Raw genomic sequence first — 100,992 nt, 5'->3', positions numbered from 1 at the left:
CCGTATGGCTGGGCCGCCGGGTCCTGCCACGGGCGCCGGGCACTCTGTGGGTGGTGCTCGCGGAGGCGGGGGCCCGCGGGGCGGGGTTCGGGGCACCGGGGGCGGGCGGGCGGGGGGTGAGCGAGGCGGGGGGGGGGGGGCGGGGCGGGGGTCCCCCCCGCGCCACGGCGCTCGATGCCCGCGAACCCGCCCGTCCGACTTACCTGGATACGCATGGGTCCCTGTCTATTACGGACTCAGAGAATCCGCACCCCCACCTGCTCCCACGCCTTCGACACGGCCTGGAGCTCCTCGCCGCCGTCGCCGAAGCGCTCGCGCGTGGCCTTCACCGTCAGCTTGGCGAAGTCGGAGAAGAAGGCCCGCTCGCTGAGTTCGCCGCCGGTCAGCACGTCGTACCAGATCTGGCCGGCCTTCTCCCAGGCGTAGCCGCCGAGGGCGGCGGCGGCCAGGTAGAACGCGTGGTTGGGGATACCGGAGTTGATGTGGACGCCGCCGTTGTCCCGGCCGGTGCGGACGTACTCGTCCATCGTCGCGGGCTGCGGGTCCTTGCCGAGGACGTCGTCGTCGTACGCGGTGCCCGGCGCCTTCATGGAGCGCAGGGCGGTGCCGGTGACGTTCGGGGCGAGCAGGCCCGCGCCGATCAGCCAGTCGGCCTCGGCTGCGGTCTGGCCGAGGGAGTACTGCTTGATGAGCGAGCCGAAGACGTCCGACATCGACTCGTTGAGGGCGCCGGGCTGACCGTTGTAGGTCAGGTTCGCCGAGTACTGCGTGACGCCGTGGGTGAGTTCGTGCCCGATGACGTCGATGGAGTTGGTGAAGTCGACGAAGATCTCGCCGTCGCCGTCGCCGAACACCATCTGCTCGCCGTTCCAGAAGGCGTTGTTGTAGCCCTCGTCGTAGTGGACGGTGGCGTCCAGGGGCAGGCCGTCGCCGTCGATCGAGTGGCGCCGGTAGGCCTTCAGATAGAGGTCGAAGGTGGCGCCGAGCCCCGAGTAGGCGCGGTTGACGGTGGCGTCCTGGCCGTCTTCCTGGCCCTCGGCGCGGACCTTGGTGCCGGGCAGCGAGGTGCCGTGCCCGGCGTCGTAGAGGGTGCGCAGCGGCTGGTCCGACGGCGCCTTCGCCGTCGGGGCGGCCAGGAGGCCGTACTCGGTGGTCACCTGGCGGAGCGCGCGCAGCTCGCTGTCGCGCAGGATGGTGCGCCGGGCCGGGCCGGAGAGAGCGGGGTCGTCGCTCCGCGCAAGCCGGTCGAGGACGTGCGGCGGCACGACGGTGCAGAAGACGGGCTCGAAGCCCCCGTGAGTCGTCATGCCCGGCACCCTTGCACTGCGTGACGTAGCTGTCACTACCCGCAACCATGATTGGTGAAATACGGTGACAAAGGGGCCTGCGTTGCGGCGCCGGGTGGTATGGCGGGGGAGTGGCGCGCGGCGGCAAGTGGCGTGGCGCACGTTCTGCACCTTTTCCTATGGTTCCTCCGGCCGGTCCCGCATACTGGAACGGACCCGCGCGACGGGAACGGCTCGGCTAGGCTGCGGAGCACTATGCGTTTCGGGCTGCTTCTCCTTAGCTGCCGCGGCGAGGGCCTGTAGTCGAGGCCGACCCCCTCCCCGCGGTGCTTGGTGTTGCGTGTCGGCCGTCCTTCCGCCCGGACATTCTCCGGTCACCCCGAGGAGCCCACGCCCCATGGCGAACCGCCAGCAGCCCAGTCACATGCCGATCCACAAGTACGGACAGTACGACCAGGTCGACATCCCCGACCGCACCTGGCCGAACAAGCGGATCACCGCCGCCCCGCGCTGGCTCTCCACCGACCTGCGTGACGGCAACCAGGCCCTGATCGACCCCATGTCGCCCGAGCGCAAGCGCCGGATGTTCGACCAGCTGGTCAAGATGGGCTACAAGGAGATCGAGGTCGGCTTCCCGGCCTCCGGTCAGACCGACTTCGACTTCGTGCGCTCGATCATCGAGGAAGAGGGCGCGATCCCGGACGACGTGACGATCTCCGTACTGACCCAGGCCCGCGAGGACCTGATCGAGCGCACGGTGGAGTCGCTGAAGGGCGCCAAGCGGGCGACCGTCCACCTGTACAACGCCACGGCCCCCGTGTTCCGCCGGGTGGTCTTCCGCGGCTCCAAGGACGACATCAAGCAGATCGCCGTCGACGGCACCCGCCTGGTGATGGAGTACGCCGAGAAGCTGCTGGGCCCGGAGACCGAGTTCGGCTACCAGTACTCGCCCGAGATCTTCACCGACACCGAGCTGGACTTCGCCCTCGAGGTCTGCGAGGCGGTCATGGACGTCTACCAGCCCGGCCCGGGCCGCGAGATCATCCTGAACCTGCCGGCCACCGTCGAGCGCTCCACCCCCTCCACCCACGCCGACCGCTTCGAGTGGATGAGCCGTAACCTCTCCCGCCGCGAGCACGTCTGCGTCTCGGTCCACCCGCACAACGACCGCGGTACGGCCGTCGCCGCCGCCGAGCTGGCGCTGATGGCCGGCGCCGACCGCGTCGAGGGCTGTCTGTTCGGGCAGGGCGAGCGCACCGGCAACGTCGACCTGGTCACCCTGGGCATGAACCTGTTCTCCCAGGGCGTCGACCCGCAGATCGACTTCTCCGACATCGACGAGATCCGTCGTACGTGGGAGTACTGCAACCAGATGGAGGTCCACCCGCGCCACCCGTACGTGGGCGACCTGGTCTACACGTCCTTCTCCGGCTCCCACCAGGACGCCATCAAGAAGGGCTTCGACGCCATGGAGGCCGACGCGGCCGCGAAGGGCGTCACCGTCGACGACATCGAGTGGGCCGTCCCGTACCTGCCGATCGACCCGAAGGACGTCGGCCGCTCCTACGAGGCCGTCATCCGCGTCAACTCGCAGTCCGGCAAGGGCGGTATCGCGTACGTCCTGAAGAACGACCACAAGCTGGACCTGCCCCGCCGCATGCAGATCGAGTTCTCCAAGCTCATCCAGGCGAAGACGGACGCCGAGGGCGGCGAGGTCACGGGCGGCGCCATCTGGGCCGTCTTCCAGGACGAGTACCTGCCGAACCCGGAGAACCCCTGGGGCCGCATCCAGGTCCGCACCGGCCAGTCGACCACGGACACCGACGGCGTGGACACCCTGACCGTCGAGGCGACGGTGGACGGCGAGGACACCGTCCTGACCGGTACCGGCAACGGTCCGATCTCGGCCTTCTTCAACGCCCTGGAGTCCGTCGGCATCGACGTGCGTCTCCTGGACTACCAGGAGCACACGATGAGCGAGGGTGCCTCCGCGCAGGCCGCCTCCTACATCGAATGCGCGATCGACGACAAGGTCCTGTGGGGCATCGGCATCGACGCGAACACGACGCGTGCGTCACTGAAGGCGGTCGTGTCGGCCGTCAACCGCGCGACCCGCTGACCCGCCTGACCGGGAGTTTCGGGCCCTGACCGCTGCATACGGCGGTCAGGGCCCCGTCGTTTATCGGCCATCCCTCTGTGCAGGTCACGGGAAGGTCTCGTCCTGGGTGCTGACTACACCTCATGGATGTGGCTAACATCACGGAGGCGCGCGGCGATGTTGCCGCGGGGTTACGGAGGTGCGACGTGCTGCCAGAACGGGGACGAGACGGCCGTGTCACCGGGCTTGCCCGCATCCTGGGCACCCGCACCTCGTGGACGTCCGCGGGCGACGGCGAGTTCTTCTGCCCGGGCTGCGGAGGCGACCGCAACTACCAGCGGCTGACCGGGCGGCGCCGCTTCACCTTCCTCGGCCTGCCGGTCGTGCCACGCGGTGAGACCGGCCCGGTCGTCGAGTGCGCGGCCTGCCGCCGCCACTTCGGCACCGACGTCCTCGACCACCCCACCACCATCCGCTTCTCGGCGATGCTCCGCGACGCCGTGCACACCGTCGCCCTCGCGGTCCTGTCCGCGGGCGGCACCTGCGCCCGTACGTCCCTGGAGGCGGCGGCGGGCGCCGTGCGCGCGGCCGGCTTCACCGACTGCACGGAGGAACAGCTCGCCGCCCTCGTCGCAGCCCTGGCCTCGGACACCGGCACCAGCTACGGCGAACCGTACGGTCCGGGCCTGGCCATAGAGCTCCACGAGGCCCTCGACCCGCTCGCCCCGCACCTCGCCGCGGTCGGCCGCGAATCGATCCTGCTCCAGGGCGCCCGGATCGCCCTGGCGGACGGCCCCTACACCCCGGACGAGCGAGAGGTCCTCGCGACGGTGGGCGCGGCCCTGACGATCCACGCGGACGAGGTGACCCGCCTGCTGGTGGCGGCCCGCACACCGTCCTGAGACTCCCGCGGCCGGGCACTCGTGACGGGCGGACCAGAGAGGAGCGCCCGACCGGGACCGGCTAGGGCAGCGTGCGCCGGTACGTCCCGTCCTCGTCGGAGTCGTAGACCAGTTTGCCGGAGCCGTCGTAGCCCTTGATGTGCGGGGCCAGCGTGACCTGCTGGTTCAGCAGGCCGGCGGCGACGAACCAGCCGTGGTCCAGGGCCGCGGTCACGGGGCCGCCGTCGCCGTAGGAGACGGTCACCCTGGCCACCGGCGCCTCGACGGTGCCGATGACCCCCCACCGGAACGGCAGTTTCCAGTCGCCCTTGTCGGTGAACGACTGCTGGTACAGCTTGCCGCCGTTGATGTCGACCGTGACCGGGCCCGCGCCCGGCGCCTCGGCGTCGCTCGACCCGGTGCTGATGCCCGAGGCCACCCCGCCCTTGATGGAGCAGAGCACCCAGCTACCCGCCCGCTGCTTCTTCACCGCGGTGACGTAGATGCCGTCGCCGGGGTCGTTGGAGTCGCCGGTGCTCTTGATCGCCAGGATGATCCGGTAGTCCTCGGCCTCGCCCAGATCCGCGGTGCTCCCGGGCGGCCCGCCCTCGGCGCTCAGACACTCCTTCAGCCCGTCCGCCGCCTGCGCGAAGGTGATCCCGTCGAGCAACTGCCCGTCGGTGACGGGCCGCGCGGGCCCACCCGTCGTGTCCCCCTGCGTGCCCGACGACGACGCCGACGCGCTTCCACCGGTGCTTTCGCCGGTGCTCCCGGCCGTGCTGCTGTGCGGGGCGCTGACCGACGGCTTCGGCACCGCCGTGTCGGCGGCCCGCCCCCCGCTCCCCCCGGCCACCGCATACGCCCCCACCGGCACCGCGGCCAGCGTCATCAGCGCTGCCCCGGTCACCGCCACGCGCCGCCGCCGCTCGGCCAGTCCACGCCGCCGGATCGCCGGATAAGGCGCGGGCGAGGGCCTGATGGTGTAGGCGTCCTCAGCGAGCAGCTCACGCATCCGCTCCTCGAACCCGAAGTCCTCCCGGTTCACCTGCTCTCCCGAGCCGTTCACCTACTGCCTCCCTGAACCTGATCCCGAACCCGCACCCGACCGTGGCTCTGGCCCTGGCTTCGACCGTTGCCCTGGCTCTGGCCGTTGTCCTGACCGGGCCCCTGGCCGTGACTCCGGCCCCCGGGGACCGTGCGGCCGGCGGTCAGCCCCGGATAACCGCGCAACTTCGCGAGCCCCTTCGACGCCTGGCTCTTCACCGTGCCGGGCGAGCAGCCGAGCACCTCGGCCACCTCTGCCTCGGAGAGGTCCTCCCAGTACCGGAGAACCACCACCGCCCGCTGCCTGGGCGGCAGTTGGGCCAGCCCGGCGAGCAGGGAGCCGCGCTCCTCCACCCGCCCCGCGCCCTCGTCGCGCCCCGCCCGCTCCGGCGGCGCCGCGGTCAGCGCCTCGGTGACCCGGCGCTTGCGGAACCGGTCACTGTTGCAGCTGACCAGCATCCGCCGCACATACGCCTCGGGGTTGTCGCTGCGCGATATCCGCCGCCACGACCGGTACGCCTTGGCCAGCGCGGTCTGCGTCAGGTCCTCCGCGTGGTGGACGTCCCCCGTCAGCAGATACGCGGTCCGGACGAGCCGGGGCCACCGCGCTCTGACGAACTCCTGGAACCGGTCCTCTTGTTCGGCCTGCATCAAGCACCCTCCTCGCCCTCCAGACCACAGGTTGCGCCGAATCGGTTGCCCGTGCCCCGGGACCGCGTTCGAATGGGGCGATGAAACGTGACGCGTGGGCCTGGAGCGAAGGTCAGCCCGGAGTGCTGGCGCTGCCGTCCGGCCGTCTGATCCGGGGCCGCGGCCTGCGCCGCCCGCTCGACCCGACGGCGCCCACCCCCGCGTACGGCGTCTACCTCCTCGGCGCGCGGCCCCCGCGACCCCCCTGGGAGTCACGCTGGCTCCACTGGCCCGACTTCCGCCTTCCCGGCGACCGCGCGCAGGCCCGGGCGACCCTCACCGAGGCGTGGCACCGCGCGGCCGACCAACGCGTGGAGATCGCCTGCGCCGGCGGCCGAGGCCGCACGGGAACGGCCCTGGCCTGCCTGGCGGTCCTGGACGGCGTACCCCCCGAGGAAGCAGTCCAGTTCGTCCGCAGCAACTACGACCGGCGAGCGGTGGAGACGCCTTGGCAGCGGAGGTATGTACGGGGGTTCGGGGCACCCGGTGAAGCAGAGGGCCGGAGCTAGAGCGACTGTGCGCACCTTGCTCTTCGCCCGCCATCCGGCATGTGGCCGCCGCGGGCCGCGACGCTGTCGCCTATGGCTCGGCAACACCGGCGCGGTCGACGACGTCCTGACCGGTCGGTGCTCCGGTGAGGATGACCCCCGCGAGATCAACCGCGGTGGTGTGCCTGAGGTAGGCGGCGTAGCCTGCCGCAGCTCCGGGCTCGACCAAGACCCCCATGCAGGCCAGGCGGGCGACCGCTTCGAGGATGTCGTCGTCGGTGACCACGACGACGTCTGTCAGAACCTGTCGGCCGATGTCCAGGATGATGGCACCGGCCTCGGGCTCGCCTTCCAGACAGGCCGCCGCTGTGGATTCCGGTGTGCTGAGGATCCGGCCGTGGTGGAAATGCTCGTAGATCGGCCGGGACTGCGACGACTGGACACCGATGATCCGAGGGCGCTTGCGGGCCCCCAGTGCCGCGTAGAAGGTGCCGACTGCAGCGGCGAGACCACCGCCGCCTATCGGAACATAGATCACTTCCAGGTCGGGTTGAGCCTCATGCAGTTCCAAGCCGATCGTTGCTACGCCGTACAGGAATTCCCAGTCGGCTGAGGATGAGCAGAACAGCATTCCATGCGCCCGGGCGAACTCTCTGGCCCGTACGCTGGCGGCAAAGAAAGAAGGTCCAGCGATGTGGACCGTGGCTCCCGCCCGCATCAAGTGGTCGACTTTGACGACTTCGCAATGATCAAGAATGAAGACATGTATAGGGACGGGGAATTCTGTAGCGAGTGCGCACAGTGCACGGCCTGTGTTTCCCGAGGAAACAGTGACGATGCCGTTGCGGCATGCGGCTTTGTTCGCCGCGAGGAGCTTGTTGGCGGCGCCGCGCATTTTGAATGACCCGCCCGCCTGTAGGTCCTCTCGCTTGAAAAGGACGTTGCCGCAGGCGGAGGTGTGCGATGGTGTCCTTATCGTGAAGTTCAGAATGCGTGAAGCGGCGGCTTCTATCTCCGATATGTGATCCATTGACTATCGGTTTATTTCGTAGGGATGCGCGGAGCACCTCCTGCCGACCAGGGCGGCCATCCCTTGATAGCCAGGCCGAATTGCATCTTGCGGGCCATGTGAGACGAGGGTCGAACGAAATACCCCATAGGGGCGGTAGTACCGTTCGATTTCCGGCATGGTCAGATTGCATGCCGGGAACGAGTTTGCCGTTCCCGACTCGTACCCCGTAGAGCCGACCATATGGGCCGTGATGAACAGGCCGCCCGGCTTCAGTGATTTCATGAGGGAATCCAGACCGGCGGCGAATACTTCGGGGTCGGCGGTTATGGACTCTGTCACGAAGAAGCAGAGAACCGCATCATATTGCTCGGTGGGAAGCTCGAATATGCTCCCCTCCCGTACTCTTGCGACTTTCCGCAGGCTCTGGACGCTTGTGCGGTGGCCCAATCGTAGGAGGAGGGTCTCGAATTTTGCCCACATGGCCGCGCCGTCGTTGCCCGATTCTTCAATGGTCTCGCGCAGGTGGTGAAGGTTTGCGGCAGAACGGTCGATGAGCTCCAGGGTGCCGCCAGGAGAGATGTACGGCGTCAATAATAGGCCAGGGTAGAGGTTCGGCCCTGCTCCTATGTCTGCCGCACTTCGAAGATTTTCGAACGGGATGCGAAGGTTCTTTAATTCGGCCGCTACGAAGCGGATGATCTGCTCATCCTCCGGATGGATTTTGGTGCCGTAGTTCTGGGCCGCGTAAGTCGCGCTGTCAAAGCTGTCCCAGTTCGTCACAGAATTCCTTCCGCTCGGCGATTCGGCTGGGGGCATGAGCGGTTTCGGTGCCGCCCGTCTCAGCCCAGCACCTCCGCCAGTACCTCCGCCGTTTTCACGATCAGTTCGTGGTCGTAGGGCGCGTCCCGGTCGGGTTTGGTCAGTTGGACCGCCAGGACGATGGGGGTGCCGTCCGGGGTCCAGGCGATTCCGGCGTCGTTGTTCGCGCCGTACCAGCCGCCGCCGGTCTTGTCGGCGAGCGTCCAGGTCGGCGGGAGTCCCGCGCGGAAGCGGTTGGCGCTGGTGATCGTGCCGAGCATCCAGTCGGTCAGGCGCCGGCGGTCGGCGGGGGCCAGCGCGTCGCCGAGGACGAGACGGGCGTAGCTGCGGCCGATCGCGTACGGGGTCGTGGTGTCCGTGACCCGGTCCGGCTCGGCCGAGTTGAGGTCCGGCTCCCAGCGGTCGAGGCGGGTGACGCGGTCGCCGACGGAGCGGGCGAAGCGGGTGACGGCGGTGGGGCCGCCCAGCTCGCGCAGGAGCAGGTTGCCGGCGGTGTTGTCGCTGCGCTGGATGGCGGCGGCGGACAACTCGGCGATCGTCATGCCGTCGGCCACGTGCTCCTGGGTGACGGGGGAGTTCTCCACCACGTCCGCCGCGGTCCAGTGGACGCGCCGGTCCAGGGCTTCCTCGGGCAGGTCCCGCAGGACGGCCGCCACCGCCAGGGGCTTGAACAGGGAGCACACCGGGAAGCGTTCGTCGGCGCGGTGGCGGACCGAGCGCCCGGTGCGCACGTTGTGGGCGAAGACCCCGAGCCGGGCACCGTGGCGGGCCTCGAGGTCACGCAGCCGGGCCGTGGCCGAGGCGCTGGAGGTGGTGGCCGCGTGCGCGGGGGCCGCGGTGAGCAGGGCGGCGGCCGTCGTGGCCGCGCCGGCCGTCAGCAGGGTGCGGCGGGAGGGGCTGGGGGAAAGGTGCGAGCCTAAGATCGTTCTCTCCGTCCGTCGGGGATCATGGCCTCTTCTGTTTCTGTCACGGACGCCTCTTTGCTCCCACCGGTTGCGCCGCCCCCGGTCGCGCGCGGCAACAGCAGCGGTGTCGCCAGCAGCAGCACTCCCGCGACGGCGAGGGCGGTGCGGGGGCCGGTGAGGGTCGCCAGGACGCCCCACAGGGCCGTGAGGGTCGCGACGGCCGCCTTGGTGCCCACCGACCACGCCGCCGACATACGGGCCACCCGGTCCGTCGGAGTCAGCTCCAGGCGGATGGTCGCCAGGACCGGGTTGTACAGCCCGATGCACGTGATCAGGCCCAGCTCCACGACCATCACGAGCACCAGCCCGCCCGTTCCCGGTCCGACGAAGGCCAGCCCGAGCGGCCAGCACACCCGCAGCGCCCCCACGGTGCGCAGCACCCGGCGCCGCCCGTACCGGGAGACCATGCCCGGGGCCAGCCGGGAACCGATCAGGCCGCCGGCGCAGGGCAGGGCGAAACCCAGCGCGTACTGCCAGGGCTCGAAGCCGAGCGGGCCCAGCATCAGCACGGCCAGCGGCGGCGAGCCGGCCATGATCAGGCCGTTGACCAGGGCCGTGTTCAGGAACAGGGGTCGCAGGGCCGCATGGCTCAGGAGGTGGCGCCAGCCTGCCAGCAGGTCCCCGCTGGTCAGCCGGCGGGAGGGGCCGGTGTGGACCCGGACGGGCTTCCGCTCGCGCTTGCGGATCGCGTACAGGCCCGCAGCCGAGAGGAGGTAGCTGACCGCGTCCGCCGTGACCGTCAGCATCGGCCCGAACAGACCGATCAGGGCACCGCCGAGCGGCAGCCCCAGCATGGTCGTCGTCCAGGTCGTCGACTCGAACCGGCCGTTCGCGGTGAGCAGGTCCTCCGGTGGCAGCAGCGACTTCAGGAACGCGCCGCTCGCCGCCGTGAACGAGATGTCGGCCGCCGCCACGACCATCGACACCAGCAGCAGCTGGACGAGCCCGAGCCGGCCGAAGGCGTAGGCCGCCGGGACGCTCAGCATGGCCGCGCACCGCGCCAGATCCGCCGCGATCATCACCGGGCGCTTGCGGCGGAACTCCACCCACGGCCCGAGCGGCACCGCGAGCAGCGCCCCCACCGCAGGTCCCACCGCGGCCAGCGCCGCCACCTCGGACGACCCCGCGTGCAGCACCAGCACGGCGATCATCGGAAACGCGTTGAACGCCAGGTAGGTCCCGTAACCGCTGACCGCGTACGCCGCCCACAACCACCCGAAGTCGCGCCCCAGCGCCCGCCGCACCATCCGAGGGATCGTAGCGGTCGGGCACACCACCCCTTCGGCGTAGGCGAGAATGGGCGCATGAGCCTGTTCCGCGACGACGGCATCGTGCCCCGCACCCAGCGGCCGGGTGCGGTGGACCGCGCCGTGCCGCGGTCCCGGCGGGCCGCCGTCCCCGGCGGTGTGCGATGAGTCTCTTCCGGGACGACGGCGTCGTCCTGCGGACCCAGAAGCTCGGCGAGGCCGACCGCATCATCACGCTGCTGACGCGCGGGCACGGACGGGTGCGGGCCGTGGCGCGGGGCGTGCGGCGGACGAAGTCCAAGTTCGGGGCCCGCCTCGAACCCTTCTCCCACGTCGACGTGCAGTTCTTCGCGCGGGGCAGCAGCGAGCTGGTCGGACGCGGGCTGCCGCTGTGTACACAGAGCGAGATCATCGCCCCGTACGGCGGCGGGATCGTGACCGACTACGCCCGTTACACGGCCGGGACGGCCATGCTGGAGACCGCCGAGCGGTTCACCGACCACGAGGGCGAACCGGCTGTGCAGCAGTACCTGCTGCTCGTCGGCGCGCTGCGGACCCTGGCCCGCGGTGAGCACGCCCCGCACCTCGTCCTCGACGCGTTCCTGCTGCGGTCGCTGGCCGTCAACGGGTACGCCCCCAGCTTCGGCGACTGCGCCAAGTGCGGGATGCCGGGACCCAACCGGTTCTTCTCCGTCGCGGCAGGCGGCTCCGTCTGCGCCGACTGCCGGGTGGCCGGCAGCGTCGTACCCTCGCCGCAGACCCTGGTCCTGCTAGGCGCGCTGCTCACGGGAGACTGGGAGACGGCGGACGCGTGCGAGCCGCGGCACGTCCGCGAGGGCAGCGGGCTGGTGTCCGCCTATCTGCACTGGCACCTGGAGCGCGGGCTGCGCTCACTCCGGTACGTCGAGAAATAGTCCCAGAAGCAGCAGCGCAGAAGCAGCAGTACGGAAGCGACAGCAGCAAGCGAGAGTCAGAGGAGACGAGAGGCACATGGTCGTACGCGGGTTCCTGGGGCGGCAGCGTCGGGAGTACAGGACGCCGGAGCCGCACCCGTCCGGCGCGCGCCCGCCGAAGCTCCCGGGCGAGCTGGTCCCCGAGCATGTGGCGATCGTCATGGACGGCAACGGCCGCTGGGCCAAGGAGCGCGGGCTGCCGCGCACCGAAGGACACAAGGTCGGCGCGGAGCAGGTCCTCGACGTGCTGCAGGGCGCGGTCGAGATGGGTGTGCGCAACATCTCGCTGTACGCCTTCTCCACCGAGAACTGGAAGCGCTCACCCGACGAGGTCCGCTTCCTGATGAACTTCAACCGGGACTTCATCCGCAAGACCCGTGACCAGCTCGACGAGCTCGGCATCCGGGTGCGCTGGGTGGGCAGGATGCCCAAGCTGTGGAAGTCGGTCGCCAAGGAGCTCCAGATCGCCCAGGAGCAGACCAAGGACAACGACCGTCTCACCCTGTACTTCTGCATGAACTACGGCGGCCGGGCCGAGATCGCGGACGCCGCGCAGGCACTGGCGGAGGATGTGAAGGCGGGGCGTCTCGACCCCTCCAAGGTCAACGAGAAGACCCTCGCGAAGTACCTGTACTACCCGGACATGCCGGACGTCGACCTGTTCCTGCGGCCGAGCGGCGAGCAGCGCACCTCCAACTACCTGCTCTGGCAGAGCGCGTACGCGGAACTGGTCTTCCAGGACGTGCTGTGGCCGGACTTCGACCGCCGTGACCTGTGGCGGGCGTGCGTCGAGTTCGCGTCCCGGGACCGTCGTTTCGGCGGCGCGGTCACGAACGAGGAACTCCTGGCCATGGAGGGAAAGACTTCGGACACGGAGGTCACTTCCTAGCCCGCCTTCAAGGCGAGCTGCGCCCCGGTCGCCAAGGTCAGCAGGTTCTACGATCTGAACGAACTGGAACGGTGCTTCGGCAGGTCGTGAGGCGGTGGGCTTTCAGGTTCGGCCGCGTACTTCCGGCCCGTCCGGCGTCTGAGGACGAGGCCCTTCCGGGGCCGAAGGGGGGTCCGGGGGTACCGGGGTCCGGGGGGTACAGCCCCCAGGGCCGGTCATCCCTGCCGACCCCCACCGCTCAGCCGCCGGAGGCACCCGCGCAGTCGGAACACGTACCGAAGATCTCCACCGTGTGGGCCACGTTCACATAGCCGTGCTCCGCGGCGATCGCCTCGGCCCACTTCTCCACCGCCGGGCCCTCCACCTCCACTGCCTTGCCGCAGACGCGGCAGACGAGGTGGTGGTGGTGCTCGCCGGTGGAGCACCGGCGGTACACCGACTCGCCGTCGGAGGTGCGCAGGACGTCGACCTCGCCCGCGTCGGCGAGGGACTGGAGGGTGCGGTAGACCGTGGTCAGACCCACCGAGTCGCCCTTGTGCTTGAGCATGTCGTGCAGATCCTGGGCGCTGCGGAACTCGTCGACCTCGTCGAGCGCGGCCGCCACGGCGGCACGCTGCCGGGTGGAACGGCCCTTCACGGGCGGTCCAGCGGTTGTCACCGTTGCCTCCTCACGTCTGCGGTTTGCGGGGCCATTGTGCCAGCCCCGGCTGTGCGCGGTCAGACGCCGACCTCGTCCCCCGATGCCCGGGTGGCCGGAATCGCGCACTCCGCCGGGTCGCCGCCGGGGTGCGCCGCCGCCAGCGCGCGGGCGCGGCGGCGGGCCAGGGGAGCGGCCAGCACGCTCAGCGCGACGAACGCGCCGATGGTCAGCAGGACGATCGTCGCACCGGGCGGGACGTCCTGGTAGTACGAGGTGACGGTACCGCCGATGGTCACCGTCACGCCGATCGCGACCGCGATGGCGAAGGTGGCGGCGAAGCTGCGGCTGAGCTGCTGGGCGGCGGCCACCGGGACCACCATCAGGGCCGACACCAGCAGCAGGCCCACCACCCGCATCGCCACCGTCACGGTGACCGCCGCCGTGATCGCCGTCAGCAGGTTCAGCGCCCGGACCGGCAGGCCGGTCACCCGGGCGAACTCCTCGTCCTGGCTGACGGCGAAGAGCTGGCGGCGCAGGCCCAGGGTGACGACGACCACGAAGGCCGCGAGCAGGCAGATCGCCGTGACGTCCGACTCGGAGACGGTCGACAGCGACCCGAAGAGGTACGACGTGAGGTTCGCGTTCGAGCCGCCCGGCGCGAGGTTGATGAACATCACGCCGCCGGCCATGCCGCCGTAGAAGAGCATGGCGAGGGCGATGTCACCGCGGGTCTTCCCGTACCAGCGGATCAGTTCCATGACCACCGCGCCGAGGACCGAGACGGCCGTCGCCATCCACACCGGGGACCAGGACAGCAGGAAGCCCAGACCGACGCCGGTCATCGCGACATGGCCGATGCCGTCGCCCATCAGGGCCTGGCGGCGCTGGACGAGGTAGATGCCGACGGCGGGGGCCGTGACGCCGACCAGGACGGCGGCGAGCAGCGCCCGCTGCATGAAGGCGAAGTTCAGGAGGTCCATCAGCTCAGCAGTCCCGTGCGGATCGGTTCGGCGCCCGCGGGTGCGTGCGGGTGTACGTGGTCGTGGCCGGGCAGCGCGTGCTGGCCGACGGCCGGTGTGGGCGGGCCGTCGTGCAGGACGCAGCCGTCGCGCAGGACGACCGCCCGGTCGATGAGGGGCTCCAGGGGTCCCAGTTCGTGCAGGACGAGCAGGACCGTCGTACCGGCCGCGACCTGCTCTTTCAGCGTCCGCGCCAGGACCTCCTGGCTGGCCAGGTCGACGCCCGCCATCGGCTCGTCCATGATCAGCAGCTCGGGTTGGGCGGCCAGCGCGCGGGCGATGAGTACGCGCTGGTGCTGTCCGCCGGAGAGGGCGTCCACGCTGTCCCTGGCCCGGTCGGCCATGCCCACGAGTTCCAGGGCGTGCCGTACGGCCTCCCGGTCGGCCTTGCGGAAGACGCCGAAGCGGGTGCGGGAGAGGCGGCCCGAGGAGACGATCTCCGTCACCGTGGCCGGGACCCCGCCGGCGGCCGTCGTGCGCTGCGGGACGTATCCGATGCGCGCCCAGTCCCGGAACCGGCGCCGAGGGGTGCCGAACAGCTCGACCTCGCCGGCGCTGATCGCGACCTGCCCGATCACGCTGCGTACGGCGGTCGACTTGCCCGAGCCGTTCGCGCCGAGCAGGGCGACGACCTCACCGCGCCGCACGGTCAGGTCGATGCCCCGCAGTACGGGCCGCGAGCCCAGTTCCGCCCGGACCCCGCGCAGCGAGATGACGGACTCCGACGAGACGGGTTCTGACGAGACGGGTTCTGATGAGACGGACTCCGCCGAAACGGACTCCGCCGAAACGGACTCCGATGAGACGGACTCGGCCTTCGCGTCGGTGACGCTCGCGTCCATGACGCCCTCCGTAGAGATCACTTCGTGCCCAGGGCTGTCTGCAGCGCCTTGAGGTTCGCCTGCTGGACCGAGAAGTAGTCCTTGCCCCGGGACTTCTCCGTGATGCCCTCGATCGGGTCGAGGACGTCGGTCTTGAGGTTCGCGTCGGAGGCGATGGTCTTCGCGGTCTTGTCGCTGACGAGCGTCTCGTAGAACACGGTCGTGACGCCGTCGGCCTCGGCCATCTTCTCAAGCTCCTTCACGCGGGCGGCGCTGGGCTCCGACTCGGGGTCGAGGCCGCTGATGGCCTCCTCGGTCAGGCCGTAGCGCTCGGCGAGGTAGCCGAAGGCGGCGTGGGTGGTGACGAAGACCTTGGTCTTCGTACGGGCCAGCCCGTCCTCGAACTCCGTGTCGAGGGCGCCGAGTTTCTTCACGAGGGCCGCGGTGTTGGTCCTGTAGTCGGCCGCGTGGTCCGGGTCGGCCTTCTCGAAGGCCTTGCCGACACCCTCGGCGACCTGGGAGTAGCGCACCGGGTCGAGCCAGATGTGCGGGTCGAGGCCGGCCGGCTCCTCGTTCTCGTGGTCGTCGTGCGCGGCCGCGTGGCCGCCGACCTCGTTGCCGTGCTTCTCCAGGGTGGTGAGGGAGGCCGCGTCGATCTTGGTCTTGACCTCGGACTGGGCCACCGCGTCGTCGACGGAGGGCTGGAGGTTCCTGAGGTAGAGCACCGCGTCGGACTCCTGGAGCGCGGCCGTCTGCTTGGCGCTGATCTCCAGGTCGTGCGGCTCCTGGCCGGGCTGGGTGAGGCTGGTGACGTGCACATGGTCCCCGCCTATCTGCTCGGCGAGGAAGGCCATCGGGTAGAACGACGCGACGACGTCGAACCTGCCCGTGTTGGCCGCGGCCGCGCTGTCGGTGGAGCAGGCGGAGAGGGTGCCGAGGCCGAGGGCGGTGGCCGCGGCGACCGCGGTGCCGGATATGAGTCGTCGTCGTACGTTCATGACAGTCATTTTCAACAAATATGGAAACCGTTGTCAACAAGCCCCGGTAACGGCTGGGTAAGGGTCTGGGCAGGGATCCGATGTGGTTGAGGGGGAGTCCCCGCCGGTACCCTGAAGTCTTCTCTGGAAGCGCATCTCGCTTCGTCGCCCGTCGTCGTTATGAAGAGAGCACCGTGGCCGCCGACAAGATCGACACCATCGTCAGCCTGAGCAAGCGCCGTGGCTTCGTATTCCCCTGCAGTGAGATCTACGGCGGCCAGAAGGCCGCCTGGGACTACGGACCGCTCGGTGTCGAGCTCAAGGAGAACCTGAAGCGCCAGTGGTGGCGCTACATGGTGACGTCGCGCGAGGACGTGGTCGGTATCGACTCGTCCGTCATCCTGGCCCCCGAGGTCTGGGTGGCCTCCGGCCACGTCGCCACTTTCTCCGACCCGCTGACCGAGTGCACCTCCTGCCACAAGCGGTTCCGCGCGGACCACCTGGAAGAGGCGTACGAGGCCAAGCACAACCGCCCGCCGGCGAACGGCCTCGCGGACGTGAACTGCCCCAACTGCGGCAACAAGGGCCAGTTCACCGAGCCCAAGCAGTTCTCGGGTCTGCTCTCCACCCACCTCGGCCCCACGCAGGACACCGGCTCCATCGCCTACCTGCGCCCCGAGACCGCCCAGGGCATCTTCACCAACTTCGCCCAGGTGCAGACCACTTCGCGCAAGAAGCCGCCGTTCGGCATCGCGCAGATGGGCAAGTCCTTCCGCAACGAGATCACGCCCGGCAACTTCATCTTCCGCACCCGCGAGTTCGAGCAGATGGAGATGGAGTTCTTCGTCAAGCCGGGCGAGGACGAGACGTGGCAGGAGTACTGGATGGAGCAGCGCTGGAACTGGTACACCGGCCTGGGCATGCGCGAGGAGAACATGCGGTGGTACGACCACCCCAAGGAGAAGCTCTCCCACTACTCCAAGCGCACCGCCGACATCGAGTACCGCTTCCAGTTCGGCGGCAACGAGTGGGGTGAGCTGGAGGGCGTTGCCAACCGCACCGACTACGACCTCACCGCGCATTCCAAGGCCTCCGGCCAGGACCTCTTCTTCTTCGACCAGGAGGCCGGCGAGCGCTGGACGCCGTACGTCATCGAGCCCGCGGCCGGTGTCGGCCGCGCGATGCTGGCGTTCCTGCTCGACGCCTACATCGAGGACGAGGCGCCGAACGCCAAGGGCAAGCTGGAGAAGCGGACGGTCCTGCGCCTCGACCACCGCCTCGCGCCGGTGAAGGTCGCGGTCCTGCCCCTCTCCCGCAACCCCGAGCTGTCGCCGAAGGCCAAGGGTCTCGCCGCCGCGCTGCGCCAGAACTGGAACATCGAGTTCGACGACGCCGGCGCCATCGGCCGCCGCTACCGCCGCCAGGACGAGATCGGCACGCCGTACTGCGTGACCGTCGACTTCGACACCCTGGACGACAACGCCGTCACCGTCCGCGAGCGTGACTCGATGAAGCAGGAGCGGGTGTCGCTCGACCAGATCGAGGGCTACCTCGCCGCCCGCCTGATCGGCTGCTGACCTCACTTCTCGACCGAACACCGGTGCCGGGTCCCTTTCGAGGGGCCCGGCACTTGTCATTCGCGGTGGTCCCGGCGCTGGTGGCCGCGCATCAGCACATTGGCGTCCGTCTCCGCGCTGTGGTCGTGCGTGGCCCGGGCGCTCTCCCGTCTCGACGCCAGGCCGTCGCACTCCGCGCAGTCCGGCTCCGGTACCGGCGGGCGGGGCGTGCCGATGCCGACCATGAACGGCGCGTCCGTCCGGGCGCGCCGGTTCGCCGCCCGTACGCCCGCGCTCAGCCGTTCCTCGGCGGTCGCCGGCCGCAGTCCCGCGGGGTCCGCCTGCCACTCCCGGCCGCCGCCGACGGGCCGCAGCATCGCGTAGGGCCCGGACCGGTCCTGGTACTCGCCGACCTTGTCCGTCGCGGGGTCGTAGAGCAGAGCCCCTGGCTCGTGCTGCATGTCATTCGCTCCTTTCACCCAACTTCCTTACGAAATGTAACAGTTGGGCTACTCTGGGTTGTGGGGGTCGTCGACAGAATGGCCTCTCGGCGGGGCCGACGCGCCGTTGACGTGGGGTTCTTCGATGTCTGGCGGCGTTAGTTCCATAAATTCCAGAGGGAGAGTGCGATGCCGCCGAGGCGGGTGATCACGGGCCGTAGCCAGGAACCGCGGCAACGGTTCGCGGAGGAGTTGCGGTTTCTGCGGCACGAGAAGCGCGTGAGCCTGCAAAAGCTGGCGGAGGTCGTCGGCTGGGATCCGTCCCAATTCGGGAAGCTGGAGACAGGGCGCACGCTGGGCAGCCCGGAGGTCGCCCAGGCGCTCGACCAGTACTACGGGACGCCGGGGTTGTTGCTTGCGCTCTGGGAGTTGGCGGTCTCCGACACCTCGCAGTTCATGGAGCAGTACCGGCGGTACATGTCGCTGGAGGCTGAGGCGGTGGGCCTGTGGCACTACAGCGTGAGCAGGCCGCCGGGGTTGCTCCAGACGCCTGGATACGCGCGGGAGGCGCTCGCGGCGGGCGGTCTCAAGGACGACGAACTGGAGCAGCAGGTCGAGGCCCGCGTCGGTCGACGGAAGGTGCTCGAGGAACCTGACGCGCCACCGTTCCGCGCGATCCTTTCCGAGGCGGTACTGCGTAACACACTGCGCGACCCGGGTGAGTGGCGGCAGCAGTTGGAGTACTTGGTGGCGGCGGCGGAGCGTCCCGCCATCACCATCCACGTGCTGCCGTTCGGCAAGGGCCTGCATGCCCTGGACGGCAGCGCCATGATGTTCCTTCGCCTTGCGGAAGGGCGGACCGTGGCCTACACCGAAAACGATCTGAGGGGTGAACTCATCGAGGAATCAAGCAGGGTTGAGGGCCTGCACCGCACTTATGATTCGGTACGTGACCTGGCGCTGAACCCGGCCGAGTCGCGGACGTTCATCTTGCGGATGTTGGAGGAAGTGCCGTGCGGGCCATCGACCTGAGCAGTGTCACTTGGCGCAAGAGCTCCTACAGCAACTCAAGCGGCGGCGAGTGCCTCGAAGTCGCCGACCACCACCCCTCCCTCGTCCCGGTCCGGGACAGCAAGGACCCGGGCCGGGGTGTGCTGGCGTTCGGTCCGGTGGCCTGGGGCCACTTCGTCGGTGCTTACAGGTCGACGTCCATGTAGAGCGCCGCGTGGTCCGAGGCCGCGTTCAGTTTCGAGGTCACGGTGTCGAAGGACTTGATGCCGTTCTCGAAGATGCCACGGGTCTCCAGGCCGACGTGCTGCACCTCGGGCCACAGCTCGGGCGAGAGCAGCAGATAGTCGAGCTTGTCCCGCTCGCTCTTGCACTCCCCGTGCGTGCCGGGGAGGCCGCGGTAGGCGTGGTGACTCATCACGTCCCGCAGCCCGGTGTCCCGGAGGACCGTAGCCGAGTCGCTGTCCGGGTCGTCGTTGAGGTCTCCCGCGACGATGACGTGCGGGGTGCGCTCCAGCGCGGCCCGGTAGATCTCCGCGACGCGCTTCGCCTGGGCCAGCCGCAGCTCCGGGTCGTCGTGGAACTTGCTCTTCAGGTGGTTGCCGAGCATCACCAGGGGCGTCCCGTTGAGCCGGATCTCGAACTCGGGGCAGTCGCGGCTGAAGAGGCGCTGGTCGGGACGTTCGGGGTGGGTGTCGAAGATGTGGGACCGGACGGACGTGATCGGGTGCCGGCTGAGAATCCCGATGTCGATGCCCCGGCTGTCGTTGCCGTCGATCAGTAGCGCGTAGGGGTACGGCCGCCTGCCGAGCGCCCCGGCCAGTACCTGCGTGTTGAAGCGCTCCAGGGTGAGCCGGTCCTCGACCTCCACGGTGAGCAGGATGTCCGCGTCGACCTCCGAGACCACCCGGCCGGTGTTGCGCACCACGTCCAGGTCGAGGTCGTCCTGCCCCAGTTCGGCCCAACCGGACCACGAGGCACGGCCCTTGGCGGTGACCTCGACCTTGGTGTTCTTTCCCGACCCGGACGTCTTGAACAGCCCGGAGTCCTTACCCGGCCGGGACTGGTTGATGAAGATCGACGGCGGCGGGTTCTTCGGATCGGTGTCGTACGCCCGGTGCTTCTCGATGAGCCGGGCGATCTCGGCCTTGTCCTCGTCCCGGTACGCGAGCAGGTCGAGGAGGGTGACCAGGGCGGCGAAATCGTCGAGGATCTCCTTGCGCTCGGCCGGGTCCGTGAGGCGGAAGGCCGTGGGGCGGCGGAAGAGGTTCTCCATGTTGAACGTGCCGATGCGGATGCTCATGGCAGGCCTCCATGGCGGCGCGGAAGGGCCGCTCGGCCGGTGGCAGGCGCCGCCGAGGTGACTGCGCACCGACATCTCCCATTGTCCTCGGAGTACCCATCCCGTCGACCGGACGAATGGCAGATGACAGATGACGGATGACAGATGTTGAAATCTGTCATCCGTCATGCGAGGCTGGTGTGCATGACGATGCGAACACGTTCCCTCGGTACCACCGGTCCCCAGGTCTCCGCCCTCGGCCTCGGCTGCATGGGCATGTCCGCGCTGTACGGCGACGCCGACCGGGCCGAGGGGATCGCGACGATCCACGCTGCCCTGGAGGCGGGCGTGACGCTGCTGGACACCGGCGACTTCTACGGCATGGGCCACAACGAGCTGCTCATCGGCGAAGCCCTCCGCTCCGCTCCCGCCGCCCGTCGCGAACAGGCGCGGATCAGCGTGAAGTTCGGCGCCCTGCGCGACCCGGACGGCGGCTGGAGCGGCTACGACGGCCGCCCGGGAGCCGTGAAGAACTTCGCCGCCTACTCCCTCCAGCGCCTTGGCGTCGACCACATCGACGTCTACCGCGTCGCCCGGCTCGACCCCGACGTACCGATCGAGGAGACGGTCGGCGCGATCGCCGAACTGGTCGAGAAGGGGTACGTCCGGCACATCGGCCTCAGTGAGGTCGGCGCCGAGACGATCCGCAAGGCCGCCGCCACCGCGCCGATCGCCGACCTCCAGATCGAGTACGCGCTGATCTCGCGCGGCATCGAGAGGTCGATCCTGCCGGTCACCCGGGAGCTGGGGATCTCCATCACGGCGTACGGCGTGCTGTCGCGCGGGCTGATCTCCGGGCACTTCACCGCCGACCGCAAGCTCGCCGCGAACGACTTCCGGGCCCACTCGCCCCGCTTCCAGGGCGACAACCTCCAGCACAACCTGAACCTGGTGGAGGCGCTGCGGAAGATCGCCGAGCAGAAGGGCGTCTCCGTCGCGCAGATCGCGATCGCCTGGGTGCTGGCCCAGGGCGAGGACATCGTGCCGCTGATCGGCGCCCGGACCAGGGAGCGGCTCGCGGAGTCGCTGGGCGCGCTGGACGTCGTACTGGACGCCGCCGACCTCGCCGCGATCGAGGACGCCGTCCCGGCCGACGCGGCCGCCGGTGAGCGCTACTCGGCCGCCGCGATGGCCCACCTCGACAGCGAGCGCTGAGCTCCGCTCCAGGTACGGTCTGAACATGTCACCGACCACCGAGACCCTGACCGCCGAGCGCATCCTCGAGGCGACCGAGGACGTGCTGCGCCGCCACGGCCCGGCCAAGGCCACCGTGGTCGACGTGGCCCGTGCGCTCGGCGTCAGTCACGGCAGCGTCTACCGGCACTTCCGGACGAAGGCGGCGCTGCGCGCGGCGGTCACGAAGCGGTGGCTGGACCGTACGTCCGAGACCCTGTCCGCCATCACCGCCGACGAGGCACGCGCCCCGGAGACCCGGCTGCGCGACTGGCTCGCGGCGCTCTTCGAGGCCAAGCGGCGCAAGGCCGGCGACGACCCCGAGCTGTTCGCCACGTACATGGTGCTGACCGGGGAGACCGGCGAAGTGGTCGACGAGCACCTCGCCGACCTGACCGGCCAGCTGACCCGGATCGTCGAGGCGGGAATAGCGGCCGGCGCCTTCACGGCCGCCGACCCGGGGACCGCCGCCGCCGCCGTCTTCCAGGCCACCGGCCGCTTCCACGACCCCGGCTACCACCGGGTGTGGGAGCGGCCGGGCGCCCAGGAGGACTTCACGGCGCTGGTGGACCTGCTGCTGCGCGGGCTTCGTGGAGCGGTCTGATGTCGCCGACGATCCGCCGCGCCGTCATCCCCGCCGCCGGGCTCGGCTCCCGGCTGCTGCCCCTCACCAAGGCGATCCCCAAGGAGATGCTCCCGGTCGGGGACAAGCCGGTGATCGAACACACCGTGCGCGAGCTGGTGGACTCGGGCATCACCGACATCACCATCGTCGTCTCCGGCGGCAAGAGTCTGATCCAGGACCACTTCCGTCCCAACCCCGCCCTCGTCGAGCAGCTTCGCGCCGACGGCAAGGCCGCCTACGCGGACGCCGTCCAGGAGGTGGAGGAGCTGGCCCGCAGGGGTCACATCACCTATCTGGACCAGCGCGGCCCGTACGGCAACGGCACCCCGGTGCTGAACGCCGCCCGTTCCTTCGGCGACGAGCCGGTCCTGGTGCTGTGGCCCGACGACGTCTTCGTCGCCGAGACGCCCCGCGCCCAGCAGCTGATCCGCGCCTACGAGCAGACCGGCTGCCCCGTGCTGGCCCTGCTGCCGATGGACCCCGCCGACTCCCAGCGCTACGGCGTTCCCGTCGTCAAGGAGGACCTCGGCGACGGGACCCTGCGCATCACCGGCCTGGTCGAGAAACCCGACCCGGGCCTGGCGCCGTCGTCGTACGCGGCCATCGGCGGCTATGTCATCACCCCCGGCATCATCGACGAACTGCGCGAGCAGACCCGCCGCTGGTACGAGCACCGGACCGGTGAGATCTACCTGACCGACGCCATCAACGCCTACGCCCATGGCCGCGCGGTCTACGGCCAGGTCATCCAGGGCCGCTGGTACGACACCGGCAACCCGGCCGACTACCTCGTAGCCCAACTGGCCCACGCCCTGGCCCACCCCGAATACGGCCCCGTACTCCGGGGACTGGTCAGCGACCTCGACGCCAAAGACGCAGGGCGCCGAGCAGGTGGGTGAGCACCCTCGGATTCCCGCCGTGCACCGCCAGAAGTCCCGCACCAGCAGGGTCGGGGTCGGGTTCGTCATCGCCACCTGCGTGAGCAGGATCGTCACCCTGCCCGTCTGCGGGACGATGTGTGCCGTCGTCCCCGTGCCGCCGACTCAGCCGTAGCGGCCGGGGACGTTCCAGGGTCGACGGGGGAGACGTCGACCCCGCCGCCCCAGCCCCAGCCCTGGCCCTGGACCTCCAGGAAGAGCGATTCCAACTCCCGCAGCTCCACCGTGAGGTTTCGGGCCCGCCGAAAGTCATCGCGACTCGCGGCCCTTGGTGGGGTCCACCGTCGCCTGGTGCGCCTCGGTGAGGTGTTCCTCCGCCTTCAGCCAGGGCAGGAACTGCGCCCCCTTGCGCCAGCCGCAGGTCTCACAACTGATCGTCCGCTGCACGCCCGCGCGCCGCACCCTGACGACATGTTCCCGCCCGTGCTGGTCCCAGCGGCTCACCTTGCTCGTGTTGATCTCCAGCACGACGCCTCCCGATATCCCGGCCAGCAAGGAGTGTGCAGCATTACCAACATCAACAGGGCTTTCCGCCTGCCGAGTTGACCGAGCCGTGCCCGGGCCCGGCCGGGGAGGCCCGCGTCACCCCACCTTGCGCGGCAGCCGCAGGCTCAGCAGTCCCGTCACGAGGACCCCGCCCAACTGCACGGCCAGCGTGGTGACCAGGGCGTTCCGCATGCCCATCCCCGGGACCAGGGAGAGGAAGAGGGTGCCGAGGGTGGCCACGCCCAGCGCCAGCGAGGCCTGCTGGGTGGTCACCATCACACCGCTGCCGACGCCCGCGCGGGCCGGCGGCACCTCGGACATCACGATCCGCATCACGACGGGCAGTTGGAGCGCCTGCCCCGCACCGGCGACCGCCGCGCCCGGCAGCAGCTGGACGAAACCGATGTCCGGCCAGTCGGCGCGCACGGTCAGCAGGAGGAGGACGACGCCCAGGCCCTGGAGCACCGCGCCCGCCGTGACCACCCGGGAGCCGAACCGTGCCACCAGCCGGGGTCCGGCCAGCGAGACGAGGAAGAACGCCAGGGCCATCGGCGCGAGCGCGAGACCGGCCGGCACCGGGCCGAGTCCCGCCCCGCTCTGCAACGCCACGGCGATGACGAACATGAAGCCGCTGAAGCCGATCGAGAAAGGCACCATGAGCGTCAGACCGCGCCGCAGCGGGGTGAGCGCGAACAGGCTCGGCGGCACCAGCGGGGTACGGCCCTGCCGGTCGGCCCGCCGCTCCACCGCGATGAACGCGCCCGCCACCAGTGGAAACGCGGCCAGCGACAGCCACGTCCACAGCGGCCAGCCCGCCGCCCGGCCCTCCGTGAGCGGGGCGAGCAACGTCAGCAGGGCGGCGGCGAGGAGCACGGTGCCGGGTCCGTCCACGGGCTCCGGGTGCTGCGAACGCGTCTCCGGGACGGCCTTGACGGCGAGGACGAGCCCGACGACCACGACGGGGACGTTCACGAGGAACACGGACCGCCAGCCGCTGCCTGCGAGGTCCGCGGCGACCAGTACACCGCCCAGGATCTGGCCCGCCACCATGGACAGCCCGGCGGTCGCGCCGTACAGGCTCATCGCCTTGGCGCGACGCGGCCCCTCGGTGGACGACTGGATGGTGGCGAGCACCTGAGGAACCATCGCGGCGGCCGCCGCGCCCTGCGCGACCCGCGCCGCGACCAGCGACCACGCGTCGGGGGCGAGGCCGCAGGCCAGCGAGGTCAGACCGAAGGCGGCCATGCCGCCGAGGAAGAGCCGACGCCGGCCGAACAGGTCGCCGAGCCGGCCGCCCAGCACCAGCAGCACGGCGTACGCGAGCCCGTACCCGGCGACGACGAGTTCGAGGACGGACTCGCTCGCGGCGAGGTCCCGGCCCATGGAGGGCAGGGCGACGTTGACGATGAAGAAGTCGATCAGGGGGAGTGCCGCGGCGAGCAGCACGGTGAACAGCCCGAGCGGGCCGAGGGAGTGGGCCGGTGCCGGGGCGCGGGCGCCCTGCGGGAGGGTGGTCGTGGTTGTCTGGGTCACGCTGCCGAGCCTGCGCCGCTCCTCAGACGGGTACCAGAGTCTCCTTATCCTGGTAGAAGCACTACCTGGCAACAGGATCCGGATGGCGGCAGGCTGGAGGCATGACGACGATGGCCCAGCGGGCGACGACGACGGCCCAGCGGGTGGCGAGCGTCACGGCGGGCACGACACCGGGCGTCACGGCGGGCACGACACCGGGCGTGACGGCGGGCACGACACCGGGCGTGACGGCGGGTGGTTCGGAGATCCGGCGTCATGAACTGGCCGCCTTCCTGCGCAGCCGCCGTGAGCGGATCACGCCCGAGCAGGTCGGTCTCCCGCGCGGAGCGCGCCGCCGCACCCCGGGGCTGCGCCGCGAGGAGGTCGCCCATCTCTCGGCGGTGGGCGTCACCTGGTACACCTGGCTCGAACAGTCCCGGGACATCCAGGTCTCGGTCCAGGTCCTGGACGCCCTCGCCCGCACGCTGCTGCTGGACCCGGGCGAACGGGCCCACCTCTTCCAGCTCGCCGCCGCGACCGACCCGACCCCCGCCTCGTCGTGCACCGGGGTCACCGACGCCGTACGCGAGATGCTCGACCAGCTCGACCCGTTGCCCGCCTGCGTCCAGAACAGCCGCTACGACATCCTGGCCTACAACCGCACCTACGCCCATCTGCTCTGCGACCTCGACGCGATCCCGCCCGAGGACCGCAACTGCATGATCCTCATCCACACCGACCCGCAGTGGCGCGAGTCGATCGTCCACCTCGACGAGAGCATGCGTCTGATGGCCGCGAAGCTCCGCGCCTCCATGGCCGGCCATCTCACCGAGCCCGCCTGGAAGATGCTGGTCAAGCGGCTTCAGTCGGAGTCCACGGAGTTCCGCGAGAACTGGGAGCGTTACGAGGTCGTCGCGACCCGCAGCAAGACCAAACAGTTCCGCAACCCGCACGTCGGCCGCCTCGACCTCACCCACACCGACCTCTGGCTGAGCCCGGAACTCGGGGCGCGCCTGGTGACGTACACACCGGTGGACGAGGCGTCACGGGAGGGGCTGGAGAAGCTGTACGCGTTCGCCAAGCAGCCGCTTTCCCCTTCCACTTCCACCAGGACCGCCGAGAGCGGGCTCAGGCGCTGACGCTCGTCGCTTCCTGGATCTCCGGGGCCTCCAGCCGCTCGGCGGTCCGCTCCGCCGTCCGCCGTGCCCATGCCCCGGTGGTCACGGCGCCCAGGACGAGGACGACGAGGCCGCAGCCCGCGAGGATCCACCAGCCGGGGACGGAGGCGGAGACGAAGGTGTCCCGGTAGGCCGAGGCGCTCACGCCCGCCGCCAGGACGGCGCCGATCACCGCGACGCCCAGGGTGTGGCCCAGCTGGCGGCTGGTGGAGGCGACCGCCGCCGCGACCCCCGCCTGACCGCGCGGCATGCCCGACACCGCCGTGTTCGTGATCGGCGCGTTCACGAAGCCGAAGCCCACGCCGAACAGCACGTACCCGAGGAACAGCGTCACGTCGGAGGTCTCCGCCTCGAACACGGCGAACAGCAGCCCGCTCGTCGTGATCGCGGCGCCCGAGATCAGCAGCGGCAGCCGTGGTCCCCGGCTGCCGACCAGCCGCCCGGACAGCGGGGCGCACAGGAACGTCGGTACGGCCATGGGCAGCATCCACAGCCCGGCGTGCAGGGCGTCGAGGCCCCGGACGTTCTGGAGGTACAGCGTGGACAGGAACAGGAACCCGCCCAGCGCGGCGAACGCGCTGACCGCCACCACGGTCGCCCCGCTGAACGGTGCCGAGCCGAAGAAGCGCAGGTCGATGAGGGGCTCGACGCGTCGACGTTCGTACCGGACCAGGCCGATCAGAGCGGCAAGGGCCACCGCCGCGAAGGGGGCGCTGACCGACGCGCCCGCCTCCGGCGCCTGGATGATCGCGTAGGTGAGGGGCCCGAAGAGGGCGATGACCAGCAGCTGGCCGACCGGGTCGGGGCGGCGGGGCTCGGGCGCGCGGGACTCGGGGACGTGGCGCATGGTCGCCAGCAGGGCCACCAGGCCGACCGGCAGGTTGATCCAGAAGATGGACCGCCAGCCGACGGACTCCACCAGAAGGCCGCCCAGCAGCGGGCCCGCGGCCATCGAGATGCCCACGACCGCGCCCCACACCCCGATCGCCCGGGCCCGCTCGCGCGGGTCGGTGAACGTGTTGGTGATGATCGACATGGCGACCGGGTTCAGCATCGAACCGCCGACCGCCTGCACCATCCGGGCCACGATCAGCAGGTCCAGGTTCGGAGCGAGCGAGCACAGCAGCGAGCCGAGCGCGAACACGACCAGCCCGGCCATGAAGACCTTCTTGCGGCCGATCCGGTCGGCGGTCGATCCCGCGAGCATCAGCAGCACGGCCAGCACGAGCGTGTACGCGTCGATCGTCCACTGGAGGCCGGCGGTGGAGGCGTGCAGATCGCTCTGCATCGCGGGCAGGGCGACATTGAGAACGGTGACGTCGAGGCTCACGATCAGCAGGCTCATACAGCAGATCGCGAGGATCAGGAGACGTCGGCGAGGGCTGAGCTCGGGCATGCGTTCCATCGTACGCCGATATCAATAGTGCGCCTAACTAATGGTCACTACATGGTCTGCCGGTGGCCGTGCCCGTCACGGGCGGTCGGAGGCCACCATGGACGGCCGGGGGCGGTCGGGGAAATGTGCGGCCGGGCACGTCGCCCGATGCGTGACAATGGGTGGATGCCCACGACCGCGCCCACGCAGCACTCGACCCTCCGGATCGGCCCGCACACCGTCACCCCGCCGGTGATCCTGGCCCCCATGGCCGGGATCACCAACGCTCCCTTCCGGACCCTGTGCCGGGAGTTCAGCGGAGGCAAGGGCCTGTTCGTGAGCGAGATGATCACGACCCGGGCGCTGGTCGAACGCAACGAGAAGACCATGCAGCTGATCCACTTCGACGCGACCGAGAAGCCGCGCTCGATCCAGCTGTACGGCGTCGACCCGGCCACCGTCGGCAAGGCCGTCCGCATGATCGCGGAGGAGGGCCTCGCCGACCACATCGACCTCAACTTCGGCTGCCCGGTCCCCAAGGTGACCCGCAAGGGCGGCGGCTCCGCGCTCCCCTACAAGCGCCACCTGCTGCGGGCGATCGTGCGGGAGGCGGTGAGCGGGGCCGGCGACCTCCCGGTGACGATGAAGATGCGCAAGGGCATCGACGACGACCACATCACCTACCTCGACGCCGGCCGCATCGCCGTCGAGGAGGGCGTCACCGCGATCGCGCTGCACGGACGCACCGCCGCCCAGCACTACGGCGGCACCGCCGACTGGGAGGCGATCGCCCGCCTGAAGGAACACGTCCCGGAGATCCCCGTCCTCGGCAACGGCGACATCTGGTCGGCCGAGGAAGCGCTGCGCATGGTGCGCGAGACGGGCTGCGACGGCGTGGTCGTCGGCCGTGGCTGCCTCGGCAGGCCGTGGCTGTTCGCCGACCTCGTGGCCGCCTTCGAGGGCCGGACGGAGGCCATCGCCCGCCCGTCCCTGCGCGAGGTCGCCGAGGTGATGGTCCGGCACGCCACGCTGCTCGGCGAGTGGATCGGCGACGAGCCGCGCGGGGTCATCGACTTCCGCAAGCACGTCGCCTGGTACCTCAAGGGCTTCGCCGTCGGATCCGAGATGCGCAAGCGACTGGCCATCACCTCGTCCCTCGCCGAACTCCGTGCCGGTCTCGACGAGCTGGACCTCGACCAGCCCTGGCCCACCGGCGCCGACGGCCCCCGCGGCCGCACCTCCGGCAACAACAGGGTCGTGCTGCCGGACGGCTGGCTGAAGGACCCGTACGACTGCGCGGGCATCAGCGAGGACGCGGAGCTGGACACCTCCGGCGGCTGAGGCGCCGCCGAGCACCCGGGAGTCGGGTGCTCAGCCGCCGAGCATCAGGGAGTCGGGTGCTCAGCGTCGGGGTGCCCGGGTGCCCTGGTGTCGAGTGTCGGGTGTTCAGCCCTTCGACGGGTGCGGGGTCGAACCGTACGCCGTCAGGAACTTGTCGCGGAACGAACTCATCTTCCACACCGGGGCGTTGTGGGCCGGTCGCAGGCCGTCGGTCCAGTTCCAGGAGGCGATCTTGTCAAGGACCTTCGGGTCCTTGGCGACGACCGAGATCGGCACGTCCCGGCTGGCGTTGTTGCCGCTGACCCGGGAGATGGGCTGGTGGTCGCCGAGGAAGACCAGCACGGTGTCGTCGGTGCCGTAGCGCTCCAGCCACTGGGTGAGCGCGGTCACCGAGTACTGGATCGACTTGCCGTACTCCGTCTTGGACTTGGCGGAGTCGGCGATGACGTCGGACGCCTTCTGGCCGGCCGCCTCGATGCCCTTGAACACCGAGCCGTCGCCGAGCCGGTCCCAGTCGACCATCTTCGGGATCGGCGCCCAGGGCTGGTGGCTCGAGGTCAGGATGATCTCCGACATCAGCGGCTTGTCGCGGTCGGTGCGGCCGTGCTCCAGCCGCTGGAACGCCTCCAGGGCGTACTGGTCGGGCATGGTCGACCAGCTGAACTTCGGCCCCTGGTAACCCATCTGGAAGGCGTCGTAGACCTTGTCCAGACCGTAGAACTTCGCCTCCGGCCAGCCCTTCTGCACACCCGGCATGATGCCGACCGTGTCCCAGGCGCCGGACTTCTGGAACGCCTTGGTCAGGGACAGGTGGTCGCTGGCCATGACCGTGCGGTAGCGCTGCTGGGTGTCCACCCACAGGCCCGACAGGGTGGTCGAGTGACCGAGCCAGCTGCTGCCGCCGTACGTCGCCGAGGTCAGCCAGCCGCTCTTCGCGCTGAAGCCGGCCTTCGTCAGCGCCTGGGTGCTGCTGTCGAGGGTCCGGTCGACGCCCGGGGCCATGCCCGGGTCCTCGATGGCGCTGCGGCCGTAGCTCTCGATGAAGGTGAAGATGACGTCCTTGCCGCGCAGGTCCGGCACGAGCTGGTCGGCCGGGGTGGCCCCGAACGTGTCGCTGCGGGCCACCTTTCCGAACGCGGCCTCGTCCTTGAGGGTGTCCCGCACCCGCCTGGCCTCGGAGGCGACCGTGCCCGCGACCCGGTCGGAGGCGATGGGACCCCCGGCGATCTGGATACCGAGCACGGAGCAGGTGATCCACGCGGTGCCGGCGATCAGCGTGCCCCGGGTCGCCCGCCGGGTGTCCCGCGCCAGGAGGCCGCTCAGCCGGACCGTCGCCAGCGCCATGACGGCCATGATCAGTACGACGAGCAGAGCGAGCCCGATCGACGCGGCGAGGGCGACGGCCCCGCCCAACGAGTCCGCCACGTACGACTGCGCGTCGCTCAGCAGGGTCCAGTCCAGGACGAGGTTGAAGTCGCGGCCCAGGTACTCCACGAACTGCATGTCGAGCACGTTCAGTATGGTCAGCGCGCCGAGGGCCGTTCCGGCCAGCGCCGCCAGCGCCACCCGGGGCCTGCGCGGCAGCGCCAGCAGCACGGCCGCGCCGATGATCGCCTCAACCGGCAGCCGCAGGAAACGGCTCGCGTGGAGTGCGAAGAGACGATTCGGCAGCAACAAGGCCCCGAGCACGAGCACGAGCGAGACGACGGTCGCCGTCCACCACACCACCCGGGCGGCCCGGGGATGCCGACTCCGCCAGTCCCGCCAGTACGCGACCCGAGCCCGCAGCCCCCGGGGCACAGCCCCACCGGACCCGCCGCCACCGGACCCGCCGTCCTCGTGGGACCCGCTGTCCTCGCCGCCCGTACCGGTCTCGCCGGTTGCCCCGCCTCCGCCCGATGTCCCGCTTTCGCCGGTTGCCTTGCTTTCCCCGGTTGCCCTGCTCTCGTGGGCTGCACCAGTCGTGTCGGTCGTGGCGGTTGTGGCGGTGGCACCGGTCGTGGCGGTGGCTCCGGTCGCCTCGCCCGCGCCGGTCGCGCCGGTCGCGCCGGTCGCGCCGACAGTGCCGACCGCCCCCGCCTCGCTCGTCTCGCCTTCGGCGTCCGGGGTCTGGGCCGCCGGGTCGTCGCCCGAGGGGGTTTCTGCCGTCGCGGCCTCCGCCGCCGGGCTCTCCTCCGCGGGGGCTTCCGCCGTCGGGGCCTCAGCGGAGGGGCTTGCCTTCGCGGGGGCTTCCGTCGGCGGGTTCTCTTCCGCGGGGGCGTCTGCCGTCGGGGACTTCGCCGTCGAGGCGTCTGCCGTTGGGGCCTCGGCCGAGGGGCTTGCCTTCGCCGGGGCTTCCGTCGTCGAGGTTTCTGCCGTCGGAGGCTCCGTCGACGGGCTTCCCGTCGTGGGGGCTCCTGCCATCGAGGCCTCGGCCGGCGGGGTCTCGTCCGAGGGGCTCTCCGCCGTCGGGCTCCTAGTCGCCGGGGCCTTGGCCGTCGGGCTCTTCGTCGCCAGGACCTCGGCCGACGGACTCTCCTTCGCCTGGGTCTGTGCCGACGGGGTCTCCGGCTGCGTGGTCGTCACGGCGTCGTCCTCGGGGTCTTTCGGTGCAGGCGGCTGGGATGAGCGAGTGGAGACAGGCACCCGGGGGTCCTTCCGTACGAAGCCCGGCGGTTCGGCGGATCCGACATGGGTCGGATCCGCCACAGTTTCGTACGGCCTGTTCTCGGCTCGCGTTCAGCCCCCCTCGGCCAGCGCTCGGCAAACACCACGCAAACGCCACGCCAAGCAGCCCGACCGGGGCCCGACCAGGGCCGGAGCAGGGCGGGACCGGGGCCGGACCGGGGATGGCTACGCGCCGCCGACCGCCGTGAGCAGTGCCAAGGGGGCCGCCGCCGAACGGGACTCCCGTACACACGCGTGCGGGTACGGTACCGGTTCCGCGTGGGTGTCGCGGCCGTATCCCGCGAGGACCTCCGGGAGGCGGTGACCGGTCGCCGTCGCCGCGTCGACCAGCGCGTGGGCGACCGTACGGGCCTCGTCGTGCAGGCCGTAGCGGGCGAGGCCCAGCGTGATCAGCGCGTTGTCGTGCGGCCAGACCGAACCGCGGTGGTAGGAGAGCGGGTGGTACGCCGGCTGCCCGGACGCCAGCGTGCGCACGCCCCAGCCGGAGAAGAAGTCCGGCTCGAGCAGGCGCCGGCCGACGGCCTCCCCGTACTCCTTGTCCAGCAGGCCCGACCAGAGCAGATGCCCGGCGTCCGAGGCGAGCGCGTCGACCTGGCGGCCCTCGCCGTCCAGGGCGAGCGCCGGGAACGAACGGTCCCGCATCCAGAAGTCCCGCTGGAACCGGTCCCGCAGGTCGGAGGCCGCCTGTTCCAGCAGGGCCGCGTACTTCTCGTCCTCCCACACGGTGCGCGCCAGCCACGCCGTGCGGCGCAGCGCGTCGTACGCGTAGCCCTGGGCCCCCGCCGCCATCACCGCTCCGGTCGCGCGGGCGCCGTCCGCGGAGCAGATGGCGCCGGGGGAGTCCTTCCAGTTCTGGTTGGCCAGACCGCCCTGATCGGCCCGGTAGACCAGGTAGCCGCGGGAGGTGAGACCGCCGTGGTCCAGCATCCAGCCGACCGCCGCGCGGGCGTTCGGCTCCAGTCGGCGGGCCAGCGCCGCGTCACCGGTCTGCTCGGCATATGCGCCGAGGAGGACGAGGAACAGCGGGGTCGCGTCCACCGAGCCGTAGTAACGGCCGTACGGGACCTGCCCGAAGTGGGCGAGTTCGCCGTGCCGCACCTCGTGCACGATCTTGCCGGGCTGGGCCACCGACTCCGGGCCGGTCTCGGTGGCCTGGGCCGCGGCGAGCGCGAGGAGCGTGGCGGCGGCCGGACGGGGGTGATAGGGGAGGACGAAGAGGGAGGTGAGCAGGGCGTCGCGGCCCAGCAGGGTCAGGAACCAGGGGACGCCCGCCGCCGGGACGCGCAGCTCCTCGCCGTCCGGACCGGTCGCCTGGACCTGGAGCGATGCCAGGTCCGCGAGCCCGCGCGCACAAGCGGCGGCCAGCTCGGGCCAGCCGGTCGGGAAGGCCACCCCCTGCGCGAACGCGTCTTCCTGCGTCAGGAGTTGCCCGGTCACCGAGGCCGGCGAGCGGGGCACCCGCAGGGTCCGCTTCTCCCCGTGCGGCCGGGCCATCACCCGCAGGGTCAGCTCGGCGGAGCCGTGCGGCTCGAGTTCGAGCTTCCACACCAGACGGCGGGCGCCGGTGCCGGTCTCCTCGACGCCGTCCGGCACGGGCTCGGCCGTCACCGTCGTACAGGACTTCCACTCACCGCGCCGGTAGGTGAACTCCACGCCGTCGTCCAGGACCTGGCGGCGCCGGACGGCCCCGGCCTTCGCGTACGTCCGGTGGTCGGAGCGCAGTTCGAACTGGTCGGTGAAGTCGGCGTCGGCGGTGACCGCCAGGCGGACCGTCGTCGGCACCGGCCGGTTGCTGACGACCCGCAGTGACTCCACGAACGAGCTGTCGCCGACGGCCTGTTCACGGAAGAGCGTGCAAGAAGGCGGCTCGTTGCGGCCGCCGCGCGGGACGAGCACGCACCGTGTGGTGTCCCCGTCCGCGACCGGCGAGAGCACCTCCGGCACGGCGCCGTCGACCGTCAGCTGCCAGCGGCTGAGGTGCCGGGCGTCCCGGACGAACAAGCCCTCGGGGGATCCGGCGGCCGCCCCGGAGCCCCCTACGCCGCTGATGTCCCCGCGGTCGCCCACGGCGGCGAACGTCCCGCCGTACACGAGCAGATGATGCCGGTCCGTCATACCCGGTCCCCTCCCTTGAGAGCCGTGATACCCGTGCCGGCCGTGATGTCCGGGCCGGCCATGACACCCGTGCCTGACGTGGTGTCCGACGTCGTGCCTGACGTGGTGTCGTCGTGCAGCAGGTCGAGCGTGAGCGCGGCGGTCCAGCTGAAGCCGGTCGCGCCGCAGGCCTCGCCGGTGTACGGGTCGACGTACTCCGCGAAGTCCGAGCTGTCCGCGATGTCCAGGACGGCCCGGCGCAGCGCGTCCGCGTCGGCCTGGGCACCGTGCAGTCTGAGACCCCGCTCGAGCAGCCAGCTCGTGTTGAACCAGGCCGGGCCGCGCCAGTAGCGGTGCGGGTCGAAGGCCTCGCCGAGCAGGTCGTAGCTGGGCGCGAGGCGGGTGGCGGTGCCCAGGCCGAAGTGCGGGCCGCGCAGGGTCCGTACGAGAGCGGCGGCCACCTCGCGCGGGAGGCCGGGCAGGAGGAGGGGGACGAGACCGGAGACGCCGCGCTCGGGGATCAGGCCGCCGGCCGGCCGGGGGGGGGGGCCCCGGGTCCGGGTCCGGCTCCGGGTTCCCGCCGCGCAGGTCCCGGCAGAAGAACATGCCCTCCGCCGGATCCCACAGCCGCTCGACGAGCGCCGCCGTCAACCGCTCCGCGCGCGCGTGGCGGGCCGAGCCGGTCGCCCCCAGCTCGTACGCGATCCGCGCGAGCGCGTGCTCGGAGGCGATGAGCAGCGCGTTGAAGGAGGGATCCTCGACGGCGAACTCCGCACCCCCGACGCCATGACCACCCCCACCGCGCCCGTCCTGGTGCCCACCGCGCCCGTCCAGATGCTCACCGCGCCCGCCCAGGTGCCCGCCGTCGCGCACTCCGCCGCCACGCACCCCGCCGCCACGCACCCCGCCGTCCCGCACCCCGCCGTCCCGGTATCCGCCGTCCCGGTACTCCGTGGCCAGCCGTACGTACCGCCCGTAGTCCAAGTCTGTCGGACGGTCCTCGGGGGCCCCGTGGTCGAGGTCGGCGCGCCGGAAGGAGCGGGCCGGGGCCGGGGTGACCCGGGAGAGCGGCGCGTCCCAGCCGGGCGCGTTGTCCATGCCCTGCTCCCACGGATGGACGACCGACACCAGCCCGCCGCCGCCCAGGTCGCGCCGGTGCAGCAGATAGCGGTGCCAGGCGGCCAGCCGGGGATACATCCGGGTGAGAAAGCCGCGGGCGCGGGAGAGCCCCGGGTCGGCGCAGTGCACCAGCCAGGCCGCGAGCGCGTGCACCGGTGGCTGCACGATGCCGGAGGTCTGTACGGTGCGCGGGGCGCCCGCAGCGCGCCCCGCGGTCGAGGAACGCCAGAAGTCGGGGCTCGGGAAATACGCGTCGAGCGGCACGGAGGGGTTGAACACGATGTGCGGGATGCGCCCGTCGCCCCACTGGGCGTCCAGCAGCGTCTCCAGCTCCGTCTGCGCCCGGCGCGGTGAGACGTGCCGCAGGCCGATGGCGATGAACGCCGAGTCCCAGGACCACTGGTGCGGGTACAGACCGGGTGAGGGAACCGTCGACGTCCCGGTCCAGTTGCCCGCCAGTACGTTCACCGCCCTGCGGCGCAGGGACTCGGGATGCGGAGTCCCGGGCGCCGGAGCCCCGAGGCGCGGCGGACCCGGCGGGATACCCGGATCGTATGCAACGGCGTACTCCGCCGGGCGGGCGATGAGCTGGGCGGTGCGATCCACTCGGGGCTCCCCGAAGACGACAGGGCCGACTGGTTCGGCAGCGGCTACCGTAGGGTTACGTCTATTTAACACGCAAAACTCAATATGTAATGCAGGCTTGAGAAACACAAGGGGGTGCGCATGACGGGACGAGGACAGGGCAGTGCCGGCGATCTGCTCGAACTGGTGCGCAAGGGGCAGGCGACGACACGTGGAGCCCTCCAGCAGGCCACCGGCCTCTCCCGCGCCACCGTCGGCCAGCGTCTGGACCGCCTCTTCCGGGCCGGCTGGCTGCGCGAGGGCGCCGGCGGCCCGGTCGACTCCCCGTTGGGCGGCCGCCCCTCGATCACCCTCGAGTTCGACGACGCCCACGCGGTCGTCCTGGCGGCGGACCTGGACACACGGCACGCCCGGGCGGCCGTACTGACGCTGACCGGGGAGATCCTGGCCGAGCACGGCGGCACGCTGGTCATCGAGGACGGGCCGGACGCGGTGCTCGGCGAGCTGGGCGGCTGGTTCGCGGAGCTGCTGGAGAAGGCCGGCCACCGGCCGGACGAGGTGTGCGGCATCGGCCTCGCCGTCCCCGGCCCGGTCGACAGCGAGACCGGCCGGGTCGTCCAGCCGCCGATGATGCCCGGCTGGGACGGCTACGACATACGGGGGCGCCTCGCGAGAGCGTTCACGGAACGCACCGGGGCACCCGCCCTCCCCGTCCTCGTCGACAACGACGCGAACCTCATGGCGTATGGAGAACAGCGCACCGGACACGCCGACTGCTCGGCGTTCGTGCTGGTCAAGGTGTCGACGGGAATCGGCGCGGGGGTCGTGGTCGGCGGCTCGATCTTCCGCGGCATCGACGGCGGGGCCGGCGACATCGGCCACATCCGGGTGGGTGCGGAGGCGCTGTGCCGCTGCGGCTCCTACGGCTGCCTCGCGGCGGTCGCCAGCGGTGGCGCCGTCGCGCGCAGGCTCGCGGAGTCGGGCGTCCCGGCGTCCTCGGGCTCAGATGTGCGGGACCTGCTCGCCGCCGGACACCCGGAGGCCGCCGCGCTGGCCCGCGAGGCGGGGCGCCGGGTGGGGGACGTACTGGCGACGGTGGTCACGCTGCTCAACCCCGGGGTCCTGATGATCGCCGGGGATCTGGCCGGAACCGCCTTCCTGACGGGCGTCCGCGAGCTGCTCTACCAGCGCGCGCTGCCCCGCTCCACGGCCCATCTGGACGTGGTGACCTCGCGGCTGGGGGAGCGGGCGGGCCTGGTGGGAGCGGGTGCGCTGGTCGTGGAGTACCTGTACGCGCCGGAGCGGGCGGAGGAGCGGTTGCTGGCGCTCGGGGTGTGAGGGACGCTCGTGTGGCGGGACGTGTGGACGCTTGCCTCACGGGACGTCCGGACGGTCGTGTGACAGGACGTCCGGACAGCGTGTGGCGGGACGTCGGGACGTTCGTGTGACAGGACGTCCGCACGGCCGTGTGACGAGCGGGTTTCGGTCCCGTGCGGGTCGGCGGGCGCGTCCGCATCGTGAAATCGAGGCGCTCACGGAAGCGTATTTCCAGCGTGATTCTCGCCACCTCTGAGGGGGGAGTTGCTCAGATGAGCGGATCAAGGGCGAATGCACTTCTCCAAGGACTGGCACTCAGTGCCACCCGTTGATCGTTCATCGATCGAAATCAATCGTGCCACGCAACGCTCATCTGAGCGTAAAATGGGGCGCGAGAGGGATGGGTGCGTTCAAGAAGTGAAAACATGAACGGCCGTGCGCTTGCCAAGCCTTGACTTTCGATCCGCTGGCGGACGGCTGGTTACGGGCACATGACGCGCGAGTGGACGTACCCAGGAGCCTTTGATCTGGGTATGTTCCTGGCCGTCAGGGCAGCCACCGCGTCCTCGAGGAGTCGAGACCCGTGTCGGAAAACAAAGATCTCCCGGTAGCCGAGCAGGCCGCGACCGTTGAGGGCGTGAAGTTCGTCTACGACTTCACCGAGGGCAACAGGGACCTCAAGGACCTCCTCGGCGGCAAGGGTGCGAACCTCGCCGAGATGACCAACCTGGGCCTTCCCGTCCCTCCGGGCTTCACGATCACCACCGAGGCCTGCAAGGTCTACCTCGACAGCGGCGAGGAGCCGGCGGCACTGCGTGACGAGGTGAGTGCGCACCTCGACCTGCTGGAACAGGGCATGGGCAAGAAGCTCGGCCAGGCCGACGACCCGTTGCTGGTCTCGGTCCGTTCCGGCGCCAAGTTCTCGATGCCCGGAATGATGGACACGGTCCTCAACATCGGCCTCTCCGACAGGTCGGTCCAGGGTCTCGCCAAGCAGTCCGGCGACGACCGCTTCGCCTGGGACTCCTACCGGCGACTCATCCAGATGTTCGGCAAGACGGTCCTCGGCGTCGACGGTGAGCTCTTCGAGGACGCCCTGGAGGCCGCGAAGACGGCCAAGAAGGTCACGGTCGACACCGAGCTGGAGGCCGTGGACCTGAAGAAGCTGGTCACCCGCTTCAAGAAGATCGTCAAGACCGAGGCCGGCCGCGACTTCCCGCAGGACCCGCGCGAGCAGATGGACCTCGCCATCCACGCGGTCTTCGACTCCTGGAACACCGACCGCGCGAAGCTCTACCGCCGCCAGGAGCGCATCCCGGGCGACCTGGGCACGGCCGTCAACGTCTGTTCGATGGTCTTCGGCAACCTGGGCCCCGACTCCGGCACGGGTGTCGCCTTCACCCGCGACCCCGCCTCCGGCCACCAGGGCGTGTACGGCGACTACCTCCAGAACGCCCAGGGCGAGGACGTGGTGGCGGGCATCCGCAACACCGTCCCGCTCGCCGAGCTGGAGTCGATCGACAAGAAGTCGTACGACCAGCTGATGCAGATCATGCAGACGCTGGAGAACCACTACAAGGACCTCTGCGACATCGAGTTCACCATCGAGCGCGGTCAGCTGTGGATGCTCCAGACCCGGGTCGGCAAGCGCACGGCGGGTGCGGCCTTCCGCATCGCCACCCAGCTCGTCGACCAGGGCCTGATCGACGAGGCCGAGGCGCTCCAGCGGGTGACCGGCGCCCAGCTCGCCCAGCTGATGTTCCCGCGCTTCGACGAGGAGGCGAAGGTCCAGCAGGTCGGCCGGGGCATCGCGGCGTCGCCGGGTGCGGCGGTCGGCAAGGCGGTCTTCGACTCGTACACGGCCGTGAAGTGGTCCCGCTCCGGCGAGAAGGTCATCCTGGTCCGCCGCGAGACCAACCCCGACGACCTGGACGGCATGATCGCGGCCGAGGGCATCCTGACCTCCCGCGGTGGCAAGACCTCCCACGCGGCCGTGGTCGCCCGCGGCATGGGCAAGACCTGTGTCTGCGGCGCCGAGGAGCTCGAGGTCGACACCAAGCGCCGCCGGATGACGGTCCCGGGCGGACACGTCGTCGAGGAGGGCGACCTCATCTCCATCGACGGGTCGAGCGGCAAGGTGTACCTCGGTGAGGTGCCCGTCGTCCCCTCCCCGGTGGTGGAGTACTTCGAGGGCCGGATGCACGCGGGCGCCAACGACGCCGACGAGCTGGTCGAGGCCGTGCACCGGATCATGGCGTTCGCCGACCGCAAGCGCCGCCTGCGGGTGCGAGCCAACGCGGACAACGCCGAGGACGCGATGCGCGCCCGCCGCTTCGGCGCCCAGGGCATCGGTCTGTGCCGTACGGAGCACATGTTCCTCGGCGACCGCCGTGAGCTGGTCGAACGCCTGATCCTCGCGGACACGGAAACCGAGCGCGAGGAGTCGCTGAAGGCGCTCCTGCCCCTTCAGAAGCAGGACTTCGTGGAGCTGTTCTCCGCGATGGACGGCCTCCCGGTCACGGTCCGGCTCCTGGACCCGCCCCTGCACGAGTTCCTCCCCGACATCACCGAACTGTCGGTCCGGGTGGCGCTGGCGGAGTCCCGTCAGGAGCCCCACGAGAACGAACTCCGGCTCCTCCAGGCCGTCCACCGCCTGCACGAGCAGAACCCGATGCTGGGCCTGCGCGGCGTGCGCCTCGGCCTCGTCATCCCCGGCCTGTTCACCATGCAGGTACGGGCGATCGCCGAGGCCGCGGCCGAGCGCAAGGCGGCCAAGGGCGACCCGCGCCCGGAGATCATGATCCCGCTCGTCGGCACGGTCCAGGAGCTGGAGATCGTCCGCGAGGAGGCCGACCAGGTCATCGCGGAGGTGGAGGCGGCGACCGGCGTCCAGCTGAAGCTCTCGATCGGCACGATGATCGAGCTGCCGCGCGCCGCGCTGACCGCCGGTCAGATCGCCGAAGCGGCACAGTTCTTCTCCTTCGGCACGAACGACCTCACCCAGACGGTGTGGGGCTTCAGCCGCGACGACGTCGAGGCCTCGTTCTTCACGGCCTACCTGGAGAAGGGCATCTTCGGCGTCTCCCCGTTCGAGACGATCGACCGGGACGGCGTGGGTTCCCTGGTGAAGCTGGCGGTCGAGGCCGGCCGCGCCACCCGCCCCGACCTGAAGCTCGGCGTCTGCGGCGAGCACGGCGGCGACCCGGAGTCCGTCCACTTCTTCCACGAGGTGGGCCTGGACTACGTCTCCTGCTCGCCGTTCCGGATCCCGGTCGCGCGACTGGAGGCGGGCCGGGCGGCATCGCAGTCGACGGGAAGCGACCACCGCTGACGCCCCGATAACCCCGGAGCCGCTGCCGGTCCCCGACCCTCACCGATCGGCAACGACTCCGGCGCACCAAGGAGGACGGCACCCTGTGCGGGGGTGCCGTCCTCTTGTGGTTTCTGGCGGGTCGTGGCTGGAAGTCGATCACCTGATGTGATGGATGTGGGGTGATAGATCGTTTCTGTCAACTTACGTGGCGCTACAGTCCGTTACTCACGGCGACGATGACGTTGCTGATGGTCACGGAGGTATGCATGAAGAGGGCAGTGCTCGGCTTGGCTGCGGTTGGTCTGGCGCTCGGCGGGGCGGTGGCGGCGGTTGCTTCGCCGGCGGAGGGGGGTATCCCGCAGCTTGAATCTTCGGGCGTTGAATTCAGCGGCGGGCACTACAAACTCAACCGGCCCGGGGTCAATCACGGTGCCTTCGAGTGGCGGGGTCGGCTCACGGACACGCTCGTCGCTGACCGCCATAACGTTTACGTTGACGTCCAAGTGCAAGGGCACGACTGGGTGCGCTATTACGGCAAGCAGCGGAGCTCGGTTCTGCTGCGTCAGTCGAATTGGAACGGTGCCCAGCGCTACATCGGCGAAGCGAAGCTTCGAGTCTGTCGCGACCGAGGCAGCCTTCATCCGGACAACTGCGCACCGCTCCAAACCTTCTCGCACGACTGGGACCGTGGCTGACTGTCCGCCTTCTCGAGCCCAGGTGTACCCACCTGGGCTCGAGCTTCTGATAGGAGATCGAGATCAAGACGTCAGAAGTCCTTTTCGCCCGCGGGGTTGACCTCTTCTATGGTGAGACGCTGGCAGTCCGTAGTGCGGACTTCTCGCTGGGGCGCGGGCGGGTCGCGGCGATTACTGGGCAAAGCGGGTCCGGGAAGTCGTCACTGCTTTATTGTCTGGCCGGGGTGCTGCCGGTGTCCTCTGGCGACGTCCGTTTCGATGGATGTTCGCTCGGCGCTCTCAATGACGAGGAACTCAGCATGCTCCGCCGAGAGCGGTTTGGCTTCGTCTTTCAGTATGGCGAACTGCTACCCGAGCTGACGGTGGAGGAAAATGCTGCGCTACCACTCTGGTTGGCTGGACAGCGCAAGGCCGAAGCTCTTGCCGCAGCCGGTGAGATCCTGGGGCGGCTCGGCCTTGCGGATCTACGCAAGCGGCGTCCGTCGCAGGTGTCGGGAGGGCAGAGTCAGCGTGTCGCGGTCGCACGGGCGTTGGTGCACAGACCTGCTGTCGTCTTCGCCGATGAGCCCACCGGCTCACTCGACAGCAGCAATGCCTCGGCTGTCTTGGATGAGTTTCTAGGCCTGGCGCGGTCGCAGGGAACGGCTGTGGTGCTTGTGACTCACGACACGCAGGTGGCAGATAGGGCCGACGACCGCTACGCCATGTGTGATGGCGTGCTCACGGCTCAGGTGCGGGAAGCGTCATGAACGAACTTTTCCTAGGCCTCAAGTTGTTGCTGGGTAGCGGTCGGGGCAACCGCACTCGCTTCTTGCTCATGGTGTTGGGCGGCGCAATTGGGGTGTGCTGCTTGGCGATTGTGCTCGCGATCCCGAGCATCCTGGCCGCACAGGACGCCCGAAAGGCGGCTCGAGAGCCGGACTGCTCAAATGGACTGGGCAGATGCACCTCAACAGCGAGGGGAGCGGACGGCTTGGCGCTTACCCGAGTCGACCCCTACGGATCCGACCCCCTCACCCGGATCTTCTTGGCACAGGTTGGTGGGCCCATCGCCCCGCCACCTGGGCTGCGTAAATTTCCCGGTCCCGGCGAGGTGTTCGTTTCCCCCCGGATTCACGAGCTACTGCGAAGCGATCGTGGCCTTGCTCAGCTCATGCCGGGGAAAGAGATGGGCATCATTTCGGCCCACGGGCTGGCGCAACCCGATGAGCTGTATGCGTACGTCGGTGCCAGACCTGAAGAGCTGAAGGGGGGCGGCCACCTGTCGGGATTCGGCTGGAAAGAGGCGCGCTATCCCACCGTAGAGCCCTCCACGCTCGACATCCTGCGCTTCACCTTGTCGGGTGTCGTGCTGCTACCGCTAGCGGTGTTCCTCTCCGTGTGCGCCCGGCTGTCCGCGGCCTCCCGTATGAGGCGGTTGGCCGCGTTGCGTCTGCTCGGGCTGAGCAGAAAGGGCACGCAGCGCGTCAACGCGGCCGAGACCGTCGCTGCCGCGTTGTTGGGTGCCGTCCTCGGTCTGGGTGCCTACTGGGTCGTCAACCAACTGGTTTCACGGATTGGCTTGCCGGGGTTCAAGTGGTACCCGGCCGATGGTGCGCTGCCCGGGACCGCGCTTCTCGTCTGTCTGGTGGGTTGTCCAGCGCTTGCCTGGTTCGTGGGCCGGGTCGGAGCGAAGAAGGCTGCGGCCAACCCGCTGGCCGTGCGGCGCAGTGCTGTGGAGAAGCCGCCCCGCCTGTGGGGACTGCTCCCGCTGGTTCCTGGACTGGGCATTGTCGTTGGTTACTGCGTGGCAGGCGCGACGGGACATGTCCCCACCGACACATCGTTCTCCGCGATCCTGATGCCGCTCGCCGTCGTACTGGTGGGTGCCGGCCTGGTGCTGTCGCTGCCGATCCTTTCGCGCGCCCTGGCCCGGCAGGTGGCTCGCGCCACGGGTTCGCTCTCTCTGGGGCTGGCAATGCGCCGCAACGAGGTGGAACCGGGCGGGGCCCTCAGAGTGGCTACCGGACTGGTGCTGCTGGTCTACGCGGCGTCGCTCACGCAAGGCGTGCTAATCGAGCTGAATCAGGTATCCAAGAACACCTCGCCGGTACAGCTCTACACCATGGCGCTCGACAATGTTCCCGAGAACAAGGTGCAGGCCCTCACCAAGGTGCCGGGCATCCGCAGCCACGCCATTCAGGCGCGGTCATGGAACGACCCCGACAGCGAGAATCGGTCGAGCATCAGTGCCGTGATCGCCACCTGCGATCAGCTGCGCAGGATGGCCTCAGCCGTTGAGAACTGCGTCGACGGACGTCCCGCGCGGCTGTTGGTTCCAGATCAGACTTACGAGGAGAACAGCAAGCCAGGGCGTAGTTTCCCTTTCCAACTGCGGAACTCCGACGGGAAGCGCCGGGTCGTCACGGTGCAGGTGCCGAGCCAGACGATCAAGTATCGCGACGACGCGGCGGCGCAGCTGGTCGGCAGCGGCACTGTTCTGATCCCACCATCCTCACTTCCCGCCGGCTTCCGTCCTACGGGCAGGGCCACGCTCGCCCTCCTCAGCAGCTCTGCACCGCAGACCGTGCGTTCCGCACTCGAAGGCATCGCGGGGGTCGACCCCACGATCGAGGTCGAGACGAACGGCGTGGATGCCGCTTCGCTCCAGCAGATCACCGTCATCAAGACCTTGCTGGCCGTAGGCATGATCCTGGGCCTGATCATCGGCGTGGCGGCATACCTCGTCGCCGCCACCGATCGAGCCGTGGAACGCCGTCCCCAAGTGACTGCACTGGCGCTGCTCGGGGCCAGGCCCCGGACGCTCCGGACCGTACAGGTCGCTCAAGTCGTGTTGCCCCTGACCGTCGGGCTCGTGCTCGCGGTGGTTACCGGAAAGATGGCCGAGTCGAGTTACCTGGTAACCGGTGGCGGGGCTGTCTTCTGGGACGGCGCCGGGCTCCCGTTGCTGCTCGCCTCCGCGCTCGGCGTGGTGGTCGTCGCCGGGCTGGGGGCCCTGCCGTTGGTCGGGCGGCGGATTGATCCGGAATTGATTCGGCGGGACTGAGGGGGATGTCGGGCGGGAGGTGGGGCGGCATCCGGGGTATTCACCTGGTGGTCGACGAACGAGTCCCTGTCCAGATCGTCGTCGGGTCGGCCTACGACGATCTGCTGGGAAGGCTTCACGGTCCGGCTCCCGTTCCGGAGCGCATCGTGCGGCCCGAACGGGACGGCGACGTCATCACGCCGCCACCGCCGCCGAGCCGCGAGGCGATCTACTTCTACGAGGAGTTCGGCGGCGGCCTGGATTCCGGACCGCGCCGAGGCTGGACGCCGTACATGAGGCCGTCTACCGGGGCGGCCGCTGGTGGCCCGTGGAAGACGCGGTTGTTCCGACCGGGCGTCCTGTGGTTCTGCGATGCGACGAGGCATCGGCCGACGGCGCCTCCCCGTCCGGGAACGTGCTGATCACATACGCGGACGGCTACCAGGTCGGGAGCGTGTAGCGGCACGCGCCGTCGTCTCTCATTCGCAGCCGACGCCGTCGCCGTCGCGGTCCAGATGGCGTCCGTAGCCCGGGTCGCCCACGTGCACCGGAGCGGCTCCGGCCGCGCGGGCGGCCGTGCAGTTCTCGTAGTAGACGCTTCCGGAGCCGCCCGAGTCGCCGGCGCCGCCTGAGCCGTCGGCCGGATCCGCTGCGCCGCTGTCCTCGTTCGCCGCCGCCTTCGCCTTAGCGGTGACCGTCTTCGTCACCTTGACCGTCTCCGTCGCCGTGGCGGTCACCGTGCCCGCCGGTTCGGGTATGGCTGTCTCCGTCGCCGTGGTCGTCACGGTCACCGTGGGCCGCGGTTCGGCAGACGTCGGCTTGGCCTCGGTTGTTCCGTCGCCTTCGCTGCCGCCGATGCCCACGCCGACGAACAGGGCCAGGGCGAGGGCGGGCAGGACGTATCTCTTCCGGGCCCACCTGGGAGCGGGGTTCCGGGCGGGCGGTGCGGTGTACGGGTTGGTCATGGCGTCCCCCAAAGCTGTGGTGTGAGGGGACGACGGTATGGCCGGTTTGTGAGTGACGCCGGAGCAGTGACCGTACTGTGACTTTCTGTGGGCGGGCGCGGTTCACGCCTCGGCGCCGCGTCTTCGCGACGGCGGCGTGGCCGTAGCCGCTGAGGGAGGCCTTCCGTCGGGGCGCACGGGGTGGCGCATCGTCACGTCCTACTCGTCCGGGTCCCAGGCCATGAGCTGGTCGAGGAGAGGCCGGTCGCCGTCGAGCTTCAGGGAGTCCAGCGGCATACGGCTGTACAGGGCCAGAACCAGGTCAGCGGCCGTGCCTCGGAGGGAGGCGTCGGCCGCGTCCTGGTCCTCGCCGGCAGCGGTGGCGGGCACCGCGCCGGGCGTGGCGGGACGGGTGATCCGTGCGCCGTCGGCGGAGACCGAGAGGCGCCAGGAGCGGCCCTCGGTGGCATGGAAGTCGACGGCGGCTGGCTTGTGCGGCCAGGCGGTCGTCGTTGCGCAGCAGGTGCACAGGAACTCGTCGACGCCGTCGAGTGCCACCTCGTCCGGCAGCGGCCGCGGGGCGCCCACGGTGAGCTGGGCGTCGTAGGTGTGCACCGCGAACTCCTGGAGCTGGTGCCGGGCGACGGCACCGCAGGTCCGCGGGGACTGCGACGTATCCCACCACGTCCAGCATCCGGGATCCGGGCCGGCCTCCCGCAGTGCGCTCAGCGGCTGCTCCGTGGACTCGGCCGACCAGGCCAGCAGGGCCTCGCGATCCCGGGGCGGGGCCGGGGCGCCCTCCGGGGCGGACTTGGCCGCGGCGGCAGGTCCCGCGGCGATGGTGGCGGCCCAGGAGCCGCGCCCCTCGCCCAGGTGCCGCACCAGATCGAACAGCGTCCACTCGGGGCAGGTCGGCACCTGCATCTCGAGGCTGGGCGCGGAGGCGACCGCCGTGCGGAAGACGTCGACCGTTCGTCGATCAGTCGCAGCAGAGCCGGGAATTCCAGGGGGTTCTCCACTCTGGCTGTCCATCACCGTGCTCCGACGACGGACAGCGGATTTCGGAGCCGACGCGGCGGACGCACGGCACCGGCCGCGCGCCCTCGGATGCCGGGCTGCGTTGGGGGTGGTGACCAGCCGGCCCGTGGGTCAGGTTCCATTCAATCCTGGTCCCGAAGTGCCTGTCCGAGTGCCCCCGCGTCAACGGGAGCGCCGTAGGCTGCACGCGCAGGCTACGGAGGGAGTACGGCCATGTCCGGCTGGAGCACTCACGACATCCCTGGTCAGAGCGGTCGTACCGCCGTCGTCACCGGGGCCAACAGCGGGCTCGGGTACGTCACCGCACGTGAGCTGGCCCGTAAGGGGGCACGGGTGGTGCTCGCCTGCCGGAGTGAAACGCGTGGGCGGGAGGCCGTCCAGCTTCTGCGCGGTGACGTTCCGGACGCGGAGGTGGAGTTGCGGACGCTCGATCTCGGAGACCTCGCCTCGGTCCGGGAGTTCGCGGCCAGGCTGCCGTACGAGCGGCTCGACCTGCTCGTCAACAACGCGGGCGTGATGGCGTTGCCGTACGGCACCACCGCCGACGGGTTCGAGACACAGTTCGGGGTGAATCATCTCGGGCACTTCGCCCTCACCGGGCTGTTGATGCCCGCCCTGCTCGCGGCGCAGGACCGGCCCGCCGGGGCGCGGATCGTGACCGTCTCCAGCATGGTCCACCTGCTCGGCAATATCGACCCGGACGATCTCAACTCCGAGCGCCGCTACCGCCGTTGGCTCGCCTACGGTCGCTCCAAGACCGCCAACCTGCTCTTCACGCACGAGCTGGCGCGCAGACTCGCGGCGGCCGGGGCGGAGGTCGTCGCGGCGGCCGCGCACCCGGGGTACGCGGCGACCAACCTCCAGACGGCCGGGCCGCGCGCGGAGGGGCGCCGGGTCGCCGAGCGGCTGATGGCGCTCGGCAACCGGGTCTTCGCCCAGCCCGCCGAGGCCGGTGCGCTGCCCGCCCTGCACGCGGCGACCGCGCCCGGTATCCGCCCGGACTCGTTCACCGGGCCGTCCCTCGCGATGTGGCGCGGGGCGCCCGCGCCGTCGCGACGAGCGCCCTGGACCCTCGACGACCGGGCGGGGGAGCGGCTGTGGGCCGCCTCCGAGCAGCTGACCGGGGTGTCCTACGACGCCCTCAAGGCCTGAGCCCAGCCGTCTCGCCGCGGCCACCACACCGGGCCGCCGGTGGCCGCCGGACGGCGCACGGCGGAGGGCGGACGGCGAACCCACAGTCGCCGGCAGCCGGCAGCCGGCAGCCGGACGTCGGACGTCGGACGTCGAGTGGCCGTCAGGCGGCCGCCACGCACCTCGTACGAGGTGGCCGTCAGGCGGCCGCACGCACCTCGTACGTGGCGACGCGCACCGTCTCGTCGTCGAGGCACTCCCCGTTCAGCAGGTCGAAACGCTGCTTGAGCAGCGGGGAGGCGACGAACGAGCGGCCCTGGTGGGTGCCGGTCAGGCCGCGTGAGAGGACGGCCGCGCCGCCGAACGGGTCGCGGTTGTCGATGGCGTACAACTCGCCCGCCCGGTCCCGGAACAGGGCGACCTGACGGCCGTCGGGCAGCAGGGCGGCCACGCCTCGGCCGGGGATCAGTTGGCTGAGGTCACAGACCGTGAACCACAGCTCCTCCAGCCTCAGCTGGACCTTGAGGTCGGTCGTCTCGAGTGCCAGGGTCATCGCTGGGCGCTCCCTTCCAGGGGACGGTGGCCGATGGTCAGCAACGGCAGGTCGGGCTTGATCTGGTCGCGCTCGGGCACGAAGCCCACGACCGGGTCGGGGGTGTCGGGGGCGTTGACGAAGGACACGAACCGGGCGAGCTTCTCCGGGTCGTTGATGGTGGTCGCCCACTCGTCGGCGTAGTGCGCCACGTGGTCGGTCATCAGGGACTCCAGCTCCTCGCAGATGCCGAGCGAGTCCTCCACCACCACGTCCCGTACGTGGTCCAGGCCGCCGGGGATCCGGTCCAGCCAGGTCGAGGTGCGCTCCAGGCGGTCGGCCGTGCGGATGTAGAACATCAGGAACCGGTCGATGAGGCGGACCAGTTCGGTGTCGGTGAGGTCCTGGGCGAGCAGGTCGGCGTGGCGCGGGGTGGCACCGCCGTTGCCGCCGACGTAGAGGTTCCAGCCGTTGGAGGTGGCGATGATGCCGAAGTCCTTCGACTGGGCCTCGGCGCACTCGCGGGCGCAGCCGGACACCGCCGACTTGAGCTTGTGCGGGGAGCGCAGCCCCCGGTAGCGCAGCTCCAGGTCGATCGCCATCCGGACGCTGTCCTGGACGCCGTAGCGGCACCAGGTCTGCCCGACGCAGGACTTCACCGTGCGCAGCGACTTGCCGTAGGCGTGGCCGGACTCGAAGCCGGCGTCCACCAGCCTGGTCCAGATCAGCGGGAGTTGTTCGACCCGCGCACCGAACATGTCGATGCGCTGACCGCCGGTGATCTTCGTATAGAGGCCGAAGTCGCGGGCGATCTCACCGATCACGATCAGCCCCTCGGGGGTGATCTCACCGCCGGGGATGCGCGGAACGACCGAGTAGGAGCCGTTCTTCTGGAGGTTGGCGAGGAAGTGGTCGTTGCTGTCCTGGAGGGCCGCCTGCTCACCGTCCAGGACATAGCCGCTCGCGCCGATCGTCGGGGCCAGGGAGGCGATGATCGAGCCGACGGCCGGCTTGCACACCTCGCAGCCGTCGCCGCCCCGGGCGCCGTCCCGGCCGTAGCGGTCGAGGAGGTCCTGGTAGGTGTTGACGCGCAGGGCGAGGACGATCTCGTACAGCTCCTCGCGGGTCTGCGAGAAGCAGCCGCACAGGCCCTTGTCGACCTCGACGCCGTTCGCCTCCAGCTCGGCGGTGACCAGCTGGCCGAGCACCTTGACGCAACTTCCGCAGCCGGTACCGGCCTTGGTGCACTTCTTCACCTCGGGCACGGTCGTGCAGGAGTGCTCGGTCACCGCCCCGCGGATGGTGCCCTTCGACACGTTGTGGCAGGAGCAGACGATCGCCTCGTCAGGCAGCGCGGACGGGCCGAGCTGAACGGACTCCCCGGCGCCGGCCGGCAGGACCAGCGACTCGGGGGAGACGGGCGGCACGGACCCCGTGAACGCGCGCAGGGTGCCGTAGGCCTCGGCGTCACCGACCAGGATGCCGCCGAGCAGCGTGCCGTCACGGCCGATGACCAGCTTCTTGTACAGGCCGGAGCGGGAGTCGGAGTAGACGACGTCGAGGCAGTCCTCGGCGGTGCCGTGCGCGTCGCCGAAGGACGCCACGTCCACGCCGAGCAGCTTCAGCTTGGTGGAGAGGTCGGCGCCGGTGAAGGACAGTTGCTCGGACTCGTCGGCGGCGATGGTCGCGGCGACCGTGATGGCCTGCTCGTAGCCGGGGGCCACCAGGCCGTACACCCGGCCGTCGGAGGCCAGCGCGCACTCGCCGATCGCGAACACGTGCGGGTCGTTCACCGTGCGGCACTGCTCGTCGACGGCGATGCCGCCGCGCTCGCCGACCGTCAGGCCGCACTCGCGGGCCAGCTGGTCGCGGGGGCGGACACCGGCGCTGAACACCACCAGTTCGGTGGCGAGTTCGGAGCCGTCGGAGAGCTTCATGCCGGTGACCGCGCCGGTCTCGTCGACCACGATCTCCTGGGTGCCCACGCCCGTGTGGACGGAAAGACCCATGTCCTCGATGGTGCGCAGCAGCGCGGCGCCACCGCCCTCGTCGACCTGGACCGGCATCAGTCGGGGCGCGAACTCCACGATGTGGGAGGTGAGTCCGAGACCCTTCAGCGCGCCGGCCGCCTCGAGGCCGAGCAGACCGCCGCCGACCACGGCACCGGTCGTCCTCGTCTTCGCGTACTCCTCGATCGCGAGGAGGTCCTCGATGGTGCGGTAGACGAAGCAGCCCTCGGCGTCCTTGTTCGGGACGGGCGGGACGAACGGGTAGGAGCCGGTGGCCAGGACGAGCATGTCGTAGTCGACCGCCAGTCCCGAGCGGGCCGTCACCCTGCGGGCCTCGCGGTCGATCGTCTCCGCCGGGTCGCCGACGTACAGCTCGATGCCGTGCTCGGCGATGAACGCCATGTCCGTCATGGACAGGTCCTCGGGCGTCCTGCCCGAGAAGTAGGAGGTGAGCTGCACGCGGTCGTACGCGGGACGCGGCTCCTCGCACAGCACGACCACGCGGTGCGTGGCGGTCAGTCCGCGCTCGGCGAGTGCCTCGAGGAAGCGCTGGCCGACCATGCCGTGGCCGACGAGCACGATCGTGGGGCGGGTCCGGTCCCCGACAATTGCGGTCGTGGTCATCAGGAGCCTCCATCGTTGGTGAGCAGGTGGAGCAGGGGGCCGCCGTCGGAGGGGAGCGGCTCTGCTCCCTCCCAGGCGCGCGCCAGCGCGCCGACGGTGCCGAGTTCGCCGACGAGGACCCCGCCGACCAGGCGGTCGTCGCGGACGACGACCTTGCGGTAGGTGCCCCGGGTGGCGTCGGCGAGCTGCACGACGTCGTCGCCGGGGCGCGGCTCCGTCTCGCCGAACACGGCGAGGTCGAAGGCGCTGTTCCCGGCGAGGGTGAGCCGGGTGAGGGCACGGGTGCCGCGGTACCGGGAGTCCGGGTCACCGGCGAGGGACTCGGCGAGGACGTCCGCCTGGTCCAGCGCCGGTGCGGCCAACCCGTACACGTTCCCGTCGTGCTGGGCGCAGTCGCCGATCGCCCGGATGTGCGGGTCGGACGTACGGAGTTCGTCGTCGACCAGGATTCCCTTGTGGACGGCGATCCCCGCGTTCTTGGCGAGACCGGCGCGCGGGGAGACCCCGCAGGCCAGCACCACCAGGTCGGCGTCGAGGGCGTAGCCGTCGGCCATCTCGACCGAGCGGACGGCGCCGCCGAGGCAGCGCACGTCGCGGACCCGGCACTCCGTGTGGACCTCGACGCCGAGGTCCTTCAGGTGCCGGAGCACCAGCCTGGACGCGTTCGGGTCGAGCTGGCGCTCCATGAGGCGCTCGGCCTGCTGTGCCAGGACGACCTGTGCGCCGCGCATGGCGAGTGCGCGGGCGGCGGAGACCCCGAGGAGTCCGCCGCCGATGACGACCGCGCGTACGCCCGGCCGTACCGCCTTGGACAGGCCGAGGCAGTCGTCCATGGTGCGGAAGGCGTGGACGCCCTCCGGCAGGACGTGGTCGGGCGTGAACAGACCGCGCAGGGGCGGCAGCACCGGGTTGGAGCCGGTGGCCAGGACCAGGGTGTCGTATGCGATCTCCGAGCGGTCCGCGCAGGCCACGGTCCGCCGGTCGCGGTCGATGCCCGTGACCCGGGCCCGGACCAGTCCGGCGGGCGCGGGCAGCGCGATCACCTCGGGGGCGTACCGGCCGGCCAGCACCTCGGCGAGCAGGACCCGGTTGTAGGGCCGGTGCTCCTCCTCGCCGATCAGCAGCGCGGGCGTGCCCAGCTCGCCGAGCCGGCGGGTGAGTCGTACGCCCGCGAGGCCGGCGCCGATCACCACCACACGCGAATTCGAGGTCATGCCAAGGAGCGTGCGTTGCCGACGTTACCCGGCCGCATCACCGTTGTTTCCCGCGAGGAACGCTGCCCTCAGCGGGGCCGGGGCGCAGGTGTGAGGGTTCTGGCCGGCGCCCCACGTCCCTCGTGCGTCCGTCGTGCGTGCCACGTGCGTGCCTCGTGCGTCCGTCCTGCGACCGTCGTGCGTGCCTCGTGCGTCCGTCCTGCGACCGTCGTGCGCGCCTCGTGCGTCCGTCCTGCGACCGGTGGGCGGTCAGACGTGTGAGGACGTCAGATGCGCGAACACGACGACGTTGCCCAGATAGCCGGTCGCCTTCGTATAGCCCCCGCCGCAGGTGATCACCCGCAACTCCGGCCTGTTCGCCGCCCCGTACACCTTCTCGTCGGGGAAGTCGCGTGCCTGGTAGACCTCGACGGCGTCCACCGTGAACACGGCGACGCTCCCGTCCCGCCGGTCCACCTCGACGGCAGCGCCCTTGCGCAGGGCGCCCAGATCGTAGAAGACGGCGGGACCGTCGGCGTTGTCGACATGACCGGCGACGATCGCGGTCCCCGTCTCGCCGGGAGTGGTGCCGGCCTCGTACCAGCCGGCCAGGTTCTCCTTCTCCGCGGGCGGGACGTCGAGGCTGCCGGACCGGGTGAGGGCGAGGCCCGTGAGCGGGGCGTCCACGTGGATCGCGGGGATGCGGACGCGGTCGGGCGGCGAGGGCGGCAGCGCAGGCGCGGACCGGGTCCGTACGTCGGGGCCGCCCGAGTGGGCCTGGGCCGCGGACGGCTGTGGCGGGGCGTGCGTCTCGGCGCCGCTGTGCAGCAGCCACGCACCGGAGCCGAGAGCGACCACGGTGACGGTCGCCATGGCGGTGTTGCCGACCCTGCGCATGACAGGACCCTTCTCCGTGAACGCGTTCGTGATCTTCCTGGTCGGGGCCTGGTGGGGGCCCGCGCCCCCTCCGGGCCGCGAGGGGCGTCGGACCCGGAGGGGGAGGGGACATGCGGTACCGGCGGACGGACAGCGGAGGGTGCCCGTCAGATCCCGTCGCCTCTCGCCCGGCGATGCAGGAGCCAGGTACCGCCCGCGGCGGCGACGGCGAGAGCCGCCACACCGGCCGCGGTCTGTTCGGGGTCGGGGCGCAGTGCGCCGCCGACCCCCGTCTTCACACTTCCTCGTGGATGCACCGGCTGCCGGTCCGAGGCCAGCACGACCACCAGGTCCCCGGCGACGCGCCGCCCGCCCGCGGCGCACTCCGCGACGATCTCGTACGTCCCCGGCTGCGCGCTCGGCGGCACCCGGAACTGTCCGACCGCCTCGCCCTCGCCCTCGTGCGCGCTGGGCGCGAGCGGGAAGCGACCCGCGCCCACCGCCCCGGCGTCGCCCGTCGCCGCGCCGCCGTCCCCGCACGCCGTCGTGTTCACCGAGACCTGCCCGCCCGGCACCGCGGTGGAGGGATACACCTCCAGGCTTCCGGCACGGGTACCGGCGCCGTGGGCGGGCGCGGCGAACCCGGCCGTGGCGATGACGGCGAGCGCGGTACCGGTCAGCAGTTGTGCGGTACTGCGTGCGGTACGACGGGCGGTACGGCGTGCGGTACGACGGGCGATGCGTCGCATCGGTGCTCCTTCGAGCTCTTCGAGTCTCCCTGCCCTTCCGAGGTAAGTCGCAGCGCGGCGAGCGCGCTTCCTGAGGGATCGTCAGGAATGGGATGAATGGGTGTCAGATGCGCGGGCGGGAGGAGTGTCCGTGTATGCGTTTCAGCAGGTCATCGCCGTACGGACAGCGCACCACGGAAAAGCGCCCACGCGGCGGGTGAACGGGTGACCGCCATTGCCGGGAGGCGGCGACGGCCGCGGCCGGGGCGGGCGACTCACCGCCGCGCGAGCCAGTCCCCGCTCTCGATCAGCTTTCCCCGGGCCCGCAGCCGGGCGGCGACGTCGGGTGCGGCGACGTACACCCAGGCCCGTACGTACACCCAGGCCCGTACGGGCGCCCAGGCGCGTACGGGCGCCCGGTCGCGCACGGGAGCGCGAGACGAGCCGCTCCCGTCGGCAGCGACCGCCGCCCCGCTCTCCACCCCGGCCCCGATCTCCACCCCCGTCTCCACCCGGACCTCGGCCCCGATCTCCGCCCCCGTCTCCACCCGGACCTCGGCCCCGATCTCCGCCCCCGTCTCCACCCCGGCCTCGGCCCCGATCTCCGCCCCCGTCTCCACCCCGACCTCGACTCCGATCTCCGCCCCCGTCTCCACCCCCACTCCGGCCCCGGCCCCCACTCCGGCTCCGACCCCCACTCCGGCCCCGGCCCCCACCCCGGCCCCGACCTCCACCTCGCGCTCGACCCGCTCGTACAGGTTGCGTGGGTCGCCCGGCGTGTACTCCTCCAGCCGGTCGAGCTCGGCGAGGAGTCGTGCGTAGGCCTGGGGGAGGGGCGTGACGAGAGTGCCGGCCACCGTCCCGCCCGGCTCCCGCACCGCGTAGGGGTAGCCGGGGCCCCGGTACAGCACCGCCCCCGTCAGTCGCGCGGGCTCCTCGCGAAGGGTGCGGCCGCGCAGGAGGAGCCCGTGGTTGACCTCGCCGGGGCGGAGGGTGCCGTAGACGAAGAAGGGGAGTCCCGGAGCGCTCACGGAAACGATTCTCTCCCCTCACCGCCCCCTCACCGGTCCATCGCGTATGCGCTATGGACATGACATGTCATGCCCTCTTAAATGCCAGGACGACATCAGCGCCACCTCCACAGGCCACCCACAGGCCACCCCCACGCGCGCCCCCACGGCGCCTTCCCGAGGAGACCGAAGACACTGATGAGTCGGATACGGCAGCACGTCCGAGGTTCCCGTCTCGCCACCGCCGGCATCGCCGCCACCACGGCCACGCTCCTGGCCGCCGTGCTCTCCCCGGTCGCCGACGCGGCCGACAGGCCGACCCGGGCGACCGCGCTCGACAACGCGGCGGCGGCCCTCGCCGACCACGCGACGACCCTGGGCCTCACCGCGGTACAGGGCACCTCCGTCCGTGACGTGGTCGTCGACAAGGACGGCACCCAGCACGTCCGCTACGACCGCACCTACCGCAAACTCCCGGTACTCGGGGGAGACTTCGTGGTCCATCTGGCTCCGGACGGCGCTTACCGCAGCGCGAACCGGGCGACGGGAGCGGAGATCTCCCTCCCGAGCATCACCCCGAAGGTGCCGGCCCCCAAGGCCGCCGACGTCGCCGTGAACGCTCTGCGCGCGGCCAACCTCGGCGAGACGCTGAAGCAGGTGAAGGCCAAGCCGCAGCTGGTCGTCGACGCCCTGCACGGCGCCCCGAAACTGGCCTGGCGTACCAACGTCGTCGCCCTGGACTCGCTGGGCAACCCGGTCGCCCGCGCGGTGCTGACCGACGCCCGCACCGGCGCCCAGATCGACGCGTGGGACACCATCGAGACCGCCACGGGCGACGGCAAGTCCCTGTACGGCGGCACGGTCCCGCTGGAGACGACCCTCTCGGGATCGACGTACCAGCTCAAGGACCCGACGCGCGGGAACACGTACACCGGTGACGCGGCCAACAAGACGGACCTGTGCATCTTCGGCATCTGCATCAGCCGTGCCCCCGCGACCCTCTTCACGGACACCGACAACCACTGGGGCACCGGCGCCACGACGGACCGCTCCACGGCCGCCGTCGACGCCCAGTACGGCACCAACGTGACCTGGGACTACTACAAGAACGTGCACGGCCGCAATGGCATCGGCAACGACGGCAAGGGCTCCTACAACCGCGTCCACTACGGCAACAGCTACAACAACGCCTTCTGGGACGACAGCTGCTTCTGCATGACCTACGGTGACGGCGACGGCACCCAGCTGGGCCCGCTGGTAGGCCTGGACGTGGCCGGCCACGAGATGTCCCACGGCGTGACCTCGAAGACGGCCGCGCTGACGTACTCGGGCGAGTCCGGCGGTCTGAACGAGGCGACGTCGGACATCTTCGGTTCCCTGGTCGAGTTCTACGCGGGGAACGCCTCCGACACCGGTGACTACCTCATCGGCGAGAAGATCGTCCGCTCCGGCTTCGGCCGCGACGCCCTGCGCTACATGGACAAGCCGAGCAAGGACGGCAGCTCCGCGGACTACTGGAGCAGTTCGGTCGGCAACCTCGACGTCCACTACTCGTCCGGGGTCGCCAACCACTTCGCCTACCTCCTCGCTGAGGGCAGCGGATCGAAGACCGTCAACGGCGTCACCTACAACTCCCCGACGTACAACGGCTCGACGGTCACCGGCATCGGACGCGATAAACTCGGCGCGATCTGGTACCGCGCCCTGACCGTCTACATGACGTCCTCGACGAACTACGCGGCGGCCAGGACGGCCACCCTGAACGCGGCCCGCGACCTATACGGCACGGGCAGCACGGAGTACAACGCGGTGGCGGCGGCCTGGAGCGCGGTCAACGTGAACTGACCTCGCCCCGGACGTGACGCGCGAAACGGTCGCCTCGGCCCCGACTCGGGACCGGGGCGACCGCTGCGTGACCGGGCGCCGAACGCGCCCCCGACCGACTCGCCGCGGCGGGGCGACCGGGGGCGCGTTTGACGCCCCGCACATTCAGGCGTAACCCACCCGAACCGCTCCGTTAACATGTTCGAACTCGCGATGAACGCCCCTATCGCCCGTCCCGCAACCGTCCTTCACCGGAATTCATGTCATCCAGCGTGAAAAGCAACTTGTCTAGCCAAAATCGAGCAAATTGGTCAAGCAATTGATACCTGTAGCGTCGCGGGTGTTTTCGCGAATAAAAGGCAGAACCGCGCTCTCCGGTTGGCGTCGACCCCGGGCGATGCTGTGGGCTGCGGCAGGCGTGGTGACCTTCGGATTCGTCCTCGCGCTGGAGCTCGTCGCCCGCCATCTGGGCCTGCCGGGGCCGATCTCCAGCCAGGTGCGCGAGGTGATATTCCCCCCCAAATCGGGCGGTTTGCTGTACGCGAGCATGGCGTTGATGCTCGTGGTGTTCACCTGGCGGCAACGGTTCATCGCGATCGGCGCGGCGATCGGCATCGACCTGGCCTTCCTGACGGTCCGGTGGGCGGCCGACATCAAGGTGACCGAGGGCCACCCCTTCGGCAACGGGGCGCTGTGGGTGACTCTCGGCTGTGCGGTCATCGCCGTCACGCGCCGCACTGGCCGCGAACGTGTTCTGCTGCTCAAGGGCGCCGGGCTGGGCCTGTTGCTGATGACCGGCCGCAAGACCGGAGACACCTGGCTGCTCATCACCTCGAAAACCCGCCCGATGGTGCTCGACCAGTACGTGGCGACCGCCGATCACGCGCTGGGCAACCCGTCGTGGCTGGTGGGCCGGATGGTCACGGCCACGGGCGCGATCGGCTTCAATGTCCTCGACTTCGTCTACGGCCAGCTGCCGGTCGCCGCGGTCGTCGTCGCGCTGTACCAACTGCGACACGTGGCGGTCGAGCGCCGCTTCCCGACCCACCACCTGGTGCGCACCTTCCTGGCGATCGGTCTCCTCGGGCCGGCCTTCTACATGATCTTCCCGGTGGTCGGGCCCGTCTTCGCCTACGGCAACGGCACAGAACACTGGCAGGCGATCAGCCTCTGGCAGGAATCGCACCCCAGCGTCCAATGGGCGGTGGCCGACCTGTGGCCGCGGACGACGACGCCGATCAGCATCCCGCACCCCATGCGGTTCGACGGGATCACCCCACGCAACTGCATGCCCAGCCTGCACACGGCGTGGGCCGTCACGATCTTCGTCCATTCCCGGAGCGGCCCACGGTTCCTGCGGTACGCCGGCACCTTCTGGCTGATCGCCACGCTCTGCGCGACGCTGGGATTCGGTTACCACTACGGCGCCGACCTCATCGCCGGCGTGGTGTTCGCGCTCACGATCGAGGCAGCTCTGCGCACGTACGACCGGGGCTGGGACCGCTCGGGAATCCGGCTGGTCGCCCACGGCGCGACGGTATTCGCCGCGCTGCTGGTGTCCTACCGCTATCTGCCGTACGAGATGGCCGGCCATCCGTGGGTCTACGGACCGCTGCTCATGCTGCTGTTGGCCTCGGTCGTCCACGTCTACGTCCGGACCACCACGCAGTGGGAGGAACCAGCAGCGGCGCTCGCACGGCAACCCGAACCGCAACCCGAGCTGATCTGAGTCCGGTTGCGCCTGGTGTGCGTGGATGCGTGATCATGCCGTCTCCGGCGTCGGCCATGCCTCCGTGGCGTCGACAATGCCTCCGTGGACGTAGAGACCGCGCATGACCAGGCCGACCTGATTCCTCTCCTGCTCCAGCACCTGCACACCCCGCTCACCGGGACGTCGTACGTGCGCGGAGTGCTGCCCGCTCCCGGCGGCGCCGACGCGGTACGGGTCGCCGTCGGTCCCGTAGGCGCCGAGTCGACACACGAGTTGACGCTCTACGAGTTTCCGCTCGTCGTGGGCGAGGACTGCGTGACCGCGTACGACGTCATCGGCATGCTGCGCACCCTGTGCGGCCCGGGCCCCCGGCCGCCGGGGACGGGCCGAAGCCCGGGCGCGGACACGCGCACGCGCACGCGCCCGGACACGGACACGGTGATGGGAATGCCGCTCGTTCCGGTGGACCCGGAGGCCGTGCCGCGTGCCGGTGAGACAGCCGCCGACCGGGGGCTCCGGCTGCTGCGGACCCTGGTCCGGCCGTACTGCGAGGAGACCGACCGACAGGATCCCCTCCTGCACGGCTTCCTCTTCCTCGACCAGGGCCGGGCGCGGCTGTACTTCCGGGCCGACGGGCTCCCGGGGGTGACCGCCGCCGACGTCCGGACGACCGGGGCGCTCACGGCGCTGATCGCGGCGCTCCCCTCGCTGGTTCGAGGGGAGGTTGAGCAGATGACGGCGGACGACGGGGATCCCCACTGCGCGCGGGTACTGGATGTGACCCACTGGTAGGGAATCTTGCTTCCCCGTGGCTGGATCACCCGCTACGCTCCCTCAGCGCGCATCCGGCGCGAGCAGGGGGTACCGGGGGTAATGGGGGACATGAGCGAGGAAGTTGCCGCGCCCGAGAAGGGCCCGAACCCATGGGTTCAAGCCATCGCGGCACTGGCGGTGGTCGGGGCGCTCGGGGGCGGGCTGTACGTGCTCCAGAAGAACGACGCCGAGGCGGCCGACAAACCGGCGTCCTGCACGGTCGACGACGAGGACAAGAAGGCCGACGCGGACGCGAAGGCGGCGCAGCGCGTCTCCGGGACGCAACTGTGCACGGCGCTGAACCGCGCGGATCTGCCGACGCTCCTCAGCACTCCGCAGGAGCACGCGCTGACGGCCTACGGCAGTGACGGCTCGGTCAAGACTGCGGGCAGCAGCGAGATCCCCACCCCGGAGGGCACCGTCCAGCTGGACACCTACACCGTGAAGCTGTCGCGGTCCTACGACGAGTTCCCCATCGCGGGGATGGAGGACCTGCTGAACGAAGCGGAGTCCAGGACGATCCTGGGCCATCCGGCGGTGCTCTACTCGAGCCGGACGTTCGCCATCAACTTCAACCTCGGCGGCGGCAAGGCCGACACCGGCCCCGGCGGCATCGCCCGCGCGCTGGTGGTCGCCCCGGACGCGAAGGACGGCGGCGGCTCCTACGAACTCGCCATCTGGCGCCAGGACGACGTGCGACCGGACGACACGGCACTGCTGCGCGTCGCGCAGGAGGTCCTGCCCATGATCCCCGGCTGGACGACCGCCGGCTGACGCCGGCCCGACCGCGTCGCACGCCGCCGACCACATCGCACCGCCATGCGCCTGCGCACCACGCGGGCGGACATGCGGGCCATGCGGACCATACGGGCGGGCCATGCGGGTCATGCGGAAGGCCGGCACCCCGGGGGGTGCCGGCCTCACCGGAACGGAAGCCGTGCCGCTCGGCGACCGGTTGAGACGACCGGCTCGGACGACCGGCTCAGACGACCGGCTCAGGGTCCTCCACCCGGCCCTCCACCCGGCCCTCGACCGGCTGCTCCACCGGCCCCTCCACCCGGGCCTCGGCCGCCGCGGGCTGCTCCGGCTTGCGGTCCCGCATCACCAGGGTCGCCAGGATCGCCGCCGCCAGGACGCCGATCGCGCTGACCGTGAAGGTCGTCGTCATCGAGGCGGTGAACGCCTCCCGGGCCTCCCGGACCAGGCTCGCGTCCTGGCCGGCCACCGCCAGCGCCCCGCCGATCGACTGCCGGGCCGCCTCGGGGGCGTCGGACGGCATCTCGGCGGCGAAGCCGCTGGTCAGCAGGGAGCCGAGGATCGCGATGCCGAGGGCGGTACCGGCCTGTTGGATGGTGTCGTTGAGGGCCGAGCCGACGCCCGCCTTGTCCTCGGGGATGGTGCTCATCAGCGCGCCGACGGCGGCCGGCATCGCCAGACCGGCGCCGAGGCCGAGCAGCCCGAGGGCGATCGCCGGGACGGTGAAGCCCGAGTCGGCGTCGACCGTCGTCAGCAGGGCGAAGCAGGCGGTCATCACCAGCATCCCGGACAGGATCACGAACCGGTTGCCGATCTTCTCCGCCAGCTTCACGCCCATGCCGTTGCCGATCAGCGCGGCGACGGCGAGGGGCAGGAAGGCGAGGCCCGCCCTGACGGGAGAGTAGCCGAGCACGAACTGCAGGTACTGGGTGAGGACCAGCAGCAGACCGCCGTTGCCGATCTGGACCAGCGCCAGCGAGAGCGAACCGCCGCTGAAGTTGCGGTGCTTGAAGAGGACCAGCGGGACCATCGGGGCGGACGTGACGTTCTCCCAGATCACGAAGCCGGCCAGGCCCACCACGGCGACGGCCAGCGAGAGCGTCGAGCGGCCGCCGAACGCGCCGTGCTGCGGGAGTTCGATGATCCACCAGACCAGGGCGGTCATACCGACCGCGGAGAGCACGGCGCCCAGCGGATCCGGCTTCTGCCAGGGCGCCCTGGACTCCGGCATCAGGAGCACGGCGGCGACGACGGCGAGCGCGACGACCGGGACGTTGATGAGGAAGATCGAGTGCCAGGAGAAGTGTTCGATCAGGATGCCTCCCAGGACCGGGCTGCCGACCAGCCCCAGCATCGACACGGAGCCCCACGCGGCCATCGCCCTGCCGCGCTCCTCGTCGTCGAAGACGGTGATGAGGATCGAGAGGGTGGAGGGCATGATCAGCGCCCCGCCGACGCCCATCGCGGTGCGTACGGCGATCACCTCGCCCGGGTCGGTGCAGAGCGTCGCGGCCAGTGAGGCCGCCCCGAAGAGCAGCAGGCCCGTCAGCATCACCTTCCGCCGGCCGAACCGGTCGCCGAGGCTGCCGGAGGTCAGCAGCAGGCCGGCGAAGACCAGAATGTAGGAGTCGAGGATCCACTGGGTGTCCTGGGCGCTCGCACCGATGTCCTCGGTCATCGAGGGGACCGCGACGGTCAGCGCCATGCTGTCGATCGTCAGGACAATTGTGCTCAGGCACAGCACGACGAGGATCCACCAGCGGCGGGGGTTGCGGGTTTCCGTCATGGGACGTCCGGTCCTTTCGGCGACTTCTTCGGAATCAGCGACATCAGCGACATCAGCGACATCAGCGCGCGAGGTCGGATACATCAGAGACATCAGTGACTTGGGTGAGCTCAACGGCCTGCGTACGGTGTTCCGTTCGTTGCGAACACTGTACGCATTAAGGAACGGTGTGCGCAATGCGTTGACTCTGTACGCTGGAGGCGCACGATGTACGCGCGTCGATTCGCCGATCACCTGGAGTGGAGCCGTGGCCGCCAAGACCCCGCCCGCCGTCCCGTCCGTCTGGACCCGGCAGAAGCGCGAGCCCGACCAGCCCGCGCTCAGCCGGGACGCGATCGTCCGTGAGGCGGTCACGATGCTGGACGCCGAGGGCGTCGAGGCGCTGAGCATGCGCAAACTGGGGGCCCGCCTCGGCGCCGGCGCGACCTCCCTGTACCGGCACGTGGCCACCAAGGACGAGCTGATGGAACTGGCCCTGGACGAGGTCGCCGCCGAGATGCGCGTACCGCCCGCAGACAGTCCCGACTGGCGGGCCGCCATCGCCGAGGCCGGGCGGTCGTTCCGCGCGACGGTGCTACGGCACCCCTGGATCGCCTCGGTCCTCGGTCAGGCCGGTCTCGTCTATCTCGGGCCCAACCTGATGTCGTACACCGAGCGCCTCGCCGCCCTGTTCACCGCGGCCGGTTTCACCGAGCCGGGCCGGGCGATCGAGCCGCTGCTCGGCTATGTCATCGGCATGAGCACCACCGAGGCGGCATGGCTCACCACGGTCGCACGTTCCGGCGAGACCGAGGCGGAGTTCGTCGCCCGCCTGATGCCGGCCGCCCGACAGGCCGCCGCACCCCACGCCCACCTCGCCGGCGACTACGCCACGAGCGCCGCCGAGTCGACCGACCCGGTCGCGCTGCGCGAGGACAAGTTCACCTACGGCCTCGATGTCGTCCTGGACGGCCTGGCCCTGCGGCTGCCCCACGAGGCGTCCTGAGGGACTAGGAGACCGCCTTCTCCACCCGCACCGCGCACACCTTGAACTCCGGCATCCGCGAGGTCGGGTCCAGCGCCGGGTTGGTCAGGGTGTTGGCGCGGCCCTCGCCCGGCCAGTGGAACGGCATGAAGACGGTGTCCGGGCGGATCCCGGTGGTGATCCGGGCCGGAGCCACCGCCCGTCCGCGCCGCGACACCACGGCCAGCGGGTCGCCCTCGGCCGCCCCGAGCCGCGCGGCGAGCCGGGGGTGCAGCTCCACGAACGGACCGGGTGCTGCGGCGTTCAGCTCGTCCACGCGCCGGGTCTGGGCACCGGACTGGTACTGCGCCACGACCCGGCCGGTGGTGAGCAGGACGGGGTAGTCGTCGTCCGGTTCCTCGGCGATCGGCCGGTGCGACACCGCCACGAACCGTGCCCGTCCGTCCTCCGTGGCGAACCGGTCGAGGAAGAGCCGGGGCGTCCCGGCCGCCTGCCGTTCGCCCTCTCCGGCTCGCTGCCCGGCCCCCTCCTCGGCTCGCTGCCCGGCCTGCTCCTCGGCTCGCTGCCCGGCCCCCTCCTCGACGCGCTGCCCGACTTCCTCCCCAACTTCCTCCCCAACTTCCTCCCCGGCTCCCTCGGTCTCCGCCGGGCAGGGCCAGAACACCCCGTGGCCCGCTCCCTCCGCCAGCCGCGCATAGCTGATCCCGGAGTAGTCGGCGACGCCGCCCGCGCTGGCCCGCCGGAGTTCCTCGAAGACCTCCTCGGGGTCGGTCGGGAAACCCTTCTCGACGCCCAGCCGTGCCGCGAGCTCGTGCAGCACCTCGAGGTCGCTGCGCACCCCCTCAGGGGCGGTGATCGCCTGGCGTCGCAGCAGCACCCGTCCCTCAAGGTTGGTCGTCGTGCCCGTCTCCTCGGCCCACTGGGTGACCGGCAGGACGACGTCCGCGAGGGCCGCCGTCTCCGACAGGACGACATCACAGACGGCGAGGAAGTCGAGGGACTTGATGCGCTCCTCGATGTGCGCGGCGCGCGGCGCCGACACCACCGGGTTCGACCCCATCAGCAGCAGCGACCGCACGTCGGACCCCAGCGCGTCCAGCAACTCGTAAGCGCTGCGCCCCGGCCCGGGCAGGGAGGCCGGGTCCACGCCCCACACCTCGGCGACGTGCCGCCGGGCCGCCGGGTCGTCCAGCTTGCGGTAGCCGGGCAGCTGGTCCGCCTTCTGGCCGTGTTCCCGCCCGCCCTGCCCGTTGCCCTGCCCGGTCAGACAGCCGTAGCCGCTGAACGGCCTGCCCGCCCGTCCCGTCGCCAGGCACAGGTTGATCCACGCGCCGACCGTGTCGGTGCCCTTGGACTGCTGCTCCGGCCCGCGCGCGGTGAGCACCATCGCGGCCTCGGGCTCGCAGAACAGCCGCACGGTTTCCCTGAGTTGTGGAACGGACACCCCCGTGATCCGCTCCACGTACTCAGGCCAGTGCGCCATGGCGGCCGCCCGCGCGTCCTCCCAGCCGGTGGTCCGCTCCCGTACGTACTCCTCGTCGACCCGCCCCTCGGCGACGATCAGGTGCAACAGCCCCAGCGCCAGCGCGAGATCCGTGCCCGGCCGGGGCGCGAGGTGCAGGTCGGGCTGTTCGGCGGTCTTCGTGCGGCGCGGGTCGATCACGACCAACGTGCCGCCGTTCTCGCGCAGTTCGTTGAAGAACCGCAGCGCGGGCGGCATGGTCTCCGCGAGGTTGGATCCGACCAGGATCACGCATCCCGTCCTCGGGATGTCCTCCATCGGGAACGGGAGCCCCCGGTCGAGCCCGAACGCCTTGATGCCGGCCGCGGCCGCGGACGACATGCAGAAGCGGCCGTTGTAGTCGATCTGCGAGGTGCCGAGCACGACCCGCGCGAACTTGCCGAGGGTGTACGCCTTCTCGTTCGTCAGCCCGCCCCCGCCGAACACACCGAGCGCGTCGGCCCCGTGCTCGGACCGTACCCTCGCCAGCTCTCCCGCGATCCGGTCCAGCGCCTCTTCCCAGGTGGCCGGCACGAGCGAGCCGCCGGACCGCACCAACGGGGAGGTCAGCCGTACTCGCGAGGAGAGCACCTGCGGCGCCGTACGGCCCTTGCCGCACAGTGCGCCCCGGTTCACCGGGAAGTCGGGCCGCTCGACCACCTCGACGCCCCCCGTGGGCAGAGGCGACAGGGCCATCCCGCACTGCAGGGCGCAGTACGGGCAGTGGGTGGGCGTCGCGGTGGTCGGCATGCGCTCCAGCGTGCTTCGGCCGTGTTACGCGCCGTGCGGTCTCCTGTTACGGCGATATGGTGGTGCCCTCCCCGCCGGACCGCACCCGCCGTGAGGTACCGGCCGGGGCCCGTTGTGAGGCACCGGACCAGGCCTGCCGGGAGGCACCGACCGCACCCGCCGTGAGGCACCGGCCGGGGCGGTGACACCGCACCAGCCGTCTCACCGGTCGCCGGCGAGGGCCCTCGTCACCCCGGGTTCCTTCGGCCCGAGGAACCTGGGGTCCGGCTCGAACACCGCGTCCAGGGCCGCCTTCCCGGCCGCGAAAACCTCCCGGGCGCCCCCGTAGTACCAGGTCACGTCGTGTTTGGCGGCCACCCCGACCCCGTACGAGTCCACCCCCGCCGCCTCGCACAGGGCGACGGCCCGCCGGATGTGGAAGTCCTGGCTGATCAGTACGGCCCTGTCGACGCCGAAGATCTTCTTGGCGCGGACGCAGGAGTCCCAGGTGTCGAAGCCGGCGTAGTCGCTGACGATCTGCGCGCCGGGCACACCGTGCCCGGTCAGATAGGTGCGCATCGCGTCGGGCTCGTCGTAGTCCTCGCGGCTGTTGTCGCCCGTGACGAGCACGACCTCGATACGGCCCTCCCGGTACAGCTTCGCCGCCGCGTCCAGCCGGTGCGCGAGATACGGCGAGGGCTCGCCGTCCCACAGACCGGCGCCGAAGACGACGGCGACCTCGGTGCGCGGCGCGTCGGCGGTCGTCCCCAGCCGGCCGGCCGTGGACACGTACAGCCAGGTGGCCGGCAGCAGTGCGAGTACACACCCGGCCATCACGGCCTGCACCAGCCGCCGCCGCCCGGCACGGGTGCGCGGCAGCCGCGGTCGACGGATGTCCATACGGTGATCCCCCAGGTCGAGACAGGTCGAACAGGCGAACAGGTCGCACGCCCCTTCGGCCCGGGAAGACGCAGCCGACGGTGATCCGGTTCGTTCCCGCGCCACGAGCCACATCTCACACCGCCCCCGGGCCCGGCGTGAACGACCGGAAAACACTCGTGACGGTCAGGCAACGGGGGTGCAACCTCGCGCCGTCAGTATCGGTCCATGACGGCGTCGCCCGCTCGGTACGACCAGTACGACGAGTCCGAAGTCCACCTCGACAGTTCGGCGCACATCATGAACCGGATCAGCTCCCAGCTCGCCAGCCAGCTCAGCCTCGTGCAGCTCGACGGCCGCAGGCGGCCCGGCCCGCCGGCGCTGGTCGTCGTCGCACACGGCAGCCGCGACCCGCGCGCGCTGAGCACCGTCCGCACGCTCCTGGACCGCGTCCGCGAGCAGCGTCCCGGACTTGCGGTGCACCTCGGCCACATCGAGCTCAACGAGCCGCTGCTGACCGACACCCTCGCCGACCTCGACGCCCACGGCACGGCGGACGCCGTCCTGGTCCCCCTCCTCCTGGCCCGCGGCTACCACGTCCGGCAGGACATCCCGGAGATGGCCGCGAGGGCACGGGGGCACACGCGCGTGGCCGCACCGCTCGGCCCGCACCCCCTTCTGGTCGAGACCCTGTACGCCCGCCTGGTCGAGGCGGGCTGGCGCGCCGACATGACGGAGACGGAACGCCGCACGAGCGCGGTCGTCCTCGCGGCGGCGGGCTCCCGCGACCCCGACTCGGCCGTCGACACCCGCCGTACGGCCGATCTCCTGGCGCGACGCCTGGGCGTCCCGGTGGTCCCCGCGTACGCCTCCACGGCGACCCCGACGGTCCCGACGGCACTGCGGGCGCTGGCCGCGCGAGGCCGCGACCGGGTGGCGGTCGCCTCCTGCTTCACGGCCCCGGGACGCTTCGCGACGGAGTCCGCGGCGGCGGCCCCCTGGATCGCGTCCGCCCCGCTGGGCACCCACCCGGCGATGGCATCCCTGCTCCTGCACCGCTACGACCAGGCATGGCAACGGAGCAACTCCAGCAACGCCGCCTGAACCGCCCCGAACACAACCGCCCGCCCCTCCGGCAACCCACCGGTGGAACCGCCCGCGCCCGCCGGTGAGACCGCCCGCTCCGCCGGTGAGTCCGCCCGCGCTCCGCCGGTGAGTCCGCCCGCGCTCCGCCGGTGGAACCGCCCGCGCCCACCGGTGAGTCCGCCCGCGCCCACCGGTGAGTCCGCCCCGCCCGACGGTGAGTCCGCCCCGCCCGACGGTGAGACCGCCCCGCCCGCCGGCGAGGCGGCCCGTGCCCGCCCGGTGCTCCCAGCAGAGCCACCGGTGATCCGAACCGGCTGGTTCGGCAGGCGTCCCGGCAGCGCCCGATTGTCACCGCCTCCGCTTACTGTCGAGACATGGAAGGCACCGCACACCTCGACACCGCCTATGACCCGACGTCAGTCGCCCGCTGGGCCCCCGAACCGGACAAACGCCCGGGCCGGACCGCCTTCCAACGAGACCGCGCCCGCGTCCTGCACTCCTCGGCCCTGAGGAGGCTCTCCGGGAAGACACAGGTGGTGACGCCGGGCACCCGCACCGACGCCTGGGACGCCACCCCCCGCACCCGCCTCACCCACTCCCTGGAGTGCGCCCAGGTGGGCCGCGAGCTCGGCGCCGCCCTCGGCTGCGACCCCGACCTGGTGGAGGCGGCCTGCCTCTCGCACGACCTCGGGCACCCCCCGTTCGGCCACAACGGCGAGCAGGCACTGAACGAGTTCGCGCGGGACTGCGGCGGCTTCGAGGGCAACGCCCAGTCGCTGCGCCTCCTCACCCGCATCGAACCCAAGCGCTTCACCGATGAAGGCTCCGTGGGCCTCAACCTCACCCGCGCCACCCTGGACGCCGCCACCAAGTACCCCTGGCCCCGGGGCGCCCACCCGACCGACCCGGCGTCCGCCAAGTTCGGCGTCTACGAGGACGACAGGCCCGTCTTCGACTGGGTCCGTGAAGTTGCCCCCGGCACGCGTACGTGCTTCGAGGCGCAGGTCATGGACTGGGCGGACGACGTGGCGTACTCGGTGCACGACGTGGAGGACGGCCTGCACGCGGGACACATCGACCCCAACTGCCTGCACGCCGAACCGGAGCGCCAAGAGATCTTCCGGGTCGCCGTCGGCCGCTACGTCCCCGCCGGCACCGATCCGGCCGAACTCGCCGCCGCCCTCGACCGCCTCCAGGACCAGGAGTGGTGGCCGCACGGCTACGACGGCACGGCGTCCGCCCAGGCCCGTCTGAAGGACGCCACCAGCCAGCTCATCGGCCGCTTCTGCCTGGCCGCCGAGGGTGCCACCCGCACCCGATACGGCACGGGGAGCCTCACCCGCTACGACGCCGAACTCGTCGTACCGGACGAGGCGCGGCTGGAGTGCGCGGTCCTCAAGGCGGTCGCCGACCGGTACGTCATGCAGCGCGCCGAACAGGAACGCCTGCGCGCCGACCAGCGCGTCGTCATCACCGAGCTCGCCGAGGCGCTCACCGCCCGCGTGCCCGACGGCCTGGACCCCCAGTTCCGCTCCCTGTTCGAGCAGGCGTCCGACGACCGCGCCCGTAAGCGAATCGTCGTCGACCAGATCGCCTCGCTCACCGACGCCTCGGCCCGCTCGCTCCACAGCCGTCTGACGGGGCGGACGAGACCCTGACAAGAGCGGACCGGGTGCGCCCGAGGTGCGCCCGAACGGGGCCCGAACGTGACCCAGCGTGCCCTGATCGGGCACGTCCCCCTTCCCCCATCACGCTGCGTGCGGGACGCTCGCATGTGGCGGCACACACAGTGTCATCTGGGGGACCACCCCCCAGACCCCTGGTAGGAGGCATCACGTGGTCGACGCGGATCAGACATTCGTCATCGTCGGAGGAGGCCTGGCCGGCGCCAAGGCGGCCGAAACGCTGAGGGCGGAGGGCTTCACCGGCCGAGTGATACTGATTTGCGACGAACGCGACCACCCCTACGAGCGGCCGCCCCTCTCCAAGGGTTTCCTGCTCGGCAAGGAGGAGCGGGACAGCGTCTTCGTGCACGAGCCGGCCTGGTACGCGCAGAACGACATCGAGCTGCACCTGGGCCAGACCGTCGACGCGATCGACCGCACCGCGAAGACGGTCCGCTTCGGCGACGACGGCACGCTCGCCCACTACGACAAGCTGCTGCTGGCCACCGGCGCCGAGCCGCGCCGCCTGGACATCCCCGGCACCGACCTCGCCGGCGTCCACCACCTGCGCCGGCTCGCGCACGCCGAGCGCCTCAAGGGCGTCCTGGCCTCCCTCGGCCGGGACAACGGCCACCTGGTGATCGCCGGCGCCGGCTGGATCGGCCTGGAGATCGCGGCGGCGGCCCGCGAGTACGGAGCCGAGGTCACCGTCATCGAACCGGAGCCGACCCCGCTGCACGGCGTCCTCGGCCCGGAACTCGGGAGTGTCTTCGCCGATCTGCACCACGAGCACGGGGTCCGCTTCCACTTCGGCGCCCGGCTCACCGAGATCGTCGGCCAGGACGGCATGGTGCTCGCCGTCCGTACCGACGACGGCGAGGAACACCCGGCGCACGACGTCCTCGCGGCGATCGGCGCGGCCCCCCGCACGGGCCTCGCGGAGGCGGCGGGCCTCACCCTCGCCGACCGCGCGCACGGCGGCGGGATCGCGGTCGACGCCCGGCTGCGCACCTCCGACCCCGACATCCACGCGGCCGGCGACGTCGCGTCCTTCCCGCACGGCCTCTTCGACACCCGGCTGCGCGTCGAGCACTGGGCCAACGCCCTGAACGGCGGCCCGGCGGCCGCCCGCGCGATGCTCGGCAACGACGTCACCTACGACCGCGTGCCCTACTTCTTCTCCGACCAGTACGACCTGGGCATGGAGTACAGCGGCTGGGCCCCGCCGGGGACGTACGACGAGGTGGTGATCCGGGGCGACGCCGGCAAGCGGGAGTTCGTCGCGTTCTGGCTGAAGGAGGGCCGTGTCCTCGCCGGGATGAACGTGAACGTGTGGGACGTCACAGAGCCGATCCAGACGCTGATCCGCGCCAGAACCCCGGTGAACACGGACGCGCTGGCCGACCCGCACGTGCCCCTCGGGAGTCTCGCCCCCTAGCGCGCCTCTCGAGTGTCGGTCCGCCCCCGTAGAATCACCTCGTGGCAGGACGGATCAACGACGAGGACGTGAAGGCGGTACGGGACGCGGTCCCGATCGACGCCGTGGTGTCCGAGTACCTCCAGCTGCGCAACGCGGGCGGCGGCAACCTCAAGGGCCTCTGTCCGTTCCACGACGAGAAGTCGCCGTCCTTCCAGGTCAGCCCGAGCAAGGGACTGTTCCACTGCTTCGGCTGCCAGGAGGGCGGCGACACCATCTCGTTCGTGATGAAGGTCGACCACCTCACCTTCTCCGAGGTGGTCGAGCGGCTCGCCGCCCAGGCCGGCATCACCCTGCGCTACGAGGAGGGCGGCTACAACCCCGCCCACCAGCGCGGCGAACGCATCCGTCTCGTCGAGGCGCACAAGACCGCCGCCGAGTGGTACGCGGAACAGCTCGCCACCGGACCCGAGGCCGAGACCGGCCGGATCTTCCTCGCCGAGCGTGGCTTCGACCAGGCCGCGGCCGTCCACTTCGGCGTCGGCTACAGCCCCCAGGGCTGGGACCACCTCACCCGCTTCCTGCGCGGCAAGGGCTTCACCGACAAGGAACTGCTCCTCTCCGGCCTGGCCCAGGAGGGCCGCCGCGGGCCCATCGACCGCTTCCGGGGCCGTCTGATGTGGCCCATCCGCGACATCGGCGGCGAGGTCGTCGGCTTCGGCGCGCGCAAGCTCTACGAGACGGACAACGGCCCCAAGTACCTCAACACGCCCGACACCGCGATCTACAAGAAGTCCCAGGTGCTGTACGGCATCGACCTCGCCAAGCAGCACATCGCCAAGTCCAGCCGCGCGGTCGTCGTCGAGGGCTACACCGACGTCATGGCCTGCCATCTGGCCGGTGTCACCACCGCCATCGCGACCTGCGGCACGGCCTTCGGCGGCGACCACATCAAGATCCTCCGCCGGCTCCTCATGGACAACGGCAGCGCCCGGGTCATCTTCACCTTCGACGGTGACGCGGCCGGCCAGAAGGCGGCCCTGCGCGCCTTCGAGGACGACCAGAAGTTCGCCGCCGAGACCTACATCGCCATCGCGCCGGACAACATGGACCCCTGCGACCTGCGCCTCGCCAAGGGCGACGAGGCGGTCGCCGACCTGGTCGAACCCCGCACCCCGCTCTTCGAGTTCGCGCTCCGCCAGATCGTCGTCCGCTACGACCTCGACACCCCGGCGGGCCGCGCCGCCGCCCTCGACGAGGCCGCGCCCATCGTCGCCCGCATCAAGAACAGCGGCGCCCAGCACGAGGTCGCCGTCCAGCTGGCCGGCATGCTCGGCATCCTGGACACCCAGTTCGTCGTCAAGAGGGTCGCCCAGCTGGCCCGTTGGGCCCGCGACCGGGGCGGAAAGGGCCCGGCGCCGGCCCGTGGCCCCCAGCCGTACGAGTCCGCCGCCCGGTCCGCGGGCGGAGGCCCCGCCCTCAACCTCCGCAACGCCGTCTACGCCACCGAACGCGAGCTGCTGAAGCTCGCCCTGCAACGCCCCGAGCTGGTCTCCCCGGCCTTCGACGCGTACGGGATCGACGAGTTCACCGCCGCGCCCTACGCCGCCGTACGCCAGGCGATCCAGGACGCGGGCGGCGCCGAGTACGGCGTCAAGGACGGGCAGGAATACCTCGTCCGGGTCCGGGAGGCCGCGCCCGACGACGCGGTCCGGGCGATGGTGACGGAGCTCGCCGTCGAGGCGATCATGCGCCGCACGGTCGACGAGAACTACGCGGGGGAGCAGTTGGTGACGGTCCGGCGCAGGGCGGTGGCGCGCAGGCTCACCGATCTCCAGGGCACGCTGACCCGTCTCGGCAACACGGACCCGGCCCAGTCGGCCGCCGTCCAGAACGAGATGATGATCCTGACCAGGTACGACAGGGCGTTGCAGCACGAGGGCCCGTCTGCTCTCTGAGCCGCCGCCCGCGGCAGGGTGACCACGCGGTCACGGACCGGACCCAAAAAGTCGCCGCACGCCCCTCGTGGCGGCTGTGTGTCGTACTCCACACTGGGTGCGGTGCCTGAGTCCTCGGAGCGCGGCCGATCCCGGAGGGACGCGGCGTGGCCGCCGACTCCGCCCCCGAAGTACCGCTGCTGCTCACCTCAGCAGCGATCATCCTGGAGGTCGCCCCCGTGCAGACCCAGACCCAGACCCTGACCGTCAGCACTGCCGACAGTACGGCCAGCACCACCAGTACCAGTGCCAGTGCGGCCGACGGCACGGAACCGGACGCCGAGACCGAAGTCCTGGCCGCCGTCCCGCCGCAGAACCGTGCCGGGCGCCCCCCGGAGCCGGACGCGGAAGCACCCGCGGACACCCCCGCGGGAACGCATCCCGAGCGGGAGATCGAGCAGGCGCAGGCGCAGGAGCAAGAGCAGGAGCCGGAGCAGGAGCAAGAGACCGAGCCGCCTGCCGAGGCCCTGGAGGAGGCCGTCGAGGAGGCCGTCGAGGACGCTCCCGAGCCCGTCCAGCCGCCCCGCGCCCGGCCGCGCGCCACCGACAGCGGCAGCCCCTCCTCTGACCTCTTCCGGCAGTACCTGCGGGAGATCGGCCGCATCCCGCTGCTCACCGCGGCCGAGGAGGTCGACCTGGCCCGTCGCGTCGAGGCGGGCCTGTTCGCCGAGGAGAAGCTGAGCGGCGCGACCGACCTGGACAGCCAACTGGCCCTCGACCTCGACCGGTTGGTCGTCCTGGGCCGCATGGCCAAGCGCCGGCTGATCGAGGCCAACCTGCGGCTCGTGGTCTCCGTCGCCAAGCGGTACGTCGGGCGCGGGCTCACCATGCTCGACCTCGTCCAGGAGGGCAACCTCGGCCTGATCCGGGCGGTCGAGAAGTTCGACTACGCCCGCGGCTACAAGTTCTCCACCTACGCCACCTGGTGGATCCGCCAGGCCATGTCCCGCGCGCTGGCCGACCAGGCCCGCACCATCCGCGTTCCGGTCCATGTCGTCGAACTCATCAACCGGGTCGTCCGCGTCCAGCGCCGGATGCTCCAGGAGCGCGGCTACGAGCCCACCCCGGAAGAGGTCGCCGCCCAGCTCGACCTCCTGCCGGAGCGCGTCGGCGAGGTCCTGCGGCTGGCCCAGGAGCCGGTCTCCCTGCACGCCCCGGTGGGCGAGGAGGACGATGTGGCCCTCGGCGACCTCATCGAGGACGGCGACGCGGCCAGCCCCGTGGAGTCGGCGGCCTTCCTGTTGCTGCGCGAGCACCTGGAGGTCGTGCTCTCCACCCTCGGCGAACGCGAGCGGAAGGTCGTCCAGCTGCGCTACGGGCTGGCGGACGGCCGGCCGCGCACGCTGGAGGAGATCGGCCGCATCTTCGGCGTGACGCGCGAGCGGATACGGCAGATCGAGTCGAAGACCCTCAACAAACTCCGCGACCACGCCTTCGCGGACCAGCTCAGGGGCTACCTGGACTGAGCGGGGCCGCTCGCCGTCACCCGATGCGAGCGGCCCCTCGGAAACTCACCGAGCCGCCGGAAACCGTCCGTCGTCCCGTCCGTCGTCCCGTCAGTCGACCTCGGCCAGTGCCTGGGCGAACTGCGCCTTGTAGAGGCGCGCGTAGGCCCCGTCGGCCGCGAGCAGTTCGGCGTGCGCGCCCTGCTCGACGATCGAGCCGTTCTCCATCACCAGGATCGTGTCGGCGTCCCGGATGGTCGACAGCCGGTGCGCGATGACGAACGACGTCCGCCCGTGCGCCAGCTTCGCCATCGCCTTCTGGATCAGCACCTCCGTGCGGGTGTCGACGGAACTGGTGGCCTCGTCGAGCACCAGGATCGTCGGGTCGGACAGGAACGCCCGCGCGATGGTGATCAGCTGCTTCTCACCGGCGCTGACCCCGCTGCCCTCGTCGTCGATCACCGTGTCGTAGCCGTCGGGAAGGGTACGGACGAACCGGTCGGCGTGCGCGGCCCGCGCCGCCTCCTCGATCTCGCCCCGGGTGACCTCGCCCGACGCCCCGTACGCGATGTTCTCCGCGATGGTGCCGCCGAACAGCCAGGTGTCCTGGAGCACCATGCCGATGCCGGCGCGCAGTTCGTCGCGGGACATCTTCGCTATGTCGACCCCGTCGAGGGTGATGCGCCCGCCGGAGACGTCGTAGAACCGCATGAGCAGGTTCACCAGCGTCGTCTTGCCGGCGCCCGTCGGGCCGACGATGGCGACCGTGTGGCCGGGCTCCACCGTCACGGACAGATCCTCGATCAGCGGCTTCTCCGGGTCGTACCGGAAGGACACGCCCTCCAGCGCGACCCGCCCGCGCAGCTCCCCGGGCCGCTCGGCCGCGATCGGGTCCGCCTCCTGCTCCTCCGCGTCCAGGAGTTCGAAGACCCGCTCGGCCGAGGCGACCCCCGACTGCACCAGGTTCGCCATCGACGCGAGCTGCGTCAGCGGCATCGAGAACTGGCGCGAGTACTGGATGAACGCCTGCACGTCACCGATGGACAGGGAACCCGAGGCGACGCGCAGCCCGCCGACCACCGCGACCAGCACGTAGTTGAGATTCGAGACGAACATCATCAGCGGCTGCATGACCCCGCTGTTGAACTGCGCCTTGAACCCGGCCTCGTACAGTGCGTCGTTCTGCTCGGCGAACTGCTGCGCCGACTCCGCCTGGCGGCCGAACACCTTCACCAGCGTGTGGCCGGTGTACATCTCCTCGATGTGGGCGTTGAGCTTGCCGGTGGAGCGCCACTGCTGCACGAAGTGCGGCTGCGACCGCTTGCCCACGCGCGTGGCGACGACCGCCGACAGCGGCACGGTGACGAGCGCGACCAGGGCCAGGATCCACGACACCCAGAACATCATCGCCAGCACACCGATGACGGTCAGCAGCGAGTTGATCAGCTGGCCCATCGACTGCTGGAGCGTCTGCCCGATGTTGTCGATGTCGTTCGTCGCGCGGGACAGCACCTCGCCCCGCTGGCGCTTGTCGAAGTACGACAGCGGCAGCCGGGACAGCTTCGTCTGCACGTCCTCGCGCATCCGGAACATGGTGCGGTTGACGGACCTGTTGACCAGCCGCGTCCCGACCGCCATCAGCAGACCGGCGACCAGGAACACCCCGATCGCGAACAGCAGGATGTTCCCGACCGAGCCGAAGTCGATGCCCTTTCCTGGGGTGAAGTCGGTGCTCCGGAGCATGTCGGCGACGTTGCCCTCGCCGCGCTCCCGCATCGAGTCGAGGACCTGCTCCTTGGTCGTCCCGGCCGGCATCCGCCGTCCGACGATGCCCGCGAAGACCAGGTCGGTGGCCTTGCCGAGGATCTTCGGCCCGACCACGTTGAGGCCGACGCTCAGCACCACGCAGCAGAGCATGCCGTAGAGGGTGTACCGCTCGGGTTTGAACTGGGCGAACAGCCGCCTGCCGGACACCTTGAAGTCCAGCGAGCGGTTCTCGGGACCGGTGCCGGCCATCATGCGCCCCATGGGCCCGGCCATCAGGCAGCCTCCGCTTCCGTGAGCTGGGAGAGCACGATCTCCCGGTAGGTCTCGTTGTCCGCCATCAACTCGCGGTGGCTGCCCGTGCCGACGACCAGGCCCTCGTCCAGGACGATGATCCGGTCGGCGTCGCGGATGGTGGCCACCCGCTGGGCGACGATCACCACGGTCGCCTCGGCGGTCTCCCGCCCGAGCGCCGCCCGCAACGCCGCGTCGGTGGCGTAGTCGAGGGCCGAGAAGGAGTCGTCGAACAGGTAGATCTCCGGCCGCTGCACGAGCGTCCGGGCGATCGCGAGCCGCTGCCGCTGACCACCGGAGACGTTCGTCCCGCCCTGCGCGATGGGGGAGTCCAGCCCGTTCTCCAGCTTGCTCACGAAGTCCTTGGCCTGCGCCACCTCCAGCGCGTGCCACAGCTCCTCGTCCGTGGCGTCCGGATTGCCGTAGCGCAGGTTGGTGGCGACCGTGCCCGCGAACAGGTACGGCTTCTGCGGCACGAGTCCGACGGTCTTCGCCAACAGCACCGGGTCGACCTCGGCGACGGCCACCCCGTCGACGAGCACCTCGCCCTCGGTGGCGTCGAACAGTCGGGCGACCAGCCCGAGCAGCGTGGACTTGCCGCTGCCGGTCGAGCCGATCACGGCCGTCGTCTCGCCCGGCCGTGCCACGAGCTCGATGGACTTGAGGACGGGCTCCTCGGCGCCGGGATAGCGGAATCCCGCCCCCCGGATCTCCAGATGCCCGTGCCGCCGCAGTTCGGTGACGGGAGCCACCGGCGGGACCACGGACGACGAGGTGTCCAGCACCTCCTGGATGCGCTCGGCGCACACCTCCGCGCGCGGCACCATCATGAACATGAAGGTGGCCATCATCACGGACATGACGATCTGCATGAGGTAGGCGAGGAAGGCGGTCAGATCACCGATCTGCATCCCACCGCTGTCGATCCGGTGGGCGCCGAACCACACCACGGCGATCGAGGACAGGTTCACCGTGGTCATGACCACCGGGAACATCAGCGCGAGCAGGTTGCCGGTTCTCAGCGAGATGTCGGTGAGATCGCCGTTGGCCTTCCGGAACCGCTGCTGCTCGTACTCGTCGCGGACGAACGCGCGGATCACCCGGTTGCCGGTGATCTGCTCGCGCAGCACCCGGTTCACGGTGTCCAGCCGGACCTGCATGGACCGGAACAGCGGCCGCAGCCGGCGCACGATCAGCGTCACGCAGACGACCAGCACGGGCACCACGGCGACGAGCACCGCGGACAGCGGCACGTCCAGGCCGAGCGCCAGCACGACACCGCCGACACACATGATGGGCGCCGACACCATCAGCGTGAACGTCATCAGGGCGAGCATCTGGATCTGCTGGACGTCGTTCGTCGTCCGGGTGATCAGCGAGGGCGCGCCGAAGTGGCCGAGCTCGCGGGCGGAGAAGGACTGCACCCGGTCGAAGACGGCCGCCCGTACGTCCCGGCCGATCGCCGCGGCGGTTCTGGCGCCGTAGTACACGGCACCGATGTTGCAGACGACCTGTGCCAGCGAGATCCCGATCATCATGCCGCCGTAGGACAGGATGTATCCGGTGTCTCCCTCGACGACGCCGTTGTCGATGATGTGCGCGTTGAGGGTGGGGAGGTAGAGGGTGGCGCAGGTCTGGAGGAACTGCAGCACCACCAGCAGGGTGATGGGTTTCTTGTAGGGCCTGAGATAGGTCCGTAGTAGTCGTATGAGCACGCTACGTCTCTCGGAGTCGGCGGGAGGGGCATTGGTTGCCCCTGGCCCCTATCGTCGGACACCCCACCCGCGTTACCTCAACTGATTAAGCTCACAGCAGTGCTTTTACAGCCGTCTGTGTACACCCGATGCATGCCTGTACACCGGATGCGCCCCGAACCTCCGATACGCCCGGTACAGCCGATGCGTGCCGCGTATCCGCCGCGTCCCGCCCACTCTCGCGCCTCCGCGCCCTCGCGCCTCCGCGCCCTCGCGCCTCAGCCGCGGAACGCGTTCGGATGCGTCTGCTCCCGCACCGACACGTACTGCTGCCGCACGGCCTGTCCGACGGCCAGCTCCTCACCCGGGTCCAGGACCTGCGCCGCCGCGCCCTGCCAGGCCGGCGGGGTCCGCGGGTCGAGAGTGCCCTGCGACACCCCGAGCGCCCAGGCGGCCTGCCGGGCCGCCCCGATGGCCGCGTAGTCCGCCGGCTGCGGTACGACGACCTGGGCCCCGAACAGCGCGGGCGCCGCCGCCTGCACGGCCGGCAGCTCGGCCGCAGCCCCGAGCAGGAAGATCCGCCGCACGTCCACGCCCCGGCCGCGCAGCACGTCGAGCGCGTCCGCCAGCCCGCACAGCATGCCCTCGAAGGCGGCCCGCGCGAAGTGCTCGGGCTTCATCGACTCGCGGCGCAGGCCCGCCAGCGTTCCGGCCGTGTGCGGCAGGTTCGGCGTCCGCTCGCCCTCCAGGTAGGGCAGCATGACCAGCCCGTGCGACCCCGGCGTCGACTTCATCGCCAGGTCCGACAGCGCCTCCAGATCGGGCGCCCCGATCAGCTCGGCGGCACCGCGCAGGGTCCGTACGGCGTTCAGGGTGGTCACGACCGGCAGGTGCATGCCCGTCGCGTCGGCCAGGGAGGTGATCATCCCGCTCTGGTCGATGAGCGCCTCGTGGTGCACGGCCATCACGGACCCGGAGGCGCCCAGCGACACGACCGCGTCCCCGTGCCCGATTCCCAGCCCCAGGGCGGCGGCCATCGTCTCGCCGGTCCCGGCGGAGATCAGCAGTCCCTCCGGCGTCGTACCGGCCGCGTCGGACGGTCCGATCACCTCGGGGAGCATGGCCTGGTGACCGAGCGCCAGCTCGACGAGATCTGGCCGATAACCGCCGGTGGCGGCGGACCAGTAGCCGGTCCCGGAGGCCCCGCCGCGATCCGTGGTCCTTCGCGAGGGCCGCCCCAGGAGCTGCCACACCAGCCAGTCGTGGGCCTGGAGCAGTACGGAGGTCCGGGCGGCGGCGTCCGGCTCGTTCTTGGCCAGCCAGCGCAGCTTGGTCACCGGCTGGGCGGCCTGCGGCACGCATCCCACCGCCTGTGCCCATGCCTCGCGCCCGCCGAGCGCGTCGATCAGGTCGGCCGCCGCGACCTGCGCCCGCTTGTCCCCGCCGACCATCGCCGGGCGCACGGTGTTGCCCTGCGAGTCCAGCGGTACGACCGCGTTCTGCTGCGAGGAGACGCCGATGGCCTGCACGCCCTCGAGCAGTCCACCGCCCGCCGCTTCGCCCAGCGACAGCAGCCAGGCCTGCGGATCGACGTCGGAGGGCCGCCCTCCCGCACTCTCGGCGCCTTCCATCGGATGCGGCGCATACCCCTGCCGGAGCACGGCTCCGGTGTCCGCGTCGCAGACGACGATACGAGTGAAATCGGGTGAACTGTCCAACCCGGCGACTATCCCCATGACGAAAATTCTGCCGCACGCGCCGCTCGGGTTGGGCCGCGGAGACCACGGGGGTGCCGCGCGGAGGCCCGGCGCGGGGCGTTGTCGCTGGTCGCGCCCCCGCGCCGGGCCGCATATGTCACACCCCCGGGTCTCCGGGGTGGCCGTTCCCGGCTGGCCTCGAAGGCGGCGCTAGGTGTTGCTGGTGCCCCAGTCGTCCCCGCCCGCCCCGTTGGTGTTGCGGTCGCGCAGGGACCGCACCCGGCCCGCAACCGATTCGGGCATCCGGTCGCCGACCTTGTCGCTGACCGCGTGGTACGCCTTGCCCGCGTACTGGCGGCCCTGCTGGGCGGCCGTCTCGGCGGTGTTGCGCACGGCGGGGTTCTGGGCGACCTGCCGCGCGGACTTCTTCAACTGCTCGTACCGCTCGCGCCCGGCACGCGTGCCCAGTACGTAACCCAGAGCCAGCCCGACGACGAACGTGAGCTTGTAGCGCATGGTGGCCACCCTCTCCTTGCGTAGTCCCTGGCACGACATGGGCGCCGGGGGGAACCGATTGGCGGAGCACCCCCCTGCTTGCGCTAATGTATGTGTCGCAGAGAGCGAGCGCCCCCTGGCGAATACCCAGGTGAGCACGTTCGATGCAAACGAGGCATTCCCCTGTAGCTCAATTGGCAGAGCAGCCGGCTGTTAACCGGCAGGTTACTGGTTCGAGTCCAGTCGGGGGAGCTCGGTCCCCTGTAGCTCAATTGGCAGAGCAGCCGGCTGTTAACCGGCAGGTTACTGGTTCGAGTCCAGTCGGGGGAGCATCGTGAACGAGGACCCCGAGGGGGTCCTTTTTCATGTCGGCGGGAACCGTGCAGGCCAGGGGTGTTGTCCTCATGGTTCGTGCAAGGTCGACCAGCCGGAGCGTGAGATCGTATGAGCGGCTATGCTGCGGCAGACGGCGCGCACACATGTACGCGACACGCCGCTATGGGGCGGTAGCTCAGCCGGTTAGAGCAGCGGACTCATAATCCGTCGGCCGTGGGTTCGAGTCCCACCCGCCCCACTCTTCGCTACGCGAGGAGAAACCTTCTGACCAGCAACTTAGCTGGCGGGTCGGGTGAGTTGAGAGATCTTGGCGGCTCTAGTGGATCAAGGAAACATGATCCAGGGGCCAGCCAGGGGCCACAGGGGTCATGCCGCCTGCGCGGGGTCCTCGTCAGGGGCCGAGTCGTCCCCTTCGGATGTTGCCGTGGAGTCCTCGGCGGGGTCCTCAGCCCCCTCCTCGCGCTTCTTTGGACTGGCCTTGCGCTCGGCGCGCGGCACCGTGGCGATGGTCGACTCTGCCTCGGCGGTCATCAGCTGAGGCAGGACGCTGGTGTACGTGTCCGAGGTGATCTGACGGGAGCTGTGGCCCAGCCGCTCCTGCACCACCTTGATGTCGTTCTTCGCGAGCAGCGACAGCGTGGCGGAGATGTGGCGCAGATCATGCAGGCGAACAGGCGGGAGCCCGGACAGCTCGACCAGCCGCTTGAAGCGTCGACTGATCCAGTCCGGGTGGTAGGGCTCGCCGTTCTCCTGGGTGAAGACCCGGTCCGACTCCGTCCAGGCCCCCACGCCGGACCACTGCGTCCGTTCCTTCTCTTGGGTCATCCGCCATGCGTGAAGCACCTCTACCGACTCCGCGCTCACAGAAATCGTGCGCACGCTGTCGGCCTTCGGGGGTTCTCCGTACAGCCGGTAGGCGACTTCGACGATCTGAGCGGAGACGCGGAGCCAGCGGCTCGTCAGATTCACCTCCGGCCACGGCAGGGCGCACATCTCACCGCGGCGAGGGCCGAGAAAGATGAAGGTGTGCCACAGGGGGTAGAGCCGGTCGTCGCTCACGAAGTCGAGGAATTGGCCAGTCTGCTCGGGGGTCCAGACCATGACCGGGCCTGGCTTCTCGCCCGTCTGTCTCCACCGCTCGACTCGCTCTGGTGTCCACACCAGCGGCTTGGGTCGCTTGGCTGCTGGAAGTTCGACGAGTTGGGCCCAGTTGGTCGAGTACTCGCCGCGCTTGATGCCGATTCCCAGGAACGAGCTGAGGGTGGCGTTGATCCGGTGCATGGTCGCGGCGCTGGTGATCTTCCGCTTGCCCTTGCGCTCCTCCCGCAGCGCGGCGTTGGCAACCAGGTAGGCCCGGCGCGCGGCACGACGGTCCTCCTTCTTGCCTGCGGCGCGCACCCAGGCTGTGTAGGCGGCGTCGCGAGCTTCCTGCAGTTCGACCACCTGGGCGTGGTGGATGAGGCGCAAGGCGTTCTGGCGCTCAATCGCGTCGTACATGGCCTCGATGTGGCGCAGTCTGAGGTCGCGCCGCTTGATGTGCCCGAGGTGCGGTTCGAGGTAGAGGTCGATGTGCTCCTCGTAGCCGTGGCGGGTGGTACGGGCCAGGCTCCTCTTGCGCTTGAGCCAGGACCGCAGGTCTTCACCGACGGTGGTGTCGCTGAGTACGTCGGTCCCGCCGAAGGCTTCGCGGTAGACCTTGACGGCCTTCTCCTTGGCTGCGTCCTTAGTCGCGAATCCGCCCCGCCGCGCGCGCTGCCGCTTGCCGCCCTCTCCGGGATCTACGTCGAAGGCGAAGTACCACGTCCCGTGGCCCTTGCTCGTGAGCTTGGGGCACGTCTGGCCAACGTCCTTCATCTTCTGTGAGCCGTCGGCCTTGAATATGGGCTCCCCGGCAGCGTCTGTCGCCGGCGTCTTGCACTGGCAGCGTTTGAAGTAACTGATGTCTGACACGCTTCTCCCCGCGTGGTGGCATGTGGATCTTTTGTGTCGGCCCTTGTCGGACCGATGCCTATCTTGCCCCAACACTCCAGTGTTGGCGTATCCTTATGCCACGTTGGCGTGGGGGAGAACGCGACAACGGGAATGACAACGAAGGACGCATCTGTAGCTACGGACGCCGGGGTCAGTTTGATGACCCTGGAGGAACTACTCGCGCTGCCGCCGACGGTGAACGTGGTGACGGCTGCGCGGGCGCTGGGGATCGGCAAGCACAAGGCTTACAACTTGATCAAGGAGGGGTCTTTCCCCGTGCAGACGCTCCCCCTGGGCGGCACGGTGAGAGTCCCCACTGCTGCACTGTGGCAAGTGCTCGGGGTGACGCCCCTGGTGCAGTGATCTGTGTAGCCCTGAGTCTGCCGGTCTCGTTGGGCCATAGCTCGGACATGCGCCGTGGCCTAGGATCAGGCGGCTACGGGCGCACGAGACGAGAACGGACCACCGCATGCCACGGCTCTACGGTTTCGATGACGCCTCACGTCGTCGGCTACGTGACGACGAAGTGGACCCGCTCCGCCAGATGGTGAGCCGGGCGCTGAGCAATCAGTCCAACCAGGATGTTGCGGTATGGGCGAACGGGGAGGGCTACCGGGGAACGCTTGGCGGGGAGTGGAAGGACGCGTCGGTTGGACGCCTGTTCCGCAACCCAGCGATCGCTGGACTGCGCTACGACGACGGCGAACTCGTCGACGCGGGTCACCCCGGAGCTATCACGCGCGAGGAGTTCGAGGCCCTTCTAGAGCGGGAGAAGGCTCGCAGTACGAAGGACGCAGAGCCCGCGTACGACTATCTCCTCACTGGCGGGGGCAGCACGTGCGGCAAGTGCACACAGGATCTCGGAGGCGCCCGTACCAATTCGGGTACGCCCGGATACCGCTGTCGCCCGAAGGACAAGAACGGGCACGGTGGCTGCGGTGAGGTCCGGATCGATGCCGAGCTGTTGGAGAACCACGTCGGAGAATACGTCGTGGCGGAACTCCTCAAGCCCGGCATCCGAGCCTCGATCGCCAAGGCCCAGGCCGCCGTGCGCAAGCAGGTTGAGAACCTCACGCAGGACATCAAGGACCTGGAGGGCCGCCAGTCGGAGCTCGGGAGGCTCTACGGCAACCGCGAGATCAGCAGCGAGGCACTGGTAGCCGGAGAGCGCGAGATCGCAGCCAACCTCAAGGACATCCGTCCGCGCCTTCGCTACGCGGAGCAGATGGCGAACTTCTCACTCGGCCATGCCAAGGACCTGGTGAAGTGGTGGAACAGCGCACCCACCGCGTCGAAGAGAGCCATCACACTGCTTCTCTTGGAGAAGATCGAGGTGTTCCCCGCGAGCGCCCGCGGCGTTCGGACAATCGAGCCGGGGCGAGTCGTCCTTCACTGGCGCAAGCTGTCCGGCATGTCAGGTGGCTGAGACCGCCACCCGCGATGCGAGCCGCCTGCCTACCATCGCCATGGTCAGCCCCGTGATCAGTGAGATCACGGCGAGCCCGGCCAGGAGTGGGGAGATGATCTCCTCGTACCGCAGCGGCCACGGGTGGCCCAGGTAGTGGGTCACCAGGTATGACCCCTTGCTGGCGGCGTAGGCCACTCCGAGGAGCGCGGAGATCGACGACAGGGCGAGGCCGCGAGCCGTCCAGACGTGTCCTGCGCGCCGGGCAACGAGAGTCATCCCGGTGCACAGGAACGCGATCTCGCCGCAGGTGATCGCCACGTAGGCCAGATAGACCATGAGGTAGACGGTGACGCCTGGCACCGTGGCGAACTCGGTCGTGAACTCCACCGTCTCGTCGGTGGTGCCGACGAACAGGGGCAGCATCGCCGCTAGGACACACGCCGCGAAGGCGACACGTGCGTACAGGCTGGCCTTCAACACCTCGCGGTTGTAGGACCAGTCCACGAGCATCAGCTGAAGGCTGCCGCACCATACGACTGCACAGATGTGCGCCCCGAGCTTGGCCGCGTTGTTCACGCCGGTCGCAGACTCGATCACGTCCTCTACCGCCGGGACGGCGAGGGTGACGCCCACCGTGCAGATGCCGATGGCCACGGCTCGGGTGAAACGGGCTACGCGGTAGTCGCTTCGGTCACGCTGACGCCAGGCTTCCCGAGCGGAGAGCACGGTGCCCACCAGCCCGATCAGAGCGCACAGGCCGAAGACTATGCCGTCCATTTGGTTCAGGTTCCTTCCAGGTCGGAGACGGCGCGCTCGGCTGCTTCGGTGAAGCTGAGACGCCTCCGCCGGCCTGGCCGCGGTGGTTCCGTGGCAGGGGGAAGGGGCTCGGGTACTTCCGGAACATTGAGATCGCGGTGTCCATGTCGTAGACGGATCTCACGTGCGGCCTCCAGAAGTTCGGCAGCTCCAGCTTCACCCAGGTCGTGGATGAGCCGAAGTGCCTCGCGTGCGTCTTGGTACTCCTCATAGACCGATAGGGAGGTCAGTCCGTTGTAACCGGGGAGTAGGTAAGCTACCGGAGATGCGAACGCCCTTGCGAGTCCGGCCAGTTGGGCGCTGGACGGGTTCGTCTTGACCCCGTTGAGGAGGTCGTTGACGACCTGGTGCGTCAACGCCGGCCTGCCGCCGGGAGTCTCAGCCGTGGCGGCGGCGATGGCGCGTGTGCTTGGGGTCTTCCCATCTGCGCCGCGCTTCCTGCTGAGCAGCACGGCGAGCTTGCTGGAGAGGGGGATGTCCGGGCCGAGCGGCATTGTGCTGGCTACTCCTCGTGATGCGGCAGGCCCGGCCTGGCGGTGGACGGTGGACGTTGTGCGAACTCAGTATCGCTGTGGGGCGGCAGCGGCTGGTGGTGCATTGCAATGTCTATGTTGGTTGACAATAGGAAACGCTCGAAGCAAGATCTAATACGTCAGGCTAGTAAGCGCGTGCTCGGCATGCGGGGCCGCCACCCCTCTACCGCCTCCTTGGGTGCAAGATCGCGATAGGCACCCATCTTGGCCTCGATGTGTGCCGCTATCTCGTCTGTGTGGGGATCTAAGTGGGCCGCGGCTCGTTAGGGAGGCGGAACGCTGCAATGCGGGGAGGGTACGGGTGGGGATCGAGCTGGACGGAGTGCTGGCCCGACTGGAGGAGTCGGGTGGCACGGAGAACGTCATCTTGGATGACGAGGCTGCGTTCGCCGCGCTGGGGGCTTTAGCGATCGTGGACGCGAAACGGGTCGGTTGTGACGTGGGGCATGCGGGTGGCGCTGCCGTGAGTTGATCTGCGCGAGTAGTCAAGGGTGGGCCCTGTGGGGGGCTCGCCCTCACGCGTCTGACCTGCAAAAACTTCTCGAAATTTGTGGACCCCTTGCCTGAATGCATATAGAATAGAACCAGAAGGAGGGGGAAAGAAGAACCCCCCCGCTGACCTCTTGGAGCTCGAAATGTCGCACAAGTACGCCACCCTGAAGATGCGTCAGATCCACCGCAACCCCAACCAGCCCCGCAAGACCTTCGCCGAGGACGCGCTGAACGAGCTGGCCGAGTCGATCAAGGAGCACGGCCTCCTCCAGCCGATCGTCGTCCGGAAAGTGGAGGAGGGCTACGAGCTCGTGGCCGGCGAGCGCCGCTTCCGTGCCAACGAACTCGCGGACAACATCACCATCGAGGCGAAGATCCTGCTGCCCGAGGGTGAGTCCGAGATCAGCGACATGGACTCCTTCGAGAAGGCCATGGCCGAGAACCTGAACCGCGAGGACATGCTCCCGCTGGAGGAGGCGCGCGGCTTCAAGAAGGTCCTGGACGAGAAGGAGGGCGCCACGCCCGCCAACGTCGCGAAGACCTTCTCCAAGTCGGTCCAGTTCGTCAACCAGCGCCTGGCCCTGCTCGCTCTGCGCCCCGAGATCCAGGCTGCGGTCGACCTCGGGCACATCGGGACCCAGGCGGCCGTCCAGATCGCCGCACTCTCGAAGGACAACCAGAAGGCGGTCTTCCAGGACTGGAAGAAGGGAGACAAGAACGACAACCAGCTCGTCCACATCGCCTACGCCATGCGCAAGCAGGAGAAGGCGGCCACGCAGGACTCCATGGTCGACGTCGACGAGATGACCCCCGAGGAGAAGGCCGAGCGGAGTCGCGCGCAGGCCAAGACCAAGAGCGACCTCGACGCGATCGAGGGGATGTGGGCGCTGCTGGACAGCATCGGCAAGGCGGACCCCATGGAGCTGGCCCGCGCTCTGGCGGGGGAGGTCGGCAAGCGGCTTGAGCAGATGGACCGGGTCGCGGACGTCGTGCAGAAGGCCCGGTTCCAGCTCCGCCAGGCGAAGGCTCACGCCGACGCCAGCGAGATCATGGTCAACCCCGCTGCTGCCGCGCCCGACCTCGTGGCCGAGGCCGACGCCGTACTCGCCCAGTTGGACCCGGCTGCGGGCGACGCCGAGCGGGAGGCGCAGGCCGAGCCCGCCCCGGAGCCGGAGGTCGCCCCGGCCGCCGACGCCGACGCCACCCCTGCCGAAGCCGACGTGGAGACCGAGGGCCCGGCGGAGGCTGAGGGGGACGACATCGAGGCCGAGGCGGCGGCCGAGCCGGTCGCCGTCGCAGCCTGAGCCTGACCTGCCCATCTCGGGGCGGCCCCCAGCGGGCCGCCCCCTTCTCTATGGAGCCCCACAGTGATGAACGACATCCGGGCCATGCGTAACATCAACGCCAATCTGTTCGACGTGCCGGCCTCGGCCAACGCCCTTGAGGAGTACGACTCGGACGTGGCCGAACTCGTCCGCGAGGCTGCGACGCACCTGTTCAAGGCACGCCGTGACAACGACGGAGCCGCCCTCAATGAGGCGTACAACCTCACCCTGTTTGCCGCCTCCGACCTCATGAAGGGTGCCGGTGGTTCGGTGTACGTGCGCACTCACCTCATGGTCACGGCCCGCCTGGTCGAGCTCGAAGCGGCGCTCCTCGCCGCCGAGGCCAAGACCGCCAGCGAGTGAGGAAGCAACCGTGAAGATAGATTCCGACGTTCTCAAGGTCATCCGCTCCGCCACGGTCGACGGTCTGACGCTCCGTCTCAACGGCAAGCTCGACCGCGAACTGTACGACCGGGTCAACCTGGCCCTTCAGGCTGTCGGCGGCACCTGGAACCGCTACCAGCGCGCCCACATCTTTCCCTTCGCCGCTGCCGACGCCATCGCCGGACTGCTTGCCACCGGCGAGGTGATCACCGATGTCGACCGCGGGTACTTCCCCACGCCGAATCCCCTTGTCGAACAGCTCTTGGACCTGGCAGAACTCGAAGCTGGTTGTGAGGTGTTGGAACCGTCGGCCGGACGCGGCGCCATCGCCAAGGCGGCAGCCGCCCGCGGTGCCGTTGTCGACTGCATCGAACTCGACACCGCTCGCGCCGAGCACATCCGCGCCGGCGGCTACGCCCGCGAGGTCACGGCCGCCGACTTCTTCAGCGTGAAGGTGCAGCGCCGCTACCAGCGGGTCATCATGAACCCGCCGTTCGCAGACCGGCAGGACATCCGGCACGTCCAGCGGGCGTTGCGCTTCGTCCAGCCGGGCGGCCTGGTCGTGGCGGTCATGTACGGCAGCCTTCCCTACCGGAGTGACCGTAAGGCCAAGGACTTCCGGGCACGGGTTCGGGAGGCGCGAGGTTCTATCACGGAGCTGCCCGACGACGCATTCCCCGTTGGCGTGTCCACGGTGGTTGCCGTCATTCCGGTGCGCGAGCCCTCGCCACCCCCTCGGTTCAACCCCCAGGCGCCCAGGCCCGAGGACTTCAGTGCCAGGCCCGCAGCAGCCCAGCAGGGGCTGTTCTTCACTGACGCACCGACAGCCCACGGCACAACGCCCCTCGACGGGTTCGAGTTCGGGGCCGCACCATGACCAAAGATAGATCCCAACACTGATGCGTGGTACGTTCTATTTCGTTGGTGAGGGCGGCCTCAGCCGAGGAACCGGCTCACCAACGTGCCGTGGCATGCGGCACTCCCCTTCGGTGCCTGGCGGGTGGCCAATCCCCCGCGCCCTACCCGCCAGGCACCGGCCCCGCACCTGAGCGGAGCCGCCGGAGCGCCGCCAAGATCCACGATCACGACTGGACCCGTCCCCGCCTCACGCTGGGGGCGGGTCCCCGTGCACTCAGGAGCGCCATGAACACAGAGGACTTCGCCGGGCACCCAGAGGATCGCGAGCTGTACGAACGTCTCCTCGTCGAGCGGGACGGGACGCCGATCAGGGCCCTCGCCGAACGTGACCCCGGCCTCGAAGTACCAGCAGACCCCGATCCAGACGCGGCCCGGCACCTCGCGGAACTCGAAACAGTCGCGGCTCCCCAACGACGAAAGCGACATGGAGCATGACCATCAAGCAGGCACCGCCCGCAGAGCTGGAAAGTCGTACACCTCCCGTACCTGGGGCGGTGTGGTGCCGATCTTGTGATTCGTGGTGCCTGCCATCCGGTATCTGCCGCTGCAACAACCGGTGATGAGCGCCTTCCTTCGCCTCGCTGTCGACGCGATGGCCGTCCTGCTCATGGCGGCCATCGCCGTCGGTGCCTGGATCGTTGTGCAGCTCGGCGGCGGCGGGGTCCTTCTCGCCAGCCTCTTGGCCTTCCCCGGCTGTGGGCTGGTGGCCGCCGCCATTCAACACATTCAGCGATGGGTGCCCGGTCGGCGACTGACGCACCAGATGAACCCTCGCTCCGGCGACCGCTGCGGCCCGGCGTGATCGTCTAGTCTGAACTAGCTGTAGGGCGCGGGGAACGGCCTACACAAGGACGCCCAGTGACCCCGACGCCCGCCAACATCCCCGAACTGCTCCTGCCGCTCGCGGTCCCCACCGCCGACCTCACTCAGTACTACCGGAACCCCCGCAACGGTGACCTCCCCTCGATCGCCGAATCGCTGACCGTCAACGGCCAGTACCGCGCGATTGTCGTCAACAAGGGCACGCACACAGGCCGCCGCAACGAGATCCTGGCGGGCAACCACACCTTTGCGGCGGCTCAGCAGCTCGGCTGGGACCAGATCGCCGTCACTTGGGTCGACGTCGATGACGACGCGGCGGCCCGCATCGTCATCGTCGACAACCGGACCAACGACCTCGCTGGATACGACAGCGTGCTCCTGGCCGAGATCCTCTCCGAGATCCCGGACCTGGCCGGTACCGGCTACGACCGTGAGAGCGTGGACCGGCTTCTCGACGACACCTCCCTTCCCGAGACGCTGGAACTCACCTCCGACGGTGCGGGCACCGGTGCTGCAGCCACCGTCGACTACCTCCAGTGGGGCTACCTTCAGTGGGAGTCCAAGCGGGTCCGGATCACCTCCGAAGAGGTCGAAGCCCTCAACGCCATCTACACGAAGTTCGTGGACGACACCAACAGCGACCTCGGATTCGGCTGGCACGTCTTGCAGCAGGCCCACGAGGAGGGCGAGGCGGCATGAGCAGCGCGCCCACCACGACGTTCTATGAGGCGTACCCGCTCGACCAGCTTCGCCCCGCCGACTACAACCCGCGCCGCCTCAGCGAGGAGGCGTTCGTCAGGCTCCAGGCGTCGCTGCGCCGCCACGGTGTAGTGAAGCCCGTCATCCTCAACGCTGACGGCACGCTGGTCGCGGGCCACCAGAGAACCAAGGGCCTCCAGGCCATCGGCCTGACGCACACGCCCGCGGTCATGCTGGGCACGAAGGTCAGGTTGCAGGACGAGATCCAGTTCAACCTGCTGCACAACCGGGTCGAGACCGAGGCCAGCGTCGTCTACGCCGAGCCCGGCGTCATCGGCGCCTGGTCGTGGATTCCATGGCAGTCCGTCCGGGTTGCGGAACGGAAGAACCTCTCCTTCGTCAACGCCATCGGGCACATGACCGCCGGCCACGGCCCCTGGGGGAGCGTCGTAATCGATGACCAGGGCCGCATCGTGCTCAACGCCGAATACGCCGTCGTCGCCTCCATCAACCGCTTCGACCTCCTCGCCTGGACCGTGGCCTCGGCCGACGCCGCCCAGCTGCACGCGGACCTGACCGGCGAGTACGGCGTGTACGACTGGAGCGCCATCGAGAGCAAGGCACCCGTCTGGAACCAGCACATCGTCCAGCCCAAGCGGCTCCGCCAGTTCTCCTCCAAGGCCAAGGCGGGCAAGCTCGCCTACGGCTCCGAGACCTGGGACCAGCTCGTCACGCCCTGGCTCAAGCCCACGCACCGCGTGGTTGACTTCGGCGCCGGATACGGCGACTACGCCAAGCACCTGCGCGCCAAAGGCTTCAACATCCACGACTACGAGCCCTACCGCTGCCGGGACGGCTCGTACGCCGTCGACATCCGGGCCGTCGTCGGCATGATCCGCGACATCGACAAGGACATCCAGGCCAACGGGCTGTACGACGTGGTGGTCCTGGACTCCGTCATCAACGCCACCACCTCGCTCGACTACCAGCACTGGGTGATGACCACCGTCAACGCCCTGTGCGCCGCCGACGGAGTGGTCTGCCTCGGTACGCGGAGCCTCGCCCGCGAACTGCGTGATGAGCAAGCCAAACGCGTAACCTCGCAGACCGCGACCACGAAGATGAGCTTCCTCGACGAGGACAACGTCGAGATGAACTTCGTGAAGGGGAAGTGGCAGAAGCTCCGCTTCCATACCCCCGAGACGCTGGAGCCCATGCTGCGCCGCTACTTCGAGGACGTGAAAGTCACCGATCTGAGCGGGTCCAACCTCAAGGCGACGTGCCGCCGCCCCATCGCGCTCCCCAAAGAGGAATACGGGAAGGCATTCGAAGAGGAATTCAACATGCCTTACCCGAATGGCTTCCGGCACGACAGGCATCTGGAATTGGTGGGAAATTTGATAAAATTGGTAATAGAGAGGAATAAACCTCTCGTCGATTGACGGATGAATGGGGAGCGGATGTCACGGCGAATGCAGATCCAAATTGAATCACGAACTCGATACCACATCATGTGGCTGGCAGGCGTGCGGCACGTAGCCCTCGACCAACACTGCCTGCGCAGCTTCGGGCAGCCCGACCGCCCCCGGCTCGACATCAGCCGCCGGCACCAGACGATCGAACTCCCCGATCACAACCCGCCCCTGGCCTGGTACGTGTGCGCGCTGCCCAACCCATGGAAGTGGAGTGACAACGCGCACCTCGCCTTCGAAGCCGCCCCAGGTGAGCAATGGGAGGGGAATGCCCTGGTGCCCGGCTTGTACGTGCGCCTCGACAACGCTCGCCCCATCACCGGGTGGGGCGAGCACAGCATCCCCGAAAGTGAGCCACGCCGGAAGGCCTACCGCTTTCGCACCTGCCGCAACTACCAGTTCGCCTGGTGGCTCCGGACCGAGCGCAATGCGCCCGACGCCCCACCGGAGTACATGCCGCCGAAGAGGCCAGGTCAGGGGGAGCAGATGTCCCTGATGTGACCCCCTGCGGGGCCCGAGCGGCAGTCTCGGGCCCCGCAGAAAGCACTCAGTCCAGGCGGTATGTGGTCTCCAGCCCTCGCGCACCGGCGGGCAGCAGTACGTCGTTCACCTGGTAGGCGTGCCCGGATGCATCGCGGGCAGTGAGCAAGATGGCGAGGGTCGGCGCGCTGGCAGGCAGCCCCAGAAGCTCAGCCTCAGCAGCATCATCCGGAATCCGAGCGGAAACCTGCTCAGTCACGTAGTCGAGGCGGACTCTGTGCCGAGCCTCCAGGTATTCGCGCAGCCCCAGATGCAACGGCTCGAATAGCTCAAGCTCCGACCCGCTGGCCAGGCTGACGGGGAAGTATGACGAGACCAGCTCGGCTGCTTCCCCGTCCTCCTCGACTAGGAACCGGCGTCTGAGCACTTCGGCTTGCTCTGGCGACTTGAGCGCAGAGGCAACGCGCGCCGGAGGCCTCACCTGCTCGACCGAGATCAACCGCCCAGGAGTCTCTGACTCCTTGCGCATCAGGGTATGACGCCCGCGGCTGTCGGTCCGCTCGATGACAGTCGGCCTGCCTCGCACGATCGTGCCGAATCCCTGGCGGGACTCCAACCAGCCGTCCCTTTTCAGCAGTTCAAGTGCCCGCACCACCGTCGGCCGGGACATTCCGAACTCCTGCACCAGCTGGTTCTCGCTAGGAACCCTTGTGCCAGCCGGGTAGGTACCCGCCTCGATCCGACCTTGGACGGTCTGCGCGAGGCGTACGTACTTGGGTGCCTCCACCTCATATGCCATAAACGCCACCCACTCAAGACCCGACAAGTCGACTGGTCAACCAGACTACCCAGCACACGGCAGGGACTGATCTCGCCCCAGATACGGAGGTACCGAGCCAGCCGCAGCGAAGTGGGATCATGGACCCGGGCGCGGGGGCGCACCCGAGCTGTGGAGGACCCCCGCCGTGGGACGCCCCGACAAAGCCGCGCGTGCGGCCATCGCGCGCCGCCGCTCGGACGCCATCGACCTACGACTCGCCGGCGTGGACTGGCTCACGATCGCCCGCAAACTCGCCGCCGACCCGACCGCCAACTCCGACGGCATCGCCTACCCCCAGGGCTACGGCATCGAGCGGTACCGCAAGGACCAGGACCCGCCCACCGACGAGGCCCTGATCCACGCCGCCTGCCGTGACGTCCGTGCTGCGCTCGCCGATCGCCGCGCTGAGCTGAACGACGACGTTGACGAACTGCGCGCACTCGAGGCCGACCGCCTCGACCGGCTGTTCTTCGTGGCATACAAGAAGGCGGTCCGGGACCAGGACCTCGCGGCCATCGATCGAACCCTGCGGATCATGGAGCGGCGCGCCCGGCTGCTCGGCCTTGACATGCCCGTCAGGACGGAGCTGTCCGGCCCCGACGGGGGACCGGTGCAGATCGAGAACGTCACCGCCGACGAACTCGACGCGCTGATCACGCTGACCGACCCGGACGCCGAATGAGGCCCCGGGACAACGAGAGCGTCATCGCCCACTACAAGACGCTGCCGCCAGCCCAACGCCGTGCCATCGCCCGGACCGCCTCCCCAACGCTGCGGGTCGAGCTGGCACGCGCGGAACGGCAGTTGGCCATGGACCGCTCGCCAGGCGCCCTCGCCGCCGTCCTCACCCGCGGCCGAGAGATGCAGGCACCGCACCTCGATCTGATCGACCGCGCGTTCATCGACATGGCCGAGGGCCGGTGCGACCGGGTCATGCTCACGATGCCCCCGCGGCACGGCAAGAGCCGACGCGCCTCCCGTTGGGCTCCGCTCTGGTACCTACGGCGCAACCCCGGCCACCGCATGATGATCGCCAGCTACTCTGCCGACCTGGCGGACGACCACGGCCGGTGGATCAGGGACGCCATCTACACCTGGGGCGACGACCTCGGCATCCAGCTCGCGCCCGGCAGCAAGGCCGCCAACCGCTTCGACATCGTCGGCGGCGAAGGCGGGCTCCTCGCTGCGGGCATCGGAGGCGGCCTCACCGGACGCGGCGCCCACATCGCCATCGTGGACGACCCGGTCAAGGACATGGCCGATGCGGACTCGCCAACTATGCGCAAACGCGCCTGGGACTGGTGGACCTCCGTCATACAGACCCGACTCGAACCGACCGGAGCCATCTGCCTGATCCAGACGCGCTGGCACGAGGACGATCTTGCCGGGCGCATCCTCGCCACCGAGCGAGACGCCTGGCGCGTCATCGACCTCCCGGCCCTTGCCGACAGCCCCGATGACCCGCTCGGCCGGGCACCCGGCGAGCCCCTGTGGCCCCAGCGATTCGACGCCGCCCACCACGCCCGAACCCGCAAGCGCGTCGGCGAACGAGTCTGGGGCGCCCTCTACATGCAGAAGCCGAGGCCGCCAGAGGGAGGCGTCTGGAAGCGCGAGTGGATCGACACCGCCAGGATCAACGCTGTCCAGTTCTCCGGTATCGACATGGCACGCATCGTCGTGGCTGTCGACCCCGCCGGCGGAGAGTCCACCGTCGGCGACGAAACCGGAGTGATCGGAGTCGGCCGGGACTTCGACCGGCAGCTCTACGTCCTCGCCGACCGATCCGGCTCCATGGGAGCCAACGACTGGGGCCTTGCAGCCTGCCGACTGGCCCTCGAACTCAAGGCAGACGCCATCGTGGTGGAGAAGAACTACGGGGGCGACATGGCGCGACAGATCGTCACCCAGGCATGGGAGCAGCTACGCCGCGAGGGCGTCACCAAGGGCCTGCTCATGCCCATGATCCTCGAAGTCACCGCCAAGGTAGGAAAGCGCCTGCGCGCAGCACCGGTAGCCCAGCTATACGAACAGCAGCTCGTCCACCACGTCGGCGAATACACCGAGCTGGAAGACCAGATGGTCACCTGGGTCGAAGGAATGGACAGCCCGGACCGTATGGACGCGGCGGTCCACGGCTTGACAGAACTCGCCGACCCGGACCAACTCGACACGCTGCCAACCGACATCGATGACGACCGCTTCGACGGCCGCCGCTGAGCCGCGCCAGCACAACTGCCAGAAACGGCCCCAAGAGGAAACTGCCCGGCCGGTGGGCCCGTCTCGTCGTGTAGTGACGCGGAAAACTTGCCGCGCCGCGAGACCTGCATCAAGTTTTACGTGTCATACGTACTCCTGCGTGGCTATGCTCGGGAGCGTTGCACAATCTCGTTTCGGTGTGCACTGTGATCGAAGGTGCGGGCACCGGCCGCCAAAGATTGCCGTCCTGAACGGCCGGTACCCATCGGGCTACTGGTCGCCGAAGTGGCTGCTCAGCCAGAAGACGATCTGGATGAGCAGCCAGACTCGGCGGCCAGTGAGCCGTCGTCGCCTCGGCTTAGCGTGATCTCCCATCTCACTCTCCCTTCACCGTGAGGTGCCCGAACGCACCGGACGTGTGAGCGGGCGAGCGAGACGGGTGAGCAACAGCCGTGGCAGTGCGACCCTATGCATCAACTCCTGCGCAGGGGGCGGCTTTCCCCAACTCAGTTGATGGCGATCGCACCTCTGCGGATGATCTCCCCCGGTCTGGCTCCTTGGATACCCTCTCGATCATGAGAACTCGGGGGAGAGCGAGCATTGGTGTGTGGGGTGCTCTGGCTGTCGTCGTGTGCCTCGCCGGTTGCTCAGCCGGCACAGACGAGCCGACCGCAGAGGAGCAGCGAGCCGCTCACCTCGACCGCGTACGCGAGACGTACCGGCTTGGGCGCAGCGAGGGTCTGGCCTTGCAGCGGCAGAAGATCGCCGACGGCGTGGCACTCGCCTACTCCAGCCCGAGCGAGAAGGAGTGCGCCGACCGATGGGACCAGCTCGGCGAGCGCCAGCAGGGCGCCGGCGACCGGGTTGGCTTCCTGGCCGCGTGCTCCACCTTTCCGGCGCCGGGACTACCTGGGTACGGCGAGGCGGTGGCCGAAGCCAGCGGTAGCACGTTGGGACCGTAACGCTGCTGGATCGCGGTCTAGGGGAGTGAGATCACCTTCGGTGAGCCCCCTCAGAAGGGGGCATCCCACGGGTCAATGGTGTTCGAGACTCGAACCGATGCATCTTCAAGAAGGTTGTTGTCCAGCTCCGGTGACGTGTGGCGGGAGGGGAGGTAGTCACTAGCCTGCGCCCAATCGCCGACGAAGTAGCCGAGAACGGGGAGTCCGTAGAGCACGGCCGAAACCAAATTGGTCGACTCGTTGATCCCTTGCTGCCCATTTCCCAGGTCCTCGCGCGTGTCCGCCGGAGGTTGCCAGCCTCCGTGGTTCCTGCGCAGTTTCCATAGATCTTCGACGTGAGGCGAGATCCAGAGATCATTTAGCACGTCGAGGGCTTCGGGCGGCACCTGGGGGTTTCGATTGAGCACCGCCATGAATCTGAGCGCGGCAGTGTACCAACGGCCCAGTCTTTTAGACCTTGCCTGCTCGTCGTCCAGCGTCGCCAAAAACGTTGCAGTGGTAACGCTGGGATGTTCGTGTGCCGGATCAATCATGATGATGGACCCTGCACTCCCGTCTCTCCGATGCTCGCCCTTAATTGGCCAGCCAATATCATCGAGGGCTCTGCTGACGAACTCTCGGAGGTTTCTCCGGGTCTCCACATCAAGCAGAGCAGGTGCCGCCCATTCGACTCTCATGGCGAGAATGGGCTGCGCGGGCCGCCCTTGTGGCCTAACAGGTGCCGGTACCCGTTGGGGGATTGGCGTCCTCCGCTCTGCGTTGTCCTGCGGGCTTTGGCCTGAAGCCGCAATCCACAAGCGGTGCAAACGCAGCTCCTCCTGTTTCGGATCTGCCCCGGGGATCTTGCTCACCAGAGCTTCGGCGAGGATCTGGACAAGTCCCCAGGCAGGCAAACGCGGGCTGGAGAAGGCGTCGTGGACCCGGCTCCTTCCCGCAACGTCCCCGCCTCCCACTCTCTCGACGAGCTCACGCACGGATGGGAGTCCCGCTCGCAAGTGCAGATCGTGGAGCGCGGCGTTCAGTTCCTTCTGCGGCCCATCACCCAGCTCTGGTCGCTTGAAGCTCGGCATCGTCCCCCCGTCCGTCCGATTCCGTCCGACACTGTCCGACGATATCGCCTGTCGTCCGCGCGCGTCCGAGCTGCCCGGTACCAACTCAGGCTTAGGAGCAAGGTGTTGTCGACCGAAAGGACAGCTGTCATGTGGGTGTTCGCGTTGCCTTGGGAAGCCATCGGACAGAGTGCGCTGAGCGAAACCATCGGGTCTCTTCTCGCAACTGGGCTCGTGGCCAGCGGCGGTTGGATGACTCGGTGGGTGCGCCGTCGCCGGCGAACGAGCGATGTAACTGCGCACACCGCTGAACCCGTGTCGTCTCTGCCGGAGCAGCACACTCGAGTAGATGCCTGAGCCGTTACGGGCCCCACCGTCAGGACCCGTAACCTGATCATGCGGCGCGGGGCCGACTGCCTGGAGGGGCACCGTGGGCCTGCGCGAGCTGATCACCGACGTCTGGAGCTGGCTGGACTACAAGCCAGCCATGGCCGACCCGCGCCGACCGGGCCGTAACACCTGGGCGGAACTGACCCGCTCCTGGGTGCCGGACGAGGACCTGCGACGCCTGGCCGCCTACCGGCTCCTGGCCGCGTACGACTCCAACCAGGCCGGCCAGGTCGCCGCCGTGACGGGCGACGACGAGGCGGGCATCGAGCGGAGGGAACTCGGAGATGCCTCCAAGCTGGTCGACACCGCGCTCGGCTACCTCCTCGGCTCCGAGCAGGTCATCAGCGTCGATGGTGCGGAGCACAGCGATGACGAGCCGACCGCCGAAGCAGCTGCGGCGCTCGCCGTTCAGGACAAGCTGAGGAGGTGGGCGGAGAAGGAGCTGCTTCCGCTGCGTCTTCAGCAGGCCGAACGAACCGCGATCCTGCTGGGCGACGCCGTCTACACCCTCGCCTGGGATCCTGCGAAGGGCCGAGTCCTGCTGCGCACTTGGGACCCGGGCCTGTACTTCCCGGAGTGGCCGGAGGACGGCGAGCAGGATGGTGCTGAGTTCCCGCTGCGCGTTCACCTGGCGTGGGAGCTGCCCGAGGACAAACGGCGCGGGCTCAAGGCGAGGCTTCGGCGGGTCACCTACGAACTCGGCCCGATCGGTCCGGCCAGTCGGCGCGGCGTAGCGAAGGACGGCAGCCCGGCACGCGAGTACCTGTACACCGACGGCGGCGACCCCATCCTAGTGAGCGGCGACGCGCGGAACGCCGACACGGGCATCATCACCCGCACCTACCCTTGGGCACCCAACCGGCCCTCCCCGTGGACGTGCTTCCTCACCGACGCGGAATGGGACCTGGACGACCTCACGCACGCCGACCTGCTGTACGACCTGCCGATGCACAAGGCCCGCTACCGGGTCCGCTCGGACGGTGAAGTCCTCGACAGGCTCGACCTGATGGTGGACTTCATACCCGTCGTCCACATCACGAACAGCATCCCCGCCAGTGGAGAGCACTGGGGGAAGCCGACCGTGGCCACCGTCCTCCAGGCCCTGGACGAGCTGTCCGCGACCGACACCGATGGCTCCGGCGCATCGGCCACCACCGGCTCGCCGATTATCGGCCTGGCCGGAGCCCGGTTGCCCATCGACCGAGTGACCGGCCAGCCGCTGCCGGTGAAAGTTCGGGCGGGGACGGTATGGCAGCTCAACGACAACGGACGCATGGACGTCCTCGACACGTCGGCCCAACTCGCCGAACTCCGTGCCCGCGTCGACCACATCCTCGACCGGATTGCAGCGAACAGCCGTCTCACCGCCGCCGGCCTCGGCACTCTGGACCCGACCGCCCTACCATCCGGGTACGCACTACAGCTTGCACTGGGCCCGCTCGACTCGCTTGTCGCCGCCATGCGCCTGGTCCGCAACCACAAGTACGCCGTGCTGCTGCGCATGGTGCAGCGCCTCCACCAAGCCGGACATGCCGAAGGCTGGCCTGCGGGGGAGTCGTTGCCTACACGGCTGATGTGGGGACCGCATACTCCGACCGACCGCGCCGCTGTCCTCGACGAAGTGGTCAAGGGAGTAGGCGCCGGGGTTCTGTCTATCGAGACCGGCGTCCGGATGCTCATCGATGCCGGATATCCGATTGACGACGCACAGACGGAGATCGAGCGCATACAAGCGCGCGCCTTCGAGGCCGCAGCTCGTCTCGCTGATGCAACGGGGGACAACGCCGCCGTGCGTGAGTACCTCGGACTGCCCGAGGCCAATTCCGATGTCCCTGCAGTCCCACTTGTGCCAGCTAGCGATAGCTGATGGCGAGGATGCCCCCTGGCGTCAGGCCTGCCATACCCCAGCATAAGTCGAGCGAGGGACGTTGCGCCGGCGGCCACGATGGCGACGGCGGAGCATGGGTCGGTTTGAGATGGCCCGATAATTCGGACACGGAATGCGGCAATGGATCAGCCGCCCCGAAGGACAGGGCGATCGACGGACAGGGCGGAGCAAGGCCGCCATCCGCCTGGGCCGTCGACTGGCTCGCGCGGCACGGACTGGACGTGGTCGTCGAGCTCAGCGAATGTTTTCGCTCCACATTCTCACCGAGACGATGTAGGGCAGCTTTACTTGCATCTGGAGGATTTTTTAAAGTCGAGCGAGTTCTCATTCAAGGAGAGTTGGATTTCTTTAGTTTTCCAGCCTTTAGGGAATTTATAGTCTGAGAAACCTTTGCCATCCGCCGCGTGGAAGGCGTTGGCTCCTTCGGCAGTCCAGCCTTTCCCGTTCCGGTCGGTGAAGTATGCCATAGCGGGGCTTTCCTCGCTGTGGCTGAACAGGTCTGTGTGCTTCGGCGGGAGTGCGCTGGGGACGTCTATCCTGAGACGCGTACACGAAGGTAATAGAAGCGGCTTCGATGTCGCCATATGGACGTCGTGGCCGCTGGCCTCCGTGAATTTGACTTGCACGTTGCTGAGCGGAAAGGGATTGGGGTTATCGATTGTGACCAAGTCGTTACCGTAGAGATTAGGCGTAAATTCGACTCGTTGAGCAGAATCCTTTGCGGCCGTCTTCTGTTTTTCTGCATCCTGCTTTTGCTGGTTCTTGTATGTGGCGTATGCGACATATGATGACGCAGCAGCCGTCAACACAGTCATGAGAGCTGCCAGGCCAGCGAGAAATGTGCCCCAAGCAGTTAGCCAGGAGAGCTGCCCTCCGCGTGAGCGCGACGGCTCGGGTTCGGGCTCCGGCTCGGGTTCGGGCTCCGGCTCGGGTTCGGGCTCCGGCTCGGGTTCGGGCTCCGGCTCGGGTTCGGGCTCCGGCTCGGGTTCGGGCTCCGGCGTCACTGTCTGGTTCGTCATGCTTGCTTCCCCCTCGTCTCGGCCAACTACCCGAGCGGTCGCAGCTCCAATCCGAGAGGGCTCAATTAGCCACAAAATTGCCCCATGAGAAAACAGACCAGTCAAAATGCTGGCTACACTGATCACTGGCGCGGGGGCGCTGGAGACCTGTGGATGGTTCACGAATGACGCGCCCCTCACTCCCCAACCCCCTCGAACCGACCTCGCCCGACGACGACTCCAACAAGTCCGGTGACGACGAGGGCGACGCCCCGAACAGCGGCGTCACGCAGGAAGACCTCTCGCGGCTGCTGGCCCGAGAGAAGACCCAGGGTGGCCGGGCGGCCATGAAGAAACTGCTCGGTGACCTCGGGTTCGACAGCTCCGAGGCACTGACCGAGTTCATCACCACGAAACGCGACGCAGACCAGGCCGCGCTGACGGAGGTCGAACGCCGTGAGCAGGCCGCCGAGGAGAAACTGAGGTCAGCCGAGACACGCGAGGCGCAGGCCCTGGCCAAGGAGCGTGCCGCCATCCGGCGCGCTGCCCTCGGAGGACTCGGCGCGACGGGGGACGACCTTGATGACGCGGTCCTCTTGATCGACCGAGCCCTGCACGATCAGCCTGACGCCGACGAGGCGGCTGTCGCCGCTGCTGCTGCGCAACTCAAGGAGCGGCGCCCCGAGTTGTTCGGCCCAGCTCGGGAGGCTGTGCCGGCCGCCCCGGGCGGGTCCCCAGCCGGCGGCCCCCCGACGCGCGGAGGCATCCCACCCCGGCGCGGAGCGGCGGGTCTCGAAATGGCCCGTCGGCGAGGGCTCATCAGCGACTGACCACGTCGGCGAGACATGGCCCTGGGACCACGCCCCTCCAATCGTGGACGCCCTTCCGGAACCTGGTCGGGCTGATCAGGGACCACGCCCTGGCGCGGCTCGGCCGCCGCCGTTTCGTGGACACCGCCCCGTGCCGCTCGCGCCGGGTGCGGGAGGAATCCGATCCGCACCCACGAGGGAGACATCGTGAGCGACTACCAGGTCCTCACCACTGTCACGACGGTCACCGATGACCGGACATGGCTCGCTTCACTGGACGGCGTCCATGAAGCCCAGACGATCACCGTCGACACCAGCAAGCTGACGGCAGGTACCCACTACACGGCGGGCACGCAGAACCACCCCCGCCACATCATCAAGTCCGGCATCCCACTGGGGAAGATCAGCGCGTCCGGCTTGTACGCGCCCTACAACTCCGCGGCCAGTGACGGCACGCAGGTCCTCGCCGGATTCCTCGTTGCCGAGACCGCATTCACCCCCGGCTCGACGAAGACCGCGGGCGCATTGCTGTGGCGTGGCGAGGTGCAGGCGCCGAAGCTGCCCGTCGCCTTCGCGCCCCCGGCCGCCGCGAACACGACCGCGTTCATCCACTACCGCTAAGGAGGCAGACCCCATGGCACTTGAGAAGCTTCTTGAGGCGATCGTCCCCGAAGACATCCAGGCGTTCATCCGAGCGATCACCACGCCGGAGGACTACCTCCTCACCCGCGAGGTGTTCGCCGAACGGAACATCGACAACGTCAAGTTCCGTACAAGGAGCAGCAAGCGGCGCGTCAACGCGGCGAAGTTCCGCGCGTGGGAAGCCGCGCCGACGCTCGCCAGGCGGCGGGCGGAGCAGGTCATCAACGAAGGCATGCTGCCCTGGGTCGGGCAGGAACTGCCCTTCTCCGAACTCCAGATCATTCTGTCCGCCGTCGACCGCGGCCAGGACACCAGCGAGTTCCTCGACCTGCTGTACGACGACCTCGAACAGCACGTGGAGGCCACGAAGGCCGCCATGGAGATCGCCGCCGGCCAGATGCTGTCCACTGGGGTGGTGTCCCTGCCCGGTGTGGCTCTGGACGTGGACTGGAAGGTGCCAGCCGCCAACCGGCCGACGGTGGCAGTGCCGTGGTCTCAATCGGATGCGGCCACTCCGGTCACCGACGAGCTGGCGTGGATCCAGTACCTCAAGAGCATCGGCGCGCCTCGCCCCGAGCGGGTCATCAGCTCGGAGAAGGCGCTGTCGCTGCTCGGGTCCACGGCGGAGTACCGGGCCGCGTTCCACAACTCGCCCTCCACCGAGCAGATCCCGACCGGGATGCTCGCTCCGGAGGAGGTCAACCGGGTCCGCGCCAAGTACAACCTGCCGCCCGTGACCACCTACGACGTGCAGGCGTACGACAGCAGCGACACCCTGGTGCGCACGACCCCGGAGTCGCTGTGGGCGATGATCCCGCCGCGCCGCGAACAGTGGGGCGAGACCCAGTACGGTCTGACCGCCGAGGCGATCGAGCTCCGCGGCAAAGGAGTTATCACTGCCGAGGAGGCCCCCGGCATCGTGATCACCACCCACGTGCAGACGCGTACCCCGGTCCAGCTGTCCACGATCTCCGCTGCTGCTGCGATGCCCGTGCTGTACGTGCCGGACATCCACATCGCCGCGACGGTCTTCTAAAGGGGGATGGTCATGGCGAAGTTGGCGCGCACGGTATTCCTGCGAGACCCCGAGCAGGGCCCGATCCGGCTGGAAGCGGGGGAGGAGGTTCCCGAGCGGCTCGCCCTCCTCATCCCGAATCCGGCCGCGTGGTCGGGGGAGGCTCGCTCTCCGGATGAGGCCACCTCAGACCCGATCGGCGCGGACGGCGATGCGGGAGAGACGCCGACCGTGGCGGATCCTGCCTCGGAGCCGGAGCCGGAGCCGGAGCCGGAGCCGGAGCCGGAGCCGGAGCCGGAGCCGGAGCCGGAGCCGGAGCCGGAGCCGGAGCCGGAGCCGGAGCCGGAG

At 69.7% G+C, this 100,992-nt stretch carries 83 protein-coding genes, 3 tRNA genes and 6 pseudogenes; 51 read left to right on the top strand and 41 right to left on the bottom strand.

What is annotated here, in order from left to right; translation table 11 throughout:
- Positions 1 to 236: 236 nt before the first annotated feature.
- Entirely contained in the window at positions 237 to 1,307 is a 1,071-nt protein-coding gene (locus tag ACFWBB_RS07740; RefSeq protein ID WP_385268187.1) for a M4 family metallopeptidase, read from the bottom strand.
- Between the two features lie 376 nt (positions 1,308 to 1,683).
- Here ACFWBB_RS07740 and leuA point away from each other — a divergent pair, with 376 nt between their 5' ends.
- Together leuA and ACFWBB_RS07730 are read left to right on the top strand one after the other, a co-directional pair.
- On the top strand, positions 1,684 to 3,405 hold the full coding sequence (gene leuA, locus ACFWBB_RS07735; RefSeq protein ID WP_385268185.1) for a 2-isopropylmalate synthase: 1,722 nt from the start codon (positions 1,684 to 1,686) through the stop codon (positions 3,403 to 3,405).
- Positions 3,406 to 3,590: 185 nt separating this feature from the next.
- Positions 3,591 to 4,286: a TerB family tellurite resistance protein gene (locus tag ACFWBB_RS07730; protein ID WP_385268183.1), complete on the top strand. Its 696-nt coding sequence runs from the start codon at positions 3,591 to 3,593 to the stop codon at positions 4,284 to 4,286.
- 61 nt (positions 4,287 to 4,347) lie between these two features.
- Here ACFWBB_RS07730 and ACFWBB_RS07725 read toward each other — a convergent pair whose 3' ends face one another.
- Together ACFWBB_RS07725 and ACFWBB_RS07720 are read right to left on the bottom strand one after the other, a co-directional pair.
- Entirely contained in the window at positions 4,348 to 5,331 is a 984-nt protein-coding gene (locus tag ACFWBB_RS07725) for a hypothetical protein (protein WP_385268181.1), read from the bottom strand.
- Positions 5,328 to 5,960 (bottom strand): SigE family RNA polymerase sigma factor, encoded by a 633-nt coding sequence (locus ACFWBB_RS07720; protein WP_385268179.1) that lies wholly within the window; start codon positions 5,958 to 5,960, stop codon positions 5,328 to 5,330. The genes ACFWBB_RS07725 and ACFWBB_RS07720 overlap by 4 nt, the downstream gene beginning before the upstream one ends.
- Positions 5,961 to 6,040: 80 nt before the next feature.
- On the opposite strand from ACFWBB_RS07720, the gene ACFWBB_RS07715 reads away from it, so the two are divergent.
- Positions 6,041 to 6,508 (top strand): protein phosphatase, encoded by a 468-nt coding sequence (locus ACFWBB_RS07715; RefSeq protein WP_385268177.1) that lies wholly within the window; start codon positions 6,041 to 6,043, stop codon positions 6,506 to 6,508.
- A 70-nt stretch (positions 6,509 to 6,578) separates the two neighbouring features.
- On the opposite strand, the gene ACFWBB_RS07710 is transcribed toward ACFWBB_RS07715, so the two are convergent.
- Genes ACFWBB_RS07710 through ACFWBB_RS07695 form a run of 4 tightly spaced genes read right to left on the bottom strand, consistent with a single transcriptional unit; the run spans position 6,579 to position 10,530 of the window.
- Positions 6,579 to 7,517, bottom strand: coding sequence for a pyridoxal-phosphate dependent enzyme (locus tag ACFWBB_RS07710; RefSeq protein WP_385268175.1), 939 nt, complete (start codon positions 7,515 to 7,517; stop codon positions 6,579 to 6,581).
- Positions 7,518 to 7,520: 3 nt separating this feature from the next.
- Positions 7,521 to 8,279: a hypothetical protein gene (locus tag ACFWBB_RS07705; protein WP_385268173.1), complete on the bottom strand. Its 759-nt coding sequence runs from the start codon at positions 8,277 to 8,279 to the stop codon at positions 7,521 to 7,523.
- Between the two features lie 59 nt (positions 8,280 to 8,338).
- A complete protein-coding gene (gene bla / locus ACFWBB_RS07700) occupies positions 8,339 to 9,241 on the bottom strand; it encodes a class A beta-lactamase (RefSeq protein WP_385268265.1) in 903 nt (300 codons plus the stop codon).
- Entirely contained in the window at positions 9,235 to 10,530 is a 1,296-nt protein-coding gene (locus tag ACFWBB_RS07695; protein WP_385268171.1) for an MFS transporter, read from the bottom strand. The genes bla and ACFWBB_RS07695 overlap by 7 nt, the downstream gene beginning before the upstream one ends.
- Positions 10,531 to 10,694: 164 nt before the next feature.
- Between ACFWBB_RS07695 and recO the strand changes: the two genes are divergently transcribed.
- The gene (gene recO, locus ACFWBB_RS07690) at positions 10,695 to 11,444 is read left to right on the top strand and encodes a DNA repair protein RecO (RefSeq protein WP_385268169.1); all 750 of its coding nucleotides are present in this window, start codon (positions 10,695 to 10,697) and stop codon (positions 11,442 to 11,444) included.
- A gap of 76 nt (positions 11,445 to 11,520) precedes the next feature.
- Positions 11,521 to 12,372 (top strand): isoprenyl transferase, encoded by an 852-nt coding sequence (locus tag ACFWBB_RS07685; RefSeq protein ID WP_385268167.1) that lies wholly within the window; start codon positions 11,521 to 11,523, stop codon positions 12,370 to 12,372.
- Positions 12,373 to 12,610: 238 nt separating this feature from the next.
- On the opposite strand, the gene ACFWBB_RS07680 is transcribed toward ACFWBB_RS07685, so the two are convergent.
- Genes ACFWBB_RS07680 through ACFWBB_RS07665 form a run of 4 tightly spaced genes read right to left on the bottom strand, consistent with a single transcriptional unit; the run spans position 12,611 to position 15,850 of the window.
- A complete protein-coding gene (locus ACFWBB_RS07680; RefSeq protein ID WP_028806487.1) occupies positions 12,611 to 13,030 on the bottom strand; it encodes a Fur family transcriptional regulator in 420 nt (139 codons plus the stop codon).
- A 59-nt stretch (positions 13,031 to 13,089) separates the two neighbouring features.
- On the bottom strand, positions 13,090 to 13,992 hold the full coding sequence (locus ACFWBB_RS07675; protein WP_385268164.1) for a metal ABC transporter permease: 903 nt from the start codon (positions 13,990 to 13,992) through the stop codon (positions 13,090 to 13,092).
- Positions 13,992 to 14,873 carry a metal ABC transporter ATP-binding protein gene (locus ACFWBB_RS07670; RefSeq protein WP_385268162.1) on the bottom strand — a complete coding sequence of 294 codons (882 nt, stop codon included), beginning with the start codon at positions 14,871 to 14,873 and terminating at the stop codon, positions 13,992 to 13,994. Before ACFWBB_RS07670 ends, ACFWBB_RS07675 begins: the two co-directional genes overlap by 1 nt.
- Before the next feature lie 17 nt (positions 14,874 to 14,890).
- Positions 14,891 to 15,850, bottom strand: a complete 960-nt coding sequence (locus ACFWBB_RS07665; protein WP_385268160.1) for a metal ABC transporter substrate-binding protein — start codon at positions 15,848 to 15,850, stop codon at positions 14,891 to 14,893.
- Positions 15,851 to 16,023: 173 nt separating this feature from the next.
- Here ACFWBB_RS07665 and ACFWBB_RS07660 point away from each other — a divergent pair, with 173 nt between their 5' ends.
- Positions 16,024 to 17,406, top strand: a complete 1,383-nt coding sequence (locus ACFWBB_RS07660; RefSeq protein WP_385268158.1) for a glycine--tRNA ligase — start codon at positions 16,024 to 16,026, stop codon at positions 17,404 to 17,406.
- A gap of 56 nt (positions 17,407 to 17,462) precedes the next feature.
- Here ACFWBB_RS07660 and ACFWBB_RS07655 read toward each other — a convergent pair whose 3' ends face one another.
- Positions 17,463 to 17,846 (bottom strand): hypothetical protein, encoded by a 384-nt coding sequence (locus ACFWBB_RS07655; RefSeq protein WP_385268156.1) that lies wholly within the window; start codon positions 17,844 to 17,846, stop codon positions 17,463 to 17,465.
- Between the two features lie 168 nt (positions 17,847 to 18,014).
- Here ACFWBB_RS07655 and ACFWBB_RS07650 point away from each other — a divergent pair, with 168 nt between their 5' ends.
- Together ACFWBB_RS07650 and ACFWBB_RS07645 are read left to right on the top strand one after the other, a co-directional pair.
- Positions 18,015 to 18,857 (top strand): helix-turn-helix domain-containing protein, encoded by an 843-nt coding sequence (locus ACFWBB_RS07650; RefSeq protein ID WP_385268154.1) that lies wholly within the window; start codon positions 18,015 to 18,017, stop codon positions 18,855 to 18,857.
- Complete coding sequence (locus tag ACFWBB_RS07645; RefSeq protein ID WP_385268152.1) at positions 18,839 to 19,042, top strand: DUF397 domain-containing protein; 204 nt, start codon at positions 18,839 to 18,841, stop codon at positions 19,040 to 19,042. Before ACFWBB_RS07650 ends, ACFWBB_RS07645 begins: the two co-directional genes overlap by 19 nt.
- Here the strand turns inward: ACFWBB_RS07645 and ACFWBB_RS07640 are convergent.
- Positions 19,021 to 20,136, bottom strand: a complete 1,116-nt coding sequence (locus ACFWBB_RS07640; RefSeq protein WP_385268150.1) for an endonuclease/exonuclease/phosphatase family protein — start codon at positions 20,134 to 20,136, stop codon at positions 19,021 to 19,023. The genes ACFWBB_RS07645 and ACFWBB_RS07640 overlap by 22 nt on opposite strands.
- 183 nt (positions 20,137 to 20,319) lie before the next feature.
- Between ACFWBB_RS07640 and ACFWBB_RS07635 the strand changes: the two genes are divergently transcribed.
- Genes ACFWBB_RS07635 through ACFWBB_RS07625 form a run of 3 tightly spaced genes read left to right on the top strand, consistent with a single transcriptional unit; the run spans position 20,320 to position 22,872 of the window.
- Positions 20,320 to 21,330: an aldo/keto reductase gene (locus tag ACFWBB_RS07635; protein WP_385268148.1), complete on the top strand. Its 1,011-nt coding sequence runs from the start codon at positions 20,320 to 20,322 to the stop codon at positions 21,328 to 21,330.
- Positions 21,331 to 21,355: 25 nt separating this feature from the next.
- Complete coding sequence (locus ACFWBB_RS07630; protein ID WP_385268146.1) at positions 21,356 to 21,952, top strand: TetR/AcrR family transcriptional regulator; 597 nt, start codon at positions 21,356 to 21,358, stop codon at positions 21,950 to 21,952.
- Positions 21,952 to 22,872 carry a UTP--glucose-1-phosphate uridylyltransferase gene (locus ACFWBB_RS07625; protein WP_385268144.1) on the top strand — a complete coding sequence of 307 codons (921 nt, stop codon included), beginning with the start codon at positions 21,952 to 21,954 and terminating at the stop codon, positions 22,870 to 22,872. The genes ACFWBB_RS07630 and ACFWBB_RS07625 overlap by 1 nt, the downstream gene beginning before the upstream one ends.
- A 12-nt stretch (positions 22,873 to 22,884) precedes the next feature.
- On the opposite strand, the pseudogene ACFWBB_RS07620 reads toward ACFWBB_RS07625, so the two are convergent.
- The 3 genes and pseudogenes from ACFWBB_RS07620 to ACFWBB_RS07610 form a co-directional block, all read right to left on the bottom strand.
- Positions 22,885 to 23,144: pseudogene (locus ACFWBB_RS07620) on the bottom strand (serine hydrolase); the annotation flags it as partial.
- 16 nt (positions 23,145 to 23,160) lie between these two features.
- Complete coding sequence (locus ACFWBB_RS07615) at positions 23,161 to 23,379, bottom strand: hypothetical protein (protein ID WP_385268142.1); 219 nt, start codon at positions 23,377 to 23,379, stop codon at positions 23,161 to 23,163.
- Between the two features lie 114 nt (positions 23,380 to 23,493).
- Positions 23,494 to 24,930 carry an MFS transporter gene (locus ACFWBB_RS07610; protein WP_385268140.1) on the bottom strand — a complete coding sequence of 479 codons (1,437 nt, stop codon included), beginning with the start codon at positions 24,928 to 24,930 and terminating at the stop codon, positions 23,494 to 23,496.
- A gap of 101 nt (positions 24,931 to 25,031) precedes the next feature.
- On the opposite strand from ACFWBB_RS07610, the gene ACFWBB_RS07605 reads away from it, so the two are divergent.
- Positions 25,032 to 26,048 carry a helix-turn-helix transcriptional regulator gene (locus tag ACFWBB_RS07605; protein WP_385268138.1) on the top strand — a complete coding sequence of 339 codons (1,017 nt, stop codon included), beginning with the start codon at positions 25,032 to 25,034 and terminating at the stop codon, positions 26,046 to 26,048.
- On the opposite strand, the gene ACFWBB_RS07600 is transcribed toward ACFWBB_RS07605, so the two are convergent.
- On the bottom strand, positions 26,038 to 27,483 hold the full coding sequence (locus tag ACFWBB_RS07600; RefSeq protein WP_385268136.1) for an MFS transporter: 1,446 nt from the start codon (positions 27,481 to 27,483) through the stop codon (positions 26,038 to 26,040). The genes ACFWBB_RS07605 and ACFWBB_RS07600 overlap by 11 nt on opposite strands.
- A gap of 165 nt (positions 27,484 to 27,648) precedes the next feature.
- Between ACFWBB_RS07600 and dusB the strand changes: the two genes are divergently transcribed.
- Complete coding sequence (gene dusB, locus ACFWBB_RS07595; protein WP_385268134.1) at positions 27,649 to 28,803, top strand: tRNA dihydrouridine synthase DusB; 1,155 nt, start codon at positions 27,649 to 27,651, stop codon at positions 28,801 to 28,803.
- A 105-nt stretch (positions 28,804 to 28,908) separates the two neighbouring features.
- Here the strand turns inward: dusB and ACFWBB_RS07590 are convergent, their stop codons facing one another.
- The 3 genes and pseudogenes from ACFWBB_RS07590 to ACFWBB_RS07580 form a co-directional block, all read right to left on the bottom strand.
- A complete protein-coding gene (locus tag ACFWBB_RS07590; protein WP_385268263.1) occupies positions 28,909 to 30,603 on the bottom strand; it encodes a CDP-alcohol phosphatidyltransferase in 1,695 nt (564 codons plus the stop codon).
- Between the two features lie 1,032 nt (positions 30,604 to 31,635).
- Entirely contained in the window at positions 31,636 to 33,585 is a 1,950-nt protein-coding gene (locus tag ACFWBB_RS07585; protein ID WP_385268132.1) for a glycogen debranching N-terminal domain-containing protein, read from the bottom strand.
- Positions 33,582 to 35,289 (bottom strand): annotated as a pseudogene (locus tag ACFWBB_RS07580) (hypothetical protein). The gene ACFWBB_RS07585 and the pseudogene ACFWBB_RS07580 overlap by 4 nt, the downstream one beginning before the upstream one ends.
- Positions 35,290 to 35,409: 120 nt before the next feature.
- Between ACFWBB_RS07580 and ACFWBB_RS07575 the strand changes: the two are divergent.
- The 5 genes from ACFWBB_RS07575 to ACFWBB_RS07555 all read left to right on the top strand — a co-directional run bounded on the left by ACFWBB_RS07575 (position 35,410) and on the right by ACFWBB_RS07555 (position 43,639).
- The gene (locus ACFWBB_RS07575; protein WP_385268130.1) at positions 35,410 to 36,606 is read left to right on the top strand and encodes an ROK family protein; all 1,197 of its coding nucleotides are present in this window, start codon (positions 35,410 to 35,412) and stop codon (positions 36,604 to 36,606) included.
- 562 nt (positions 36,607 to 37,168) lie between these two features.
- Positions 37,169 to 39,916, top strand: a complete 2,748-nt coding sequence (ppdK, locus tag ACFWBB_RS07570; RefSeq protein ID WP_385268128.1) for a pyruvate, phosphate dikinase — start codon at positions 37,169 to 37,171, stop codon at positions 39,914 to 39,916.
- 218 nt (positions 39,917 to 40,134) lie between these two features.
- Positions 40,135 to 40,593 carry a hypothetical protein gene (locus tag ACFWBB_RS07565; protein WP_385268126.1) on the top strand — a complete coding sequence of 153 codons (459 nt, stop codon included), beginning with the start codon at positions 40,135 to 40,137 and terminating at the stop codon, positions 40,591 to 40,593.
- 119 nt (positions 40,594 to 40,712) lie between these two features.
- Entirely contained in the window at positions 40,713 to 41,342 is a 630-nt protein-coding gene (locus ACFWBB_RS07560; protein ID WP_385268261.1) for an ABC transporter ATP-binding protein, read from the top strand.
- The gene (locus ACFWBB_RS07555) at positions 41,339 to 43,639 is read left to right on the top strand and encodes an FtsX-like permease family protein (RefSeq protein WP_385268124.1); all 2,301 of its coding nucleotides are present in this window, start codon (positions 41,339 to 41,341) and stop codon (positions 43,637 to 43,639) included. The genes ACFWBB_RS07560 and ACFWBB_RS07555 overlap by 4 nt, the downstream gene beginning before the upstream one ends.
- A gap of 458 nt (positions 43,640 to 44,097) precedes the next feature.
- Here ACFWBB_RS07555 and ACFWBB_RS07550 read toward each other — a convergent pair whose 3' ends face one another.
- Entirely contained in the window at positions 44,098 to 44,583 is a 486-nt protein-coding gene (locus ACFWBB_RS07550; protein ID WP_385268123.1) for an excalibur calcium-binding domain-containing protein, read from the bottom strand.
- Between the two features lie 198 nt (positions 44,584 to 44,781).
- Positions 44,782 to 45,581 (bottom strand): annotated as a pseudogene (locus ACFWBB_RS07545) (maleylpyruvate isomerase family mycothiol-dependent enzyme).
- A gap of 232 nt (positions 45,582 to 45,813) precedes the next feature.
- Between ACFWBB_RS07545 and ACFWBB_RS07540 the strand changes: the two are divergent.
- Positions 45,814 to 46,752, top strand: coding sequence for an oxidoreductase (locus ACFWBB_RS07540; RefSeq protein ID WP_385268122.1), 939 nt, complete (start codon positions 45,814 to 45,816; stop codon positions 46,750 to 46,752).
- A 178-nt stretch (positions 46,753 to 46,930) separates the two neighbouring features.
- Here the strand turns inward: ACFWBB_RS07540 and nirD are convergent, their stop codons facing one another.
- The 6 genes and pseudogenes from nirD to ACFWBB_RS07510 form a co-directional block, all read right to left on the bottom strand.
- A complete protein-coding gene (nirD, locus tag ACFWBB_RS07535) occupies positions 46,931 to 47,284 on the bottom strand; it encodes a nitrite reductase small subunit NirD (RefSeq protein WP_385268121.1) in 354 nt (117 codons plus the stop codon).
- The gene (gene nirB / locus ACFWBB_RS07530; protein ID WP_385268119.1) at positions 47,281 to 49,896 is read right to left on the bottom strand and encodes a nitrite reductase large subunit NirB; all 2,616 of its coding nucleotides are present in this window, start codon (positions 49,894 to 49,896) and stop codon (positions 47,281 to 47,283) included. The genes nirD and nirB overlap by 4 nt, the downstream gene beginning before the upstream one ends.
- Positions 49,896 to 51,110, bottom strand: coding sequence for an NAD(P)/FAD-dependent oxidoreductase (locus tag ACFWBB_RS07525; protein ID WP_385268117.1), 1,215 nt, complete (start codon positions 51,108 to 51,110; stop codon positions 49,896 to 49,898). Before ACFWBB_RS07525 ends, nirB begins: the two co-directional genes overlap by 1 nt.
- A 249-nt stretch (positions 51,111 to 51,359) precedes the next feature.
- Positions 51,360 to 51,986, bottom strand: coding sequence for a class F sortase (locus ACFWBB_RS07520; protein WP_385268115.1), 627 nt, complete (start codon positions 51,984 to 51,986; stop codon positions 51,360 to 51,362).
- A 146-nt stretch (positions 51,987 to 52,132) separates the two neighbouring features.
- Positions 52,133 to 52,714 (bottom strand): hypothetical protein, encoded by a 582-nt coding sequence (locus tag ACFWBB_RS07515; RefSeq protein ID WP_385268113.1) that lies wholly within the window; start codon positions 52,712 to 52,714, stop codon positions 52,133 to 52,135.
- Positions 52,715 to 53,424: 710 nt separating this feature from the next.
- Positions 53,425 to 53,724, bottom strand: a pseudogene (locus ACFWBB_RS07510) (gamma-glutamylcyclotransferase family protein); the annotation flags it as partial.
- Positions 53,725 to 53,901: 177 nt separating this feature from the next.
- On the opposite strand from ACFWBB_RS07510, the gene ACFWBB_RS07505 reads away from it, so the two are divergent.
- The 4 genes from ACFWBB_RS07505 to ACFWBB_RS07490 all read left to right on the top strand — a co-directional run bounded on the left by ACFWBB_RS07505 (position 53,902) and on the right by ACFWBB_RS07490 (position 58,825).
- On the top strand, positions 53,902 to 55,548 hold the full coding sequence (locus tag ACFWBB_RS07505; RefSeq protein WP_385268111.1) for a M4 family metallopeptidase: 1,647 nt from the start codon (positions 53,902 to 53,904) through the stop codon (positions 55,546 to 55,548).
- A gap of 376 nt (positions 55,549 to 55,924) precedes the next feature.
- The gene (locus tag ACFWBB_RS07500) at positions 55,925 to 57,256 is read left to right on the top strand and encodes a phosphatase PAP2 family protein (protein WP_385268109.1); all 1,332 of its coding nucleotides are present in this window, start codon (positions 55,925 to 55,927) and stop codon (positions 57,254 to 57,256) included.
- An 84-nt stretch (positions 57,257 to 57,340) separates the two neighbouring features.
- A complete protein-coding gene (locus ACFWBB_RS07495; RefSeq protein ID WP_385268107.1) occupies positions 57,341 to 58,030 on the top strand; it encodes a hypothetical protein in 690 nt (229 codons plus the stop codon).
- A gap of 90 nt (positions 58,031 to 58,120) precedes the next feature.
- A complete protein-coding gene (locus ACFWBB_RS07490; RefSeq protein ID WP_385268105.1) occupies positions 58,121 to 58,825 on the top strand; it encodes a DUF6215 domain-containing protein in 705 nt (234 codons plus the stop codon).
- Between the two features lie 208 nt (positions 58,826 to 59,033).
- On the opposite strand, the gene ACFWBB_RS07485 is transcribed toward ACFWBB_RS07490, so the two are convergent.
- Complete coding sequence (locus ACFWBB_RS07485) at positions 59,034 to 60,593, bottom strand: MFS transporter (RefSeq protein WP_385268103.1); 1,560 nt, start codon at positions 60,591 to 60,593, stop codon at positions 59,034 to 59,036.
- A gap of 247 nt (positions 60,594 to 60,840) precedes the next feature.
- Here ACFWBB_RS07485 and ACFWBB_RS07480 point away from each other — a divergent pair, with 247 nt between their 5' ends.
- Positions 60,841 to 61,578: a TetR/AcrR family transcriptional regulator gene (locus ACFWBB_RS07480; RefSeq protein ID WP_385268101.1), complete on the top strand. Its 738-nt coding sequence runs from the start codon at positions 60,841 to 60,843 to the stop codon at positions 61,576 to 61,578.
- A gap of 4 nt (positions 61,579 to 61,582) precedes the next feature.
- Here the strand turns inward: ACFWBB_RS07480 and ACFWBB_RS07475 are convergent, their stop codons facing one another.
- Both ACFWBB_RS07475 and ACFWBB_RS07470 read right to left on the bottom strand, forming a co-directional pair.
- Complete coding sequence (locus tag ACFWBB_RS07475) at positions 61,583 to 63,808, bottom strand: molybdopterin oxidoreductase family protein (RefSeq protein WP_385268099.1); 2,226 nt, start codon at positions 63,806 to 63,808, stop codon at positions 61,583 to 61,585.
- A 201-nt stretch (positions 63,809 to 64,009) separates the two neighbouring features.
- Positions 64,010 to 64,687 carry a vancomycin high temperature exclusion protein gene (locus tag ACFWBB_RS07470; protein ID WP_385268097.1) on the bottom strand — a complete coding sequence of 226 codons (678 nt, stop codon included), beginning with the start codon at positions 64,685 to 64,687 and terminating at the stop codon, positions 64,010 to 64,012.
- A gap of 207 nt (positions 64,688 to 64,894) precedes the next feature.
- On the opposite strand from ACFWBB_RS07470, the gene ACFWBB_RS07465 reads away from it, so the two are divergent.
- From ACFWBB_RS07465 to ACFWBB_RS07445, 5 genes and pseudogenes are all read left to right on the top strand, one after another.
- On the top strand, positions 64,895 to 65,770 hold the full coding sequence (locus ACFWBB_RS07465) for a sirohydrochlorin chelatase (RefSeq protein WP_385268095.1): 876 nt from the start codon (positions 64,895 to 64,897) through the stop codon (positions 65,768 to 65,770).
- A gap of 356 nt (positions 65,771 to 66,126) precedes the next feature.
- Entirely contained in the window at positions 66,127 to 67,410 is a 1,284-nt protein-coding gene (locus ACFWBB_RS07460) for a deoxyguanosinetriphosphate triphosphohydrolase (RefSeq protein WP_385268093.1), read from the top strand.
- 178 nt (positions 67,411 to 67,588) lie between these two features.
- Complete coding sequence (locus tag ACFWBB_RS07455) at positions 67,589 to 68,854, top strand: NAD(P)/FAD-dependent oxidoreductase (protein ID WP_385268091.1); 1,266 nt, start codon at positions 67,589 to 67,591, stop codon at positions 68,852 to 68,854.
- A 41-nt stretch (positions 68,855 to 68,895) separates the two neighbouring features.
- Positions 68,896 to 70,791 (top strand): DNA primase, encoded by a 1,896-nt coding sequence (gene dnaG, locus ACFWBB_RS07450; protein WP_385268089.1) that lies wholly within the window; start codon positions 68,896 to 68,898, stop codon positions 70,789 to 70,791.
- 102 nt (positions 70,792 to 70,893) lie between these two features.
- A pseudogene (locus ACFWBB_RS07445) lies at positions 70,894 to 72,296 on the top strand (RNA polymerase sigma factor).
- A 90-nt stretch (positions 72,297 to 72,386) separates the two neighbouring features.
- On the opposite strand, the gene ACFWBB_RS07440 reads toward ACFWBB_RS07445, so the two are convergent.
- The 4 genes from ACFWBB_RS07440 to ACFWBB_RS07425 form a co-directional block, all read right to left on the bottom strand.
- On the bottom strand, positions 72,387 to 74,315 hold the full coding sequence (locus tag ACFWBB_RS07440) for an ABC transporter ATP-binding protein (protein WP_385268087.1): 1,929 nt from the start codon (positions 74,313 to 74,315) through the stop codon (positions 72,387 to 72,389).
- Complete coding sequence (locus ACFWBB_RS07435; protein WP_385268085.1) at positions 74,315 to 76,048, bottom strand: ABC transporter ATP-binding protein; 1,734 nt, start codon at positions 76,046 to 76,048, stop codon at positions 74,315 to 74,317. Before ACFWBB_RS07435 ends, ACFWBB_RS07440 begins: the two co-directional genes overlap by 1 nt.
- A gap of 257 nt (positions 76,049 to 76,305) precedes the next feature.
- Positions 76,306 to 77,763: an FGGY family carbohydrate kinase gene (locus ACFWBB_RS07430; RefSeq protein WP_385268083.1), complete on the bottom strand. Its 1,458-nt coding sequence runs from the start codon at positions 77,761 to 77,763 to the stop codon at positions 76,306 to 76,308.
- A 171-nt stretch (positions 77,764 to 77,934) separates the two neighbouring features.
- Positions 77,935 to 78,240, bottom strand: coding sequence for a YtxH domain-containing protein (locus ACFWBB_RS07425; protein WP_385268081.1), 306 nt, complete (start codon positions 78,238 to 78,240; stop codon positions 77,935 to 77,937).
- A gap of 158 nt (positions 78,241 to 78,398) precedes the next feature.
- On the opposite strand from ACFWBB_RS07425, the gene ACFWBB_RS07420 reads away from it, so the two are divergent.
- The 3 genes from ACFWBB_RS07420 (at position 78,399) to ACFWBB_RS07410 (ending at position 78,793) form a co-directional block, all read left to right on the top strand.
- A tRNA-Asn gene (locus tag ACFWBB_RS07420) sits at positions 78,399 to 78,471 on the top strand.
- A 5-nt stretch (positions 78,472 to 78,476) separates the two neighbouring features.
- Positions 78,477 to 78,549 (top strand) — tRNA-Asn (locus ACFWBB_RS07415).
- 170 nt (positions 78,550 to 78,719) lie between these two features.
- Positions 78,720 to 78,793, top strand: a tRNA-Ile gene (locus ACFWBB_RS07410).
- A gap of 128 nt (positions 78,794 to 78,921) precedes the next feature.
- Here ACFWBB_RS07410 and ACFWBB_RS07405 read toward each other — a convergent pair.
- Positions 78,922 to 80,409 (bottom strand): tyrosine-type recombinase/integrase, encoded by a 1,488-nt coding sequence (locus tag ACFWBB_RS07405; RefSeq protein WP_385268079.1) that lies wholly within the window; start codon positions 80,407 to 80,409, stop codon positions 78,922 to 78,924.
- 276 nt (positions 80,410 to 80,685) lie between these two features.
- Here ACFWBB_RS07405 and ACFWBB_RS07400 point away from each other — a divergent pair, with 276 nt between their 5' ends.
- A complete protein-coding gene (locus tag ACFWBB_RS07400; protein ID WP_385268077.1) occupies positions 80,686 to 80,889 on the top strand; it encodes a DNA-binding protein in 204 nt (67 codons plus the stop codon).
- A 106-nt stretch (positions 80,890 to 80,995) separates the two neighbouring features.
- Positions 80,996 to 81,952 (top strand): recombinase family protein, encoded by a 957-nt coding sequence (locus tag ACFWBB_RS07395; protein WP_385268075.1) that lies wholly within the window; start codon positions 80,996 to 80,998, stop codon positions 81,950 to 81,952.
- Here the strand turns inward: ACFWBB_RS07395 and ACFWBB_RS07390 are convergent.
- Positions 81,941 to 82,711, bottom strand: coding sequence for a hypothetical protein (locus ACFWBB_RS07390; RefSeq protein WP_385268073.1), 771 nt, complete (start codon positions 82,709 to 82,711; stop codon positions 81,941 to 81,943). The genes ACFWBB_RS07395 and ACFWBB_RS07390 overlap by 12 nt on opposite strands.
- A gap of 5 nt (positions 82,712 to 82,716) precedes the next feature.
- A complete protein-coding gene (locus ACFWBB_RS07385) occupies positions 82,717 to 83,244 on the bottom strand; it encodes a hypothetical protein (protein WP_385268071.1) in 528 nt (175 codons plus the stop codon).
- Positions 83,245 to 83,584: 340 nt separating this feature from the next.
- Between ACFWBB_RS07385 and ACFWBB_RS07380 the strand changes: the two genes are divergently transcribed.
- From ACFWBB_RS07380 to ACFWBB_RS07340, 9 genes are all read left to right on the top strand, one after another.
- The gene (locus tag ACFWBB_RS07380; protein ID WP_385268069.1) at positions 83,585 to 83,755 is read left to right on the top strand and encodes a hypothetical protein; all 171 of its coding nucleotides are present in this window, start codon (positions 83,585 to 83,587) and stop codon (positions 83,753 to 83,755) included.
- 163 nt (positions 83,756 to 83,918) lie between these two features.
- Positions 83,919 to 85,079, top strand: coding sequence for a ParB/RepB/Spo0J family partition protein (locus ACFWBB_RS07375; protein ID WP_385268067.1), 1,161 nt, complete (start codon positions 83,919 to 83,921; stop codon positions 85,077 to 85,079).
- Between the two features lie 66 nt (positions 85,080 to 85,145).
- A complete protein-coding gene (locus tag ACFWBB_RS07370) occupies positions 85,146 to 85,463 on the top strand; it encodes a hypothetical protein (protein ID WP_385268065.1) in 318 nt (105 codons plus the stop codon).
- Between the two features lie 10 nt (positions 85,464 to 85,473).
- Positions 85,474 to 86,361: a class I SAM-dependent methyltransferase gene (locus tag ACFWBB_RS07365; protein WP_385268063.1), complete on the top strand. Its 888-nt coding sequence runs from the start codon at positions 85,474 to 85,476 to the stop codon at positions 86,359 to 86,361.
- A gap of 266 nt (positions 86,362 to 86,627) precedes the next feature.
- The gene (locus tag ACFWBB_RS07360; RefSeq protein ID WP_385268061.1) at positions 86,628 to 86,837 is read left to right on the top strand and encodes a hypothetical protein; all 210 of its coding nucleotides are present in this window, start codon (positions 86,628 to 86,630) and stop codon (positions 86,835 to 86,837) included.
- A gap of 82 nt (positions 86,838 to 86,919) precedes the next feature.
- A complete protein-coding gene (locus ACFWBB_RS07355; protein ID WP_385268059.1) occupies positions 86,920 to 87,204 on the top strand; it encodes a hypothetical protein in 285 nt (94 codons plus the stop codon).
- Between the two features lie 56 nt (positions 87,205 to 87,260).
- Positions 87,261 to 87,923: a ParB N-terminal domain-containing protein gene (locus ACFWBB_RS07350; protein ID WP_385268057.1), complete on the top strand. Its 663-nt coding sequence runs from the start codon at positions 87,261 to 87,263 to the stop codon at positions 87,921 to 87,923.
- On the top strand, positions 87,920 to 89,365 hold the full coding sequence (locus tag ACFWBB_RS07345) for a ParB N-terminal domain-containing protein (protein WP_385268055.1): 1,446 nt from the start codon (positions 87,920 to 87,922) through the stop codon (positions 89,363 to 89,365). The genes ACFWBB_RS07350 and ACFWBB_RS07345 overlap by 4 nt, the downstream gene beginning before the upstream one ends.
- 30 nt (positions 89,366 to 89,395) lie before the next feature.
- Positions 89,396 to 89,896 (top strand): hypothetical protein, encoded by a 501-nt coding sequence (locus tag ACFWBB_RS07340; protein ID WP_334537621.1) that lies wholly within the window; start codon positions 89,396 to 89,398, stop codon positions 89,894 to 89,896.
- A 46-nt stretch (positions 89,897 to 89,942) separates the two neighbouring features.
- On the opposite strand, the gene ACFWBB_RS07335 is transcribed toward ACFWBB_RS07340, so the two are convergent.
- The gene (locus tag ACFWBB_RS07335) at positions 89,943 to 90,674 is read right to left on the bottom strand and encodes a GntR family transcriptional regulator (RefSeq protein WP_334556364.1); all 732 of its coding nucleotides are present in this window, start codon (positions 90,672 to 90,674) and stop codon (positions 89,943 to 89,945) included.
- Positions 90,675 to 90,840: 166 nt separating this feature from the next.
- Here ACFWBB_RS07335 and ACFWBB_RS07330 point away from each other — a divergent pair, with 166 nt between their 5' ends.
- The 3 genes from ACFWBB_RS07330 (at position 90,841) to ACFWBB_RS07320 (ending at position 93,853) form a co-directional block, all read left to right on the top strand.
- Positions 90,841 to 91,377, top strand: a complete 537-nt coding sequence (locus ACFWBB_RS07330; RefSeq protein WP_054244779.1) for a hypothetical protein — start codon at positions 90,841 to 90,843, stop codon at positions 91,375 to 91,377.
- Positions 91,374 to 92,912 carry a terminase large subunit domain-containing protein gene (locus ACFWBB_RS07325; protein ID WP_334652279.1) on the top strand — a complete coding sequence of 513 codons (1,539 nt, stop codon included), beginning with the start codon at positions 91,374 to 91,376 and terminating at the stop codon, positions 92,910 to 92,912. The genes ACFWBB_RS07330 and ACFWBB_RS07325 overlap by 4 nt, the downstream gene beginning before the upstream one ends.
- Positions 92,913 to 93,637: 725 nt before the next feature.
- Positions 93,638 to 93,853, top strand: coding sequence for a hypothetical protein (locus ACFWBB_RS07320; protein ID WP_385268051.1), 216 nt, complete (start codon positions 93,638 to 93,640; stop codon positions 93,851 to 93,853).
- Positions 93,854 to 93,903: 50 nt separating this feature from the next.
- Here ACFWBB_RS07320 and ACFWBB_RS07315 read toward each other — a convergent pair whose 3' ends face one another.
- Entirely contained in the window at positions 93,904 to 94,923 is a 1,020-nt protein-coding gene (locus tag ACFWBB_RS07315; protein ID WP_385268049.1) for a hypothetical protein, read from the bottom strand.
- A gap of 409 nt (positions 94,924 to 95,332) precedes the next feature.
- On the opposite strand from ACFWBB_RS07315, the gene ACFWBB_RS07310 reads away from it, so the two are divergent.
- Positions 95,333 to 97,159 (top strand): hypothetical protein, encoded by a 1,827-nt coding sequence (locus ACFWBB_RS07310; protein WP_385268047.1) that lies wholly within the window; start codon positions 95,333 to 95,335, stop codon positions 97,157 to 97,159.
- A gap of 305 nt (positions 97,160 to 97,464) precedes the next feature.
- On the opposite strand, the gene ACFWBB_RS07305 is transcribed toward ACFWBB_RS07310, so the two are convergent.
- A complete protein-coding gene (locus ACFWBB_RS07305) occupies positions 97,465 to 98,199 on the bottom strand; it encodes a hypothetical protein (protein ID WP_385268045.1) in 735 nt (244 codons plus the stop codon).
- Between the two features lie 164 nt (positions 98,200 to 98,363).
- Between ACFWBB_RS07305 and ACFWBB_RS07300 the strand changes: the two genes are divergently transcribed.
- From ACFWBB_RS07300 to ACFWBB_RS07285, 4 genes and pseudogenes are all read left to right on the top strand, one after another.
- Positions 98,364 to 99,008 carry a hypothetical protein gene (locus ACFWBB_RS07300; protein WP_385268043.1) on the top strand — a complete coding sequence of 215 codons (645 nt, stop codon included), beginning with the start codon at positions 98,364 to 98,366 and terminating at the stop codon, positions 99,006 to 99,008.
- A gap of 186 nt (positions 99,009 to 99,194) precedes the next feature.
- Entirely contained in the window at positions 99,195 to 99,608 is a 414-nt protein-coding gene (locus ACFWBB_RS07295; protein ID WP_385268041.1) for a head decoration protein, read from the top strand.
- 13 nt (positions 99,609 to 99,621) lie between these two features.
- The gene (locus tag ACFWBB_RS07290; RefSeq protein WP_385268039.1) at positions 99,622 to 100,665 is read left to right on the top strand and encodes a major capsid protein; all 1,044 of its coding nucleotides are present in this window, start codon (positions 99,622 to 99,624) and stop codon (positions 100,663 to 100,665) included.
- 6 nt (positions 100,666 to 100,671) lie between these two features.
- Positions 100,672 to 100,992, top strand: a pseudogene (locus ACFWBB_RS07285) (hypothetical protein); the annotation flags it as partial.

Origin of the sequence: Streptomyces sp. NPDC060000 (genome assembly GCF_042737375.1) — a bacterium.
Classification (GTDB): domain Bacteria; phylum Actinomycetota; class Actinomycetes; order Streptomycetales; family Streptomycetaceae; genus Streptomyces.
This window is presented reverse-complemented; position numbering and strand designations above follow the sequence as displayed.

What these genes read in the sequence shown, in the direction of transcription:
- ACFWBB_RS07650 (WP_385268154.1), top strand. Translation starts at nt 18,015, where the DNA reads ATGCCGCCGAGGCGGGTGATCACGGGCCGTAGCCAGGAACCGCGGCAA.
- ACFWBB_RS07390 (WP_385268073.1), bottom strand. Translation starts at nt 82,711, where the DNA reads ATGGACGGCATAGTCTTCGGCCTGTGCGCTCTGATCGGGCTGGTGGGC.
- ACFWBB_RS07475 (WP_385268099.1), bottom strand. Translation starts at nt 63,808, where the DNA reads ATGCCGACCACCGCGACGCCCACCCACTGCCCGTACTGCGCCCTGCAG.
- ACFWBB_RS07485 (WP_385268103.1), bottom strand. Translation starts at nt 60,593, where the DNA reads ATGACGGAAACCCGCAACCCCCGCCGCTGGTGGATCCTCGTCGTGCTG.
- ACFWBB_RS07460 (WP_385268093.1), top strand. Translation starts at nt 66,127, where the DNA reads ATGGAAGGCACCGCACACCTCGACACCGCCTATGACCCGACGTCAGTC.
- ACFWBB_RS07340 (WP_334537621.1), top strand. Translation starts at nt 89,396, where the DNA reads ATGCAGATCCAAATTGAATCACGAACTCGATACCACATCATGTGGCTG.
- leuA (WP_385268185.1), top strand. Translation starts at nt 1,684, where the DNA reads ATGGCGAACCGCCAGCAGCCCAGTCACATGCCGATCCACAAGTACGGA.
- ACFWBB_RS07555 (WP_385268124.1), top strand. Translation starts at nt 41,339, where the DNA reads ATGAACGAACTTTTCCTAGGCCTCAAGTTGTTGCTGGGTAGCGGTCGG.
- ACFWBB_RS07395 (WP_385268075.1), top strand. Translation starts at nt 80,996, where the DNA reads ATGCCACGGCTCTACGGTTTCGATGACGCCTCACGTCGTCGGCTACGT.
- ACFWBB_RS07720 (WP_385268179.1), bottom strand. Translation starts at nt 5,960, where the DNA reads ATGCAGGCCGAACAAGAGGACCGGTTCCAGGAGTTCGTCAGAGCGCGG.
- ACFWBB_RS07290 (WP_385268039.1), top strand. Translation starts at nt 99,622, where the DNA reads ATGGCACTTGAGAAGCTTCTTGAGGCGATCGTCCCCGAAGACATCCAG.
- ACFWBB_RS07625 (WP_385268144.1), top strand. Translation starts at nt 21,952, where the DNA reads ATGTCGCCGACGATCCGCCGCGCCGTCATCCCCGCCGCCGGGCTCGGC.
- ACFWBB_RS07685 (WP_385268167.1), top strand. Translation starts at nt 11,521, where the DNA reads ATGGTCGTACGCGGGTTCCTGGGGCGGCAGCGTCGGGAGTACAGGACG.
- ACFWBB_RS07440 (WP_385268087.1), bottom strand. Translation starts at nt 74,315, where the DNA reads ATGGCCGGGCCCATGGGGCGCATGATGGCCGGCACCGGTCCCGAGAAC.
- ACFWBB_RS07670 (WP_385268162.1), bottom strand. Translation starts at nt 14,873, where the DNA reads ATGGACGCGAGCGTCACCGACGCGAAGGCCGAGTCCGTCTCATCGGAG.
- ACFWBB_RS07400 (WP_385268077.1), top strand. Translation starts at nt 80,686, where the DNA reads ATGACCCTGGAGGAACTACTCGCGCTGCCGCCGACGGTGAACGTGGTG.
- ACFWBB_RS07470 (WP_385268097.1), bottom strand. Translation starts at nt 64,687, where the DNA reads ATGGACATCCGTCGACCGCGGCTGCCGCGCACCCGTGCCGGGCGGCGG.
- ACFWBB_RS07550 (WP_385268123.1), bottom strand. Translation starts at nt 44,583, where the DNA reads ATGACCAACCCGTACACCGCACCGCCCGCCCGGAACCCCGCTCCCAGG.
- ACFWBB_RS07630 (WP_385268146.1), top strand. Translation starts at nt 21,356, where the DNA reads ATGTCACCGACCACCGAGACCCTGACCGCCGAGCGCATCCTCGAGGCG.
- ACFWBB_RS07405 (WP_385268079.1), bottom strand. Translation starts at nt 80,409, where the DNA reads ATGAAGGACGTTGGCCAGACGTGCCCCAAGCTCACGAGCAAGGGCCAC.
- ACFWBB_RS07370 (WP_385268065.1), top strand. Translation starts at nt 85,146, where the DNA reads ATGAACGACATCCGGGCCATGCGTAACATCAACGCCAATCTGTTCGAC.
- ACFWBB_RS07335 (WP_334556364.1), bottom strand. Translation starts at nt 90,674, where the DNA reads ATGGCATATGAGGTGGAGGCACCCAAGTACGTACGCCTCGCGCAGACC.
- ACFWBB_RS07640 (WP_385268150.1), bottom strand. Translation starts at nt 20,136, where the DNA reads ATGAGCATCCGCATCGGCACGTTCAACATGGAGAACCTCTTCCGCCGC.
- ACFWBB_RS07505 (WP_385268111.1), top strand. Translation starts at nt 53,902, where the DNA reads ATGAGTCGGATACGGCAGCACGTCCGAGGTTCCCGTCTCGCCACCGCC.
- ACFWBB_RS07305 (WP_385268045.1), bottom strand. Translation starts at nt 98,199, where the DNA reads ATGACGAACCAGACAGTGACGCCGGAGCCCGAACCCGAGCCGGAGCCC.
- dusB (WP_385268134.1), top strand. Translation starts at nt 27,649, where the DNA reads ATGCCCACGACCGCGCCCACGCAGCACTCGACCCTCCGGATCGGCCCG.
- ACFWBB_RS07710 (WP_385268175.1), bottom strand. Translation starts at nt 7,517, where the DNA reads ATGGATCACATATCGGAGATAGAAGCCGCCGCTTCACGCATTCTGAAC.
- ACFWBB_RS07695 (WP_385268171.1), bottom strand. Translation starts at nt 10,530, where the DNA reads ATGGTGCGGCGGGCGCTGGGGCGCGACTTCGGGTGGTTGTGGGCGGCG.
- ACFWBB_RS07345 (WP_385268055.1), top strand. Translation starts at nt 87,920, where the DNA reads ATGAGCAGCGCGCCCACCACGACGTTCTATGAGGCGTACCCGCTCGAC.
- recO (WP_385268169.1), top strand. Translation starts at nt 10,695, where the DNA reads ATGAGTCTCTTCCGGGACGACGGCGTCGTCCTGCGGACCCAGAAGCTC.
- ACFWBB_RS07605 (WP_385268138.1), top strand. Translation starts at nt 25,032, where the DNA reads ATGACGACGATGGCCCAGCGGGCGACGACGACGGCCCAGCGGGTGGCG.
- ACFWBB_RS07585 (WP_385268132.1), bottom strand. Translation starts at nt 33,585, where the DNA reads ATGACGGACCGGCATCATCTGCTCGTGTACGGCGGGACGTTCGCCGCC.
- ACFWBB_RS07520 (WP_385268115.1), bottom strand. Translation starts at nt 51,986, where the DNA reads ATGCGCAGGGTCGGCAACACCGCCATGGCGACCGTCACCGTGGTCGCT.
- ACFWBB_RS07500 (WP_385268109.1), top strand. Translation starts at nt 55,925, where the DNA reads ATGCTGTGGGCTGCGGCAGGCGTGGTGACCTTCGGATTCGTCCTCGCG.
- ACFWBB_RS07515 (WP_385268113.1), bottom strand. Translation starts at nt 52,714, where the DNA reads ATGCGACGCATCGCCCGTCGTACCGCACGCCGTACCGCCCGTCGTACC.
- ACFWBB_RS07565 (WP_385268126.1), top strand. Translation starts at nt 40,135, where the DNA reads ATGACGTTGCTGATGGTCACGGAGGTATGCATGAAGAGGGCAGTGCTC.
- ACFWBB_RS07655 (WP_385268156.1), bottom strand. Translation starts at nt 17,846, where the DNA reads ATGCAGCACGAGCCAGGGGCTCTGCTCTACGACCCCGCGACGGACAAG.
- ACFWBB_RS07540 (WP_385268122.1), top strand. Translation starts at nt 45,814, where the DNA reads ATGTCCGGCTGGAGCACTCACGACATCCCTGGTCAGAGCGGTCGTACC.
- ACFWBB_RS07465 (WP_385268095.1), top strand. Translation starts at nt 64,895, where the DNA reads ATGACGGCGTCGCCCGCTCGGTACGACCAGTACGACGAGTCCGAAGTC.
- nirD (WP_385268121.1), bottom strand. Translation starts at nt 47,284, where the DNA reads ATGACCCTGGCACTCGAGACGACCGACCTCAAGGTCCAGCTGAGGCTG.
- ACFWBB_RS07490 (WP_385268105.1), top strand. Translation starts at nt 58,121, where the DNA reads ATGAGCGAGGAAGTTGCCGCGCCCGAGAAGGGCCCGAACCCATGGGTT.
- ACFWBB_RS07675 (WP_385268164.1), bottom strand. Translation starts at nt 13,992, where the DNA reads ATGGACCTCCTGAACTTCGCCTTCATGCAGCGGGCGCTGCTCGCCGCC.
- ACFWBB_RS07740 (WP_385268187.1), bottom strand. Translation starts at nt 1,307, where the DNA reads ATGACGACTCACGGGGGCTTCGAGCCCGTCTTCTGCACCGTCGTGCCG.
- ACFWBB_RS07325 (WP_334652279.1), top strand. Translation starts at nt 91,374, where the DNA reads ATGAGGCCCCGGGACAACGAGAGCGTCATCGCCCACTACAAGACGCTG.
- ACFWBB_RS07635 (WP_385268148.1), top strand. Translation starts at nt 20,320, where the DNA reads ATGACGATGCGAACACGTTCCCTCGGTACCACCGGTCCCCAGGTCTCC.
- ACFWBB_RS07315 (WP_385268049.1), bottom strand. Translation starts at nt 94,923, where the DNA reads ATGCCGAGCTTCAAGCGACCAGAGCTGGGTGATGGGCCGCAGAAGGAA.
- ACFWBB_RS07385 (WP_385268071.1), bottom strand. Translation starts at nt 83,244, where the DNA reads ATGCCGCTCGGCCCGGACATCCCCCTCTCCAGCAAGCTCGCCGTGCTG.
- ACFWBB_RS07375 (WP_385268067.1), top strand. Translation starts at nt 83,919, where the DNA reads ATGTCGCACAAGTACGCCACCCTGAAGATGCGTCAGATCCACCGCAAC.
- nirB (WP_385268119.1), bottom strand. Translation starts at nt 49,896, where the DNA reads ATGACCACGACCGCAATTGTCGGGGACCGGACCCGCCCCACGATCGTG.
- ACFWBB_RS07360 (WP_385268061.1), top strand. Translation starts at nt 86,628, where the DNA reads ATGAACACAGAGGACTTCGCCGGGCACCCAGAGGATCGCGAGCTGTAC.
- ACFWBB_RS07430 (WP_385268083.1), bottom strand. Translation starts at nt 77,763, where the DNA reads ATGGGGATAGTCGCCGGGTTGGACAGTTCACCCGATTTCACTCGTATC.
- ACFWBB_RS07425 (WP_385268081.1), bottom strand. Translation starts at nt 78,240, where the DNA reads ATGCGCTACAAGCTCACGTTCGTCGTCGGGCTGGCTCTGGGTTACGTA.
- ACFWBB_RS07525 (WP_385268117.1), bottom strand. Translation starts at nt 51,110, where the DNA reads ATGACCTCGAATTCGCGTGTGGTGGTGATCGGCGCCGGCCTCGCGGGC.
- ACFWBB_RS07575 (WP_385268130.1), top strand. Translation starts at nt 35,410, where the DNA reads ATGACGGGACGAGGACAGGGCAGTGCCGGCGATCTGCTCGAACTGGTG.
- ACFWBB_RS07300 (WP_385268043.1), top strand. Translation starts at nt 98,364, where the DNA reads ATGACGCGCCCCTCACTCCCCAACCCCCTCGAACCGACCTCGCCCGAC.
- ACFWBB_RS07665 (WP_385268160.1), bottom strand. Translation starts at nt 15,850, where the DNA reads ATGAACGTACGACGACGACTCATATCCGGCACCGCGGTCGCCGCGGCC.
- ACFWBB_RS07715 (WP_385268177.1), top strand. Translation starts at nt 6,041, where the DNA reads ATGAAACGTGACGCGTGGGCCTGGAGCGAAGGTCAGCCCGGAGTGCTG.
- ACFWBB_RS07600 (WP_385268136.1), bottom strand. Translation starts at nt 27,483, where the DNA reads ATGCCCGAGCTCAGCCCTCGCCGACGTCTCCTGATCCTCGCGATCTGC.